The following is a 115,343-nucleotide window of genomic DNA, read 5'->3' as shown; positions in this document are numbered from 1 at the left end:
GCAGGACTTAGCCGGTTTATTCCTGCTCTAAAACCCCTGCGCGAGCTCGTGGGTAATCATCGCAGCGCTCGCATTTTTACATTCACTGGCATTTTGCCCGGCCCACAGGGGTGAAAAGTCGCCTGAACCCATGCTTTCTGCCTTGGCCCGCAGTGGCGCAATACCGGGTGTGGCCAATGGAAATTCGGGTGGGAATTCAGACAGGGCACCCAGTTCACGCATCACCCGGTTCACAATGCCGCGTGCGGGCCTGCCACTGAACAGGTTGGTCAGTGCCGTGTGGCGTGCAGCCTCACTTTGCAAGGCTTTTCTGTGAATGGCGCTGGTGCTGCATTCCGGTGCCAGCAGGTAGGCGGTACCGACTTGCACTGCACCTGCACCCAAAGCCATGGCTGCTGCTACGCCCTTTGAACTGGCAATTCCTCCAGCGGCTATCACGGGTACATTTACAGCTTTGACGATTTGCGGCAACAGCGCAAATGTGCCCATTTGCAGGTTCAAATCATGGTTCAGAAAGTGTCCGCGATGTCCGCCAGCTTCCAAACCTTGGGCGATGATGAAGTCGCAACCTTGGGCTTGAAGCCAAAGTGCCTCTTCAACCGTAGTGGCTGATGAAATAATTTGTGCGCCCATGGCTTTCACGCGTTTGAGCAATTCAGGTTTGGGCAAACCAAAATGAAAGCTGACGTAGGGCGGCTTGAATTCCTCGAGCAGTTCAGCTGATTCCGCATTGAACGGTGTTCGGCCCTGGCCACTTGGAAACTCTTCAATGTTCAAGCCCATTTCACTGTAATAAGGTGCCAGTGCGTTTTTCCATTTCAGGTTGCGCGCCGCGTCTATTTCCGGTGGAGTATGGGCAAAAAAATTAACGTTGTAAGGCCTCTTGGTGCCTTCCTGGATGGCCAGCAATTCGGTGCGAAGTTGGCTGGCAGTGAGCATGGCGCAGGGCAGGGAGCCCAAGCCGCCGGCATTGCTGACCGCAATGCACAGCGCACTGGTTTGCACACCCGCCATGGGCGCCTGCACAAGCGGGTATTGCGTGTTGAAAATCATATTACTTTCAGCTTTAGTCTTTCAGTTCAAGTGCACGGTTCAGGCTAAGCGCAGCAAGTGACCCCACAGCGCCTGAAAGCAGGTAAAGGCTGACGTATTCCAAACCGAAATGCGCAGCCAAACCCAAGGCCACCAGTGGCGCAAAACCCGCGCCCACTAGCCAGGCCAAATCGGAGGTAAGCGCAGCACCCATGTAGCGGTACTTGGCCTTGAAGTTGGCGGTTACTGCACCAGCTGCCTGGCCATACGACAAACCCAGCAGAACGAAACCGATCAGGATAAATGCGGTTTGCCCGTTGTCGCCACCGCCCATCATGTGGGGCACGAAGAAGCTAAACAAAGCAATCAAAATTGCCAGGAAGCCCAGGGTGTTTCTGCGACCCAGTTTGTCGGCGATCACGCCACTGAGTACCACCGCACCGGCTGCCAACACCGCCCCTGCAATTTGAATGACCAGGAATTCAGAAATAGAGCGCTCGGAGTGCAGGGCAATCCAGGACAGCGGAAACACGGTAACCACGTGGAACAGCGCGTAACTGGCCAATGCAGCCAAAGCACCCACCAAAATATTGTGGCCTTGCGATCCAACAATTTCAGTCACTTTCACAGGTTGTAGTTCGCGCTCTTCGAGCAAGCGTGCGTATTCACTGGTGGCCACCAAGCGCAGGCGTGCAAACAGGGCCACCACGTTGATGGCAAATGCCACGTAAAAGGGGTAACGCCAGCCCCAGTCCAGGAAGTCGGCTGTCGATAACGCAGACAACAGATAGGCAAACAAACCAGCCGCGATGATGAAGCCGATTGGGGCTCCCAGTTGGCCCAACATGGCGTACCAGCCACGTTTGTTTTCAGGGGCATTTAAGGCCAAGAGTGAAGGCAAACCATCCCATGAACCGCCAAAAGCCAGGCCTTGACCAATTCGAAGCACGGCCAGTAACACAATGGCAGCAGCGCCCAGCGACGCGTAGCTGGGTAAGAATGCAATCCCTGCCGTGGAAATGCCCAGCATGAACAGGGCCACGGTCAATTTGGTTTCTCGCCCGAATTTTTGTTGCACCATCATCAAAGCCACAGTGCCCAACGGGCGGGCGATGAAAGCAAATGAAAAAATCAGGAAAGAGTAGAGGGTGCCGGTGAGCGGATCTTCAAACGGGAAAAACACCGCCGGAAACACCAACACCGAAGCAATTGCGTACACAAAAAAATCAAAATATTCAGAAGCCCGACCGATCACCACTCCAATGGCAATTTCTCCAGGCGTAACGTTGCTGTTGCTGCCATGGTGGCCCGGTGTGACGCCCTGTTCTGCGTGAATTGTACTTGTGCCGGACATTTGAAGTTCTCCTCGAATCTTTGCTTGCGACAATATTATTTTTATTTTCAATGGGTTGAAAGTGAAATTTGCCAACTGGGACAATATGTCCAATGCCCAGCGCCACCCCATGTCAGTAAATTAGCATGAAATCATTTCCTAACTGTGCTGGGTATTATGTTCAAGCCACTGAAACGTAGTCTTTTGTTGCTGGTGCCGCTTTTCCTGCTTGCAGGTTGTAACACCATTGTGATGAATCCCAAGGGAGACATTGCATCGCAACAGGCCGATTTGATCGTACTGTCCACAGTGTTGATGTTGATCATCATTGTGCCGGTCATTTTTCTCACCTGTTTTTTTGCCTGGAAGTATCGCAAAGCCAACTCACAAGCCGAGTACGATCCTGAATGGGACCACTCTACCAAGCTGGAGCTGGTGATTTGGGGCGCGCCCTTGCTGATCATTATCATCCTGGGTTTGGTCACTTGGGTAAGTACCCACAAACTCGACCCCTATCGCCCATTGGATCGGATTGACGCGAGCACACCGCTGCCAGCCGACCACAAGCCACTGGTTGTGCAGGTTACATCGCTGGACTGGAAGTGGTTGTTCATTTACCCAGAGCAAGGAATTGCGACCGTGAATGAGCTGGTAACTCCCGTGAATGTACCCGTGCGCTTCAAGATTACTTCCAGCACCGTCATGAATTCGTTCTACATTCCTGCGCTGGCCGGTCAAATTTACTCCATGCCCGGCATGGAAACTACTCTGAATGCGGTGATCAACGAGCAAGGCGAGTGGGAAGGTTTTTCGGCCAATTACAGTGGTGCCGGTTTCTCACACATGCGTTTCAAATACCGCGGCGTGAGCCAAGACGAGTTTGACAATTGGGTAGCACGCAACAAATCGTATGGCAAAGAGTTGGACCGTGCGGCCTACCTTGAACTCGAAAAGCCCACCACCAAGCACCCCGTGGAGTACTACGGCAAGGTGGAGCAAAACCTGTTTCACGCCATTGTGAACCGTTGCGTAGTCGAAGGCACGGTGTGTATGGATACACAAATGATGGCGGATTCCATGCGCAATCGCACCAATTTGTCAGCCGACGAACTGGCAATCCTGATCAATGAAGCCATGTGCACCATTGCACCCAACGCGGACGCGCTTCCACTCATTACTTCATCCAAGAAGAACGGCTATGACTCAGTATCCAATTGAAACAAGCCCGATATTCGGGCGGCTAACACTCAACGCGATTCCGTACTACGACCCCATCATCATGGGTACGCTGGCTGTGGCCGCGACACTCGGGATTGTTCTTCTGGCCCTGATTCACAAAAATCGTTTGTGGGGCACATTGTGGAACGACTGGTTCACCAGTATTGACCACAAGAAAATTGGCATTATGTATATGATCCTAGGCCTAGTCATGATGATGCGCGGCTTTGCAGACGCCATCATGATGCGTGCCCAACAAGCCATCGCCTTCAACGGAAATGAAGGTTTCTTGCCGCCACACCACTATGATCAAATTTTCACGGCCCATGGCGTGATCATGATTTTTTTCGTGGCCATGCCTTTGATCACGGGCCTGATGAACTACCTGATCCCGTTGCAAATTGGTGCACGCGATGTGGCGTTCCCGTTCCTGAACAACTTCAGCTTCTGGATGACCGCCATGGGTGCGGCTTTGATCATGGCATCCCTGTTCGTGGGCGAGTTTGCCATGACCGGCTGGTTGGCCTACCCACCTTTGTCTGGAATTTTCCAGAGTCCGTATGTGGGGGTCGACTATTACATCTGGGCCTTACAAATCGCGGGGGTCGGTACCCTGCTGTCGGGTGTGAACCTGATTGTGACTATTGTGAAAATGCGTGCCCCCGGCATGAGCCTGATGAAAATGCCGATTTTCACCTGGACATCGCTGTGCGCCAACGTGTTGATTGTTGCTGCCTTCCCAGTATTGACTGCCGTATTGGGCATGTTGACCATGGACCGTTATTTGGGCACCAACTTCTTCACGAACGACCTGGGCGGCAACTCCATGATGTACGTGAACCTGATTTGGATTTGGGGTCACCCCGAGGTTTACATCCTGATTCTGCCGCTGTTTGGTGTGTTCTCTGAAGTGGTGTCCACGTTCAGCCGTAAGCGCCTGTTTGGTTACAGTTCCATGGTTTACGCCACAGTTGTAATTACCATTCTTTCTTACCTGGTTTGGTTGCACCATTTCTTCACCATGGGCAGTGGGGCGAGCGTGAACGCCTTCTTCGGCATCACGACCATGATTATTTCCATCCCCACGGGTGCGAAAATATTCAACTGGCTGTTCACTATGTACAAAGGCAAGATCAGTTTCGAGTTGCCCATGATGTGGACCATTGCCTTCATGATTACCTTCGTGATCGGTGGCATGACAGGAGTATTGCTGGCCGTACCACCTGCTGATTTTGTGCTGCACAACAGCCTGTTCCTGATTGCTCACTTCCACAACGTGATTATTGGTGGCGTGTTGTTTGGCCTGTTTGCAGCCATCAACTTCTGGGCACCCAAAGCGCTTGGTGTGAAGCTCAATGAATTTTGGGGCAAGGTGTCTTTCTGGTTCTGGGTGATCGGTTTCTACTTCGCCTTCATGCCGCTGTACGTGTTGGGCCTCATGGGTGTTACGCGACGCATGAGCCAGTTTGACGATCCATCCCTGCAAATCTGGTTCCAGATTGCAGCCCTGGGTGCAGCCATGATTGCAGTGGGTATTGCCGCCATGATCATGCAGTTCTATGCCACATACCGTGATCGCGCCAAGTTGCGCGACACCACCGGTGACCCCTGGGGTGGTCGTACGCTGGAGTGGGCCACTTCAAGCCCACCTGCAGAGTACAACTTTGCATTCACTCCCGTGGTGTACGACACCGATGCGTGGGCTGACATGAAGAAAAACGGTTACAAGCGACCAACCAGTGGCTTTGTCGATATTCACATGCCCAAGAACACCGCTGCGGGCTTCATTATTTCGGCAATCAGCGCTGTGATCGGTTTTGCCTTGGTGTGGCACATTTGGTGGCTGGCTGCGGGCGGTACCGTGGCACTGCTGGTGGCAGTGATCGCCCACACATTCAATTACAAACGCGACTTCTACATCAAGGCCGATGAAGTGGCCCGCACCGAAGACGCGCGTACGAAACTGGAGCAAGCCCATGTCTGATTTAGTGATGAATTCAGCGATGAATGCAGCCGGAATTGCATCGGCTGATCCAAGTTCACGTTATTACGTGAAAGACCACCACCCGAAAAACGGTTCCTCGCTGGGTTTCTGGATTTACCTGATGAGCGACTGTTTGATCTTCGCTTGTCTGTTTGCGACCTATGCAGTAATTGGTCGCAACTATGCCGGTGGCCCGACGGGCGCGGAAATTTTCGACCTGAACTTGGTGGCCCTGAACACAGCATTCCTGTTGCTCAGTTCAATCACCTATGGCGTGGCTATGGTGGGCATGCAAAACCGCAATGTGAAGAAAACCATTCAGTGGCTTGCCATCACCGGCGTGCTTGGTCTGGCGTTTCTGGCTGTTGAAATCTACGAATTTTGGCATTTCATCAGCATTGGTGCCACACCGCAAACCAGTGGTTTCCTGACCGCCTTCTTTGCACTGGTGGGTACCCATGGTTTGCACGTGTTCTTCGGCATCATCTGGCTGGTGGTGTTGTTGCTCCAATTGAACAAGCACGGTCTTATTGTTGAAAACCGCCGCCGCGTCATGTGCCTTTCCATGTTCTGGCACTTCTTGGACGTGATCTGGATCGGTGTATTTACCTTCGTTTATTTGATGGGAGTATTGCCATGAGCGCACATCCACACGACGTCAACGACCATCACGATCACCACGATGATGAAGATGAAGTGCATGTCAGCATGCGCGATTACACCATCGGCTTCGTGCTTGCTGTCATTTTGACGGTGATTCCGTTCGCCTTGGTCATGGGCGGGGTATTTGAAAGTTCAACCACCACGGCTTTGGTGATTCTGGCGCTGGGTGCTGTTCAAATGGTGGTGCACATGGTTTACTTCCTGCACATGAATAGTAAATCGGAAGGTGGCTGGACCATGCTGGCCTTGATGTTCACCCTGATTATCGTGGTGATCACGCTGGTGGGTTCAATTTGGGTGATGTACCACTTGAACACCAACATGATGCCGGGCATGAATCATGAGGCCATTGAGTCGATTCAACAGTTGAAGTGAAGGAGTGTGGTGCAGGATGAATGATGTGTCAAAGCCCCATTCAGTGCATGCATCCAGTTCAATGAAAAGGCTGCTGGGCTTTGCCCTGGCGGCCTTTTTTTTCACTGTATTCCTTTCGCTCGGTACTTGGCAGGTTTTCAGACTTGACTACAAGCTCGACCTCATTGAGCGGGTTGAAAACCGGGTGCATGCTCCACCTGTTGATGCACCGATGGCAGCCGAATGGCCAGCTGTCAGTCGTGATACTCATGAATATCTGAACGTGAAACTGCAAGGTGCCTTGCTGCCTCAGTACACCACGCGTGTGCAAGCCACCACGGTATTGGGGGCCGGGCATTGGTTGCTCACGCCCCTGCGCCAGGCCAACGGCAAAATTGTATGGATTAACCGGGGGTACATTCCGGTGAATGAAGCCGACCCTATGACAGTTGATAATACCCAGGGTCAGTTCGAAGCGCGCGGCTTGCTAAGACTCAGCGAAACGGGTGGCGCATTTTTGCGAGAGAACGACCCGGCCGGCAATCGCTGGTACTCACGTGACATTGACGCGCTTTCAAAGCATCACAATTTGAAGTCTGTTGCCCCATACTTCATTGATGCGGGCACGCCACGCAACCTTGGAGAAGAAATTACGGGATTTACCCCCAAAACTTATCCAGTGGATGGATTAACCGTCATCAAGTTTCACAACAGCCACTTGGTGTACGCGTTCACTTGGTATGCTTTGGCCTTGATGGTGGCGGGTATCACTGTTTGGCTGAATCGCAAATAAATCGCCAAAGTCAGTTCCCGCTTTTTCAGGTTTCCCAGCAGGATTCGCATTTCAATGGCCATAAATTCCGACATTGTTTCCATTCGGCAAGGTGCCAGTGCGTTTGATGAAACAAACGTGTTGAATGAAACCGGCCACAAAAACATGTTGCATTTGATTCACCTGCGCTGGCTGGCGGTGGGTGGCCAAATCGCCACAATACTCGTCGCTACCTGGGGATTCGGCATACAGTTGCCGATGTTCAATATGCTGGCGGTGATGGTGTGCCTGATCGCTTTTAATATTGGCAGTCACCTTCGCTGGCACGAAGAACGCGTGGTCAGCAATCGCGAATTGTTTCTAGCCATGCTGGTGGATATCGCCAGCCTGACCGCACAGCTTTATTTCACCGGCGGTATTAATAATCCCTTTGTATTTCTGTTTTTGTTGCAGGTTATTTTAAGTGCGGTGTTGTTGCGCGCAGAATCGACTTGGCTGGTGGTGGCCATTACCACGCTGTGTCTGGCTTTTTTGTCGATCGTTAACAAGCCACTGGTGTGGCCGCTGAACAGCACTTACAAACTTGCCGATTTGTATGCCACAGGCCTGGTGATTTGTTTTGTACTGAATGCAGCCTTGCTGGTTATTTTCATTACCAGAATTGGGCGTAACTTGCGCGCTGGTGACGCCGCTTTGGCCAGCCTGCGGCAACGCGCTGCAGAGGAAGAGCACATTGTGCGAATGGGTCTGTTGGCCAGTGGCGCCGCGCATGAACTGGGTACGCCCTTGGCCACCATGTCTGTCGTGTTGGGCGACTGGAAACGAATGCCCCAATTTTCGAAAGACCAGGCCATGCTGGAAGAAATCGAGGAAATTGAAGGGCAACTGCTTCGCTGTAAAAGCATTGTCAGTGGTATTTTGTTGTCAGCCGGCGAAACGCGTGGAGAGTCTTCCTCTAAAACCAGCTTGAATGAATTCTTTGAAAGTTTGGTGGAGGAATGGGAAAGCAGCCGCCCAGCCCAGTACTTTGAATACACCAACAGCATTGACGAAGAATTCACCGTTGCGTTTGATTCAACTGTGAAGCAAATGGTGTTCAATGTGCTGGACAACGCACTGGAAGTGTCGCCGAACTGGTTGCGATTTGAAGTGTCCAAAAACCAGGAACAATTGTTTTTAACCGTTGCTGATCAAGGTCCCGGTTTCAGGGCCGACATTCTTGAACAGGTGGGTACACCCTACAATTCAAGCAAGGGTCGCCCGGGTGGTGGTCTTGGTTTGTTTCTGGTCATGAATGTGGCGCGCACATTGGGCGGCACACTGACAGTGAACAATCGCAAAGAGGGCGGTGCAGAAGTGGTGATTGCCTTGCCGTTAAATGCCCTGATTTTGCAGGAGAACAAATCGCCATGAGCCAAGGTAGCAGTATGGAAAGGCTTTTGTTGCTGGTTGAAGACGACGAGGCATTTGCCCGCGTGTTAAAGCGTTCCTTTGAGCGGCGTGAATACAAAGTGCTTCACGCCAGCAGCCAGGAAGAAATGCAAGCGATACTTTTGAAGCAAACGCCAACCCACGCAGTGGTCGATTTAAAGCTCAGCGGCAATTCTTCAGGCCTGAATTGCGTTCAGGCTCTGCATGCGCACAACCCAGCCATGTTGATTGTGGTGCTTACCGGTTTTGCGAGTATTAACACCGCAGTTGAGGCAATTAAACTGGGGGCTTGTCAGTACTTGGCCAAACCCTCGAACACCGACGACATTGAAGCTGCTTTTGGTCATGTGGCGGGTAGCGAACCCGTTGAACTCACCAACCGGACCACTTCGATCAAAAACCTGGAATGGGAGCGAATCCACGAGGTATTGGTGGAAACCGATTTCAATATTTCGGAAACGGCACGCAGGCTGGGCATGCATCGCCGCACGCTGGCCCGCAAACTCGAAAAGCGCCGCGTGAAATAAGCGGCACTGATGGCCGCTGGGGTCAGTTCAACTCTTCTTCACTGGGCAGCACAGGCAGGGCGATTACTTCAATGCCCTCATCACGCAACTCTTCAAATTCCTCGGGGCTGGCCTGTCCACGAATGGCGCGAATGGGGGCTTCTTCATAATGAATTTTGCGGGCCTCTTCAGCGAAGCGGTCACCCACATCTTCGGAGTGATTAATCAAGGCCTGAATGGCCTGGCGGGCCATGACAAAGGCAGTGGCCACATCTACTGAGTTGGGCTTTTGCGCTGCTGGTGCGGCTGGTACATCGGCGCTTCTCGTTTCACCAAGCTTGGGCTCAACAGGTGCTTTGTTGCCAATGTTGATTTTGGAAGGCACTTTGCGAATGGCAGATGTGCCACACTCAGGGCAAGTCAGCAGTTTTTGTTCGCGTTGGTCATCGAAATCCTCATTGGATCGAAACCAGCCTTCGAAGCGGTGGGAGTATTCACACTCCAGGTCGTAAATAATAATTGCCACAATGTTTGAATCTGTCTCTGAATTTGGGTATTTTACAGTGGAATGGTTTGCCTACCGCTGAATTCGAATCTCTTCTAGAATTCGATCAACAACAATCAAGGCCCAAAGAGGTTTGTATGTCCCGAAAAAAGTCACTTGAACCGCATTTGCGAGGCATCGTTGACTTGGTATCCGCCACGCTCGACGAAGGAACGCGTCAGGTCGAGGGTGTGCATCGCCGAATTGCAGACATTCCGTTCTCCGTGCTGAAGAAGATTCGTCCAATCGCGCCGATTTCATCGGCTGTGCACATGGTGGAGAAGAAAATTACCCACTCAGCTTACGACACGGTGCGCCTCGTGGCCAAGGTGGGCGCACAGGCCGTACACAACGTCTTGCCCACAGACCCCACCAGCCAGGGCATCTCCAAACCCGACTACAAAATCGACCACGACAGCCTTAGAAAGCGGAAAACTGAGCAAAAGGCCGGGCAGAAGACTAAGAAGAAACCTTAGCGTCAAACTGCTTGCACAAGTGGAATTTAGGGCGTAAATTCTAGATATGATCATATGCGCATATACTGACGCAGCGCAACAAGAATAATCATATCCAGGAGACATTTGTGTCGTTTGACATTCCCTCAGACACTCCTTTGGGCTTAATTCGACGGGCCCCGGAAAATTTTGTCAGTCGCAGTGATATCGCCTTCATTAACCGTGCCAGCGACACTGACCGCCGTGGTTTTTTTAAAAAAGCATTTGCTGCCGCTGTGGCTACCAGCGCAGCAAGCGCTGTGGCGAGCACGCCCCGTTGGGCCCATGCCGCGCAGGGCGACCCTGTGATTCTGAATTTGCCTGAACACAGCAAAGGGCTGGGGCAACCTGTGGCTACCATGCCTTACGGCATGCCCTCGCAATACGAGAAGAACCTGCAACGCCGTGAATCCCCGGGCCTGACCCGTGTGGGTGGCTCCTCTGTTTCATTTTGCCCTTTGCAGGGCTTGTTCGGAATCATTACGCCATCAGGGCTTCATTTTGAGCGTCACCATCAGGGTTGGTGGGACATCGACCCCACCCAGCATCGCTTGATGATCAACGGTTTGGTGAAAAAGCAAATGGTCTTCACCGTGGATGAACTCATGCGCATGGAATCTGTTTCCCGGGTTCATTTCATCGAGTGTGGCGCCAATTCCGGCATGGAATGGGCCAATGTCGCCGTGCCCACAGTTCAGTACACGCACGGCATGTTGAGTTGTTCGGAGTTTACCGGCGTGCCATTGATCAAGGTGCTGGAATATTGTGGTGTTGACTTGAAGAAGGGGCGTTTCATTTTGGCTGAAGGCGCCGATGGCTCATCCATGACGCGCACCATTCCAATGGAGTTGGTCGAAAGTGGTGAAGTGTTGCTGGCCTATGGTCAAAACGGTGAAATGTTGCGCTCTGAAAATGGCTACCCGCTGCGTTTGGTGGTGCCCGGTGTGCAAGGCGTAAGCTGGGTAAAGTACCTGCGCCGCATTGAAGTGGGAGATAAACCCTACGGGACCAAAGACGAAGCCATTCACTATGTGGACTTGATGCCCGATGGCACTCATCGGCAGTACACATCGATTCAGGAATGCAAATCGGTGATCACCACGCCATCCGGTGGTCAACAGTTACTCAGCCCTGGCTTTTACAACATCACGGGGCTGGCCTGGAGTGGCAGAGGGAAAATTACAGCGGTTGATGTTTCAACCGACGGCGGAAAAAGCTGGAAAACCGCCAAATTGCAAGGCCCAGTTCATGACAAATCGTTGACCCGTTTCAACCTGCCTTGGGTTTGGGAAGGTAAAGGTGAGGCCTTATTGCAAAGCAGGGCCGTGGACAGTACCGGTTACGTGCAGCCCAGCTACCGAACACTTCGTGAAAAGCGCGATGACAAAAGTATTTACCACAACAATGCAATTCAAAGCTGGCGTGTGGATGCCGCTGGTGAAGTGCACAACGTGCACGTGGGGTGAGCATGAGCCAGATGAAAAACAGAATCAAATTGCTTGGCTTGCTCAGCCATGCTGTCGTGGCGGTGTCGCTGTGTTCGCTGCTTTGGTATACCGGCGCAGCAGTTGCCTTTGATGGCTTGGGGCGTGTGGCCACTCCCGATGAAGTCAAAGCCTGGGACATTGATGTGCGCCCTGATTTTGTCGGTTTGCCCAAAGGCAGCGGCAGTGTGGCCAAGGGCATGGAAGTGTGGGATGCTCAGTGCGCATCTTGTCACGGCGTGTTTGGCGAAAGCAATGAAATCTTCACACCAATCGTGGGTGGTACCACAGCGGAAGATATTAAAAAGGGTCGTGTGCAATCGTTGAAAGACGGTTCGGCCCCACAGCGAACCACCTTGATGAAAGTTCCTACTTTGTCCACCTTGTGGGACTACATCAATCGCGCCATGCCTTGGACGGCACCGAAAAGCCTGAGCACTGAAGAGGTATACGCGGTGACAGCCTATATTTTGAACATGGGTGGTGTGGTGGGCGACGATTTTGTTCTAAGCGACCAAAATATGGCGCAAACCCAAGCCAAACTGCCCAACCGCAATGGCATGCAAACCAAGCATGGCATGTGGTTGCCCTCGGGTAAACCCGATGTGAAAGAGCTGCGTTGCATGTCAAACTGCAAACCTGACGCGAGAGTCATTTCCTTTTTGCCCGATTACGCACGTAACGCACATGGCAATCTACAGGACCAGAACCGTTTGGTGGGGCCTGTTCGGGGTGTGCCGACTTTGTCGCCGGCCTACAACAAATCCGCATTGAACAATGAAGTGAATGGGCGAGTCCAAGAGAAGTGATTCACAAAATTTTTAGGAGGAATTAGTCAATGAACCAAAACAGACGCACCGTGCTGAAGGCCTCTTCAGGCCTGACAGTGCTGGGCTTGGCAGTTGCTGCCGGATTGATCAAACCAAACGAGGTATTTGCAGCTGCCGGTTATCCAGACAAAGCATTCGGTGCCAAGTCGTTGGACGAGCTGATGAAAGCTCTGGGTGCGGGCATGCCCACTGAGAGTAAAGACATCACAGTGATTGCACCCGATATCGCTGAAAACGGTGCGGTGGTGCCTGTGGGTGCGGACAGCCGGCTGAAAAACACCACAGAAGTGGCTTTACTGGTGGCCAACAATCCCTCCATGTTGTCTGCTCAATTCATGATCCCTGCCGGCACGGATGCCAAGGTGAATACACGCGTAAAAATGGGTAAGTCAAGCGATGTGTATGCGCTCGTGAAGGCCGATGGCAAGTATTACTTTGCCAAGAAAGAGGTCAAGGTGACCCTCGGTGGTTGTGGCGGTTAATTAAAAAATTCGGGAGAAAAATATGGGTGATCCAATGAAAATTCGCGCCAAAGCCAGTGGCGACGAAGTTGAAGTGAAAGTGTTGATGGCGCATGAAATGGAAACCGGCCAGCGCAAGGCCTCCGATGGCAGCCTGGTGCCCGCATGGTTTATTCAAAATGTCACGGCCAAGTGCAACGACAAAGTGGTTTTGATGGCCAATTGGGGCCCAGCGGTGTCCAAGAATCCCTTCCTGTCCTTTTCTTTCAAAGGCGGCAAAGTGGGTGACACAGTCGAAATCACATGGACTGACAACAAGGGCGACTCCCGAACTGACAAAACCAAAGTGGCGTAATCTCTAATTAATTCATAACCATAAGAAGGGGTGTGAGATGAGGCAAACAGCAAAAACAGCGGCCAAGCTAGCTGCTGTGGCTTTCGTGGGCGCCGGAGCAATGGCGTCCTTCACGATGAGTGCGTACGCTCAAAAAACCACCGAGCAAGGTATTCAGGAATACCGCGACATGCTGGCCGATGGCAATCCGGCCGAGTTGGTTGAACTGCGCGGCGAAGACCTTTGGAGCAAGCCGCAAGGCCCTAAAAATTCATCACTTGAGCAATGTGATATGGGTGCCGGGCCTGGCAAGTTAGAGGGTGTTGCCGCCACAATGCCACGTTTTTTCGGTGATGCGGGCAAAGTGATGGATGTTGAAACTCGCTTGGTGCATTGCATGGTGACATTGCAAGGTCGAGACATTGCCGAGGTTACCAAGAAGCCATACTCAGGCGCAGGTGAAAAACCAACCGAAATGGAATCACTGGTGGCGTATGTCTACGCACAGTCTCGTGGTGCTGCCATCAAGGTTCCTCAAGGCCATCCTGAGGAGAAGGCATCGCGCGCCCGTGGTGAGAAAATTTTCTTCTACCGTGCCGGCCCCTACGATTTTTCATGTGCAAGTTGCCACGCAAGCGATGATCAGCGCATTCGCCTGCAAGGCTTACCCAACTTGACCAAGCCCGAACCTGCACAAGCCGCATTCGCAGCCTGGCCGGCCTACCGGGTGTCGCAGGGGGCGGTTCGTTCCATGCAATGGCGCATGTACGATTGTTTCCGTCAGCAACGTTTCCCCGAGTTGAAGTATGGCTCGCAAGCGTCGATCGACCTGATTACTTTCCTTGGCGTGAAAGCCGAGGGCGGTACCATGCAGGCCACTTCGCTTAAGCGCTAACACCAGGGAGAACAAACATGCTTCGCACAATTAAATACTCAACTGGCCTGTTGCTGGCCGCTATGTTGGCTGCCTGCGCAAACACAGACAGCCAATCTGTGGTGGCAGAGCCGAGCAATGAAGAGATCCACCAGCTCATGTTGTCCTCGTTCAAGGAGAAGGGCATCGCCAAACTTGAACGCGTGAACCAAACCGAGCTGCAGAAGGCTTGTTCATTGGCTGAGACAGCACCTGGCGGTTTGCCCGATGTCAAACGCACCGAGTTGCAAAATGCAGCTTTGGCTGCGGTGAAGTATCCAGCCGATGGCAAGTACCTGGGCGACTGGAAGGCGGGAGAAAAAATTGCTCAAACCGGTGTGGGTTTCCAGTTTTCGGACAAGGAAGACACTGCTGCCGGCGGCAACTGTTACGCCTGTCATCAATTGGCACCGCAAGAATTGTCGTACGGCAACATTGGCCCCTCCTTGTACCAGTACGGCAAACTGCGTGGCAATTCTGAAGAAATCATGAAGTACACCTGGGCGAAAATCTGGAACTCGCATGCCTACAATGCATGTTCTAACATGCCACGTTTTGGGGCCGAGGGCATTTTGACTGAAGCCCAATTGAAAGATGTGATGGCCCTGTTGATGGCATCAGACTCGCCGGTCAACAAGTAACACAAACGTTCTGATCACCTGTGCCTGAACAGGCGCAGGTGTTTACTTTCTGAAAAGCGAACTATCCAATGCAGATGAATCGACGCGAATTCATGGGCATGTTGGCGGCTGCCTCCGCTGCTGGCATGACGATCAACTCACCCCATGTGCTGGCTGGTGGTCATGGTGAAAAACTGTACGACCTGAAACCTTTTGGCAATGCCAGCTTGCTTCACATGACCGATTGCCATGCTCAGTTGGTGCCAATTTATTTTCGAGAGCCCAATGTGAATTTGGGTGTGGCTGCCGCATTTGGAAAAGCACCGCATTTGGTGGGCGAGTCTTTGCTGAAAGCCTTTAACATCCAACCCGGTTCAGCACAGGCACATGCATTCACCTATTTGAATTTTGAGGAAGCGGCCAGGCATTACGGCAAAGTAGGCGGGTTCGCACACTTGTCTACCTTGGTCAAAATGATGAAGGCCAGCAGGCCAGGTGCATTGCTGCTCGATGGCGGCGACACCTGGCAAGGCTCGGCCACCAGCTTGTGGACCAATGCGCAAGACATGGTCGACGCTGCAAAAATGTTGGGCGTGGATGTGATGACTTTGCACTGGGAATGCACCTACGGTTCAGATCGAATACTTGAAGTGGCTGAAAAGGATTTCAAAGGCAAAATCGACATTATTGCGCAGAACATCAAAACCGCCGATTTTGGCGATCCCGTGTTTCCCAGCCATGTGATGAAAACAATTAACGGTTGCAATGTTGCAATCATTGGCCAGGCGTTTCCTTATAGCCCAATTGCCAATCCGCGTTACTTTGTGAAAGATTGGTCTTATGGCATCCAGGAAGAAAGCATGCAGGAGGTGGTTAACGAAGTACGTGCAAAAGGCGCACAGGCGGTGGTTCTGCTCTCGCACAACGGCATGGACGTTGACCTGAAAATGGCGAGCAGAGTGACCGGTATTGATTTCATTCTGGGCGGCCATACTCATGATGGTGTGCCCAATGCAATTCCGGTAAAAAATTCGTCGGGTACCACCTACGTGACCAACGCGGGCAGCAACAGCAAGTTTTTGGGTGTGCTCGACATGGATATTCAAGGTGGCAAGTTGCGGGATTTCAAATACCGTTTATTGCCCGTGTTTTCGAATATGTTGCCAGCCGATCCCGACATGGATGCCTTTGTGCGCAATGTGCGCAAACCCTACATTGAAAAGCTGAGCGAGCCCTTGGCCGTGAGTGAGGGTTTGCTTTACCGCCGTGGCAACTTCAATGGCAGTTGGGATCAATTGATTATTGATGCCTTGATGGAGGTGAAAGACGCTGAAATTGCGTTTTCTCCTGGTTTCCGTTGGGGTACTTCCTTGCTGCCGGGTCAAACAATCACGCGCGAACACCTGATGGATCAAACCGCAATCACCTACCCCAACACCACATTGGCCGACCTGAAAGGCGAGTTCATTAAAACCGTGCTGGAGGATGTGTGTGACAACCTGTTCAACCCCGACCCTTACTACCAGCAAGGGGGTGACATGGTGCGAGTTGGGGGCTTGACCTACACGTGTAATCCGAACGGCAATGCAGGCAATCGAATTTCAGACATGCGTTTGAACGGCAAACCCATTGAAGCTTCAAAAACCTACAAAGTGGCCGGTTGGGCCCCTGTGGCTGAGGAAGCCCGCAACAACGGCGAACCGCCAATTTGGGACGTAGTAGAAACGTACCTGAAAGACCAGAAAACAGTGGCCACCAAAGTGCCTTACACACCCAAACTGATCGGAATGAACGACAACCCAGGGTTTGTGGTCTAAATTGCATGAAAGCAATTTGGCTGTTTGTGTTGTTTGCCTGGTTTTCACCCGCGTTCAGCGCGGGTGGAGAGGCACTTTCTTTTCCATCGAATCTTCAGCACGGGCAAGCACCCGCCGTGGTTATTTTGTTTTCTTTGCCCAATTGTGCTTATTGCGAAAAAGTCAGACAACAATCGCTTCGCCACATTCACTCCGATTTTGGTTACAAGGGTAGGGTGGCAGTTTACGAAATTGATTTCTCCGACAACAAACGCAGTTTCACCTGGTTTGACGGCAACAGGTATACCGGCAAATCTCTGGCTGGCCCGTTAAATGTGAAGTTTTCACCCACAGTCATGGTGTTCAGTGCCAAAGGTACTGAGGCTGGAAAGCCCTTGTTGGGCGCCGGTTTGCCAGAGTTTTATGGCGCTTATCTGGATGAATTGATCAAGTCGGCCTGGGCCTTGTAGTTGGCCGTTTTTTTCAGTCGCTGGCGGTGCCTTGCTTGCTTTTGAAATCCGAAATCGCTGCACGAATTCTGTCCAGCATGGCCTTGGAGGGTTTGTGCTTGGTAATTTGGCTGGCCAACTCATATCCTCTGGTGTCCATGTTTACAGCAAAACAAAGCTCCAGAAGGCTGGTCAATGTTTCGGGTTCAAGCGTGGGCAGTACATCTGAATTACTCTCGAAAAAAGCTGCCAGTTTGTCAGTGGCCTTTACCCCTCGTCCATCGGCGATATCTTTTTGTATGGCCATCATGGCGCGTGCCAGCTCAAGCTCGGCGGAGTTCACGGTGCTGCGCATTTTTGCAGTCAATTTCTCAGCCTCTTCATGTCGACCTTCTTTGACATAAATTTTCGACAGTTGAAGGTAGTCGTGAATTTGCGAAAGTGAGGTGTTTCGAGATCGGTCGATTACTTTCGTCAGGTAGTTCTTTGATCGTGTATTGTCGCCAATCCGAACGGCCAGGTCAGCCAGCTTGCGCAAGCGTGTTGTCGATGACAGTGATTTCGCACCCATTTTCTCAAGAATGTCCAATGCATCGGCAGGGCGGTTTTGTTCCCAAAGTACATCGGCAAACAGGTCACTTGCGGCCAGGTATTCCGGGTTTGTTTTCACCACTTCACTGAGCAGTTCATTGGCCTCTTCAAACTGTTTTTTCTCAAGGTTTACCCTGGCCAGCAACAACTGCATCCAGGGCTTGGGGGCTTTCTCAAGCTTGGCGAGCAATTCCAGCTCGGTTTTTTCATACTGTGCAGACCTATAGAACGACTCAACACGCATACGCTCAAGTTCATTCATGTACTGGGGAAACCGGGATTCCAGATCTTCGCAAATGCCCGGTACTTCCTGAAAGCGTTCCTCGAACATTGAACGGTAGGCTTCAGCCAGGCGGATCTTCCGGTTGAATATTCGAACCACACGGTCCGACAGCGTCGATGCCGTGAAAGGTTTGATCAGGTAATCGTCAGGCTCAAACTCGGCCACTGCAACAACATTGCCGTAACTTCGCTCACCAGTCACCATCATGAACGCGGTGGACCAGGCCAGTTTTTTGTTCACCCGCAAGTCTTCCAGCAATTGTTGGCCGTTGCGGTCACCCTCAAGTTGATATTCGCAAACAATCAGCGCGAATTCTCGAGAACTCAAGAGTTGTTCAACTTCAGAAACCGAGCTGGCGAAAATAACTGACTTGGCACCCAATTGTGAAAGTTGATCCTGAAGCGCACGGCGAGTGGCCAGCGCTGAATCCACCACCAGCGCGGTTTTGCCCTTTAGCGGCGTCATGTCCTTCACGGCCTGCTTCATCTGCTCAGGTTTGCCTGCATTGTCCTTTGCAGCGGTGTCGGGGTTGTCTGCCGGTAGGTCAATCTGCATCATGAATTTCGAGATCGCAACATGGAGATACTTTATTCTCCGCGCTTTTTAACAATTTATTGCCTTCAATTGCGGGGTGTTTTGGCATCTTTCTTTGAATTTGCCGGGTTAAATAGAATGACGCTTCTATTAACAACTGTTTACTTTCCCTTGGATGGGTGAATATTTCATGGTTTAATAACGTGCGCAAATCTTGTTACTCAAAGGTCAAATCTAAATATTGACTAGACAAGGTATAAAAGAAAAATCAACGGAGACATCAATGATCAAAGCTGGCGTATGGCGTGTATTGGCCATTTCGGGAGTGGTTGCATTTGCGGCAGGTTGCGCAAGCATTGAGCGGGGTGCCACAAACCTCGCGATTAACCTGATTGAACGCCGAATTATTCCTCCTCAGCTTGAAATCGACGATGTTGACATGGCCTGTCGTTTTGCCACAGGTAACTTTCCGTTAATCTCCGGTGGTACCCGCGCGTTTGGTGGTGACCCCCAACTGCTTGAATCCCTGCTGCTGGTTTCCTCTGCCGCCTGTTCCGAACAGCGTGCCGTCGAGGCCGAACTGCGCTATTTGCGTGCTTCTAAACAGAACAACATCGAAGAAGCTCAAGACGCACGAATCGCCCAGAAACGTTTGCTCGAAATTACAGCTCGTCGCCAGCTGCGCGCTTTTGAGGCCATGCGCAACAAGCTTCAGGACAAATACAATTTCGAATACGGTGAGGGTTGCCCCGAGTTTGAGCGTGATTTCGATGAACTGGCCTACCTGCTAGGCACTGTGGCTGGCTTGCAAGCCGTGGTAAACGACATTGCTTCCCAGCAAATGGTCGGTGTACCCACAGACATTGCACCAAAATCCGAACGTGCGCTCACTTGCATTTCAAACGCCAAGTGGTGGGGTGCTCCCAACGCAGCACGCGCTGTTGTGTGGAGTATTTTGCCGGGTGCGTCTGAAGGAAAAGACGTATGGGGTACTTTCCGCCTGTCCATGCTGATTGGCGAGCGTCAGGGTGTTCGCCTTTCTCACGTCATGTACGGTTTGTCCTCGCTGGCGGTGGGCGACACCACCCGTTTCCGCGACTCGACCAAGCGTTTTGCCGATGTCAAAGATTTCAAACCAAGCGAACAATACGCATTGGTTGAAGGGATTTCCGTTGCTGTGATGACCAACCTTTCCGACCGTTACTGGACAGAAAATGTTGGTACTCGCACCCCAGTGGGCAGCATGGGAAAATATTGGGATGAAGAAGCTGCGATGCCTGAAGGCATGAACGTAGACGATTTGTTGAAATAAGTTTTTGCTCACAGCAAGCTTTGGCTATTCTCTAGCAAGTTGGTCCAAAGCGCAGAAACACAATTTTGGGAGACCAGACAATGACATTTAAAATGAAAGCAATCACAGCAGGCTTTGGCTTGGCTTTGATGGCGTCCGCATCACCGGCTTTGGCCAAACAAAAAGTGTGCGTGTTCGACATTCTTGGCGCGGGCGGCGATGTGTTCAACCTGAGCAAGGACTACGTTCTCGCCGCCAAGGGTTTTGGTGCTGACCTGGAGCTTGAGGCGTTCACCGATGAAAAAATCGCCTCGGAAAACTTCAAGACCGGCCAGTGTGACATGTTGGTGGCCACCTCTTTCCGTACCCGTGCCTATAATTCAGTCGCCGGTTCTATCGATGCTCTGGGTGCTGCTTCCGTGGTGAAAGACGGCAAAGTCGACATGCCTTTGAGCTATGAAGTGGTCAAGCGCACCATTCAGTTGTTCGCAGGCGAGAAAGCAGATGCCCTGATGACACAAGGTAACTACCAAGTGGCGGGTATTTTTCCGTTTGGCGCTGCTTACCTGTATGTGAAAAGCCGCGACATCAACTCAGTTGAAAAACTGGCTGGCAAGAAAATTGCCTCGTTTGATTACGACTCAGCCCAAAAGGAAATGATTTCAAAAGTGGGCGCCTCACCGGTGTCGGCTGACATTTCCAACTTTGGTGCCAAGTTCAATAACGGCTCTGTTGACATTATTGCCGCGCCTGCTGCTGCCTACAAACCTTTGGAACTCTACAAGGGCCTGGGTAACGCCGGGGCTATTGTCCGTTTCCCGGTTGCCGTTCTTACTTACCAGCTTATTGTTAACAAGAGCAAGTTCCCCGAAGGCTTCGCACAAAAATCCCGTGACTATTGGTCCAAGAAATTCCCGGCCGGCATGCAAATTATCACCAATGCTGAAAAGGGCATTCCCAATGGTGCATGGATGGATATTCCTGCCGCTGACTCTGTGAAATACACCATCTTGTTGCGCGAATCCCGTATCAGTCTCGCCAAGAGCGGATCTTACGACCCCAAGGCTTTGAATATCATGAAGCAGATTCGTTGTGGTGTGAACCGTGCCGACTCTGAGTGTTCTACAAAAACTGAGCTGTAACAGAATTTGGCGGGGCTTATTCCCGCCAGTTTGCCTTTGCAGTAAAGGGGCTTGCCGTTGCCCCTTTTTTATTATCTTAAATAGCTAATTAGATCAGTCAATCATTCGATTGACGCTGATAAGGATCCGTTATGCAGAGTTCCGCCGGCAAAAAATGGTTCGGTCGCACGCCATCCGAATGGCTGTCCAGCCTCCCGATTTTTTCACTGTTGTTACTTACCCTGATTATTGGTACCGGCGAAATGGTGCATGGCCAGCTCTTGCGGCTAGGTGAGCGCATGTTTGGCGATCCCGAAAACCAGGTTCAGTACTTCCTGTTGCGTGCCGATCCTTCAGCACCCACTTGTGAAGCCAACCCTGATATTGATGCACTGGTAGCCAAACAGCTTGCTGATTCACAAGGTGCGCCCAAATCTGATCTCGATTTGTTGTTTGGTGATGTTGCGATTGATCCAAACGAAATTCGGGCCTCGCTTGAAGCAGCCCGTGACCAATGTCGCGAGCGCTTTGCCGTGTACGAACGGGTCAGCAAGGCGATTACGCCTGAAGTGGAAGTGTTCCGCGAAATTGAAACCGGCTTTTTCGGTATCTTCAAATTTGGTACGGAAAACCGCCCATTGATTTTGTTGATCATGGTCGCAATTGCCGCCATTTCAACCACCAAGCATTTCCACCACATCAACCTGCGTCCACCCCGCACGAAGAAAGATTTCCAGGTTTATTCGCTGGCCATGCTGGGCGCAAACCTTTTGATGACAATTTCAACTGCCTATTACCTCAAGCTTCAATATGACTCGGGTGTACCAGTTGAGAATCCTGTCATCAGCATCATTTCGATCACTCTCTTCGCCGCTTTATCGTATATCAGCTTGAAGGATGTGTTGAAGATTCCGGCGCATGCTGAAGAAGGTGGCAGTTACGGCATGGGTATTCTGAGTATCCCGCTGTATGCCTTCATGGCCTTGAATGCGGGTATCAACTTTTTCATGGACGACTATGTCGCCGGTTTGGCAATTTACTTTGGTCAAATCACCGAGTTGTCGAGCATTTTCCTGAATTTGGCTTTGTACCTGTGGGCAGGTATGTTGCTCAAGCAAACCCGCGTGGTTTCACTGTTCATGGACATTTTGCGTCCGTGGAAACTACCGCCAGAAGTCTTCACCTACATTGTATTGCTGGCCGCTGCTGTGCCCACAGCCTACACTGGTGCTTCTGGTGTATTTGTGATTGCAGCAGGCGCGATTGTTTACAAAGAAGTGCTTGCGGTAGGCGCGCGTCGCCATTTTGCTTTGGCCGCCACAGCCATGTCAGGCTCGTTGGGTGTGGTGCTTCGCCCTTGTTTGCTCATCGTGGTTATTGCAGCATTGAACAAAGAGGTCACTACCAGCGAGTTGTACGGCTGGGGCTTGTTCGTGTTCATCCTGACCTCCACTGTGTTCATGATTATTGCGCTGCTGAAAGCGGAAGGACGTGTGACCGAACGCGCAAAAGCGAAAGAGGCCTTGCCACAATCGCTTCGCGCTTTGGTGCCAGTATCGCCTTACATCTTGATCATGTTGTTGGTGGTTTACGGCTATGAGTACCTGCTGGACACCAAGCTGGACGAATTTACCGCACCAGTGATGTTGCCTGTGATCATGTTGTTCGTGATTATTTTCGACAAGCTGCGTGGTGGTCCAACCAAAGTGGGTGGCGATACACAGGCAGACAAGAAAAAGAACGAAGGCCTTGAAATGGCGGTGCGTAGCGCCACCACAGAAACAATTGGTCACATTGGCGCGCTGATCATGTTGATGGCCTTGTCCATTAGCGTGGGCGGCATGATCGAACGCTCAGGCATCATGGAGGTTGTGCCTGCCGAAATGGGCAGTGTCTGGATGGCGCTGACTATCTTCATGCTCCTGATGATTTTCATCGGCATGGTCATGGATCCGTTTGGTGCGGTTATTCTCGTGTCGGCCACGGTGGCACCAATTGCATACAGCAACGGTATTCACCCGGTCCACTTCTGGATGATCGTGATCACCGCGTTCGAATTGGGTTACCTCTCGCCGCCTGTGGCACTGAACCAGTTGCTTGCAAGGCAGGTGGTGGGTGAAGCGGAAATGGACAAGGCTGCCGAGGACACCAAAGGCAAGGCTTTCTACTATCGCTACGAGCGTTGGTTATTGCCGGTCTACACCTTGATGGTCGGTTTGCTGATCGTAACTTACGGTGGTCAGGCATTGATCAACAATGCCGATAACTTGAAGCCAGTCAGCCACTTCTTGGGCCTTGATCAGTTGCGTCCAGCGGTGCTTGATCAGCAGCCAGCACCAGCCACTGAGGCTGCGCCCTCAGCTGAGCCAGCGGCTGCAGATCCAGCCGCAGATGCTGCGCTTGACCCCGCCGCACCTGCTGCCGATGATTTGCTGGGCGGGGAGTTACCAGCTGCGGCTGGCGATACCCCGGCATTGGCACCCGCAGCACCTGTCGCAGCGCCGGCAGGCCCAAGCCCTGCACAGCTTCAGGTTGAGGTAACCGAAGTGGTGAGCAACTGGGCAGCAGCCTGGAGTGCACGCGATGTGGAGGGCTACCTCAGCTTCTACTCGGCCAACTTCGAGTTGCCTGGTGCGCAAAGCCGGGCACAATGGGAAAGCCAGCGCCGCGCCCGAATCGCAAGCAAGTCAAGTATTGAGGTCGATATCAGCAACCTGAATGTTCAAATCAATGGCGAAGAAGCCACTGCCGAGTTTGACCAGGCCTACAAAGCCGACAAGTACTCGGACAATGTTCGCAAAACATTGCGTTTGAAGAAAGAAGACGGTCGCTGGAAAATTGTGACCGAGCAAGCCAGCTGAGCAAGCCAGTGTGTGAATGAAAAAGCCCCTGACAAGTTCAGGGGCTTTTTTTATGCCTGGTCTCGCGGACAGGAATCGAACCTGTATCTAAGCCTTAGGAGGGCCTCGTACTTTCCATTGTACTACCGCGAGATGAGCGCATTTTACACCGCAACTGGACTCAGCCTGTACGCAAGCCCGTGCTGATTTAGAGATTTTGCTTCGCCCAGCCCTGCAAATTTAGAAAAAATCCAACACCAGTTGGGAGTTAATCAATAAATACGCCATGAAATCAACCGTTTGAAATTTGCATGGTCCTGGCATGCACACTGCACAACGCTTGTTACCACACACAAGCAAACAGAGGCAGGTCATGGAACACACCGCAAACGTTCAGCAGTTCGAAATCACCGTTTCAGGTATTGACGAAAACACACCAACACCGCTGACAGCTGCACAACTTTGCACGCTTGAGGCCTTGTTGAAGTCGCAGCAATCGCGTTTAACCCACTTTGTGCGCAAACACCTGCGCCGTGAGGATTATGTGGATGACCTTATTCAGCAAACCCACCTGGCTGCATTTCGCAACTGGGCGAGTTTTCGTGGAGAGTCCAAACCAGAAACCTGGTTGTTTGGCATTGCACTGAATCTGGTGAAAAACTTTCGCTACCGCGATACCAGTTTTCGCTTTCAAGCCGATGATTTTGATGAGCAAGTCAGCCTGATTCCTGCCGATTCCATGTGCGAGCCTGAAGAATCCCTGATGCGCCAGGAGCGCATGGAAACCCTGAAGTCCGCAATTGATCACCTTCCTGGCAAAATGCAAACAGTGGTTCAGCTGGTGTTGCTTGAGGGGTTTACCTATCAGGATGCTGCACTTGAACTGGACTTGCCCATTGGTACAGTTCGCTCCCGTTTGTCACGCGCACGGGACATGTTGCGGGTGGAGGTGATGGGGCAGTCAGAATCACAACATTGACTAATCCCAAGGGGTGATCCAATGCTGGCACGCAGCCCTCACAATGAACTTTATTCATTTCATTGTGCCGTGACTGCAAATGACCGAGTTAACCCTTTGCATTGAATCCCCTGAACTCAAAAGCAGGTTGCGTGCCGCAGCCTTGTTGATGCAGGCCAGTGTTCACGAACTGTCACTGATCGACTTGCTGGGCAAACGCAGTTTGCCGGCGCACTGGTTGCTGGTTGATCAGGGCCTGGAGCAGCTTGGGGATTTAATTGAGCACTTTAAAGCCCAAGGTAGAAAGCCTGAAACACAGATCATTCGTTTTATCGAGAAACCCTGGCAAGAGTACGTTTACCATGACATTCCCATTTTTGCCTCAATTGTGCACCCAGCCAATCCTTTGGCTGCAGTTCATGTACTTGAAAAGCTGATACGAACCAAACCGTTTCGTTCTGGTAAAAAGCCATTGCCCAATAGCAACCTGGGGCCCTACAGTGATGAGTTTGTCCGTTCGCAACCTATGCGCCATGCGGTATCCCAACTGCAGCGCTTAAAACAGCTACCCATCGACACCGTGTTGCTTGGGCCTACGGGTGCTGGCAAAGATACCGCTGCGCGTTGGCTGCACGCGCACTCTGGCGTGAAAGGCGAGTTTGTGCATGTCAATTGCGCTGCCTTGCCAGAGCAGCTTTTTGAAGCCGAAGTATTTGGGGTGATGGCAGGTGCTTTCACCGGGGCGCAAAAAGACAGGCCAGGAAAATTGGAGCTTGCGCACAATGGCACCCTGTACCTGGATGAAATAGACAGCCTGCCTCTGTCGTGTCAAGCCAAGTTACTGAATGCCCTGCAATATCGCGGCGCAATTCGGCTGGGTGGGCATGTGTTCTACAACTCGGCTTTTCGGGTCATCGCTTCGACAAAAACCAAACTTGAAACCTTGGTGGAACAGAACAGATTTCGGGAAGACCTTCACTTCAGGCTCAGTGTGTCGCAGGTTCGAATTCCTGCCTTGGCAGAGCGGCTCGAAGACATCATTCCCCTGTACCGGCATTTCTTGAACGATGTGGCCACGCAGTTCAAGCTGGAAGTTCCCAAGCTGGAACTTGAAGACACGGACGAGTTGTTGAGCCGACCATGGCCTGGCAATGTGCGCGAGTTACACGCATTTGCACAACGGCATGTGATGGGGCTGGGCGAACCGTGCACGGTGCCTGGCAGCGAAGCACCTGCTGGTTTGAAGCAGCGTTTGCTGGCTTTCGAAAAAGCTGTTTTGATCCAAACACTGCATGCACACCGCGGGTGCGCGCGGCTGGCCAGTGAAAGCCTTGGTATTCCTTTACATTCCTTGTACTACCGCATGAAACGTTTCGATTTGCTTGAGCAAATCGGGAACCATTCCGATGACAAGGCCACTCAATTGTCATGAAACGACGTTTATTGGCCTTGTGCCTGTAATCATAACCAATGATCAATTCAAACACTCCGCCAATACAGTCTGGGTCCTCGCAAGCAAGCAGTGCAGCCAACCCCACTGGCTCTGCTGCGCGCACCACCTTCAAAGCGATTCTTTCTGAGCTCAAAGCTCGCCCTATAAAACCTCTTGCTTTGCAGCGCTTTTCAAGCCTGTCTACGCCCCGTACTCTCGCGCAACAAATTCACAGCGACACCGCTGGTGTTGTTTAGGCATTCTTGAATTCCATGTTGCAAAGCCCTCCCGAAAATTGGTTTTTGATTAACGAGCAACTCGCTGAGGGTTTGGGGCATGCTGAATTGTCGCAGTCGTGGTCTTGTCCCTCCGAGTTTCAGGCCACCCTGGTTTTAAACAGCTATGAAAGTAACTGTCTACGAGACTGGTTGTCGCAGCGCTGGCTTGCAAAGTCTCTAGAGCAAACCTGTATTTTCGAGCTCGAATATTCCAAGTTGCTTGTTTCTAAGTTGATGTCGGCCAACAATGTGTTGGATGCACAAGAGAAATTCGAGTTGTGGCTTCAAGCTGTTTTAAACGACCGGGCCAAGGCTGCACAAAGCCGAGACTGATTGCTTTATGTTGTGCCTTTGTGCTGAAAGTAGGTTTGTTTGTAGGCAAAAGCCACGTGAACAAAGCCCTGAAATTGAGACATGATGATGTCTTTGTTCTCACTCACAATTTCAACACACAAGCGCAAGCAGTTGTCGTGGTTTGAAATTGCGGTTGATACACCATTGGGCATGTCATTTTTCAATTCACTAAACAGGGCCAAGGCCAGTTTAATTTGGTTTTCCTGAACCTGTAACGACTTCCCCAAGCTGAAAATTCTTGCGCTTACCCTGCAATCTGCGCCGCCAAGGTGTTGCAATTCAACTGTGAAGTTCTTTTCAAAATCAATTCGATAACCACCTTCGCCCGCACATTGCTCGGTGTCACTGAGAGTCATTCCCAGTGATTCCAGAATTTTGTTGAGTGCCCCATATCGGGTTGCCAAGTTTGCGTTCATCAGTCCATATACAGGTCGTAGATTGATTTCAATTGGGCTCGTGACCTTGAAATACGAGAACGTACCGTGCCAATTGGAATACCCAGAATGTCAGCCGCTTCCTGGTAAGAATTGCCATGCTGAACCACCAAAACCAGGGTTTCACGCAGATCGTTGGGCAGGTTACCAATCGCCGATTCCAGTTTGATGCTGAACTCGTTTTTCATGCAATGCTGCATGGGGTCAGACCCTTCGGCCTGTTCCAGCTCCAGGTCTTCATCCGTGGTGAAATGAAATTTGTACTGTGGAGAGCGGCGCGCGGTGTTCCGAATAATGTTCAGTGCAATGCCAAACAGCCAGGTCGCTCTTTTTGCATCACCTCGAAAGCTGTCCCAGCAGCAGTAAGCCTCAATCAAGGTTTGCTGGAATACATCCTCGACCGCGTTTTCATCACGAAAATGTTTGATGATGAAGTTGCGCAACCGCTTTTCCTGCTTGGCAACCAACAATTCAAACTCCGAGCGAGTTGTTTCCAGATTCGCCCTTGAGCACCTTTGAATCGCGGTGATCTTTAATTTGGGGGCAATCGGTTTCATGTCGAGCCTCTCTACTTGAAACGGAAGTGGAATCATGGTCGGCCTTGGCGAGTTGTTTAAATAACGCCACAGCGTATCAAGGCTGCAAAAAGTCCGAACGAGGTGTCACCATGGATAGGGGGTGGGGTGACATGCTGCTTTATTAGCCTTGAAAAGTGTGCTAACCACGCGGTACAAATTTCCTATCTTGGTCATGAGTGCTGGCACAGCCGCAGATGGTTCCAGTCCTGCCCGAAATGAATCCAAATTATTGGTATCATCAAGCGGTCATTGAATTATCAGGTTGTCATGAGCCAGTACCAAGAATCGTCGATCCGTGTCCTTAAAGGGCTAGAGCCAGTCAAGCAGCGCCCCGGCATGTACACCCGCACCGATTGCCCCTTGCATATTATTCAAGAGGTGATCGACAACGCAGCCGACGAGGCCTTGGGGGGTTTTGGTGCGCGCATTACAGTAACCGTACACACCGATGGCAGTGTCTCGGTCCAGGACGAAGGGCGGGGCATTCCGATTGGTCTTCACCCCGAAGAAAAGGTGCCGGTTATCGAGTTGGTGTTCACCCGCCTGCATGCAGGTGGCAAATTCAACAAGGCCGATGGTGGCGCTTATCGCTTCTCAGGCGGCCTGCACGGTGTCGGTGTGTCAGTAACCAATGCCCTGTCAACCCGGCTTGAGGTGAGTGCGGTTCGCGACAAGCAGGTGGGCACATTGGTGTTCAGCGGTGGCGATGTAATCGAACCCCTGAAAGTACGCCCGCAAACAAGCAGTGATCCCAAAAAGGGCACTACCGTGCGTGTGTGGCCCGATCCCCAGTACTTTGATTCCGCTGTATTGCCCTTGAACGAAATGGACCGCCTGTTGCGCAGCAAGGCCGTGTTGTTGAAAGGTGTCGAGGTGGTGTTGGTTTCTGAGAAAACCGGTGAAGCCAAGCGCTGGAAATTCGATGATGGACTACGTGGTTTTTTAAAGGAAGAGTTGCTCGACCGTGAACTGGTGGCCCCCATATTCAGCGGCGACCTGAGCGTTGATGTACTTCGCGATGAAGGTTTTGCAGAAGGCGAGGGTGCAGCCTGGGCTTTGGCTTTTGTGGCCGAAGGTGCGCCGGTGCGTGAAAGCTATGTGAACCTGATTCCGACTTCTGCTGGTGGTACACATGAATCGGGTTTGCGCGAAGCAGTGTTTCAGGCCATCAAGGCATTTTGTGAAATGCACTCGCTGATGCCCAAAGGCATCAAGTTGATGCCTGATGATATATTTTCCAGAGCCAGTTTTGTGTTGTCGGCCAAGGTGCTCGACCCGCAGTTTCAGGGACAAATCAAGGAGCGCTTGAACAGCCGCGATGCTGTGCGTTTGGTATCTTCCTTGGTGAAGCCTGCATTTGAATTGTGGTTGAACCAGCACGTGGAAGACGGCAAAAAAATTGCTGAACTGGCCATTAAACAGGCGCAAGCCCGTTCACGTGCAGCGCAGAAAGTCGAGAAACGAAAAAGCTCTTCAGTGGCTATTTTGCCAGGCAAGCTGACCGATTGTGAAAGCACTGACATTACGCTGAATGAGGTGTTTCTGGTTGAGGGTGATTCTGCCGGTGGGTCGGCCAAGATGGGGCGTGACAAAGAGTTTCAGGCTGTATTGCCTTTGCGTGGCAAGGTGCTCAATGCTTGGGAAACCGACAAAGACCGCCTCTTTGCCAATCAGGAAATTCATGACATTGCGGTGGCCATTGGCGTGGACCCACACGGCGTGAATGACAATCCCGATTTAAGCGGTTTGCGTTACGGCAAAATTTGTATTCTTTCCGATGCTGATGTGGATGGTTCACATATTCAGGTGTTGTTGCTCACCTTGTTCTACAAGCATTTTCCTGCGCTCATTCGAAGCCAGAACTTGTATGTGGCTAGGCCACCGCTGTTTCGCGTGGATGTGCCCGCACAGGGAAAAAAGCCCGCGCGCAAACTGTACTGCCTTGACGAAGCCGAGCTTTACGCGGTGCAAGACAAACTGGGCAAAGAGGGTGTGAAAGAGGCGAACATCAAGATTTCCCGTTTTAAAGGCTTGGGTGAAATGAATGCCGAGCAGTTGTGGGAAACAACCTTGAACCCTGACACACGTCGCTTGTTGCCGGTTACCTTGGGCAGCATGGATGTGACCGAAACCAATGCCATGATGCACATGTTGATGGGCCGCACGGAAAGTGGCGCACGCCGCACCTGGCTGGAGGACAAGGGCAATTTGGTGGAAGTGGATATTTAATCATTGAAGTAAAAAAGCTTTGTGTGATTACTTGAAGTCTCGCGACGGCGTTTGCAGTTGCGCAAGCAGGTGGGTGTAATCCACCAGCCTGCGTGCCACCAAATTGCACACTTCACCTTCGCGCTGCCAAATACCAAACACCCCCATAATTTGCGCATTGCGCAGCACCTGTCGCTGTTCTTCGGCTAGGCTGTTCCACACAATTACATTCACATTGCCTGTTTCATCTTCAAGATTTAAAAACACGGTGCCGTGCGCAGTGGCTGGGCGTTGCCGGTGTGTCACAATGCCGCAGGCCCTTGCCAGCCTGCCGTTGGGGTAAGTGCGCAATTCTTCAACCTGCCTTATTTTGTACGGTGCCAGTTGCTTGCGCAAAAATGAAATAGGGTGGTGTTCCAGGCTTGAACCTGTGGCGCGGTAATCGGCCAGCATGTCTTCCAGTTCACCGGCTTTGGGCAATTCAAGCGGTGTTTCATTGCTGCGGGTGTTGGTCAGCAGGTCTGTGTTGTTTGCGCCGTGCCGAACGCCCCTTGTTTCAGTTGCTGCGGTTTGCCACACGGCCTGGCGGCGGTGCCCTGCCAGTTGCTCAAGCGCATTTGCATCGGCCAGTGCAAGCAGGTCGCCGCGGTCAAGCAGGGCGCGCTTGGTCAAGTCTTCCACACTCTCAAACAAGCCTTGTTCGCGGGCTTGAACTATGCGCAATGCAGCCTCGTGTTTCAGACCGTTCACCCGGTTTAAACCCAGACGAACAGGCAGAAGCGTGTTGTGGTGATGCTGCTGTGATTCATTCATCAGTGCATTTTCCAGTCTGGTTTGCACTGCACTGCACTGCACATCCACGGGCCGTACTGTCACGCCATGTCGTTGTGCATCTTGAATCAGCTGTGAAGGCGCATAGAAACCCATGGGCTGCGCGTTGAGCAAACCACACAAAAATGCATCGGGGTGGTGGCATTTCAGCCAGGACGATGCGTACACCAATAAGGCGAAACTGGCGGCATGGCTTTCCGGAAAACCATATTCGCCAAAGCCTTCCATTTGTTTGAAAATGCTTTCTGCAAACTCACGGGTGTAACCACGCTCCAACATGCCGTTCACCACACGTCCGTAAAAATGGTGCAGGCCGCCTTTGCGTTTCCAGGCGGCCATTCCGCGGCGCAACGCATCGGCCTCGCCCGGTGTAAAGCCAGCAGCCAGAATGGCGATTTGCATCACTTGTTCCTGAAAAATAGGAACACCCTGGGTGCGGCCTAGTGCCTCTTTCAAGGCCTCCGAAGGATAGTTCACTGCTTCCAGGCCCTGCCTGCGTTTTAAAAACGGGTGCACCATGCCGCCTTGAATGGGGCCGGGCCGCACAATGGCTACCTGAATCACCAGGTCGTAGTACTCACGGGGTTTCAGGCGGGGAAGCATACCCATTTGCGCACGGCTTTCAATTTGAAACACACCTACGGTGTCGGCCTTGCACATCATGTCGTAGGCCGTGCTGTCTTCGGGTGGTATAGCTTGTAGGGTTCTGGGGGCACCGGGTTTTTTGTGCAATTCGTCCAGCGTCATTCGAATGGCGCTCAACATGCCAAGCGCCAGTACGTCTACCTTCATCAGGCCCATGGCGTCCAAGTCGTCTTTGTCCCACTGAATGACACTGCGCTCTGGCATCGAAGCATTTTCCACTGGCACCAGTTCAGTCAGGCTGTCGCGCGCAATCACAAAGCCGCCTGTGTGTTGCGACAAGTGTCGTGGAAACCCCAGCAGTTCATCGGCCAAATGCACGCAATGCTGCACGGTGCTTTGGCGAACATCAATGCCTGCCTGTACCATGTGGTCCACGCTCATGCTGCGGCTGTAACCACCGTCTTGCGACTTGGCTAATTGTTCAACCAAATCAGTTTCCAGCCCCAAGGCTTTTCCCACATCCCGCAATGCTGAGCGGGGTCTGTACACCACCACGCTGGCGGCCAGTGCGGCCCGGTCGCGACCATACTTCTTGTAAATGTATTGAATCACTTCTTCGCGGCGTGTGTGTTCAAAGTCCACGTCAATGTCGGGTGGCTCGTTTCGTTCCCTGCTGATAAAACGCTCGAACAGCACGGCCATTTTGTCGGGGTTGACTTCGGTAATGTGCAGGCAATAACACACCACGGAATTGGCGGCAGACCCACGGCCCTGACACAAAATATTGCGGGAGCGCGCAAAACGGACAATGTCGTAAACCGTTAAAAAGTAGGCCTCAAATTTCAGTTCCTCAATCAGCTGTAATTCATGTTCAATTTGCTTCCTGACTTTGGCAGGTACTTTGCCGCTGTAGCGTTGGGCTGCGCCTTCTTCTACAAGTTGACGCAAGTATTGTGTGGGTTCCAGGCCTTCAGGGCTAATTTCACGCGGGTATTGGTAGCGCAATTCATCTAGTGAAAAAACACACTGTGCCGCCAGTGTTGTAGTTTGCTTAAGTAAGTTGTGCGGGTAGGTTTTGGCAAGCACTTGCAAGGGCTGCAAGCAACGTTGCGCATTTGTTTCGAGAAATGGTTTTGCGTCGTTCAGCTTGCAGTTCAGCCGAATGGCGGTGAGCACATCATGCAGGTTTTTGCGTTCGCCCGAATGCATTACAGGCAAGTTGCTGGCCATGAGTTCAACCTGGTGCAGGTGGGCCAAGGCCTGCAAGTACAGCAGCCATGCCTGGTCGAACCCACGGTGCTGCAAATTACACACCACCTGCATGCGGCCAGCAAAACGCTTGGCACACCAACTTAACAGGGCAGGAAAGTTTTCCTTGTTGCGTTCGTCGGGCACCAGCAGCAATTGAAGTCCGGGTGGAATATCGGCAAGGTCGTCACGGGTGAACAGGTAGTCGCCTTTGGCTGCACGGCCACGGGCCTGGGTAATCAGCCTGCACAAGTGGGTGTAGCCGGTTTTATTTTTCACTATCAAGGCAATACGCTGGCCGGTAAATGCACTGTTGTTTGCGAACACAAACTGGGCGCCTACCAACAGTTGGATACCACACTCCTTGGCGGCCTGATGTGCACGAACAATGCCCGCCAGCGAACATTCATCCGTGATGCCAATGGCGCTGTAACCCAACAGTTTGGCTTGTTGCACCAGTTCTTCCGGGTGTGAAGCACCTTTTAAAAAACTGAAGTTACTCAACGCCAGTGCTTCAGCAAAAGGTGGTGCGGTGTGCAATGGCGCATTCATGTTCAGAGTGCCTTATGCAAAGTAACCATGTAAAAACCAGCGTGCATCTTCTTCAAGCAGGTCTTGATACAGCCACACCAAACTGGAATTGCTATCGCGTGCGCAGTAGTAATCGCGCTTGCAAGGTTTGGCATCCCACCAGCCAAACTCAACACGTTCAGGGCCGCTAAGCAATTGCCATGGGCCACCCACTTGCCACTGTGGGGCTTTTCCTTGAAGTGGCTTGGGCGTTGGCAACAGCCACAATGGGCGCGGGCTGCTGGCCGCCAATGCCGCATTGTTCAATTCAGGGGCATGTTGGTTTTCAATTTTCTTAAAGGCAGTGTTCGCAGGTTTTTGCAGCGGGGTGTGTTGCAACACAATGCTGCATTCGGGCCTTGGGTCACTTTCTGTGGCTGCAAATAATACGGTTTGTTCGCCCAAGCGCGCGCGAAGAACATCGCAGGTGTTGTTCCAGTTACGAGTGCCTTCTGCCGGATCGGGTAAAAAACTGCGATTCACATTGGGCAGCAATTCACTGTGCATGCATTGCACTCGAAGGTTGCGTATGTCGTCGTCAAATTGCATCCGCCCCAGTTGGTGGTGCAGCAGGCGCTTCCATGTGTCGATGCAATCGGTGGCTTGCGCACTTCTCAGGCGTAAAACCTCTTCACCGTGCGCGTGAACAAAGGCCCAGTGCAATTCACGTGTTCCATGTTTTTGCTGCTTTAGCCAGTTGCACACTGCTTCAAGCAGTGCTTGTGCATGGTGCTCAATCAGATCAAGCCTGTCGCTGTGAAAAGGCAATTCCTTTTCTTGCTCGAATGTATCCGCAGGTTCGTGGGGTGCCGTTGCTATGGCGAGTTTGTTTTGAAGCCCAAAACCCGAATCAAGTTCAGCCAAGGCTTGTGCGCCAAACCGTTTTAAAAATCCATCGCGTGGCAAACGCCACAAATCACCAATGCGGCCAAAACCGCATTGTCGCCAGGTGGTTTGCAGCTTCACATCGCAATCAAGCACTGAAATTGGCAGGGCCAGCAAACTGTTTTCATTGAAATTCAGCATGGCCAGAAAATCATCCAGATTGCGTGCGGGGGCGCACTTGCCAAGCCACCATGCACCAGTTGCAGTGTGGTGGTTGGCCAGTTGCAATTCGCCAGAAAATTCCTCGGTACTTTCCCAGAATTGCGAAAGCAAAGCCTGTGCGCCACCAAACAACCTGAAGCTGCTCTGCACTTCAACCAGCCAACCCACATATTCATGATGCTGGTCTTGTCGCCAGCACACCACCGGGCTGTAATGTGCTGCCAATTCAAACAAGGAATTGGCATCAAATTGTGATTTGACTTCGCGTGGGTTGCGGGGTTGTCTGTAACTCAGGGCGATCCAGCGCACGAACAAGCTCCTGTGAGTGCGGGGTGTCGGGTAAAGCACCTTGCGGTTTTGGTAAATCGATCAGTATTGCCTGCTCAAGCACAGGCCCCCTGCGTTTGATCAAATGCACTCGCAAGCTATTGCTGCTTTGGGCCGTCAGGCACAAGCGCAGTGAAGCCGGGGAGGGTTGCATTTGTGCCCGAATGGGGCGAAATACAAAACTTAAACCCTGTGAACGAGTGGCCTGGTACTGCAAGCGACGCAACACAGTTGGGTTGCACAGTGTTTTTTCTTCCGGCAGCCACATGAAAAGTGCACCGAAGGAATCGCTTTGCAGCACTTGTTCGATCGCCCAAAGGCGATCTTGGGGTTTGTCGGTTTGAACCAAGTGCACCTGATCCAAGGCCACACCGAACTGCTCAAACGCCGGCGTGAGTGGTAGCAGCGGTGCGCCAATCAGCACCAGTTTTTTTTTCTCCAGCGACAGTTTGCGCAACACCGGCATTAGAAAGCGAAGCTCGCCAATGCCATGGTGTTTCAGCAGCAGTTCAATCAGGTTGCGGGTAGGCCAGCCACCCCCGGGCAATTGTTGATCCAGGGCAACAAAGCCGCTGGGTATACGCGCACTGGTGTCGTTGGCAAACTGGTGGGCACGCCACACGCCGGGGTGAATGCTGGCAAGATCAGACGACACAACAACCCCCGACATTGCTTTTTAGTGCAATAACTGCTTTTTAATGCAACTGGCCTTGGCGAATCAAACCAACAGCCAAACCTTCAATTGCGAATGTTTCGGTTCGCAAGTCGACTTCAATGGGAGCGAAATCGCTGTTCTCGGCTTGCAGTTCAACCACATGGCCTTTCTGGAAAAAACGTTTCACGGTGACATCGTCGTTCACGCGTGCAACCACCACCTGGCCCGCTCTGGCGGTACTGGCTTTTTTTACGGCCAGCAAATCGCCATCCATAATGCCGATGTCTTTCATCGACATACCACGTACTTTCAGCAAGTAATCGGGCTTGTCTGGAAACAGTGAGGGGTCAACAGGAATTTGTTTTTCCACATGTTCTTGGGCAAGAATCGGGCTGCCTGCGGCAACACGACCAATAAGTGGCAATTGCATGAATTGCTCCATTGCACGTTCGGCGGCCTTGCTGGCAGTTTCTTCCAAACCTTCGGCGTATTCACCCAGCAAGCGAATGCCCCGTGACGTACTGGCATCCAGTGCAATGACATTTTTTTTGGCCAGAGCCTGCAAGTGATCTTCTGCTGCATTGGCTGAGCGAAATCCCAGTTGCCGTGCAATTTCGGCGCGAGTGGGTGGCCTGCCAAATTGGGTAATTTGGTCCCGGATTAAATCAAGAATTTCTTGTTGACGAGCAGTTAAACCTTTCATGGCACCAATCTCGAATGAACATGCTGTGATTATATACAGTAAATCAAAACTTGCAAACACATTTGCCTGAATCCAATTGCTGCATGTGACAGGTAATACATTCATCTTCGGGAGAGACAGTCTGGGAGACACGGCCAGAAGCGGAGCGACAAAGTCGCATCCGCGGCCAACCTCAAAAACACCAGTCACTCGCATACCTTGCATTGGGTATTTTTTCCCGACTTCACACCACCCTGTCCCTGAATCACCTGCCAGATCCTGCGATAATAAACCCGTAGTAACAACCAGGTGATTCATGTCCATGCTTGTAGTTCTTTCTCCCGCAAAATCGCTCGATTACGAAACACCCTTGTCCGTTTCAGCCAGTACACAGCCGCAGTTTGTTGAGCAGGCCGCAGCGCTGGTGAATATTCTTCGCCCCATGAGCCCGGCCGATATTTCCGAACTCATGTCGGTCTCTGACAAATTGGGTGTGCTGAATGCAACGCGTTACAGCGAATGGTCAACCAAGTTCACCATAAAGAATTCGCGGCCTGCGTTACTGGCATTCAATGGCGATGTGTACGATGGTTTTGATGCCAAAACCCTGGACGAAGACGGTTTGGCTTTTGCACAAAAGCATGTGCGTATTCTGTCGGGCCTGTATGGCATTTTGCGTCCACTCGATTTGATGCAACCCTATCGCCTTGAAATGGGCACCAAGCTGCCCAACCCAGCCGGCAAAGATCTATACGCCTATTGGAAGCAGACCGTGGCGCCGGCCCTGAACAAGGAACTCGGAAAAAAAGACCCTGTGTTGGTGAATCTGGCTTCCGATGAGTATTTCAAGTCAGTTGACACCAAGGCCTTGAACGCACGTGTGGTTCAACCCGTGTTTCAGGATTACAAAAACGGCCAGTACAAAATCATCAGTTTCTTCGCCAAAAAAGCACGCGGTTTAATGGCCCGCTACATTGTTGACCAACGCATCACAGATGTAGAGCAACTGAAAAAGTTCAAGGTGGCAGGCTACGCATTTGCACCCAAAGAATCCACCGAGAACACTTGGGTGTTTCGTCGCAAGGAAGCTTGATCTTGACCATTCCCCACATTCTGATCAGCAACGACGATGGCTACAGTGCCCCCGGCATTTTGGCCTTGCATGGTGCTTTGCTTGAACGATTTGGCAACACGGTTCACCTGGAGGTGATGGCACCCGAGCAAGACCGCTCGGGCGTGTCCAATGCCCTCACACTTGACCGGCCGCTTACAGTACGAAAAGCCGCCAACGGATTTCGTTATGTGAATGGCACCCCCACCGATTGCGTGCATGTGGCGGTGACTGGTTTGCTGGAAAGGCGACCGGATCTAGTCGTGTCTGGCATCAACAACGGCGCCAACATGGGCGACGACACCATTTATTCAGGCACTGTGGCAGCCGCCATGGAAGGCTTTCAGTGTGGTTTGCCCGCGATCGCTTTTTCGCTGGCTGGCAAAGGTTACGCACACCTGGACAGCGCAGCCCGCGTGGCGGCTGAAATTGTTGAGCGCTTCCTGAACAACAAACTTGGTTTGGAACATTGCCTGCTGAATGTGAACATTCCCCCGATTCCTTACGATGACATGCAAGGTTACGAATGCACCCGTTTGGGCAAGCGCCACCATGCCGAACCCGTGATTCCCACCCAGAATCCCAAAGATGAAACCGTTTACTGGATTGGCCCACCCGGCGGTGCCAAAGATGCTGGCCCTGGCACCGATTTTTATGCGGTCAAGCAGGGTAAAATTTCGATCAGTCCTTTGAAAGCTGATTTAACGCACACCGAACAAATGAAGACCCTGGCCGATTGGCTGTAAAACAACAACATGGATCAAAAGCCCCGCTTCAAGCCAGCACCTGCGCTGATTACCCAGTCTGCGCGCAAACTGGACCGCATTCCGGAACGCATCGGTGGTTCAAGCCTGACCTCCGAGCGGGCGCGTGGGCATTTGGTTCAAAAACTGAAAACTCTGGGCATTGTGAATCAGCGTGTGCTCGATGTAATTGGTACTGTGCCGAGGCATTTGTTTGTGGACGAAGCATTTGCATCGCGAGCCTACGAAGACGCAGCCTTGCCAATTGGCCATCAACAAACCATTTCACGGCCTTTCACCGTGGCCCGTTTTGCTGAATATGCGCTGGATGGCCGTGCAGAGCTGGACAATGTGCTGGAAGTCGGCGCGGGTTGTGGTTACCAGGCTGCGGTGTTTGCCAACATCGCAAAGCGGGTGGTCAGCATAGAACGCATTGAGGCGTTATACGACAAGGCCCAGCGCAACTTAAAACTTGCCGGCTTTCAGAAAGTCAAAGTAATTCATGGCGATGGTTTGGTGGGGTTGCCCGCACAAGCACCGTTTGATGTCATCATTGTGGCCGCTGCGGGTTTGGAAATACCGCAAGCCTTGCTCAAGCAGTTAAAAATTGGCGGGCGCCTTATAGTGCCCGTGGCTGACCAGAATCAGCAAAATCTGGTCATTGTTGATCGTTTGGCGGTCGACAAATGGCACCGAGAGAAAAAAGACTTGGTAAAATTCGTACCCCTGTTACAAGGAACTCGCATCGTATGAAACGTGGCGCATTAACCAGAACCCCATTGCTGGGTTACACACGTGCATTGGCAGTTGGGTTTGCAACACTGACCTTCCTGGCCGCCTGTACAACAACGGGTAACCAGGCCCCGGTGGTCGATCGTTTGCCCTCCCGTTCTACTGACACCGCAGTGGCCACCGACGGTATTTACACCGTCAAAGCTGGCGATACCCTGTACAGCATTGCGCTTGATTTTGGTCTGGATTGGCGTGAGCTGGCGCGATCCAACAATTTGAGCGATCCCAGCAAGCTAAGCATTGGTCAAAAGCTGCGCGTGGCGGGCGCACCTGGTGCTGTCGCGGCCGGTGCGTCTGGGTCAAGCACTGTTGAAGACACTGGTGTTGAAGTAACCCCGATTACTCCCGCTGGCGGTGCAAAACCGGTCGAGGCCACACCAGCACCCGAAATCAAACCGCCGGCTCCCGTTGCTGTCACTTTGGGTTTTATTTGGCCGCATCCAGGTGAAATTATTCAAGGCTACAAAGCGGGCGTAAACAAGGGTATTGACCTTGCCGCCAAAGTGGGCGACCCCGTAATTGCCTCTCAGGCGGGGCGTGTCGTTTATTCAGGCAACGCGCTGCGCGGTTATGGCAACTTGATTATCCTGAAACACGACAACAACTTGTTGACCGCCTATGCCCACAACAAAACCTTGTTGGTGAAAGAAGGTGAGCCTGTCACCAAGGGCCAGAAAATTGCGGAAGCAGGGCAGTCCGATTCTGATCGCCCCAAACTGCACTTTGAAGTGCGCAAGCAAGGCAAACCTGTTGACCCGATGGATTACCTCCCGGCCCGTTAATTTTTATCGAATGTAGCCATGGGCCGCAAAAAGAAAAAAGATCGAACACCCGTGGTGTTTCCACAGGTGCAAGTTGCCATTGAATCAATCGACCTGGATGCCAATGGCATTGGCCATGTGGATGGCAAAGTGCACTTCATCGATGGTGCAATCACCGGCGAAACCGTTGTTGCCGAAATTACGCGAGTAAAGCCAAGCTATTCAAAAGGCACAACTCTGCAGGTGCTGAACACGGTTTCCACTCGCACCACGCCCAAGTGCCCGCATTATGGGGTGTGTGGCGGGTGCGCCATGCAGCACATTGAGCCCAATGCCCAGGTGGCCATTAAAAACCGCGCGCTTGAAGACCTTTTGCAGCGAATTGGTCGCCAAACCCCTGAACAAATGATGCCGCCCATTTATGGTTCATTTTGGGGTTATCGACACCGTGCGCGTTTAAGTACCCGCTTTGTGATCAAGAAAGAGCGGTTCTTTGTCGGGTTTCACGAGAAAGCATCTTCTTACGTGGCGGACATGCAGGAATGCCATGTGTTGCCCAAGCATGTGTCCAACATGATTGTGCCCCTGGGCAATATGCTGGTTACGCTGAGCATTTTCATGCGTATTCCCCAAATTGAACTGGCCGTGGGCGATGGTGTTACCGCAATGGTGTTACGCCACCTGGAGCCCTTGAGTGAGTCAGACCTCGATACGATTCGATCCTTTGGCCGAGAGTGGGGCGTTGACTGGTGGCTGCAACCAGGTGGCCCAGCCACTGCACATCGTCTTGAGGCTGACAAGCCTGTTGACCTCACCTACCGTATTCCAAGTTTCGGCATTCGCATGCGGTTCAGGCCGACCGATTTCACGCAGGTGAACCACATGATCAACGACGCCATGATTAGCCGTGCGGTGTCATTGCTCGACTTGAAGCCCGAAGACCGCGTGCTTGACCTGTTCTGCGGCTTGGGTAATTTTTCACTGCCTTTGGCCACGAAAAGCAGTTACGTGAAGGGTTTTGAAGGTTCGCAAGACCTGGTTGACCGAGCTGGCGAGAATGCTAAATTCAACGGCCTGGCCGATAAAACCGAATTTCATGTGCGCAATCTGTTCGAAGTGGAAACACCTGAATGGGAAAGTTGGGGGCAATACGACAAAGTCTTGGTCGATCCTCCGCGTGACGGAGCCTTGGAAATTTGTAAGGCAATTGTAGGTGCGCGCGCAGAGTTTCAGCCCAAGCGCATTGTTTATGTCAGCTGCAACCCGGGCACCTTGGCTCGGGATACGGCGGTACTTTGCAATGTCGGCTCGTACAAGTTGATGAAAGCAGGGGTGGTCAATATGTTTCCGCACACGTCGCATGTTGAGTCGATTGCGGTGTTTGAAAGAGTGGCATACAGCGACTATTCCTGACCATGGCGCACATAATTCAACTGCGCAAATAACAAACGGGGCCGTTGCGGCCCCGTTTTCGTTGGTGCGTTTGCCTCACCAACTCGGCGGTCAGTATAGATACCGACCCACTGAAATTTTATATTGCGCTTCTGAAATGCACTTTGCAACAACTTTCGATGTTGCAAAGTGTCAAAAAAGTGCTTTGAAATCAGTTACTTTCAGGTAACTTAATCCCGGCAGGCGCTTGTTTACTCGCGGCTGCCACCTGTAAATACCATGAGCAGTTGCAGCAAGTTCACGAACAAATTGTACAAACTCAGGTAAATGCTCAAGGCGGCGGAAATGTAGTTTGTTTCACCGCCGCGCATGACACGTTGCAGGTCGTACAAAATGAACAGCGAGAACAAGCCCACGCAAATGGTGGAAATGGTCAGCGACAGGGCTGGCATTTGCAAGAAGATGTTGGCCACAGAGGCCACAATCACCATAACCAAACCAATCAGCAGGCCCTTGCCCATGTTGGTGAAATCACGCTTGGTCACCGCGGCGTAGCTGGCCAAACCAAAGAAAATACCGGCTGTGCCCAGCGCAGCCATCATGATGATGGAGCCGCCATTGGACAGGCTAAGCGCGACCGACAAAATGCCGGAGAGCATCAAACCCATGAAGAAGGTAAAGCCCAACATGAGCACAACACCAAAGGAATTATTTCGGTTGCGTTGAATGCCCCAGATAAAGCCGAACATGGCGGCAAGCATCACCACGAAAGAAAGAATGGGGCTGCCAGCGAACAAACGGAAGAAGCCGAATTGAATGCCCGCAAACGCGCCCAAGGCTGTCGGGATCATCGACAGGGCCAGCAAGAAGTATGTGTTTCGCAGAACCCTGTTGGTTTCTACGGTCGATACACCACCGGCTGTGCGGCCAAATTGTGCAGTTCTGAATTCAGACATGGTTACTCGCTCCTTTGTAAAACGCGAATTTGTATGGATTTAGAGTAATGGTAATGGCGAAAAGTTTCAATTCAAGACGTGGGTCAGGCCCTTGATTGGGTTTTTTACATAAACCAGCTATAATCGCGGGTTAATTTTCACGCTTTTCTAATCTTTTCGGAGTGGTTACACCATGGCAATCGAGCGCACCCTGTCCATCATCAAGCCTGATGCTGTTGCAAAAAACGTAATTGGTCAAATTTACAGCCGCTTTGAAGCCGCTGGCCTGAAGGTAGTGGCCGCACGCATGGCTCACCTGTCACGCGCTGAAGCTGAAGGCTTTTACGCAGTGCACAAGGCACGTCCTTTCTTCAACGACCTGGTTGAGTTCATGATTTCTGGCCCAGTGATGATTCAAGCCCTGGAAGGCGAGAACGCAATTGCCAAGAACCGTGAATTGATGGGTGCCACAAACCCCAAGGAAGCCGCTGCCGGTACAATTCGTGCCGACTTCGCTGAAAGCATTGACGCCAACGCAGTTCATGGTTCTGATGCGGCTGAAACAGCTGCAAACGAAATCGCTTATTTCTTCCCAGCGTCACAAGTATTTTCACGCTAATCTAGTTAGATTGCGTTGAATTCCGGGGGCGCACATGCGTCCCCGTTTGTTTTGAAAGGACACACCATGAGTGCACAACTCGACAACTTGCTGGACTACTCGGTGCCCGAGCTGATTCAGTGGTGTGGCAATTTGGGTGAAAAACCATTCAGGGCCAAACAATTGGCCAAGTGGATTCACCAATCAGGCATGGACAATTTTGATTCCATGACCGACCTTGCGAAATCATTTCGCCAGAATTTGAACAGCCGTGCCTGCATCAAGGCCCCCAGTATCATTTCCGACAATGTATCCAAAGACGGCACGCGCAAGTGGCTCTTTGATGTTGGTAATGGCGATGCAGTTGAAACAGTGTTCATCCCCGAAGAGCGCCGCGGAACCCTGTGCGTCAGCTCGCAGGCAGGCTGCGCGGTCAATTGCCGTTTTTGCTCTACTGGCAAACAAGGTTTTTCCCGCAACTTAAGTACCGCTGAAATTGTGGCCCAGTTGTGGAAGGCCAATGTCTTGCTGCGCGAAGCTGGCGACCGTGTTTACGCCCAAGAGCGCCCGGTTACGAATGTGGTCATGATGGGCATGGGCGAGCCCCTGTTGAACTACGATGCCTTAGTCCCGGCTTTGCAATTAATGCTGGATGACACGGCTTACGGTCTTTCCCGCCGCAGGGTCACTGTGTCGACATCGGGCGTTGTGCCCTTCATGGACAGGCTTTCGCAAGATTGCCCCGTGGCCTTGGCTGTGTCGCTGCATGCGCCCAACGATGCGCTGCGCGATCACCTCGTGCCGCTGAACAAAAAGTACCCATTGCGTGAGTTGCTCGATGCCTGCCTGCGTTACCTGAAATTTGCGCCGCGTGATTTCATTACTTTTGAGTATGTCATGCTTGATGGAGTGAATGACAAGCCAGAGCATGCCCAGCAATTGCTTGAAATCGCCAAAATTGTGCCTTGTAAATTCAACCTGATCCCGTTTAACCCATTCCCAGAGTCGGGTTTGCTCAAGTCAACCAGCCCTGCAATCAAAACGTTTGTGGATATCCTGGGTGGCGCGGGTGTAGTAACCACAGTTCGTAAAACCCGGGGTGATGACATCGATGCGGCCTGCGGTCAACTGGCTGGCGAAGTTCGAGACCGAACCAAGGTCAAGGAGAGGCTTGTGAGTACGGTGTCCCTGGAAGAACTGAGGGGTTCCTCCAAACGCAGGGACTAGGCAAACAGCGTGCATGCTTTGTCATACAATGAATGCAAGATTGAGTGTGTTGTGGCAGTGATTGCGTATTAATTCAATTATAAAAACGATATTTTTGTCGCCAAACTTGTGGCGCATTCTCAAAAAACTCCTCAACACATTGAATTTCCATCGAAATCGCTTGAACCTACCTGCTTGCTTCGATTATGCTGCAAAGGTGGTGGCGGTAAAGAACTACAATGATTAATCGGGGCCCTTTGCGCCTGCCGACGCTTGGAAAGACCAAATGAATGAAAATCGTGCGATGAGCAAAACTGAATCATCAGATGCCAGTGCAGGTCAAGATGCAAAACCGGAGCCAAGCAATGGCTCCTTCGCTGAAAAGCACCCCAATTTGACTCTGCTTGAATCGGGCCAGAACCCGGGAGAAATTTTACGTGCTGCCCGTGAAAAGGCCGGCTATTCCTTGAGCGACATCAGTGCTCAAACCAAAATCAACGAACGTCAGCTTGAAGCCATTGAAAGTGGTGATGTTGGACGCCTACCGCCCGAGACCTTTGCCAAGGCTTTCATTAAAAGTTATTGCAAGGCCCTGAAGATGGATCCTGCACCGGTCATCATGTCCTTCGGGTTTTCTGAGGCCAGTGCCCAGGTCAAAGCCGCTCGTTCTGGCCAGACCGAAAGTGGGCGCTCCGAGCCGCTTGAGCCCAAGATGCCCAACAGCTCCAAGCGCTTGTCCACTTTGAATTTTGATCGTAAAACAGGCAAGAAATCGCTGAGCTACGGCATTGTGCTGGCAGCAGTGGTGGTCATGGCCGTGTTTTACATTCCCGTATTCATGTCGAGTCAAACCACTGAAGTGGGTGATGCAGAAGTGATCGAACCCAATGAGGCGCCTGTGGCCACTGCACCAGGTTCCGAGAGTGCTGTGTCAGCGGATGGTTCTTTGCCTTTGGGCCTGGAAGCCCCAGCTGCAGCTGGTGATACGGCCGTATTCCCGGCGCTTCAGCAACCTGCTGCGCCTGAAGGTCAATCTGCTCCCCCCGCAACCGCAGCACCAAATGCCACCGGCGCGGCCAGCACTACAGCCGCTGCACCTGTTGCTGATGCGGCAGTGCCCGCCGCTGCTCCCCTGGCCTCCAATGTTGAAAGCGTGTTGCGGTTTAACTTTCAAGAGCAGTCTTGGGTGACTGTTCGCGATGCAAATGACAAAGTGTTGATTTCCCAACTCAACGACGGTGGCAGCAATCTTGAAGTAAAGGGTCAAGCGCCCTTTAAGTTGATTGTTGGTAACGCCAAGGCGGTAAGTATCTCCAGCAACGGAAAATCAGTCGATCTGACTTCATCCATTCGTGGAGAAGTGGCTCGAATCACTGTTCAGTAAAATCTGCGAGGGGGCTGTTCCAGCCCCCGCCTTTCAGCAACCTGTCTATCTCGCCAGAAGTTCATCGTGATTCCAAATACCCCCTTGAAGCGACACAAGACCCATCAAGTGGATGTCCGCTGGAAAGACCATGTTGTGTCTATCGGTGGCGGTGCCCCTGTTTTGGTGCAGTCGATGACCAACACCGACACGGCCGATGCGCTGAATACGGCATTGCAAATCAAGGCTCTTTATCTTGCCGGCAGCGAGATGGTTCGAATCACGGTGAACAATGACGCCTCTGCCGAGGCGGTGCCCTACATTCGAGATCAGCTCGATAAAATGCGAATCCCCGTGCCATTGGTGGGTGATTTTCATTACAACGGGCACCTGTTGCTTCAAAAGTATCCGGATTGCGCAAAGGCCCTGTCGAAGTACCGCATCAACCCTGGCAATGTCGGTTCATCCCGTTCGCGCGATGATAACTTTGCGGCCATGATTTCAATTGCTGCTGAGCACGACAAGCCGGTTCGGATTGGCGTGAACTGGGGCAGCCTGGACCAAAACCTGCTGGCCCGCATGATGGATGAAAACGGCAAGAAAGCCGACCCATTGCCAGCGCAGCAACTGATGTACCAGGCATTGATTGAATCTGCGGTAAGTAGTGCACACAAGGCGGTCGAGCTCGGTTTGCCCGCCAATAAAATTGTGTTGTCCTGCAAGGTGAGTCAGGTTCAAGACCTGATTGCGGTGTACCGGGAATTGTCGGGTCGAAGCGAGTTTCCCTTGCATTTGGGTTTGACCGAAGCTGGCATGGGCACGAAAGGTATCGTGGCATCGACTGCTGCATTGTCGGTGCTGTTGCAAGAAGGCATTGGTGACACCATTCGTGTGTCGCTTACCCCCGAGCCCAATGGTGATCGGTGCAAGGAAGTGGTCGTTGGGCAAGAAATTTTGCAATCTTTGGGCTTGCGTGCCTTTACACCGCAGGTCATCGCCTGCCCGGGGTGCGGCCGAACCACCAGTACAGTGTTTCAGGAACTGGCCGATCAAATTCAAACCTATCTGCGCGATCAAATGCCGATCTGGAAAAACCAGTATGTGGGCGTTGAGGAAATGAAAGTGGCCGTGATGGGCTGCGTGGTGAACGGTCCAGGTGAAAGCAAGCACGCCGACATAGGTATTTCATTGCCGGGCACCGGTGAGGCTCCTTCTGCCCCTGTGTTTCTAGACGGCAAACGCACGGTGACCTTGAAGGGCGAGAACATCGCTCAGGAATTTCAGGCAATTGTGCAGCGTTATGTAGAGCAAAGGTACGCTGGCGGCAACAAGTAGCCCAAGAATAGGCGACAATACCGGGTTGAGAAATTAAGTTGAATGCGTCAATGAGTCATCCTGAGTCGCCGGAACAATCCAAAGCCAAAAAGCAACCCCGACTGCAATCCGTCAAGGGTATGAACGATGTATTGCCCGTGGAGGGCATTCATTGGGAAAATCTCGAGGTCATGCTTCGAGAGTGGTTGACCTCTTATGGCTACCGCTTGATCAAAACCCCTGTGCTGGAGCCCACGTCGCTGTTTCGCCGGGGCATTGGTGAAGTCACCGACATCGTTGAAAAAGAGATGTTCAGTTTCGTGGATCGCTTGAATGGCGATGAACTTACTTTGCGGCCAGAATTCACCGCGGGCATTGCGCGCGCCACCATTCAACACAATCTGACCTATGCAGCGCCTCAGCGGGTGTACTCCATGGGGCCTGTGTTTCGCCATGAGCGCCCCCAGCGAGGGCGTTACAGGCAGTTTCATCAGCTCGATGTTGAAGCACTGGGTTTTGCCGGACCCGATATTGATGCGGAGTTGATTGTGATGCTCTCGCGCCTGTGGCGTGAGATGGGACTTGAAGATGTGCGCCTTGAAATCAACTGCCTGGGTGAAGCACCAGAACGCTTGGCGCACAGGCAGGCGCTGATTTCGTATTTTGAAGCGCACGCCGACTTGTTGGATGAAGATGCCAAGCGCCGCCTGCACAGCAATCCGCTGCGTATTCTGGATACGAAAAACCCCACCATGCAAGACATGGTCAACGGCGCACCGCGTTTGTCGGAATTTTTGGGAACGGAATCCCTGGCACATTATCAGGGCGTAAAACGCCTGCTTGACGATGCGGGCGTGCGTTACATTGAAAACCCACGTTTGGTTCGTGGTCTGGATTACTACAACCTCACCGTGTTCGAGTGGATTACTGATGCCTTGGGCACGCAGGGCACTATTTGTGGCGGTGGTCGCTACGATGGCTTGATTGAAATTCTGGGTGGCAAGCCCACGCCGGCCATCGGATTTGCAATTGGACTGGAACGTGTGCTCGAGTTGTACCTCGAAGTAAATCAGCCCGATGACACGGCTGACCTCGATGTGTATGTGGTACATCAAGGCGAGGGCACGTCACGGCGTGCATTTACCCTGGCTGAAGAGCTGCGGGATGCAGGATTTGCCGTGGTGCTTCACGCCGGTGGTGGCGGTTTTAAAAGCCAAATGAAGCGCGCAGATGTCAGCGGTGCTGCCGTGGCAGTTATTCTGGGCGAAAACGAATTAAATGCCGGCACTGCAGCTGTCAAACTGCTGCGTGGTGAAAGCAAGCAGCAGGAATTCAAACAAGAGGGATTGGCCGAAGCCATTTTCGGTCTGCTTTACGGAGAAGGAGAGGAGTCTTGAGTCGATACAGCCTTGAAGAACAAGAACAACTGGCCAGTTTGAAGGCATTCTGGTCCAAATACGGCAGCTTTATCTTGACCGTGTTGATTCTTGTGTTCGGTGCCTTTGCCTTGAACAACGGTTGGAAATGGTGGCAGGCACGCCAGTCCAACGAAGCGGTTGTCGTCTATGAACGTTTGGAGGCAGCCACGCGTGAGGGCAATATCGAACTGGTGGGAGAAATCCAGAAGACCCTGTTCGAGGAACATGCCAGTTCCCCTTATGCACAGCGTGGGGCGTTGATTGCGGCCAAAGCCTTTTTCGATCAAGGCAAGCTGGAAGAAGCGAAAGCATCGTTGAAGTGGGCTTCTGAAAAAGCCAAGCTGGACGAGTATGTGGCAACTGCCCGTTTGATGTTGGCCGGTATTCTGATTGAGCAATCCGAGTTCGATGCAGCCAAATCGGCCTTGAGCGAGAACTACCCAGGCTTTGAAGGCCTTTTTCACGATCGTTTGGGTGATTTGGCCTTGGCACAAAAAGATGCGGCAACAGCGCGCAAAGAATATGAATTGGCGCTTGGCACCATTCAAGCCGACAGCCCCTGGAAGCAGGTGATTGAGCGAAAAATCAGTGCCTTGCCCAAAGTGGAGGCCAAACAATGAGCGGACCAATGAAGCACGTCATTAAAATTTCATCTCTTGTCGCTGTTTTGGCCTTGTTGGGCGGATGCGCAGCCATCGGCTCGACCATTAGCAGTCTGAACCCTTTCGGCAGCAGTGCTGTAAAGCCGGCCGAACTTCAGCCGTTTACTCCTCAGCTCAAAATCGCCAACGCTTGGTCTGTGGATGTTGGCGACTCCGAGCAAGGCAGCTTTACACCCGTTTTACTCGACTCTACTGTGTATGCGGCGTCCGAAGAGGGCCAGTTGGTGGCCATCGACAGGGCGACAGGCAAAACAAAATGGAAAGTGAAAGTCGGTGCCAAGCTGAAAGCAGGTGTGGCTGCGACGCTTGATACCATTGCGGTGATCGACGTGAACAACAACCTTGTCGCGTTTGATGCCAATGGCAAACAAAAATGGCAAACCGGCGTGGGCGCAGATGTCAGCAGCGTGCCCGTGGGTGCTTCGGGCACCATTCTGGTTCGCGGCATCGACTTCTCGGTGATCGCTTATTCAGCCTCAAACGGTGCACAACGCTGGAAGTACACCCGCCAGCTGCCGCCGCTAACTTTGAGGGTCAATACCCCAGTCGATGTCAACAACGCGCGCGTATATGCTGGTTTTCCCGGTGGCCGGCTGGTGGCGCTTGATCTGAGCGCAGGCACTGTTGTTTGGGAAGGTACTTTGGCAACACCCAGTGGAACCACCGAAATTGAGCGCATCACCGACGTAACCGGGACGCCAATTTATAACTTCCGTGAAGTGTGTGCAGCGGCATTTCAAGGCAAGGTGGGTTGCCTGGATTCGGTTAGTGCCCGCCCAATCTGGACCACCGATTTTTCTGCACCCAGTGGTGCCTCTGTAGACGACCGTTACATGATTGCCCCCAATGAACTGGGCGATTTGTTTGCGTTTTCCCGCAGTGGCGGCAAGCAGGTTTGGAAAATCGAAAGCTTCCAGCGTCGCCAGCCCACCACGCCGACCGTAATTGGTCGCGCTGTGGCTGTGGGCGACTACGAAGGTTATGTTCATTTCATTGATCGAGACACCGGCAAAACCATTGCGCGAACAAGAGTGGGTTCTACCTCTTTTGCCAGCCAGCCTGTGCCTGCTGACACCGATGCGCTGATCGTGCAATCGCGTGGCGGCAGTGTGGCCCTGATATCTGTCCAGTAAAGTAAAACATGAAACCTGTCATTGCCCTGGTTGGGCGCCCAAACGTGGGCAAGTCCACATTGTTCAATCGCTTGACCCGAACAAGAGACGCCTTGGTGGCCAACCAGCCTGGTCTAACCCGTGATCGCCATTATGGTGTAGGCCGTATTGGCCCCAGAGAATATTTGGTGGTGGACACTGGCGGGCTTGAGCCTGTGGCCAAAGACGGTATTTACGCCGAAATGGCCAAGCAAAGCCGACAGGCAATTGTTGAGTCTGACCTGGTTTTGTTTCTTGTGGATGGTCGCCAAGGCGTCACCCCGCACGACCACGTGATTGCCGCAGAGCTGCGCAAGGCCAAGCGAGAAGTAATTCTGGTGGTCAACAAAACCGAGGGCTACACCCATTCCATGGCCGCCGCCGACTTTTTCGAGTTGGGCTTGGGCGAGCCAGAGACCATTTCGGCAAGCCATGGCGACGGTGTACGCCAATTAATGGATATTGCTTGTGAAAAGCTGCCGGTGTTGCCCGAAGATGAAGAGGGCGGAAGGCGCATCAAGGTGGCCATTGCCGGACGTCCCAATGTGGGCAAGTCCACCATGGTAAATACCTTGTTGGGTGAAGAACGTGTGATTGCGTTCGATTTGCCGGGTACCACCCGGGATAGCATTTACATAGATTTCGAGCGCAACGACAAGCCTTATACCTTGATTGACACAGCCGGTTTGCGCAAGCGCGGCAAGGTGTTTGAGTCGGTCGAAAAATTCTCTGTTATTAAAACCCTGCAAGCCATTGAAGACGCCAATGTGGTGATCTTGATGCTGGATGCCCAGCAGGATATTTCCGATCAAGACGCCTCTATTGCGGGCTTCATAGTTGAAGCGGGGCGTTCGCTGGTGTTGGCTGTGAACAAATGGGACAGCCTGGATGATTACCGCAAGGAACGAATCAAGGCTGAAGTAGGGCGCAAGCTGACTTTCCTGAATTACGCCAAGTTTCATTATGTGTCTGCCACAAAGCCTTTTGGAATTGCAGCCATGATGAAATCAGTCGATGAGGCGCACGCGGCGGCTTTCGCCAAGTTGTCAACGCCCAAACTGACGCGCCTGATTCAGGAGTGTGTCGAGCACCAGCAACCCCCGCGCAAAGGTATCTTCAGACCCAAATTGCGCTACGCGCACCAGGGTGGGCAGAACCCGCCTATTGTGATTGTTCATGGCACCGCTCTAGATGCCATTCCCGACAACTACAAGCGCTACCTGGAAACCCGAATTCGTGAGCGTTTCAAACTGGATGGAACGCCGCTTCGGGTTGAATTCCGAAGCAACGTGAACCCGTTTGACAAGAAAGATTAACGCGAAAAATTAACGCGAAAATCAGAACGGAATTTTGCGGGTAAGGATGTCTTTGTACATCACCCAGTCACCCATGAAGCTGTAAAGCGGATATTTGAATGTGGCTGGGCGGTTTTTCTCGAAAAAGAAGTGCCCCACCCAAGCGAATGCATACCCCACCAACAGACCATAGAGCAGCCAGATTGGCTGTCCCGTTGTGAGCAATTTAAACAGGCAGACCAGTGCAATTGTGGAGCCCACAAAGTGCAGTCTTCTGCAGGTCAAATTGTTGTGTTCTGCCAGGTAAAAAGGATAAAAATCGGCAAAGGTTTGAAATCTGTTTCCGGTTTTTGGCATGCCCATGTCTCCATTTGTTTATTTTTAATCGTTGTAGTTTACATCCCTTGCCGCTTCAGGCCTGTATTTGCCCAGAAATTTGGACTTGAAAGCTGTGGCATTTCGGGTAGGATGAATAAAACGACCATAAGAATATTTTAGGAGGTTTGTGATGCAAGTTAAAGAAGTCCTGCGTGTAAAAGGCAACACGCTATTCACTGTCACCCCTGATACTCATTTGTCCGACTGCGTGGTTACCATGGCCGATCATGACGTGGGTTCATTGGTGGTGATGGACAAAGGGGCGCTGGCCGGCATCGTCACCTTTCGCGAAGTGATTCGTGTTCTGGCAAAGCGGCAAAAAGAGCACCGCACCGGTCCCACACCTCCCGTGGCTGAAATTGTGGTTCGCGAGGTCATGAACACAGAACCCACCGTGGCCACCCTGGATATGGAAGTGGATAGTCTTCGCAAACTGATGCTTGAGAATCACCAGCGCTATTTGCCCGTGATGGATGGAAACACCCTGTGCGGTGTGATTTCATTTCACGATGTGGCCAAAGCGGTGCTTGAGGAACAAGGGTTTGAGAACAAAATGCTGAAGGGCTACATTCGCGATTGGCCTATGGAAGAAAGCAGCAATTGAGTTGAAAACAAAAGCAGTACAGGTGGTATCAAAGTGAAAAAAAGAGTTGCGATTGTTGGTGCGGGCATGTCGGGTTTGGCCTGCGCACGCGAGTTGGTTCAGTTGGGCCATGAGGTCACTTTGTATGAAAAAAGTCGTGGCCCGGGGGGGCGCATGCCCACCCGTTGGCTGAATCGAGACATTGATCCCCCTTTGGGCTTTGATCATGGTACCCAGTATTTTCAGGCTTCGTCCCCGGCATTTGTTGAGTTGATTGGCCAGGCCCAAAAAGTGGGTGCGGTGGCGCCTTGGGCTGGTTCTGTGGTTAATTTGGGCTACGGGCTTTCCTCCCCACATGCAAGCAGCACCACGCGGTGGGTGGGTACGCCTGGAATGGCCAGTTTGGCGCGCTTCATGGCCCATGGGCTGGATATTCGCCTGCAATGCCGGGTGGCTGGTGTTGTTCGCACTGAGAGTGTTTATCAATTAACCCTGCACCTGGCTGATGGCACCGTCAGGGTAGAGTCTGGCTTTGATGCAGTGATCAGTGCTGTGCCGGCCGAGCAGGTGGTGCCGTTGTTCGATGAGGTTCACAAACCGTTGGCTCAATTGGCCGTTGCTGTTGAATCCAGCGTTACTTGGTCTGTCATGCTCACGCCTCGCGAGACTGTGAAAGTAGATTTCGATGGGGCCTTTGTAGTGGACAGCCCATTGGGCTGGATTTGTCGCGATTCCTCAAAGCCTGGCAGGGCTGCGGGTGATCGTTGGATCTTGCAGGCCACGGCCGATTGGTCTCGACTACACCAGGATTACGCGGCAGAGGAAGTTGGTAAAATGCTGCTGGATGTGTTTTGCAATGTGACTGGCCAGTTGATCGAAGAGCCTTTGACGGTCACCGCGCATCGCTGGTTGTATTCGTTACCCAGCAACCCGGTGGGTCTGCCTTGTTATTTCAGCGAGGAACACATGTTGGGTGCTTGCGGGGATTGGCTCAATGGTGCGCGGGTGGAAGACGCATTTTTGAGTGGCCACACACTGGGGCATCAGCTGTCGAACGCCTTCAGTAGCACTTTGATTCAGTAGCAACTCAGTGGCAACTGAGCGCAAATAAGTTGCAGTTGAGAAGTTGCAATTGAGTAAGCTCAACACCCGCGCCGTTCTGGTGCGGGATATTCCGATAAAATAATGTTTTGCCTATTGGAGTGAACACGCATGTCCGGAAGCAGCCTGGGTCGCCTTTTTGTGGTCAGTAATTTTGGGGAAAGCCATGGGCCCGCCATTGGTTGTGTGGTTGATGGTTGCCCACCTGGTTTGCCACTGACTGAGGCGGATTTGCAGGCCGACCTGGATCGACGCAAGCCAGGAACCTCCCGCCACGTGACACAGCGTCAGGAAGCAGACCAGGTTGAAATTCTTTCCGGCGTTTTTGAAGGTGTGACAACAGGGGCCCCAATCGGCTTGTTGATTCGCAATCAAGATCAGCGCAGCAAAGACTACGGCAATATCATGGACACGTTTCGCCCTGGTCATGCTGATTACACCTACTGGCACAAATACGGTATTCGTGATTATCGCGGGGGTGGACGTTCGTCGGCCCGCATGACCGCGCCCATGGTGGCTGCGGGTGCTATCGCGAAAAAATGGTTGTCGACCAGGCTGGGTATCCAGATCCGTGGTTGCATGACTCAGATCGGCGAAGTGGAAATCCCGTTTTCCACTTGGGACGATGTGCACACCAATCCTTTTTTCGCGCCGAACAATGAAAAGGTTGCCGAGCTTGAGGCCTACATGGATGCGCTGAGAAAGTCCGGCGATTCCTGTGGTGCCGGCTTGCGTGTGCAGGCCACTGGGGTGCCGGTGGGTTTGGGTTCGCCTTTGTATGACAAGCTGGATGCGGATATTGCCCACGCCATGATGAGCATTAATGCGGTGAAGGGTGTTGAGATTGGCGCAGGTTTTGCCTGCATCGCGCAAAAGGGTTCGGTTCACGGTGATGAGATGACCCCTGACGGCTTTGGGTCTAACCACGCAGGCGGTATTCTCGGCGGTATTTCAACGGGGCAGGATATTGAGGTTCGCATGGCGATCAAACCGACGTCCAGCATTCGTTTGCCCAGGAAGTCGATTGACAAAGCGGGCAATCCGATTGATGTGGAAACCTATGGCCGCCACGATCCTTGTGTTGGAATACGCGCAACGCCGATTGCAGAGGCCATGCTGGCTTTAGTCATTATGGATCACCTCCTGATGCACCGCGCGCAGTGTGCAGATGTTCAGGTGGACACCCCCCAAATTCCACCCGGCATTTCCAATTATTAAGTCGTCAACCAAAAAGCGGGCAGGCATTTGCAACTGGGCTGGTTAGCGCTTTTTTACGCAGCGTATTTCGCATTTGTTGGCTTGTATTCGCCGTTTTTAGGGCCTTACCTAAAATCGATTGGACATAGCCTGGATGTGATCGCCCTGGCATTGGGTATGATGCAGTTGATGCGAATTGTCGGCCCCTTTGCCTGGGGTTGGCTGGCTGACCACACTGGCAACCGGGTTCGCTGGATCAGATTGGGTACTTTTGCCGGTTTTTGTTTCGCAGCATTGGCATTTTGGTACCAGCAGACACCTTCTTACCTCATTGTTCTTGTGTTGTTGTTGAACCTGAGTATTTCGGGTTTGGTGCCCATGTCCGATTCATATGCCATGGAGCGTTGTGCTGGTTGCACGGGCCAGTACGGCCAGGTTCGTCTGTATGGCTCGCTGGGCTTTGTGTTGGCCGTGTTGGTTTTCGGAGCAGTGGCTGATCGCTTCGGTTTTGCCTCCTATCCGTTTTGGGCTTGTGCCATGTTGCTGCTGGGGTTTGTCGCAGCCTTGAAATTCACGCCTGATTCTCCTCGGGTGACCGGCACGGAAAGTTCAATCCTGTTCACTGGCAGTGGCTTCAAGCGCCTGTTGTTGCCAGGTCCCATGCCACTTTTCTGGTTGGCCGCTTTTTTCATGATTTTTGCGCATGGGGTTTTCTACGCGTTTTTCTCCCTTTACCTGCTCGAATTCAACTATTCGGAAATGAGTATTGGTGGCCTTTGGGCATTTGGTGTGATGTGTGAAGTGGTATTTTTTGCCCTTCAAACTCGCTTCTTCAAGCGCTTTTCCCTGAATACCTGGCTTTGCGTCAGCTTCGCTGCTTGTGCTTTCCGGTTTGCCCTCACTGCCGCATTTCCCGAGTACGGTTGGATGATGGTTTTCGCACAGGGTTTGCATGCTTTGACTTTCGCAGCGCATCACACTGCCACCATTTCCTGGTTGCGAGAGAACTTGCCGGTTAAGTTGGTGGTGCGTGGCCAGGCGATGTATGCCACGATCGCATACGGGCTTGGTGGATCGGCAGGTACATTTTTGGGCCGTTTCGCGTGGGAGTGGGGTGGGCCCGCCAGTGCATTTGCCATGGCGTCAATTAGCGGTTTGCTGGCCCTGATTCTTGGCTGGCGTTTTACGATTGCTAGCAGACGGGCACCTTCCGCACTTTTGTCAGGATAAACTGTCTTAGAAGCGCAGTTGATGTCAACTTTGCAGCAATGTTTGCCGTTTCTACGGAACGGTTTTACTGAAAATTACAGGTGAAGAACGATGGTATTTTCTGGACTGAAGCGACGCACCACTTTAACGCTGACGCTTGCGTTTTCAACGGGTGTGTTAGCCGCATGTTTAACCACTCAGACTACCTCTGGCGGAGCGGTTGGGGTTGACCGATCCCAGTTTGTGCTTGTCTCCTCTGCGGAAGTGGATGCTGCCGCTGCCAAGGGATATGCCGACGTCATTGCCAAGGCCCAAAAAGAAGGCAAGTTGAATCAGGATGCCAAGCAGGTGGCCCGGGTACGTGCCATCGCCAATCGCTTGATCCCCCAGACTGCTGCTTTTCGTCCTGATGCCCCCCAGTGGAAATGGGAGGTCAATGTGATTGAGTCTGATCAACTCAATGCCTGGTGTATGGCTGGCGGAAAAATCGCGTTTTATTCGGCTTTGATTGAAAAACTGGCGCTGACTGATGATGAAATCGCGGCCATCATGGGGCATGAAATTGCGCATGCTTTGCGGGAACACAGCCGTGAACGAATTTCGCAGCAACTCGCCACGAGTGTTGGGCTGGATCTGGCTTCGGCTGTTTTCGGCTTGTCGCGTGGTGCATCTGATCTTGCCGGCATGGCCGCCAATGTGGCAATTTCACTGCCTTATAGTCGCTCTCACGAAGTGGAGTCGGACCGAATTGGTGTGGAACTGGCCGCGCGCGCCGGGTACAACCCACGCGCCGCAATCAGCGTCTGGCAAAAGATGAGTCGGGCTGGCGGTGGTTCGCCTCCAGAGTTGTTGTCCACGCACCCGTCACCCGAGAACCGAATTCAGGATCTCGAGGTTTACTCCGCCAGAGTTCAGCCTTTGTATGAACAGGCAAAGAAGCGCTGAGTATTAAGGCGTGGCTTGATTTTGAGGCACAGCCCTGCCTGCGGGGCTGCAAGCCCTGTGCCGGCTGTGGCATAATAAGGGGTTATTCTCCACGCAATTTGCTGGTCAATCTGGCGGAATAAACCACTGGATGAGTCAGCCCGAAGCAGGTCTTTGAAAATGGCTAAAACTCTTTACGACAAACTCTGGGAAAGTCATGTGGTGCGCACCGAAGAAGATGGCACCTCACTGATTTACATCGACCGCCATTTGCTGCATGAAGTCACCAGCCCCCAGGCCTTTGAAGGTTTGGAGTTGGCAGGTCGTGATTTGTGGCGTAACAGTGCCAATCTGGCCGTGGTGGACCACAATGTACCCACCACCGACCGCTCCAAGGGGATTGCAGACCCCACCTCGCGCTTGCAGGTGGAAACTCTGGATAAAAATGCAAAAGCCCACGGTTTGACTTATTTCGACATCAAAGACTTGCGTCAAGGTATCGTACATGTGATCGGGCCCGAACAGGGCGCAACCTTGCCCGGCATGACGGTGGTCTGCGGTGATTCACACACCAGCACACACGGTGCAATCGGTGCGCTTGCATTTGGTATCGGTACCTCTGAAGTTGAACACGTCATGGCCACCCAGTGTTTGCTGATGAAGAAAGCCAAAAACATGCTGGTTCGCGTTGAGGGCACTTTGGGTAAGGGTGTGTCTGCGAAAGACGTGATTTTGGCCATTATCGGCAAAATCGGTACTGCTGGCGGCACGGGCTACGCCATAGAATTTGCTGGATCCGCCATTCGCGGATTGTCTGTTGAAGGTCGCATGACCATGTGCAACATGGCCATCGAGGGCGGTGCACGCTCTGGCATGGTGGCTGTGGACGATAAAACAATTGAGTATGTGAAAGGTCGCCCATTCAGCCCGAAAGGCGACATGTGGGATACAGCAGTTGCTTATTGGAAAACCCTGCATTCAGATGAAGGTGCACATTTCGACCATGTGGTTGAGCTGCGTGCGGAAGACATTGAACCGCAAGTGAGCTGGGGTACTTCACCAGAAATGGTGACTGATGTGCACGGTGTGGTGCCGGACCCCGCTTCGGTGGCCGACCCGGTGAAGCGCCAGGGCTACGAGCGTGCCTTGCAGTACATGGGCTTGAAGCCTTTGCAGAAAATTGAAGACATCAACGTGGATACCGTGTTCATTGGTTCTTGTACCAATTCGCGCATTGAAGATTTGCGCGACGCTGCGGCGGTGGTGAAGGGCAAGAAGAAAGCGGACACGGTCAAATTGGCCATGGTGGTCCCGGGGTCGGGTTTGGTCAAAGCGCAGGCTGAAAAGGAAGGTTTGGACAAAATTTTCCTGGAAGCCGGGTTTGAGTGGCGAGAGCCCGGTTGCTCCATGTGCCTGGCTATGAATGCGGATCGTTTGGGCAGTGGGGAGCGTTGTGCCTCCACCAGCAACCGGAATTTTGAAGGACGTCAAGGTGCGGGCGGCCGTACACACCTTGTCAGCCCGGCCATGGCGGCTGCGGCAGCGATTGCAGGCCATTTCACTGATTCCAGAACTTTTTAAAACAAAGGAGTGTTTGATATGAAGATCGTTTCCGTATTTCTGCTTGCTTTGTCAGCCCTGTCATTGTCGGCTTGCAACACCATTGAAGGCATGGGCAAAGACATCAAGGCGGGCGGCGCTGCCATTGAACGCACTGCAGACGAAAACAAGAAGTAATGTTTACTGGTATTTCTAAGCTGTGCAGGCAAGCGTTTGCTTGCCTGTATGGTTTGAACTCCGGATCAACCGGAATATTCACGGATTAATTATGGACAAATTTGTAACCCACACTGGCATTGCCGTTGCGTTGAACCGCGCCAATGTGGACACCGATGCCATCATCCCCAAACAGTTTCTGAAAAGCATCAAGCGCACCGGTTTTGGTGAGCACTTGTTCGACGGTTGGCGTTACCTGGACGAAGGCGAGCCTGGCATGGATTGCACCAAGCGCCCCCTGAATCCTGATTTCGAGCTGAACAAGCCAGAATTCAAAGGCGGTACCGTGTTGGTCGCAGGCCCTAATTTCGGGTGTGGTTCCTCCCGTGAGCATGCGCCCTGGGCGCTGCAACAGTATGGTTTCAAGGCGGTTATTTCCAGCAGTTTTGCTGATATTTTCTTTAACAATTGCTTTAAGAATGGTTTCTTACCCATTGTTTTAAAAGAAGAAGAGTTGAAAGAAGTTTTCACCGCAATTGATGCAAAACCTGGTATCGAGATCACAGTAAGTCTTGAGCACCAAACCGTGAGCATTGCTGGAAAAAGCTATGGCTTCAACGTGGACGCCTTCCGCAAGCATTGCCTGATGAATGGCTTTGACGACATCGGTTTGACTTTGCAGCATCGCGATGAGATTGTCGCCTTCGAGAAAAACCGCCTGGCCAATCAGCCCTGGCTTGCCAACACTATCTAAATAAATATAAAAAAGCAGAGAACACGAATGACTTTAAAAATTGCCGTAATGCCCGGTGACGGCATTGGCCCGGAGATCACCGCGCAGGCTGTGAAGGTGCTTGAAGCCTTGAAAACCGATGGTTTGAACATCGAGTTTGAGCATGCCTTGATCGGTGGCGTGGCCTACCGCGAAAAAGGTGTGCCCCTGCCCGAAGAAACCGTAGCTTTGGCCAAGGCTTCGGATGCAGTGTTGTTTGGTGCGGTGGGTGACTTTTCTCTCGATACGCTTCCGAGGCATTTGCGGCCTGAGCAAGCTATTTTGGGCATTCGCAAAGCCCTGAATCTGTTTGCCAATTTCCGCCCCGCGATGGTCTATGAGGAGTTGGCCGATGCCTCTACCCTGCGCCCTGAGGTGGTAGCAGGACTGGATATTCTGATTGTTCGTGAACTGACTGGCGACATTTACTTTGGAACGCCGCGTGGCAACCGCATTGCCGAAGATGGCCCATTTAAAGGCGAGCGCGAGGCATTTGATACCATGCGCTACGCTGAAACCGAAATTCGCCGCATTGCCCATGTGGCCTTTCAGGCAGCACAAAAGCGTGGTGGCAAGCTGTGTTCGGTTGACAAAGCCAACGTGCTGGAAACTACCCAGTTTTGGCGTGACATTGTGACTGAAGTGGGCAAGGAATACAGCGATGTCGAATTAAGTCACATGTACGTTGACAACTGTGCCATGCAGTTGTTGAAAAACCCAAAGCAGTTCGACGTCATCGTGACGGGTAACCTGTTCGGTGATATTTTGTCAGATGAAGCGTCCATGTTGACTGGCTCTATCGGTATGTTGCCTTCGGCCTCGCTGAATGAATCCAATTTCGGTTTGTACGAGCCCATTCATGGTTCCGCGCCCGACATTGCTGGCAAAGACCTGGCTAACCCCATGGCCACCGTGCTTTCTGCAGCCATGATGCTGCGTTACACCTTTGGCCTTGAAGATTATGCAAACCGCATTGAGAATGCAGTGAAAACGGTGTTGGCCACTGGTCCGCGTACAGGTGACATTTGGCGCGATGGCAAGGCGCGCACCGGCACAGCGGGTATGGGTGACGCAATTGTTGCGGCTCTGGCCAAGCAACAATAAAGCGAAATCGCAATTCAAGAATTTAAAAGTACTGGAGTTTTTTATGTTGAAAGTTGGTTTGGTTGGATGGCGAGGCATGGTGGGTTCCGTGCTGATGCAACGCATGCAGGAAGAGAATGATTTCGCGCATTTCGAGCCGATTTTCTTCTCCACTTCCAATGCGGGTGGCAAGGCGCCAGCTTTCGCTGGCAACGCGGGTCCCTTGCAAGACGCAAACAACATCGACGCTCTGAAGCAAATGGACGTGGTGTTGACTTGCCAGGGCGGTGACTACACCAATGAAGTATTCCCCAAGCTGCGCGAAGCTGGCTGGAATGGTTACTGGATTGATGCGGCCTCAAGCCTGCGTATGAAAGACGACGCCATTATTATTCTTGATCCGGTGAACATGAACGTGATTAAGGATGGCCTGACCAAGGGTATCAAGAATTACGTGGGTGGTAACTGCACCGTTTCGCTGATGCTGATGGCTTTGGGCGGTTTGTTCCAGAACAATCAGGTGGAGTGGATTACTTCCATGACTTACCAGGCTGCCTCTGGCGCTGGTGCGCAAAACATGCGCGAACTGATTTCGCAAATGGGCAGCATCCATGGTTCGGTCAAAGACCTGTTGGCCGATCCTGCATCTGCCATTCTGGAAATTGACCGCAAGGTAGCTCAGCATATTAATTCCGACGCATACCCGACCGATAACTTTGGCGTGCCACTGGGCGGAAGCCTCATTCCCTGGATCGACAAAGACCTGGGCAATGGCCAGTCCAAAGAAGAATGGAAGGGTGGCGCAGAAACCAACAAGATTCTGGGCAAGCCATCCATGGGCACACCCGGTTGTGTGCCTGTGGATGGATTGTGCGTACGTGTGGGGGCCATGCGTTGTCACTCGCAGGCTTTGACCATCAAGCTGAAGCAAGACATTCCATTGAATGAGATCAATGACATGCTTGCCAAGGCCAATGATTGGGTTAAAGTGATCCCCAACGAGCGTGATGCATCCATGCGCGATTTGACCCCTGCCGCTGTTACAGGCCGCATGCATGTGCCAGTTGGCCGTTTGCGGAAAATGGCCATGGGTGGCGATTATCTGAGCGCTTTCACCGTGGGCGATCAGCTGTTGTGGGGTGCGGCCGAGCCACTGCGCCGCATGCTGCGTATTTTGATTGAACGCTGAGCTGCATCAATATTGATCCCAAAAAAGCTGCCGAAGGTGGCTTGAACATTCATGGAGTAAACGGGTGAGGCATACCAAAAAGAAGATTTTGCCCTTTGTTTTTGCATCAGGTTTGTTGGCAAGTTCCTTCGCGCAAGCAGCACAGCTCGGTAAGCTTGAAGTGCTGTCTGGTGCTGGTGAGCCTTTTCTGGCGCAAATTCAGGTTGATCTGGTGTTGCCAGAGGAACGCGCTTCCTTGCAGGCCAAGCTAGCTTCTGCAGAGGCTTTCAAAGCTGCCCGCCTGAGCATGGACCCGAACCTGAAGAGTCTTCAGTTTGCAGTACAAGATGGCCCTCAGCCCGGCACGGCGCTTGTAAAAATTACCTCTGCGCAGCCTTTGCCAGCTGGTTTCATCGACACTTTGCTTGAATTGACCTGGGCAGGTGGCCGTGTTGCGCGGGAATATACCCTGACTGTGCCTGTTGGTGGGGCCCAGGCGGCTGAACCCGCAACGAGTCTTCCTGAAATTCGCCCGCCGATGACACCGCCCGCTGTGGCACCCAAGGCAACTGCGCCAAAAGCGCCAGCGGTTTCCGAACCACCGGCAGCCTCCAAAGCACCAGCGGCTTCAGCGCCCACTGCGCCTGAAGGTACTTTGAATGTTGAGCGTGGCGACACTCTGTCGGAGTTGGCTTTGCAACTGGTCGGCGGCGGCGTTACCCTGAACCAGGCCATGGCTGCAATTTACGAGGCCAACAAAGCCTCATTTATTAATGGTAGCGTGCACCTGATTCGCGAGGGCGCCCAAATTCAGGTTCCCAATCGTGCGGCGCTGCGAGCCCGCAATGCCAATGAGGCCTTGCTGATTCTTGCCCAAAACGACGATCGCAATGTGTACTCCGCTTACGCTCGTCAAATTGGTTTGCTGACTGTTGACAATCAGCTTGCAGCGGCAGACTCCACCAGTGCCCAGGGCAGCATTACTCCGCAAGATCAAGCGCCCAAGGCCAATGCGGGTGCACCGGCTGACCGATTACAAATTGCACCCGGCTCAGCCCAAGGTGCAAGCAATGCCGATACCAACGCAGAGGAGCTGGTGGCCAAAAACAAGGCGCTGGCCGAGGCGAATGAACGAATTGCTCTGCTCGAGAAGAACGTAAGTGACTTGCAGCGTTTGCTCGACATGCAAAAAGACTTGGGCAGCGAGCCTGCCGCACCAACAGCTGTTGGCCCGGCAGTTGAGGCTGATGCCATTACTGAGCCAGCCGCTGTTGAAGTACCCTCGGAAACATTGGCAGAGAATGGTGCCGACGAGCCAGCGGCTGAACCGCCGGTGGCTAGCGAGCCCGCTGGCAGCGATGGCAGCGTACAGGCACCCGTGGAGCAAGCCCCGGCAGAAGAGCAGCCTTTTGACTGGTTGCCTTGGATTTTGGCCGGTGCAGGTGGTTTGATTGTGTTGCTTGTATTGTTGCTGATTGCCCGTGCACGCAAGAACAAAACCAAAAATGAGGAAGATGAGCTCGAGGCCGAGGACGATTCTTCTTTCAGTGAAGTGAATGAATTTGATGAGGCCATTGCAGCAGCCAGTGCAGGAATTGCAGCTGAGCGTGCCAGCGGTTTGAATCGGGCTGAAAATTCTGACTTTGATCTGGATGAAGTGCTGAATGATCGGTTGAAGCAGGCTGACCCGGATGAGGCGACGCAACTTCGTGCAGCCCCCGTGGAAGCGGAAGACAAGCCAGCCGTGGCTGATGACATTCCCGAATTGAATGACGCTTCTGAGGAAGCACTGCAACAGAAAGAATCATTGCACAGCGAAGTCACGCTGGATTTCCCTGAGGAAGAGCCTAACGAATCCAAATCAGGTTCGATTCTTGATGACCTGGATGAAATCGAAAAAGGCACCTTGGCGGCCCAAGAGGAGTTGGATGAGTTGCGCAAACAACCCCTGGCTCAGCATGACGTGAATTCGAGTGAGATAGATGCTGCATTTGACGACTTAATTGGCGATGAGACCACCGGTGAAAAAGCGTTTGACTTGAAAGAGGGCGCAGAGAAAGCCAGCGATGAGGTGCTGGATGCAGTTCCTGAAGAGGCATTTGACAAAGCGCTTGTTGATCTGGATGTGGATGTACCGAACCCCAAAGTGGACGATGCCACCTGGCAGGAAGTGGCTACCAAGCTGGACTTGGCGGGCGCTTACGTTGAAATCGGCGATGCAGATGGTGCCAAAGAGTTGTTGAACGAAATCGTGAAAAAAGGCGACGTGGATCAGGTTCGCAAGGCCAAAGCGCTTTTGGCCACGTTGAGCTAAATGAACAGAGTGGCCTTGGGCCTGTGTTATGACGGTCATGAGTTTGAGGGTTGGCAAACTCAACCACATGGTCGAACTGTCCAGGATCATTTGACCAAGGCTATTGAGGCCATTGCCCAGGAACCGGTTGTCCTGACATGTGCGGGCCGAACGGACACTGGTGTACATGCTCGCCAACAGGTTGTGCATTTTGATACAGCAGCAGACAGGCCGCTGACGGCCTGGGTCAAAGGCGTTAACAACAGTTTGCCACCCACCATTTCAGTGCTCGGTGCCAAACAGGTTGATGCAAGTTTTCATGCACGTTTCAGTGCGATATCAAGAACTTATCGTTACTATTTTTACAGTGCTCCTGTTAGGGATCCATTTAAACGGTTTATGACATGGGTGCATTACCCGATTGATTTGGCCGCCATGCGCCGTGCAGCGGAATGTTTGTTGGGCACACATGATTTCAGTGCGTTTCGCGCCTCGCAATGCCAGGCTGCAAGCCCTGTGCGCACACTGTATGCGCTCAATCTGATTGAAGCCTGTGACCACTGTTACTTTGAAATTCATGGCAATGCATTTTTGCACCACATGGTAAGAAACCTGATGGGTAGCCTGATGGAAGTGGGCCAGCACAGACAAGCCGAAAGCTGGTTAAGGGATGTGCTTGAATCCAGAAACAGAGGCCTGGCGGCAAAAACCTACCCCGCGCAGGGTTTAAGCTTGTGGAATATTGAGTACCCCGAGCAATACGGAATACAGGAATTGTTTTCATGAGAACCCGAATCAAGTTGTGCGGCTTTAAAACCGAAGACACGGTGCGTGCGGCCACTTGGGCTGGGGCTGACGCAGTGGGTTTTGTGTTTTATCCGCCTTCACCGCGTCACATTGAAGTGGCGCAGGCAGGGCAGCTTGCGCGTTGTTTGGGTGCCTGGCAAACCCCCGTGGCCTTGTTTGTGAATCCGCAGGCCGATTTCGTCAATTCCGTCATTTCGGAAATTCCAAATGTACTGTTGCAGTTTCACGGCGATGAAAGTCCACAGTTTTGCGACAGCTTTCGGCGTCCCTACATCAAAGCCATTCGAATGAAGGCCGATGTGGACTTGCGACTGGAGAGCGTTCGGTTTCATTCTGCGCAGGCGCTTCTTGTCGATTCATGGAGCGAGGCGTATGGTGGAACAGGGCATACTTTTGACTGGTCTTTGCTGCCCGAAGCGGGTGAACTGAAGCAGGCTTTGGTATTATCCGGGGGGTTGGATGCAAGCAATGTGGAACAGGCCATCCATGGCTTGCGACCCTATGGTGTCGATGTGTCCAGCGGGATTGAGTCGACGCGAGGCGTAAAGAGCATCGAAAAAATTGAAATGTTCTGCAAAGCGGTCCAGAAGGCCGACGCAGGGCTGTTGTAAGTGAACCCAGATTGAGCAGCATCATGAACAAACCCTATGAATTTCCAGACGCCACCGGCCATTTCGGTCCCTATGGCGGTACTTTTGTGTCTGAAACCCTGGTTCACGCCCTGGAAGAACTGAAAAGTGTGTACGCCCATTACCAAAACGACCCCGAATTTTTGGCGGAGTTTGAAAGTGAACTGAAGCATTTTGTGGGTCGCCCTAGCCCCATTTACCATGCCAAGCGCTGGTCTGATTTGGTCGGCGGTGCACAAATTTACTTCAAGCGGGAAGACCTGAACCACACAGGTGCCCACAAAGTGAACAATTGCATTGGGCAGGCCATGCTCGCTAAGCGCATGGGCAAGCCCCGTGTAATTGCTGAAACAGGTGCGGGCCAGCACGGTGTGGCCACGGCCACTGTGGCCGCCCGTTACGGCATGAAGTGTGTGGTGTATATGGGTCAGGAAGATGTGGCCCGGCAGGCACAAAACGTGTTTCGCATGAAGCTGTTGGGTGCCGAGGTTATTCCGGTCACTTCTGGCTCCAAAACCCTGAAAGATGCGCTGAACGAAGCCATGCGCGACTGGGTTACGAACGTGGAAGACACGTTTTACATTATTGGCACCGTGGCGGGTCCACACCCATATCCCATGCTGGTTCGCGACTTCCAAAGCGTGATTGGTCGCGAATGCATTCAGCAAATGCCGACCATGGTGGGCAAGCAGCCAGATTATGTGCTGGCCTGTGTGGGTGGCGGATCGAACGCCATGGGTATTTTCCACCCCTACTTGAACGTGGATGGCGTGAAGTTGGTGGGCGTGGAAGCTGCGGGCGAGGGCATAGAAACTGGCAAGCATGCTGCATCGCTGAGCGCTGGTACGCCAGGCGTGTTGCATGGTAACCGTACCTACCTGTTGCAAAGCGATGATGGGCAAATTATTGAAACCCATTCGGTTTCCGCGGGTCTGGATTATCCCGGTGTTGGCCCTGAGCATGCATGGCTGAAGGATTCTGGCCGGGCTGAATACGTGGGCATTACCGATGCCGAGGCGCTTGAAGCCTTCCACCAGTGTTGCCGCATTGAGGGCATCATCCCGGCGCTGGAAAGCAGCCATGCCTTGGCGCATGCTGCTAAGCTGGCCAAAACCTTGCCCAAAGACAAGGTGATTTTGGTGAACTTGTCTGGCCGTGGCGACAAAGACATGCACACCGTGGCGCGCCTAAGTGGTGCCGAGTTTTATTGCCACCCCGATTGCAAAACAGGTGCAGAAATGGCCTGCAACAAGAAATAAATTTCAATTACAACCATGTCAAGAATCAAAGCAGTATTTGCTAAATTGAAAGAAGAAGGTCGCAAGGGGCTGATTCCGTTCGTCACCGGCGGTGATCCTGACCCGGGTCAAACTGTGGCCATGTTGCATGCCTTGGCCAATTCGGGTTCCGATGTTATTGAGCTGGGTGTGCCGTTTTCTGACCCCATGGCTGATGGCCCGGTCATTCAGCGTTCAAGCGAACGTGCGCTCGAGAAGGGAGTAACATCCCGCAAAATTCTGGATTACGTGGCTGAGTTTCGCCAGACCAACCAGCACACTCCGATTGTGCTGATGGGTTATGCCAACCCCATTGAACGCATGGGTGTGGAAAAGTACGTGGCTGAAGCCAAGAAGGCTGGGGTGGATGGTGTGCTCGTGGTGGATTACCCACCCGAAGAGTCACTTGAGTTTTCCAAATACCTGCGCGCCGCTGAACTGGATCCTATTTTTTTGCTGGCACCAACTTCTTCCGATGAGCGCATTGAAAAAGTGGCAAAAGCAGCCAGCGGTTATGTGTATTACGTGTCGCTGAAAGGCGTGACTGGTGCGCAAAACCTGAATGCCGCTGAAGTGAGTTCTAAATTGCCCACCATTCGCAAATTCACCGATGTACCCGTGGGTGTGGGCTTTGGTATTCGCGATGCCGAGTCGGCATGTCGTGTCGCACAATCCGCAGATGCCGTGGTGATTGGCTCTGCACTGATTCAGTTTCTAGAAGCAGGCAGCCCACAAGAGGCTGCCGCTTTGGCGGGCAAGTTCATTGCCCCGATTCGTGCTGCGCTGGATGCGCAATTTGGCATGAAACAATAACTTCCAAAAGAAATCCTCAGCAAGGGAAAGTGTATGAGTTGGTTTGACAAAATTATTCCGCCGCGCATTTCCTCAAAAACACCCGGCGACGCAGCCAAGAAAAGCGTTCCCGAAGGTATTTGGGCGAAATGCAAAAGCTGTGATGCAGTGCTTTACCAAAATGATTTGGTGAGCAATGCCATGGTATGTCCCTCGTGCACTTACCACATGCGCATAGGTTCGCGTGAGCGTTTGAATTTGTTGTTCGACAATGATGAGCGCGTTGAAATTGGGCGTGAAGTATTGCCCATGGATACCCTGAAATTCAAGGACAGCAAAAGCTACACCGCGCGTTTGAATGAAGCCAAAGAGGCCACAGGCGAAACCGATGCCCTGGTGGTTCAAAAAGGCACCATGAACGGCCTGGAAGTGGTGATAGCCTGCTTCGAGTTTGAGTTCATGGGCGGTTCGATGGGTTCTGTGGTGGGCGAGCGCTTTTGTCGCGGCGTGCAGGCGGCGCTTGACGCCAATATTCCGTTTATCAGCATTGCAGCTTCTGGCGGCGCACGTATGCAAGAAGGCTTGGGTTCGCTAATGCAAATGGCAAAAACCTCGGCCATGCTGGCCAAGCTGAGCCAGGCCAAACTTCCCTATATTTCTGTTTTGACCGACCCTACCATGGGTGGCGTTTCCGCCAGTTTCGCTTTTTTGGGCGACGTGGTGGTTGCAGAACCCAAAGCCTTGATTGGTTTTGCCGGCCCACGCGTGATTGAACAAACCGTTCGGCAAACTTTGCCTGAAGGTTTTCAGCGTGCCGAGTTTTTGATGGAAAAGGGTGCGGTGGATTGCATTGTGGATCGCCGTGAAATGAAGAAAACCCTGACTAGCCTTTTGGCGCTGTTGATGAAAAAACAGATTGACCAGCCGGCCTGAAACTGAGCGGCCTGAAACTGAGCAGCCTGAAAACTAGCAGCCTGAGTATTTATGAACCAAGCAGTACCCCAACCAGACCCTTCCAAACCGATGAGGCCAGCCGCCAACGCCACATTGAATATGTGGCTGGCTTATCTGGAATCGATTCACAGCAAGCCAATCGACATGGGGTTGGACCGCTTGAAAGTGGTTCAGAAACACATGAGTTTTGCCTTAAATGGCGTGGTGTTTACAGTAGCAGGTACCAATGGCAAGGGGTCTACCTGCGCCATGCTGGAAAGCATTCTGATTCAGGCGGGCTACAGGGTGGGCATGTACACCTCGCCGCATCTGATCCGCTTTACTGAACGCGCCCGCATCAATGGTGTCGAGGTGGCGGAGCCAGAGCTAATTTCAGCCTTCGAACAAGTGGAACAGGCCCGCATCGCAACGGGTATTTCCCTGACTTATTTTGAGTTCACCACGCTGGCGGTGGCTTTGGTGTTCTCTCGTCTGGATCTGGATGCCGTTATTCTGGAAGTGGGTTTGGGAGGCCGACTGGATGCGGTCAATATTTTTGACACCGACTGCGCGATTTGTACCAGCGTCGATCTTGATCATCAAGCCTTTCTCGGGCCCGACCGGGAAAGCATTGGCCGCGAGAAGGCGGGTATATTCCGAGCAGGCAAGCCCGCCATTGTGGGCGACCCCAAGCCGCCACAAAGCGTGATCGACCATGCCAATTCCATTGGTGCCGATTTGTGGCTGTTTGCGCGCGACTATAACTATAGCGGTGACAAACAGCAGTGGGCCTATGGTGGGCGTAGTATGCGCCGTGCTGCACTGGCTTACCCGGCTTTGCGGGGCACCAACCAGTTGTTGAATGCTTCAGCAGCGTTGGCTGCACTTGAGTCTGTGCGGGATCGTTTGCCGGTGCCGGCGCAATCGATTCGACAGGGTTTTCTCTTGGTGGAGTGGCCAGGGCGTTTTCAGGTGCTGCCGGGTCAACCCACGGTGGTTCTGGACGTTGGACACAATCCCCACGCTGCCGCGCATTTGCGTGAAAGCCTCGACAACATGGGTTTTTTTCCATACACCCATTGTATTTTCGGGATGCTGGCCGATAAAGATGCTGTTGAGGTGGTCAAGGCCTTGAAAGACAGGGTAGACCACTGGCACTTGGTGCCACTGGAAGGCGACCGAGGGCGCAGCACGGAACAGTTGAAGCAGCAACTTGAACTGGCTGGCGTGGATGCAGGGGCATTTGACTGGGTTGCTAATTCCCAGGCACTGGCCAAAGGTGGTATTGCGAAGCAGCCACCGGAAAAAAGCGTGCAGAGCTACGAGAGTGTGGGTCAAGCGTATGCGGTGGTCACTTCTGCGGTGCCACCCAATGATAGAATTCTGGTTTTTGGATCCTTCCTGGTTGTGGCGCAGGCCATGCAAGCCAAAGAAGCGCTTCGAAAACGTCCCGGTTAATTTTTTCAGGAGTGCAGGTGAGTTCAAATTCGCGTTCTACTGCCAGGAACAAAGTCAACAACGATCCGGTTGATGAGTTGAAACGCAGGTCCAGAAGGCGGTTGGTAGGCTCCATTGCGCTTTTTCTGGCAGCCATCATCATTGTGCCCGCTTTGGTTGAAAACGAACCATCCCAAACCAGCAGCGATGTCGAGTTGGTGGTGCCCGATCGTCCTTCTGCTGAAATTCCTGCGCAGGCGGCACAGGTTCCCGAACAGCCAAAGATTGAAGCGCCCCAGTCTACCCAGGAACAGGCCGTGGCGACTGCACCAGTTGCACCTGCCGTAGAACCGCCACCTGTAGTTTCTGAACCTGCATCTAAACCTGCACCTAAACCTGCACCTAAGCCCGAACCCAAGCCAGAACCCAAAGTAGAAACTAAGGTTGAGCCTAAAGTTGAGCCTAAGGTTGAAGATCCGATTGCTGCGTTTGCAAAAGCTGAGGTGTACTGGGTTCAGGTGGCTGCTGTCAGCGACAAGCTACGCGCAGATGCGCTGAGTAAGGAATTGAGTGGCAAGGGTTTTCCGGCCAAGGTTGAATCAACCAGCACTGGCAATGGCACCGTATACCGGGTCAGGGTTGGACCAATTGCAGGCCAGGCCAAAGCCGATGAAACCAAAGCCAAGTTGGCTGCTGCAGGTTACTCCGCAGGGAGAGTGGTGCAGTGACAATTTTTGATTACATCGTCATCGCCGTGGTGGTGCTGTCGGTTATTTTGGGTTTGTTTCGTGGCATGGTCAAAGAAGTGCTGTCCCTGGCCAACTGGGTGTTGGCCTTCTGGGTAGCAAACCGCTATGGCGCAGACCTCGCTGTTTACATGGACTGGGCTGAGTCGCTGAGCCCGCCCATGAAAGCGCTGATAGGGTGCGCTGCTGCTTTTTTTGCAACCATGTTGGTGGGGGCAATTCTGATTTCTTTGCTGGGCAAAATTGTTGCGGCAGCTGGTTTGGGTTTTGCGGACCGTGGCCTGGGTGCTACGTTCGGCTTCGCGCGTGGTTTATTTATTGTTTTGGTGCTGGTTACTGGGGCAGGTTTCACCTCGCTTCCGGAACAGCCATTTTGGCGAAATGCCATGTTGTCCCCTTTGGCAGTGGATGCGATGAGAGAAATCAAACCGCATTTGCCCGAAAGTGTGGCCAAGTGGGTGCGCTACTAGGAGCTTTCAATGTGCGGGATTGTCGGTATTGCCGGTTTTTCTACTGTTAATCAAATTCTTTACGACAGTTTGCTGTTGTTGCAACACCGTGGCCAAGATGCTGCGGGTATTGCCACGGCACACAGCAATTCTTTTTCAATGTCCAAAGGCAATGGCTTGGTGCGAGACGTGTTCCGCACCCGCAATATGCGTTCATTGCCCGGCAATATGGGCATTGGTCATGTGCGTTACCCCACAGCTGGCTCGGCTGCCAGCTCAGATGAAGCACAGCCTTTCTACGTGAACGCGCCTTACGGCCTGGTATTGGCTCACAACGGCAACCTGACCAACAGCGAGCGTTTGAAAGCTGAATTGTTCAAAAACGATCGTCGCCACATCAATACCAATTCTGATTCCGAGGTGTTGCTGAACGTACTGGCGCATGAATTGCAGTCCAATGCTTCGGGCTACTCCCTTGATCCAGTCACGATTTTCCGCGCAGTGGCCGGCGTGCATGCGCGTGCTCGTGGTGCTTATGCCTGCGTGGCTCAAATTGCAGGTTATGGCTTGCTGGCTTTCCGTGATCCGTTCGGTATTCGCCCCTTGGCTTTGGGCAAGGCTGAAACCGAACAGGGCACGGAGTACATGTTTGCGTCGGAATCGGTGGCTTTGGTGGGCATGGGCTTTGAGTTTGTGCGCGACATTGATCCAGGCGAGGCCGTGTTTGTCGATCTCGACGGTAAGCTTCACGCCCAGCAATGTGCGGAGAAATCGTCGCTGAACCCCTGTATTTTCGAGTATGTCTATTTGGCTCGTCCCGATTCCGTAATGGATGGCATCAGCGTGTATGAAGCCCGCGTGAAAATGGGTGAATACTTGGCTGACCAAATTCGCAAGGGCATGCCGGCTGGCGAAATTGATGTGGTGATGCCCATTCCCGACTCCAGCCGCCCGGCTGCGCTGGAACTGGCGAACCAGTTGGGTGTGCCTTACCGCGAGGGTTTTATCAAGAACCGTTACATTGGCCGCACTTTTATTATGCCCGGGCAAGCTGTGCGTAAAAAAAGCGTTCGCCAAAAGCTCAATGCCATTTCTGTTGAATTCAAAGGCAAAACAGTGCTGTTGGTGGACGACTCCATTGTGCGCGGCACCACAAGCCGGGAAATTGTACAAATGGCTCGTGAAGCGGGTGCCAAGAAGGTAATTTTCGCCTCGGCGGCGCCTCCCGTGCGTTTTCCGAACGTGTATGGTATTGACATGCCAACGCGCGATGAGTTGATTGCTTCAGGTCGCACTGACGACGAAATTTGCGCTGAAATTGGCGCAGATGCCCTGTTTTATCAAGACATCGCCGACATGAAGCGTGCTGTGCGTGACTTGAATCCAAAAATTCAAACTTTCGATGCCAGCTGTTTTGATGGTTCTTACATTACTGGTGACGTCACCACTGAATACCTGGATCGCCTGGAATACATGCGCAAGCACCCAGAGGTATTGGAATCGGGTGGTTTGCAAATGAATTTGGGGTATTCGGCGAACCAGTAAGCGAGGGTTCACAATCGCTGACTTTTGACCAAGCGGAATTCATGCTTTTGTCAGTTTTAAGTCAGCGCTTGGGGTAAAATGTTCAACTGATTGATTTAAAAGCGCGAAATGGTTCGCGCTTTTTATTTGTGCAGGGCGATCTGACTATGTCACTGATAGTACATAAATACGGTGGCACCTCCATGGGGTCCACAGAGCGTATCAAGAATGTAGCCAAGCGTGTCGCCAAATGGCATCGCGCGGGCTATCAAATGGTGGTGGTGCCATCGGCCATGTCGGGCGAAACCAACCGCCTAATCGGCTTGGCCAAGGAAATTCAGGCTGAGCCTGATCCCCGTGAACTCGATATGCTGTGTTGCACAGGTGAGCAGGCATCCGTGGCTTTGCTGGCCATGGCGTTGAAGGCTGAAGGCCTGGAAGCAATCAGTTTCTCTGGCTGGCAAGTACCCATAAAAACCGACAGCAGCCACACCAAAGCACGCATTGAGTCGATTGATGACACGCGCGTAAAAGCCGAGTTGAATGCAGGCAAGGTGGTGATCATCACCGGTTTCCAGGGCATTGATGAGGCGGGTAACCAAACTACGCTGGGTCGTGGTGGTTCCGATACCTCTGCCGTGGCGATCGCCGCCGCCATGGGTGCGGCTGAGTGCCTGATTTACACCGATGTGGATGGGGTGTACACCACTGACCCTCGCGTGGTGCCTGAGGCACGCCGCATGCGTGTTGTGAGTTTCGAAGAAATGCTGGAAATGGCCTCTTTGGGCTCAAAGGTTCTGCAAATTCGCTCTGTTGAATTTGCGGGCAAGTACCGTGTGCCCACTCGTGTGCTTTCTAGCTTGACCGACCCGATGATGTCGCTGGACGAAGAAAAAGTGTCTGGCACGCTGATTACTTTTGAGGAAGATGAACATATGGAACAGGCTGTTGTTTCCGGTATCGCTTTCAACCGTGATGAAGCAAAAGTGACCATCCGTGGCGTGCCTGACAAGCCCGGTGTGGCCTATCAAATTTTGGGTCAGGTTGCTGAGGCCAACATCGACGTGGACATGATCATTCAGAACCAGGGTTCGGATGGCACCACCGATTTCACTTTCACCGTACACCGCAATGAATTCAACAAAACCATGGATTTGTTGAAAAACAAGATTCAGGGTAGCGTGGGCGCACGTGAAGTGGCGGGCGACACCAATGTATGCAAAGTATCGATTGTGGGTATCGGCATGCGTTCACATGTGGGCGTAGCCAGCCTGATGTTCAAAACCTTGTCGGAAGAGGGTATCAATATTCAGATGATTTCCACCTCTGAAATCAAGGTGTCCGTGTTGATCGATGACAAGTACATGGAATTGGCAGTTCGTGCCCTGCACAAGGCGTTTGGTCTGGAAAAAGAAGCGGCTTGAGCGGGAGTTTAGTTGAGTTTTAAGTGATGGGAATGCGGTGCAATTTGCTTGAAAGCGATTTGCGCCAGCATTCAACATTTTGGCCGAAACCGTGTATAATTCGGCCTTCTGGAGACGTGGCCGAGTGGTCGAAGGCACTCCCCTGCTAAGGGAGCATACCCCAAAAGGGTATCGGAGGTTCAAATCCTCTCGTCTCCGCCAGAATGAAAAAGGGATCCCAAGTGGGATCCCTTTTTTTATTCCATCGCCACAAACTGCACTGCCGGAGCGCTGCTGATTTGAATTGATGACAGTGGCGCATGCACATCGCCATCCAGTTGCCAGGCTGTGGGCAAATCAAATTGAAATTCAATTTGGGCTACAGTACTTCGTTCCACGCCAATGCTATGCGGCATGGCGCCGAACCAAATTCTGATCAAATTAAGCACCAGTGGCAGTTTGTTCGGTACACCGGCAATCAGGCACATGTCTTGTTTGGCTTTGTTGCCACCACTGGTAGAAACACGAAACCGCAATGGTAAGCACTGAATACTGAGCGCCAGGCAGGCCTGCCATGCAAACCTGTGCGGAGCGGTGTTGTCGCGAGCTTGTTGCCCTTTGATCGTAGAGAACAGGTTTTCTACGAAGGTACTGCGTCGAATAATTCCCCACGCTATTTTGGCCAACAGTTTTGTAGCCGCAATTGGACCACTGCCCATGCTGTAGTAAGCATGCATGAAGTTCACGGTGACGCCAAAACCAAACACAAAGCCATATTGTGCACTGGAGGTTTTAATGGGGTAACGCGGCGAGCTGTGCAGGTGCGTGTTGGCCTGGTGCTCAACCAACCAATGTAGGGCTTTAAGTGGTGCAGTTTTTGGGTACACGTCCCAGGCAATCATGTTCATGGTGCCGGCATGTAAAGGGAAAATAGCTGGTATTGCGTGGTCTCCCCACACCTTGGCTGCAGCGCCCAACACTGCTGAAACGGTGCCATCGCCACCGAAAGGCACGATCACTGTGGGTGGTTTGCACTCATAAAGGCGCAAGGCATTTTCAAGTTCTTGCGTATTTTGAGTGAGCGCCACATGACCGGAGTTGCCAAGAATTGAATGAATCCCGGCCAAGCTGGCACTGGCGTTGTGCGTTTTCAGGTAACCCGATTTTGGATTGGCGATGACAAGAATCACAAATATTCCTTATTGCCGATTGATTACCTGATTAATTTAATATTTTGCACGCCGATAAACCAGTGAAAGCACTGCATACTAAATTTGTGTAGGACGTTGCCCACAGAACATTCGGTGGATGCTGACCTACTTTTCCGATGTGCGCTCGTACAGTGAAGGGGTGATGTTACACATTCACTTTTATCAATGACCGCTCAGGAGAAACCGCATGAACAAAGATATTTTCGAAGGCAATTGGAAGCAATTGAAGGGCAAAGTACAGCAACAGTGGGGCAAGTTGACTGATGACGATCTTGATGTGATTGACGGAAAACGAACCGAGTTGGCGGGAAAACTTCAAGAGCGCTACGGTTACGGCAAAGACGAAGCTGAAAAGCATCTGCAAAGCTGGGAAGAACAGAACCACTAAGTCGTCAACCAATTAACCGCCCAAGGAGTTGATCATGTTGCACTACGCAGTTGTATTTTTCGTGATTGCATTAATCGCAGCCCTGTTTGGTTTTGGCGGGATTGCAGCTGGTGCGGTGGAAATTGCAAAGGTGTTGTTTTTTGTTTTCATTGTGCTCGCAGCGGCCACCTTTATTTACAACCTGATTAAATCTAAACCCTAGCGCTGCGCGGGCCGGATTAAATCAACCATGGTGGGGCCACTTTGAATGTGGCCCTTCTTGCGTTTTCCTGAAGGCCCACTTGAGTAATTCAACACACTCCAGAATGTTCCCGTTGCGAATTCGGATGCGGCAAAGTCGCCCATACTGGCTCTTCGTATTTGGCTGCTTGATGGTGCTGGCCCTGCTAGGCATCACCTACACCCACGCCAGAATGAATGCAGAGGTAGTGGCCATGTCGGAGGTTAACCAGAAGCGTATAGATCGCTTGGACCAATTGTGGGTGTTGTTGGTGGACGCCGAGGCAAGTGCTTTGTCATTCTTGTTGATGCGCAGTGATGTATACCTTGAGCCTTACAGAAACACCGCAGCAAGGCTTGAACCTTTAATGGCATCCATGAACTTTGATATTCCACCCGGTTCAGATGACCATGCGGATTTTCAAGCCCTAAAGCGATTGGTGGATGCAAAATTTCATTATCTCGGTGAAATGTTAAGCCATGGGAAGGTACCAGTCGCTTTGTCTCAAGATCACGGTGAGCTTGGAAAACAGTTAATGGATGAAATCAGGGTTCGCTTGGCTGTGTTGAAGGCGCGGCGTGAGAAGGCTCATCAGGATCTGGAGAATATGTATTTGGCGAGGGCTGACAACATCCAGTACATGGGTTACGTGCTCGGCATTGCCTCCTTGTTGCTCATTATTAGTTTGTTTCTGGTTCAGCAACGGCAAGTGGCTTTGCGTGCCCGTATTCAGGAGTTATTGAAAACGGAGAATAGTCGTCTTGAGGCTAAGGTAGCAGCGCGTACACGCGAGTTAAGCAACTTGGCCAGCAACCTGACCAACGCGCAAGAGGAAGAGCGCCAGCACATCGCTCGGGAGCTACATGACGAAATGGGATCCGCGCTGACCGCCGCGAAAATGGATGCGAGCTGGTTGCGCCTTTCTTTGGGTACACGGGTGGATGACAGTATTCAAGAGCGTCTTCTCAGGTTGATTGAGAACATTGGAGGAACCATTTCGTTGACACGTCGTTTGGTCGACGATTTGCAACCGCCACTTCTCAAGGGTCTGGGCCTGACAGAGGCGCTTCGCTCCCTGGGTCAGCAATTTGAAATTGACATGCCGGTGGAAATGAGCTTTCCTGAACATGAATTGAACTTGTCCGCGGAACAATCGCTTGCCTTGTTTAGAGTAGCCCAAGAGTCACTGACAAATGTTCGGAAGTACGCCAAAGCCAGTCAGGTCAAGTTGAGCTTGCAGGAGGAGGGGGGTGTTGTATTGCTAAGTATTCGCGATAATGGTGTTGGCTTTGATACCCAAGACATAGAACTACACGGACATGGTATCGCAGGAATCAAGCATCGTACCCAAATGTTTCATGGGAGTCTTACCTTGAGTTCAAGCCCTGGTAAAGGCACGCACATTGAGGTGCGAATACCAACCATTCAGCAATCATGATTTAATCGAGCAGCAATCCGTGTTGGTGTGCATAGGTTGCTAGTTCCGCATTGCTATTTAGCTCCAGTTTCTCAAGCAATCTGGATCGATAAGTGCTGACAGTTTTGACACTGAGGTGCAGTACTTCAGCGATTGTTGATACAGTTTCTCCCCTGACTAGCCGCATGAATACCTGCATTTCTCGTTCAGACAGTTGTTCATGTGCTGGCTTGTCACTTTCACCTGTCATTTCACGCGCCAAAAGCTCAGCGGTGTTCGCAGAGATGTATCGCCGCCCTTGCGCCACAGTGTGGATTGCATTGATCAGATCAACACGGTCGCAATCTTTACACAGGTAGCCACTGGCACCGCTACGGATCATTGACAAGGCATATCGTTCCTCTGAAAAGCTGCTGATGATTAAAACCTGTGTTTCCTCATGGCGGTGTTTTACAGTCCGTAACAGATCGATTCCATTTTGATCGGGTAGAGACAAATCGAGCATCAACACATCGCAGTCGTGTTGTCGCAGCAATATTTTGGCTTCCTCAGCGGTGCCCGCTTCGAACTGAATGGTCATTCCGAGTTCTTCATTGAGCATCTCCCGAAAGCCAGCACGGACAATCGCATGGTCATCAACAATCGCCAGTCGAATCATTTAAATATTCCTCATGTTGTTGCCGATTACAGGGGACAGACTATTCCTACACATGAATCGTCTTTGTCGGACAGATCAAATGTTTGCCCCTCCTTAGTATTGAACGCATGAAGCTTGATCAACACATACCTTTGATCAGGATTTCTTTTAAGTAGTCAGTTCAATAATCCTCAAGGAGAAAAACCATGAAAAAAATGATCGCTCAAACTTTGATCGCATCCGGTATTGCCCTGGCTGCATTAAGCCCTGTTTATGCCGCAGAGCAGGGTAAGGAACCTATGAAGGCTGTAGGCCAGTATGTGGATGACGCAACCATTACTACCAAAGTGAAAGCAAAGCATGCCGAGGATAAAACCGTGAGTGCACTGCGTGTGAATGTGGAAACCAAGCAAGGTGTGGTGATATTGTCGGGCGAGGCTAGAACCGAGGCTGAGGTGGAACGTGCTGAAGTGTTGGCCAAGCAGGTAGAAGGTGTCAAAGCAGTTTCCAATCTGATTGAATTGAAGCCCAAGTCATAAGAGGACGGGAATCAAATCCTCGCTGATGTTAACGTCGGCGAGGATTTGAAGGTAATTGCCATGAAAAAAAGCTGTACAGATCAAACATTGTTGAAAGTACTGGTCGTAGAGGATTCTATCGATCTGCAATTGCTGTTGCGCGCTATGTTGAGCGAAATTTCCGGCGTGGAGGTTATCGCCAGTGTGGAGTCTGAAGAAGAAGCACTTGAGGCAATCAGGTCTAGTTGCACTGACCTGGCGATTGTTGATTTAGAACTGGATTCTGGCACTGGGCTTGGCGTGTTGAAAAACTTGTTTGAAAGCCCGGAGCTTAATAAGCATCCGGTCAGCGTCGTTGTTTTTTCGAATTATTCAAATTTGGTGATTCGACACCGTTGCCTGAGCCTAGGAGCCAAAGCGTTTTTCGACAAGTCATTTCAGGTGGAAGAATTGCTGGAATTTGTTCAAGTGCAGGCCTCTTGCAAAGCAAAAGACCTGTCAGCCTGAACACCCCATGTTTTATATGGCCTGCGCCGGGCCAAAAAACTCAAAATGTTGACGCTCGGCAGGTACGCCCAGCCTGCTCAACATGTTTTTCACCGCACTCATAAAACCAACTGGCCCTAAAAAATAAACTTGTGCATTGTCGGGCAGGTTTTTCTGAATCGTGTGTGGGTTGATCAAACCCTGCTGATTTTCATAAATGTACTCGGCAGTGATGTTGCTGTGCTGGGTACTTAATTGCTCAGTGAGGTTTTTGAACGAGTGCTGCGCTGCATTTTTGCAGGCATGGATGAATCGTACCTCGCGTTGGCCTGCAACTGCTTTCATCATTGCAATAGCAGGGGTCAACCCAACACCGGCGGTGATCAGCACCAAGGGGTCTTTGCTGTCATCAAGTACAAACTCACCGCAGGGTGGACTTAGTTGTACTGTGTCGCCCACAGCCAGTTGCTTGTGCAGGTGGTTGGATACCACGCCGCCTTCTTCAAGCTTGACCGAGATTCGATAGTGTTGCCCGTTGGGTGCGTCAGACAGTGAATAGTTGCGCATGACCGTTGTGTCATTCACGTTCAGGTGCAGGGTAATGTATTGCCCCGGCTTGAAAGTCATGATCTCTTTGCCATCGAAAGGTTTTAGATAGAAAGATGTAACCAGTTCGCTTTCTTGCTCTTTTTTGGCAATTGTGAAAGCACGTTGCCCCTCCCACCCCCCGGTGGACATGGCTTGTTTGGCATACAGATTGGCTTCGGCGTTGATCAGAATATCGGCGAGCTGACCATAAGCAGCCGCCCAGGCGTCGATAATTTCAGGTGTGGCCGCGGCGCCCAGCACCTCTTTCATGGCCTGCAGCAGGCATTCGCCCACAATCGGGTAGTGTTCGGCTTTGACACCCAGGGCAACATGCTTGTTGACGATCAGGGTGACCGCGCTCATCAACACGGCAGGGTTGTCGATGTGTTTGGCGTAAGCCAGCACAGCATTGGCCAATGCGCGGGGTTGCGTGCCCTTTTGCTGGTGTGCAGGGTTAAAAAAGGTGGCAGTAACAGGGTATTTGCTGAACATCAGTTTGTAGAAGTGGGTGGTTAATGCCTCGCCACCCTGTTCAAGTGCGGGAATAGTTGCTTTGATCCACTGTTTTTGTTCGGTACTGACTGACATGGTGTTTTCCTTTCTACTCGATTGTAAACTGACTCATGATTCTCAGTGACAAACACTATCAAGATGTATGCCAGCTTCATGTATTTCACTAAAGTGTTGAAATAGAAAGAAATAAGTGAAACGATACTTTGTTAAACAACTAAAATAGTTGTCTTATTGACAAACTAGGGTTACTGTCATTAAAACAACAATTGTCAAAACGACATTCAGGTAATCAAGCAATGGAAATGTCTAGTTTTGTGTTGGCAGTGATCGAAGACCTTGGCGCCGATCTGGATCCTTCAACTCGCTATATGCGATATGTCAATTCATTGGCTGCAGCCTTGCCTGGTAATGCTTGCGCTTTGCTGAAAAAGGAAGGCTCAGCCTTGAGGCCACTGGCTGTTCGTGGTTTGACTCCCGACAGCCTAGGGCGCCGTTTTGAACTCAATGAGCATCCTCGTTTGAATGCGATTGTGACCTACCGGGGGGTGACTCATTTCCCGAACAAATCCACTTTGCCGGATCCCTATGATGGATTGCTTGAAGGCGTGCATGCCGGAGATTTGAATGTGCACGACTGTATGGGTTGCGCGCTGCATGTGAATGGCAAATTGTGGGGGGCAATTACTCTGGATTCCCTCAAGGCTGGTGTTTTTGATGTCAAGGTTGAACGCGCCATGGCCATGTTTGCACGCTTGGGTGAGGCGGTTGTGCATGTGGCTGAGCTGACTGAAAAAAGCGACCGACACTCCAATTCTCTGGCACTGGGGCAGGGTGAGGGCAACGGTTTGAATGCACTGGAAGGTGTCCAGCTGTCTCGCCGTGAAATGATCGGGGACAGTATGCCCATTCGTGAACTGAAACATGAAATTTTGACTGTTGCCAACAGTCAACTGGCGGTTCTGATTCACGGAGAAACTGGTGTGGGCAAAGAATTGGTGGCCCAAGCTTTGCACGCCATGTCCAGCCGGGCCAGTTTACCCTTGGTGGTGATTAATTGTGCAGCACTGCCAGATCAATTGATTGAAAGCGAATTGTTTGGGCACGTTAAAGGCGCATTTTCTGGTGCCGAGCGCGATCGCGAAGGCAAATTCGAATTGGCTGACGGTGGCACTTTGTTTCTGGATGAAGTGGGAGAACTGAGCGCATCGGCACAGGCCAAGCTGTTGCGGGTTTTACAAAGCGGACAGGTACAACGCGTGGGCAGTGACAAGGAGCACCGGGTGGATGTGCGTATTGTGGCAGCCAGCAATCGCGATTTGTCGGCTGAAGTGAAAGCAGGGCGCTTCAGGGCCGACTTGTATCACCGCTTGTGTGCCTATCCATTGCACATTCCACCTTTGCGCGATCGAGGCGATGATGTGGTATTGCTGGCGGGTTATTTCTTGGAGCAGAACCGCAGCCGTTTGGGCTTGAGAAACCTTCGCTTGGGGCGGGGGTGCGAGGCTGCCCTGAAGCGCTACAGCTGGCCGGGCAATGTGCGGGAATTGGAACACACTTTGGGGCGCGCCGCATTGAAAGCGCGCCGGGATGAACCAAGCCCCATGGTGACTGTAGAACTAGAGCACTTGGACCTTGTGAGTGAGGCAGGGCACACACATGCCCTGACTGCCCAAGGCCTTGCAACAATTCCGAATGCGGGAATGGTCACCCCGACAGAAGGCTTGCCTTACCGCGATGCCGTGGATGCTTTTTCCAGAAATCTGGTACAGCAGGTGCTGGAGCAAACCAATGGAAATCGAGCCGCAGCTGCAAGGCAGCTTGGGCTCGATTCCGGCAACTTTCACCGCATGCTCAAGCGGCTTGGCCTTTAAGCAGATACCCGTGCGGGCTCGCCTGTGGTGTTTTCCTGCAGGTATTGCAATGCTTCATTGACCTGGTCGATCAAGACCAAGACCAAGTGGTCTGGGCCTGTTTCATCGAGGGCCATTTGAATGGCCTTGAATTCACCGCGTACTTCGACCACGGATGGTTTTTTGTCGCCGTCTGCGTTGGCAATTCCTCGCTGCAGCAAAGCAAGCGTTTCACCATCTGGGCGGCCACGCTGGCAAGCGTCTTCATACAAAATAATGTGATCAAAGAACCCACCCACCAAGCGACCTTGTTCGATGATGTCCTGATCACGACGGTCGCCCGCAGCGCTGATCACCACTGTACGTCTAACTGCCGGGATGTTTTTAAGCGTGTCGACCAGTGTCGACACTGCATCGGGGTTGTGGCCGTAGTCGGCAATCACCGAGCCCCCGTTGTGTTTGAAGAAGTTAAAGCGGCCGGGCACTGTGTCGGGGGTAGACTGAAAGCTGCCCAGTGCTGCACGAATGGTGTTGAAAGGCACGTTCAGGCCCAGGGCGGCGGCCACTGCACACATCACGTTTTGCACCTGAAAGGTAAACAAACCATTGTTGGTCAGCGGTACATCCATCAGGTCAATGGTTTTTTCGATGTCGTCGTAGCTGATGTTGATGATGCGACCATCGTGAATAATCACTGGGCGACCTTTGGCTTTGTGGGCGGCTACAATCGGGTTGTCTGGGTTGCTGGTGAAAAACAGCACGCGTCCTGGGGTTAGCTTGGCCATGTTTGCTGCGTGCCGGTCATCAGCATTTAGCACGGCCAAACCGTTGGGGGCTACGTTTTGAACCAGTACGCTTTTCAGCAGCGCCAGGTCTTCAACGCTGTCGATGAAATTCAGGCCCAGGTGGTCGCCCTCGCCAATATTGGTCACAATGCCTACATCGCACATGTCGAAGCCCAAACCCTCACGCAGCATGCCACCACGTGCGCATTCAAGCACTGCAGCGTCAGCTTCGGGGTGTACCAGCACCTTGTGTGCACTTTTCGGCCCACTGCAATCACCTGTGTCGATCAGGTGTCCATTCACCACCACGCCTTCAGTGCCGGTAAAACCAACGCGCAAATTGTGGTACCGGAGAATTTGTTCGATCAGACGAACTGTGGTGGTCTTTCCGTTGGTGCCAGTGACCGCTACCACTGGAATGCGTCCATTCTCATCTTTTTTGAACATCAGGTCGATTACGGCTGCGCCTACATCGCGCCCCTTGCCAATCGATGGCTCCAGGTGCATGCGCAGTCCAGGAGCCGCATTCAATTCAACAATTCCGCCACCTTGCGCTTCAAGCGACTCATCCACCCGCTCGCACACCACATCCACGCCGCACACTTCAATACCAATTTGCTGTGCGGCCTGAATGACCATTTCTGCCATGGCGGGGTGAACGTTGTCTGTGACATCGGTGGCGCTGCCGCCAGTGCTTAAGTTGGCATTGTTGCGCAGCACAACTCGTACACCTTGTTCAGGCACCGATTCAGTTGTAAAGCCCTGTTTCTTGATACGTGCAATGGCAATTTCATCCAGGCGAAGCTTGCTCAGTGCACTACCATGGCCCTCGCCACGCAAAGGGTTGCGGTTTTCAATTTCGACCAACTGGGCAATGGTGTGCACGCCGTCGCCAACCACGGAAGGTGGTTCACGGCGAGCCGCAGCCACCAGCTTGTCACCCACCACCAAAAAGCGATAATCGTGGCCGGGAATGAACTCCTCGACGATGGGCACGCCACTGCCGTATTTTTTTGCAGCGTCAAAGGCGACCCGAAGGTGATCTTCATCCACGATATTGACAGTGACCCCTTTGCCCTGGTTGCCATCGCTGGGTTTGATCACAACCCCCTTGCCTGTGGTTTTGGTGAGTTCGCGAAAAGCTTCAATGGCCTCTTCAAAGGTTTTCACCAGTTTGCCTTTCGGGGTAGGGATGCCAGCTGCGGACAAGATGGCTTTGGTCAGGTCCTTGTCTTGGGCTATTTCTTCAGAAATGGCGCAGGTTGTGTCGGTTTCTGCTGCCTGAATTCGGCGCGCTTTCGAACCCCAGCCCAGCTGCACAAGGCTGCCCTGGGTAAGGCGGCGAACGGGAATGCCGCGGCGCAGGGCAGCATTCACAATGGAGCCAGTGCTTGGCCCAAGTTTGCAATCCTCATAAATTTCTTTCAGGCGTTCAATCGCTGAATTGGCATCAAAATCGTCGCCCGCCAGCGCAGCCAAGATAAGTTGGTGTGCTTCTTCAAATGCCGCACGGGCCAAATCTTCTTCCTCATACTGCACCACAACTCGGAAGTAGCCAGTGGTGATGTTGTCGGCCACATGGGCGAAGGTAACTTGTGACCCTGCTTCAACCTGAAAACGCAAAGCTGCGCGGCTTAATATATGCGCCAAAGCGATGTTGCTTTGCTCGAAACCGGTTGCGCGTAGGGAGCCGATGCCGGGCAGTGCGCTGCGAACACGCATTTCTATGTTGGCAAAGCGGTCGTAAAGGCGTTCATTTTCTTCGCAAAACACCAAGGCTTCCATACTGGTGTTTTTGCTCCACAAATTGGGGCCGCGCAGGGCGCGAATGCGTTCAATTTTCATAGTTCATCAACCTGTTGTGTGCATCAGCATGGGGTTCAATAGCGCTGCCGAAGATCGGCGCGCAGCAGGTGGTGCGGTACATCCATGGCCCAACTGGCGGCCGCAAGTGCCAAGGTTTTGGTCAGGCTCATAGGGGGCTGTTTCAATGGAATTGGGCTGCGTTGCTCTGCCTCGGCCCGGTTACCCTTGAAGTGAATGCTTTCACCTTGGTACAACACAGCCATGCCTCCGTTTTTCACATGTTCAGTAACAATGGGGTTGTCTGCGGTGCTGCTGATCCAGATCACCTTTCCATCGCACAGGTCTTTCAATGGCAGCAGGCTGACTTCGTCTGCGTTTACAACCGCGTGGCCACTGCTCAGCACCAAGTCAACTACAGTACGCATTACATTGAAGTGCTGTTCTTTGGTCAAAATGTCCCATTCGCCCAGCCCATCCATGCTGCCCAGGCTGGTAATCACAGCCAGGCTTGAGCGATCGTAGGGCAGGCCTTCCGACAAAATAGTGTTGGCTTTGACCTGCATCACCAAGGTGTCCAGGTTTTTATTAATCAGGCAGTTGCGGCCCGATTGCCAGTTCGCTGACGGTGCTTTGTTGATAGTGCGACCATTCATGAGCAGGCCTTGGTCGCAGGCCAGGCCCACTTTGTGCCCTTGGTCTTCGAGAATTTCAGTGAGTTCGTGGCCAAAACCGTCTATTTCAGGGCCGCCCGAATATGAGATTGTAGGAATGCGGCCGTTGGCGTCGCCTGGAAAAAGCGATTCAATAATCGGTTTGCCCACATTGCGGGCTAGGCCTTTCGCTGGTTTAATGTGCATAAGTAGGCCGGGTCCAGCATTGACTTCAACCACCGCCAGCGATTGCCCCTTGGGCGATTGGTCAATGTGCTCGCACACCAGGTCGATGCCTGCCACATCCAGGCCCACCACACGGGCAGCCATACAGCACAGGCGAGCAATTTCGGGGTGAATCAGATCGGTGACGTCCTCGGAGGCATTGCTGTTGCGTTCAATGATGACTTGCGTGCCTGCCGGAATAATTGAAGCTGCGTGGTAGCCCTGACGTTGCACTTCCAGAGACACCACGGGATTGCTTGAAATACGAACCGTTTTCAGAGGAGAGATTTCGGAATCACCACGGCGGGGGTCTGTGTTGATTTGTTGATCAATCAGGGTTTGAAGCTCGGATTGCCCATCGCCTGTGACAAACACCAACTCACCGCGAGACACAGCGGCAACTTGGTAATTCACCACCAGAATGCGGTGCTCTGCACCGCGAATGAATTTCTCGACAATCACGCCGCTGTAGCTTTCTTCGTAAGCAAGGGCCCATGCTTTTTCAATGTCCGCTTGCTTGCTGAGTTCTAACGACACTCCTCGTCCCTGATTGCCGTCAACTGGTTTTACCACCACAGGAAATCCGATGTTTTGTGCAATTTCCCACGCACGTTCGGCGGTTTTTGCAAATTCGCCTTCAGGCACGGGCACCCCGCATTGAGACAGCAGGTCTTTACACAAGTCTTTGTCGGCGGCAATGCCTTCGGCAATGGCCGAGGTTTTGGATGTCTCTGCAGTCCAGATTCGCTGTTGTTTGTTGCCGTGTCCCAGTTGAACCAGATTGCCATCGTTCAAACGAACTATTGGAATGCGACGCTCGTAAGCCGCATCCAGAATATGTTGGGTGCTGGGGCCCAAGCCATGCATGTCGCAATGGTGCTTGATCACTCTCAGCTCCGCCTGTAAATCGTACTCTGTACCTTCGATGGCGGCGTGCAGCAGCCGCACACCTGCTTCCAGGCAAGCCAAGCCCACCACCGGGTCAGGGGTGCGAAACACCATTTTATAAATGCCTTCCTTGCTGGTCATTCGGGCTTTGCCAAAACCCACTTCCAGCCCAGCCTGTGTGTGTAATTCAATCACAATATGTTCCAACATATGGGCCGCATAAGTGCCTTCGCGCACCCTCAGGAGAAATCCGCCCGGTTCACCGATTCCACAGCGGTGGTCAACCAAACCGGGTAGCAAAGCCGTTAATCGCTCGTAAAATCCTGGCAACAGGTTGGAAGGAAATTGCTCCAGTTCTTGAATATCCACCAACGCTTCAATGCAACTTCGATAGGTCCAGATATTCGGGCCGTCAAGCCACATGGTTCGGAGTATTACAAGGCGTTTTTGCGTCATAAGCTGAGTGTCGGCAGGTTTGTTTTCGAGGATTGGATTTTCGATCAATGTTAACTCCGTGTCGCTGGAAATAGTGGTGTAACATCAGCGAATTCGCGAACTGAGGGGGTAATCTCATTGAAAATCGTTGGATTTTCACCGTCTGAAAACGAAGTGCAACGCCTTTCAGAGGTTTGGGCCGCAAATTCACCAACCCAAGCGGTGTTTGTGGCTGACATGAATACTAGGCGTGAGTTTTCTCGCAGCCTTGTAGCCTTTAACGCCCATGAATTAATTGTGGTAGACAAGGAATTACAGGTGCCTGTTTTCAAAGCACCTTTCTCAAGCATTGAGAAAATTTCCATGTCCGATCATTCCGGTCTTTCTACGGTCCTGATTCAGGTCGATTCCGGGCAGGTGTTTCGTTTCTATGCAAGCTTCAGTTTGCACCGTGCGCTCGAGGAATTTGTTGAGTTGCTTGAAACCGCCGTGCGCGAATTCGAGCAGGGCACGGCCCACACTGCACAAATTCAGCACCCGGTGCCGCGCTTGCTGGCCGACGAGGAATTGGATGAGGCCGGATTTGAAGAGCCGGTTTCTTCGCGTGCACTGTTGCGCCTGTGGCGCTTTGCCCACCCGTATCGCTGGCGTTTGTTTGCCGGCCTCATTCTGACATTGCTGTCGACTGCCGCAACGCTGGTGGCGCCTTATCTTTCCATGCCACTCATGGATGAAGTGCTGATTCCATTCCAGAACGGTCAACCCATGAATACTGAATTGGCAACGTTCTACCTCAGTGGTTTGTTAATCTCGGCTGTGGTTGCCGCAGGCTTGAGTTGGGCCCGAACCTATCTGCTGGCTTTGGTTTCCGAGCGAATTGGATCGGATTTGCGTACCACCACATTCAATCATTTGATGAGTTTGTCGCTGGACTATTTCAGCGCGAAACGCACCGGCGATTTGATTGCCCGTGTCAGTGCAGAAACTGATCGAATCAATTTATTCCTCTCATTACATGCACTCGATTTCATCACCGACGTGATCATGATCGTAATGACTGCCATCATCCTCATGAACATAGATTTCGAGCTGGCTTTGCTGACCTTGCTGCCTTTGCCTGTGATTGCCTGGATGATTCACCTGGTTCGCGAAAAGCTGCGCACAGGTTTTGAGAAAGTGGACCGCGTTTGGGGTGAGGTTACGAATATTTTGACCGACACCATTCCGGGTATTCGAGTTGTAAAAGCGTTTGCACAAGAACGCAGGGAGTCTGACCGTTTCTTGAAGGCCAACACCCGCAATCTGGAGGTGAATGACCGAATCAACAAAACCTGGTCGCTGTTTGCCCCGTCTGTTAGTTTGCTCACCGAATTGGGCATTCTGGTGATTTGGGCATCGGGCATCTGGATGATCATGAACAATGACATCACGGTGGGTGTGCTGACCGCCTTCCTGGCTTATATCGGTCGTTTCTACACGCGGCTTGATTCCATGAGTCGAATCGTATCCGTCACCCAAAAAGCGGCTGCGGGTTCCAAACGCATTTTCGATATTCTGGATTACAAGTCCTCCGTACCCGAGGCGGAAAATCCGGTAAAAATTGACCAACTGAAAGGCGAGCTCGAACTTCGAAATGTGTCGTTCCGTTACGGTAGCCGGCAGGTGCTCGATGGTGTGAACCTGAAGGTGAAGCAGGGCGAAATGGTTGGTTTGGTGGGCCACAGTGGTTCCGGCAAGTCAACCTTGGTGAATTTGTTGTGCCGTTTTTACGATGTAAGTGATGGCCAAGTGCTGGCTGATGGCATTGACATTCGGCAAATTGAAATGGCCAGTTACCGCAGAAACATCGGCCTAGTGTTGCAAGAACCATATCTGTTTTTTGGCACCATTGCTGAAAACATCGCCTACGGGCGCCCCGATGCCACCCGTGAGGAAATTATCGCGGCAGCGCGGCTAGCGCATGCCCACGAGTTCATTCTTCGTCTGCAGCATGGATACGACTCTCTGGTGGGCGAGCGTGGGCAAAGTTTGTCCGGGGGCGAGCGGCAGCGAATTTCTATCGCACGGGCCTTGTTGATCGACCCTAAAATTCTCATTCTTGACGAGGCCACCAGCTCGGTCGATTCGCAAACCGAGAAGGAAATTCAAAAGGCCTTGGACAACCTGGTGCAGGGTAGAACCACTATTGCGATTGCACATCGGCTTTCAACCTTGCGCAAAGCCGACCGCATTGTGGTGATGGACCGTGGCAAGGTGGTGGAAGAAGGCCCGCACGATGAATTGCTGGCGGCGAAGTCACACTTCTGGCATTTGCACCAGGCCCAAGAAAAACTGAAGCAGGAGCAAGCTCAATATGACTGACTGGCTATTGCGCGAATCAACACAGGGCAAGTTGGCCTTGTACAAAGGCAGTGAATTGGTGGCCGACCAGGTGATGCCAGTGCTGGCTTTCCCCTTTTCAGCCCCAGATGAAAGCATTTCAATTGTGGATGAATACAGCAAAGAATTAGCCTGGCTGGACCGGCTTGATCAATTGGATGCCGACTCGCAGGCCGTAGTGAAAAACTACCTGGCGGTGCGGGAATTCAGGCCCACAGTGAGTCGAATTACCTCGGTATCCACCTACTCCACACCCAGCATCTGGACCCTGGAAACTGACAAAGGACCTTGCAAGTTTGAGTTGCCCACGGATGAAAGTATTCGACGCCTTGGCGGTAGCCGCTTGGTGCTGACCCATGCCAATGGCATGCAGTTCATCATCGAAGACATGTTTGCGCTGGACGCCCGAAGCCGCCAAATTCTTGCCCGCTTCATGGCTTAAAAAAAACACCTGTGAGCAATCGCTGACAGGTGTTTGAAGTGTCCTTGTACTACGGACAGGGGAGAGAGACAAAAAACAAGCTACTGCTTGGTACAACGGCACTGCAATTCAATTCTTTAAACGGTTTCGAGCATGCTTTCTTCATTGAAGAAGCGGGTGGCTGCGTCTTGCTTGGTTTTTCCTGCCCTTGAAGGCATGTTGCACAAACCACACTCATAGTTATCTACTAGGTCATAGGTGTGTACTACAAAGTTCCCTTCGCAGGTTTTACAGGCCGTGGTGGTCAACATGCCAGCATCAAAAAACTTCACCAGGCGCCATGCGCGGGTTAGGGACAACACTTCGGGCAGGCCCAAGGCGGTGATCTGCTCACGATAAAGCTTATAGGCCTTGACCAAGCATTCACCGTCTTCAAGGTCGGTGTGTTTGATGCAAGTGGAGTAAAAATTCATGAACAGCGAACAGTGAATATTGGGTTGCCAGGTCATGAACCAATCGGTGGAGAAGGGCAGCATGCCCTTGGGTGGCGATTTCTGCTTGATTTCCTTGTACAGGCGAATCAGGCGTTCACGCGACAATTGGGTTTCGCTTTCAAGAACCTGCAAGCGTGCGTCCAGCTTGATCAAGTCAGAGGCAAGTTTGATTTGGACGGCCTCAGCCATCAAGGATTTAATCTTGGACATGTTTGTTCTCCAGCGCACCTGAAGGTGCATGAACCACGGTTATTTTCTAACTGCGCTTAAGCTGCAATTTGGGCGCTGCGGCCAGCCATCAAGATGGCGGCATGCATGCCTGAAATTGCGCGTTCTTTTCCGTGGTCGCAGAGGAGTTTCCACACGGCGGGGTCCTCGAACCGAATGCTGCACATGGGCACGTCGTTTGCTGCAATGCGCAAAACCTGTGCGGTGGTCAGTTGGTCCAGTAGGTCGGCTGTGTTTTCATCAATACCCAGGCGAATGATGGCCTCGGCTTTGTCTTCGTTGATGAGTTGTTTGGCCAGAAGCAGGTAAGATAAATTGGCTTCGCGAATTTGTTCCAGTAGTTCATTTGCTTTCATTTTGAACATCCTCCTATTCAAATCAAGCAATCTTTTTCAGAAGGTTTCGACGCTTCCCACAGACATCGATCCCAGTGAATGTATTGTTGATGAACCGCGAAAAAAACTAAGCCATCCAATTGCTGTAAGCGAGATCAGCGAGCAGCCATTGAGCATGTAAGAAGAAACCAGACAACGAGACAGGTGAAACAACAATGAGCAACGTGTTTATGAACTGGCTGTGCCGCAGATTGATCGATTCCAAATGCAAACAAATGGGTTTGGTCAAAAGCAGTGTGAATACCGCAGACGGGCGCACCGTGTATTTCAAGGGCGGACAAGGGCCCGACATGGTCTTGCTCCACGGCTTTGGCGCCAACAAGGAAAACTGGCTGGCACTGGCCCCGCGCCTGATGCGCCATTACACCGTGTGGATTCCCGACCTGATTGGTTTTGGCGAATCTGACCGCCCCAGCAACGCCCGCTTTGATATTGCGGGGCAGGCTGATCGGGTGGTGTGCTGGCTGGATGCAGTGGACGTTAAGAATTTTCATGTCATGGGCAACTCCATGGGCGGCTATTTGGCGGGTGCCTTGGCCGCAAACTTTGAAAACCGGGTTCTCAGCGCCTGTTTGTTAAACCCCGCTGGTGTGAAAGGTGCCGAGCACACCGCCATTGGGCGCGCGTTTGCGGACGAAGGAAAAATTATCCTTGCTCCCTCCAATTTTGAGGAATACGAGAAGGTGGTCAATCTTTGTTTCAATGGTAAGGCGCCGCCCATGCCTGGTTTCATGCGCAAATATTTTGGTCGCATGTCGATCAAGAACAAGGCCTTGCTCGATCGGGTATTCATGGAATTCGTGAACCCGGATGCCAATATCAGTTTGAACGAGTTGGTGGAGAAAACCAATGTGCCGTTGATGGTGGTGTGGGGCGATTCAGACCTGTTGGTTCACCCCAGCGGCTTGGCTGTGTTGAAACAAACCAAACCCGCGATTGTCGATCTAATGCTTGAAAACACGGGCCACTGCCCCATGGTGGACAGGGCCTCGCTGGTTTACAAAGCTCACCTGGAATTCATGCCAGCATCTTGAATGGTTGGGCTTGCTCAATTTCAAGTGCAAGCTCAATCAGCCTGAATTCATGCCCCATGGCAGCGGCAAAATGTACACCTACCGGGATACCCTCCACTGTGTGGTGCATGGGCAGGCTGATGGCTGGCGCCCCCACCACGTTTTGAGCCGCTGTGAATGATGCAAAGTTTACAAGCCTCTCCCGCGCCTGCTCAAAAGGCAGATCAAGTGCCAGGTAACCTAGCGGCGGTGCGGGCTGACCCAAGGTTGGGCTTAGCAGCACATCCAGGTCGGCAAATGCCGTGGCGTATTGCGATTCAAACTGGTAAAGCCTGCGCAAAGCGAATGGAAATTTCAACAGGTTGTGCGTGAAATGTTTGGCCAAACCGTGGGTTAGTGGTTCAAGTTTTCTGGTGTCCATATGCCGATCAACTGCCAGTTTGCCCAAGTATGAAATGGAAGCGGCCAGCATGCCCCAGTACAGCAAGAAATCATCAGCAAACTGGGCGCTGATGGGCACCTTGATTTCCTGCACTTCGTGGCCCAACTCCTCGCACAGGGCAGCAGCTTTGTGCACCGCTTCCACACAGGCGGTATCTGTTTCATCGCCAGAAATTTTCTGGGTGAACATGCCAATTTTCAGGCGCTTTCGGCCAGGGGTGGTGATGTGGCCCAATGGTGGCAGTGTTGGGTTTTTGTAATGCTCTTCAGCCAAGGCGAAAAATGCCGCAGTGTCCCGCACGCTGCGCGACACAATCCCGTCGCTCACAATATTGATGGGCAGGCTTTTCGCCATTTCGTTCATGGCCAAGCGCCCGCGGCTGGGTTTCAAACCCACCAGCCCGCAACATGCAGCGGGAATGCGAATGGAGCCACCGCCGTCGTTTGCATGGGCAATTGGAACCACACCCGCAGCCACCAGGGCTGCAGAACCACCCGATGAGCCACCTGTGCTGTACCCAGTATTCCATGGGTTGTGCGCTGGCTCGGCTTTGCTGTATTCCGTGGTGGCAGTTAGCCCGAACTCGGGCAGTTTGGTTTTACCCAGTAGCACCACACCCGTGTCGATGATTTGTTGCGCCACGGCGCTGGTGTGCTTTTTCGATGTGCCCGGCATGGCGGCGGAACCGTGCCGAGTGGGTAAGCCTTGCAAATCCAGGTTGTCTTTCAAAAAGCCCGGTATGCCCTGAAACGCCCTGAAGTTGCCTACATCGTCGTAAAAACGGGCTTGCGCCAATGCCGCTTCCTCTTGAAGGCACGCGGTGGCATGCAGTTCGGGGTTCACCAATTCAAGTCGTTGGTACGCGGCTTGAACCAATGCAGTTGCGCTGGTTTCGCCGCGTTGAAGTTGCCCCGCCAGGGCCACTGCATCGTGATGGCCCAAGGCATCGGCATGATTAAACGCATGCACTCGTGTAGGCTTAATTGTCATTGTTGGTGGTCATTGTTGTTGGTCTAAGGCTGGTTGTCTCCGGCTTCAGTCTAAAATGAAAAATCTTCTCGGTTCATCGCTTTTGCCCCACATGGTCCAAAAAAATAAAACACAGCCTTGTCCTTGCGGCAACGGCGTTTATCAAGCCTGCTGCCAACCGTTTCATCTTCACGCTATGTTGGCACCCACGGCCGAGGCGCTCATGCGCTCACGCTACAGCGCCTACGCCTTGGGTTTAAGTGACTATGTGTTGTCAACCTGGCACATCAGCACCCGCCCCAAACATCTCGATTTGCAGCAGGAACTTGCACAAGGCAAATGGCTGGGCGTGAATGTGAAAGGGCACTGGCCTCAGGGCAGCAAAGCCGAAGTAGAGTTTGTGGCTCGTTACAAACCCAACAATGGGCCTGCCAGCCGCCTGCATGAGCGCAGCCGTTTTGTGCAGGAAAACGGGCATTGGTATTACGTAGACGGCGATCTGTTTTGACCTGAAAAAATTGCACAGAAAGCACTTGAAATTTTCAGGGGTGGTTCATAAATCAGGAATGTGGGAAATGTCTCCAAGAGAGTTTCCGCACACTTTGAATAACTGATTTTTTGCTTCTCAGGAGAATGAATCATGGCAACAATCGACCTTACCCCTTTGTACCGCAGCACCATTGGTTTTGACCGAATGGCCAGCATTCTGGATGCCGCAATGCGTGCAGACACTTCAACCGGTTACCCTCCCTACAACATCGAGGCGCTGGAAGAAAACCGTTACCAAATCAGTGTGGCAGTCGCGGGTTTCGAGGAAAAAGAGCTTGAACTGGAAGTTGAGCGCGGCGTACTCACCGTTCGTGGCCGCAAAGCGGATGAAGAGGGCAAACAGTACCTGCATAAAGGCATTGCATTTCGCAGTTTTGAGCGCAAATTCAACTTGGCTGACTACGTGCAAGTGGAGGGTGCTAACCTGAAAAATGGCTTGTTGGTCGTCGAGTTGCGAAAGGTGATTCCTGAGCAAATGAAAGCACGTCGAATTCCGATTGGTGAATCGGGTCTTCGAACCATCGAGGCAGGCGAGGCAAATCAGGACAGACAAGCCGCCGCGTAAAAGCCGCCGCGTGAACAGTGTGAAGTGATTCGCGCATTGCAAAAAAAGCAGCCCTCGGCTGCTTTTTTTGTGTTTAAACTGAACCCCTCGCTTCTTGACTCGTCGTGCATCCATGCCCAGGGCTTACTTTGTTTCCGATCGTGCCATCCAGATAGACTGGGCCACAGATAGCTCTGCGACCGAGAATTACATGTCCGCCACGGAGTTGGCGGTGCTTCGTCAAGAGTTAATCCAGTCCATTCAAGCGCTGGCTTGGCCAGCTTGTCAGTGCGTGCAGGCGGATCAATCAATTACCGTGTTGTTTGCGAACTCAATATTTACCGCCGGGCAACATGAAATGTTGCTTGATCAAGTTCAGCAAATACTTGGCCAATTCGGGAAAGCCACATTGCTTGCAAACACCCCAGGCTGCCACCACCATATTGTTGTGAACTACGGTGGCGTTGCCGGGCAAGACCTTGCCTGGCTGGCAGAGCAAACCGGGCTAAGTCCGACTGAAGTGATTGACATGCATTGCAGTGCCATTTATACCGTTCAATTTTTGGGCTTTCTGCCCGGCTTTGCATACCTCACAGGTTTACCCAAACAGCTTCATTTCTCGCGTCGGGAAACGCCGCGCTCACGTGTGCCGGCGGGTACATTGGCCATTGCTGCCCATTACTGCGCCGTGTACCCCTGGGAAAGTCCAGGCGGTTGGCATTTGTTGGGGCATGTTGAGCAGGTGCTTTTTGATCCTGAACGCACCGATCAGCAGGGGCAGTCCCTTTTCAAGGCCGGTGACACGCTTCAATTCATTCGGGCTGATTATGCTTAAAGTGGTCAGGGCTCAAGGGCAGGGCATTGTCAGCGATCTGGGGCGTTGGGGCTACCAGCATGAGGGTGTACCGATCGGGGGCGTGCTGGATACTTTCTCGTTCAGCCTGGCCAACCTTGCCTTGGGCAACCCGGCCAATGCGGCTTGCCTGGAGCTGATGGGGCAATTCGATTTTGTATGCGCCAAACCATGCCTTGTTTTGTTTGCAAACCGGGGTGCGCATGCCTTGTTAAACAACAAACCAGTGTTGTGTGGTCAGGTTTTGGGTTTGCAGGAGGGTGATGTGTTGCGCACCCAGCCCCCAGGCTTGGGTTTCTGGAATGTGCTTTGCGTGCAAGGTGGTGTGGATATACCCGAAATGATGGGTTCACGCAGCACCTGCCTTGTCGCTGGTTTTGGGGGGCTGCAAGGCCGGGCCTTGCAAGTGGGTGATGAACTACATTTTGCCCATCAATTCACCACCAGCATTCGGCATGGTGTTCGTTTGGCCATGCCCTTGGCTCGCACTGAACATTCAGCCTGCTTGGTGCTTCATATTTTGCCTGGTCCGGAATTTTTTGAACTCAGTGAAAATTCGCAGCACCTGTTTACCCGTCAAAACTTCAGCTTGGGCACCCAAAGCAGTCGAATGGGGTATCGGCTGGAGGCCGTTGAATCGCCTTTGTCACTGAAGCGAGTGGTTTCTTTGCGTTCACATGCTGTGCACCCGGGTTTGGTGCAGTTGCCACCTAGCGGGCAGCCGGTCGTGCTGCTGTGTGAAGCCCAGGTTACCGGCGGTTACCCACGTCTTGGCAGTGTATTGTCTTGTGATCTTTGGAAATTGTCACAACTTGGGGGTGGGGAAAGCGTAAGCTGGGTATTGGTTAATGAACAGCAGGCGCAGCGTCTACAGGCCAGGCATGAACTCGACCGCAAACGCTACCAGCTGGCCATTGAATATAACAAGGCGACTACCCATGTGGATTAATGCAGATTTGGGCGAGGGTTGTGCCCACGACGAGACCCTGTTCAAGATTGTTGACTGGGCCAATATTGCCAGCGGCGGGCACGCTGGAGATGAACACAGCATTCGCCGGGCTTGCGTGTTGGCGCTTGAACATGGCGTGCAGGTGGGCGCCCACCCCAGCTATCCGGACCGAGCCGGGTTCGGGCGTCAAAAGCCCGACGGCTCAACTGCACAGTTGCTGGGCGAATTGAAACGGCAAATGGATTTTTTCGATAATATCGCCACGAAATTGGGGTGTTGCCCTGCCCATTTCAAACCCCACGGGCAGTTGTACAACGATGCGGCCTTTCAAGCGGTTGAGGCCGAGCTACTCATCAATCTGGCCCATGCTTTTCCGCACCTGAAGCTGCTGGCTTTGGCCAATAGCCCCTTGGTGGCTTGGGCGCGTTCTGCTGGCATCGAGGTGATCGAAGAGGCCTTCCCGGACAGGGCTTACCTAAGCACCGGCGCGCTGGCACCTCGAAGCCAGCCTGGCGCTGTGCTTCATGATCCGGTTCAGGTCAAGGCACAGGCTGAATTGATTGTTCGGGGCGGGCCATTGCAGTGCCTGGATGGCTTAAGCCGCGTGGTCACCGCGCAAACCCTGTGTGTACACGGCGACAATGCACAGGCTGTGGACAATGCAAAGGCTGTTCGTGCTGCGCTTACCGAACACGATCAAGACACATTCAGTGGCGCAAGCTGATTAGCTACCCGGATTTATTTCAGGTGTAAGCAAAGTAATGTGGTCAGGCACACCAGCAACCGGTACAAAACGCACATTCAATGGTGCCAGGCCGTGTTTGGCGCGAGCCTGGTTGCAACGCGGGTTCAATTCACCTTGGGCGTCAAATACATCGTATTCGCGGCAGGGTGAAGGGCGGTTTTCGTAAATGGTGCAGCTCACTGACTCGCCAATATTGCCCGCCAAGGCAATGCAACGAGGCTTGGTTTGCGAGCTGCCTTTCATGCAGCTGCGGTACAGGTTCATTTGCTCAGTTAGTTCAACCGGTACCACGCCGCCTTCGGCTGCAGTGGTTTCGCCCCAATAGAAGCTGATTCTAAACGTGGAACAACACACGCCGCAGCTTTGGCAAAGGGCTTCAACGCCTGCGCCGTCAACAACAATTGTGGTGGGGTTTGACTGCAATTTAACCTCGGAAAAAAACAGCCATGGGGGAGAGTTGCGCGAATATATTCCTGGCACAGGCGCAAAGCAAGCACTATTTTCAAGTGACGTGGCTTGGAAGAAACAAGCTTTTTGTAAGGCGCAAAGGCTACAATAGGGAAAACCATTATAAAAACCATTTAGCCCAGCAAATGGAGAGACTGTGAATCGACCGAATGCCGCTTCTGTGGCCGATTCGGGGGTTGCTGCCCCTGATTCAGCCCAAGCCAGTACCAGCCCCAGCGGGCAGATGCTGGACTACATCAAACAAAGGCTGGTCAAGCACGCGCCGTTTAGTGAAATTCCGCTTCGCGACCTGGACTGCCTGCTTGAAGGCTGCGCTGAAACTTATTTCGCACCTAACGAAGTGATTGTGCGGCCCGAGGACGGCCCACCCCAGTTTCTTTATTATGTTGAAAAGGGCTCTGCCGTGGGCCGCAAAGGCTTGGCTGACCTGTCTTCCACCGGGTTTCAATACGAAGCCGGGGAAATGTTTCCAGTCAACGCATTTCTTGCCAAACGCGCAGTTACAGCTACATATAGCGCCCGGGAAGACACCTTCTGCCTGATGTTTACCTTCGACAGCGTGCAAGCCCTGGCGCGTAAAAGCCCGGTGTTCTCCGACTATTTAACCCGGCGCACCATGCAGTTTCTGGATTTGTCCAGAAAAGCGATTCAGGTGGCTTACTCCTCTCAAACCCTGGCCGAGCAAACGCTTGAGAAGCCCTTGCGCGATGTATGCCGTCATGAGCCTTTTTCCTGTGCGCCAAATACGCCTTTGAAGCAGGTACTGGAAGTGATGCATGAGCACCGAATTGGTTCCATGATTGTGGTGAATGAGGCCATGGTGGTGGAGGGTATTTTGACTCGCCAGGACGTACTGTCTCGCGTAGCCATGGCCCAAAAGCCCCTGAGTTCGCTGATTTCAGAGGTCATGAACGCCCCGGTTCATACTCTGGATGAAAGTTGCACCGCGCAAGATGCAGCCCTGCTCATGTCGAGATTTGGCATTCGCCACGTGCCGGTAACCCGCAATGGAAAATTAAGCGGTATTGTTTCCGAGCGCGATATTTTTGCCATGCAGCGTTTGTCGTTGAAACAGATCAGCAGCAACATCCGCTCTGCGCAAGACGCCGAAATGCTGCGTGCCTGCGCCAACGACATTCGCAGTTTTGCCAAAAACCTGCTGGGCCAGGGCATTGCTGCCAAGCAACTTACTGAATTGATCAGCCACCTGAACGACGTGCTCACTGAACGTATTCTTGAGGTTGTGGGTAACCGGATGGGTATTGATGCCAACAGTTACTGTTGGTTAAGTTTCGGCTCGGAAGGCCGTTCGGAGCAAACCATTGCCACAGACCAAGACAACGGCTTGCTGTTTATTAGCGATCAGCCTGAAGTGGACAGGCCACGTTGGCTGGCTTTTGGCAAAGAGGTGAATCAAACGCTGGACCAGTGCGGCTACCCTTTGTGCAAAGGCAATATCATGGCCAGCAACCCCGAATGCTGCATGACTGCGGGCGAGTGGTTGAACAAGTTTGCGCGATGGATCGATGTGGCCACGCCTGAAAACCTGCTGCGTGTGAACATATTTTTTGATCTTCGCGCGCTGGCAGGTAACAAAGAGCTGGCGCAGCCACTTCGGGACTACATTGTGACCCGCGCCAAAGAGTCCACCATATTCCTGCGCTTGCTGGCCGAAAACATCATGCGTTTTCGCCCACCCCTGAACTGGCATGGCAGCATAGACACCACTGAAGTTGAGGACATTCGTACCCTCGATTTGAAAAGGCAGGGCACTGCCGTGTTTGTCGATGCCGCGCGCTTTTTCTCGCTGGTTTTCGGCATTGATGAAGTCAATACCCGCCGCCGGTTCGAGGCCGTGGCCAAGCGTTTAAGTGTAGAGGAACAGCGCCGCGATGCCTGGGTAAGCGCGTTTGAGTTTTTGCAAATGATGCGCCTTCGCATACAGCTGGATGAAGGCGTGGCCGTGCCCAACTTGCCCGATCAGCCCAATGTGGTGAACTACGACGTGCTCGACAACATTGACCGCCGAATATTGAAGGAATGTTTCAGGGTAGGGCGGCGCTTGCAGCAGCGAATCGAGATGGAGCACATGCGTTGAGCACAACTTTGCAAGGCCAGTTGCTGCCCACGCAAGGTTGGGCTAGCTACATCAGGGACCGCCTGGTTCAAACGCTTGATTTTTCCAGTCCAAACCCTGACCGTTGGGTGGTGCTAGATGTTGAATCATCGGGCCTGAACCCGAAAAGAGATCGGCTTATTTCGATTGCGGCCACCGCCATTGAGTTTGATGCACAAAGACGCCCGCGAATTTCGCTCACGGACACGTTTGAAGTGGTCATCAAACAGCCCCCCGAAATCGTCGACATGATCGAGTTTGAAGCCATCGACAAAAACAATATTTTGATTCACGGCATTGGCATTGGCGCACAGCAAAAAGGGGTGAAGGCTGAGGTGGCTTTGTCCGAATTCCTGCGTTATGTGGGCAACTCGCCGTTGATTGCTTTTCACAGTTGGTTCGATGAAATCCTGATCAACAAAGCCATGCGCAAGGTGCTGGGGCGGGCAACACATCGGCATTGGCTCGATCTTGAGCATTTGGCCGCGGTGCTCCACAAAGAAAATCACCAGCTTCCGCTGGATGTGTGGATGCAGCGTTACGGCATTGAATGTGAACAGCGCCACCAGGCCGCAGCCGATGTATTGGCCACCGCCCAATTGCTCATGAAACTGTGGCCCATGCTTCAAAAGCGAAAAGCCACCGAGTGGAAAGACTTGAAAACCATTGCCAACGGGCTGAAAACCCTGCCGGGGCGAAACTTGCCGACCTAGTTTTAAAACCGAAGCCCTGTTTTGCGTTATTCTGCCGGGCTGAACATTTGTTTTGAAGTTGGCCTTTTTCATGCATGATTTTTCCTCTTATGACCTGATAATTGATGCACGCTCGCCTCGCGAGTTCGAGGAGGATCACATTCCGGGTGCCGTCAACATGCCGGTGGTCAATAACGATGAGTATGCAGAAGTGGGTACACTTCACCGCACCGACAAAATGGGCGCCTACAGCATTGGTGTGCGCTATTCGCTGGCCAATATTGCACGTCACCTCAGCGAGGATTTGCCGAAATATCCCAAAGACGGCAAGGTGCTGGTGTACTGTTTTCGGGGTGGAAAGCGCAGCAAGCTGTGGTTTGATGCACTTGAAACCATTGGTTACAACGTTCAAAAATTGCCTGGCGGCTGGAAAGCTTACAGGCGTTGGGTGAATGAGCAGCTGGAAACTACACCCACCAAGTTTGAGTATCACGTTTTAAGCGGCCCCACGGGTTGCGGCAAAACCCGTCTGTTGTATGCCTTGCGTGAAGCAGGTTGCCAGGTTGTTGATCTGGAGGCCATCGCCCGTCACAGAGGCTCAATCATTGGGGCGGTGCCTGGTACTCCACAACCCTCGCAAAAGTATTTCGACACCTTGCTATTGGAAGAGCTCGCGAAATGCGATCCCACACGCCCAGTCTGGGTTGAAGCCGAAAGCAAAAAGATCGGCAATGTGCAAATCCCTGCATCCATGCTTGACGCCATGCGCAGGGGCAAAACCATTCGCGTGCATGCCGACATGAAGCAACGGGTTGAGCTATGGCGACAGGATTACAAACACTTTGAAGAAGATCCAGAAGGCCTGCTCGAGCGTCTGCGTTTTATTCGCAGCCTGGTGGGCGGCAAGGAATTTGAAGAATGGGAGCAATTGGCTGCCGAACGCAAAATGCCCGAGCTGTTTGAGCGGCTGATGCGCAATCATTACGACCCAGCCTACCGTCGCTCAATTTTGCGCGAGTACCCCAATATTGATGCATCACCTTTAATTGAACTGCATGATTTGTCTCCAGCAGGCTTGCTGGAAGTGGCGAAAAAAATTCGTGCGCAATACGACAGAAAAGCGTGAGCCGACCGCTCGCATCCAATCGTCAGACCACCAACAAAGCCAGTTTGCTGCGAATGCCATCGGGTATTGGGGTGGGGGTGTTACCGGTCTTGTTCACAAATACGTGGATGAAGTAGCCTTCCGCGCACAATTCGCCTTTGGCGTTGAACAAACCCAATTCATAGCGCACTGAGCTGTTGCCCAGTTTACCCACCCGCAGGCCGGCGGTAACCGGCTCAGGGTAGGCCAGGGGCTTTAGGTATTTACACTGACTTTCCACCACAAAACCCACCACTTCACCGTTGTGAATGTCCAGCCCGCCTTCTTCAATCAGGTAACGGTTCACCACACTGTCGAAGTAACTGTAATACACCACATTGTTCACGTGTCCGTAAATGTCGTTGTCGTGCCAACGGGTTTGAACTAGTTGATGCAGTGGGTATTGGGCCAAAGTGGTCATGGTCGACGTATGAATATTTTTAGTAGGCTGCTTGATAAATGGCCAAGGCTTGGGCCTCGTTTACATCGCGCGGGTTGTTGCTCAACAGGCGGGTTTGCAGCATGGCTGCACTGGCCATCACCGGCAAATCGTTCTCGCCAATACCCACTTCGCGCAAGCCAACCGGCAAACCTGTGGAAGGCGACAATGTGGCTGTGTAGTCAATAAAGGCCCGGGCCAGCTGCTCCGTATTGTCTCCATGGTGGCCCAGCTTCAACACTTGTGCCAGCTCGGCATACTGCTGTTCTGCAGCGGGCAAATTAAAGCGCAACACATGCGGCAGAACCAGCGAATTGCTCAAGCCGTGTGGCACGTGAAATATACCGCCGATTGGATAAGCCAGCGCATGCACCGCACCCACAGGCGCGTTGGCAAACGCCTGGCCAGCCATGCAAGAACCCAACATCATCGCCTGGCGTGCCTCGCGGTTGCCCGGTTCTTGGCACACGGTGTGCAAGTTGGCAGCCAGCAAGCGAAGTGCTTCACAGGCCAAAAAATCAGCATAGGGGTTTTTCAGGCGTTTGCTGGTATAGGCTTCAATGGCATGCACCATGGCATCAATGCCGGTGGCCGCCGTTACATGTTGGGGCAGGCTGAGTGTCCAGTCGGCGTCCAGAATGGCCAGGTCGCCATACAACACAGGCGAGACTACTCCCATTTTGGTGTCCACACCCGTGGTGACAATTGAAATTGGAGTGACTTCGCTGCCGGTGCCGGCGGTGGTGGGCACCAACACCAAAGGCAGCCTGTCGCTGGTCACATTACCCACACCGTACATGGTTTTCAGTTCTTGTTTGCCGCGCGCCAACACCGCAATCAGTTTGGCCACATCAAGCGTGGAACCGCCACCAATCGCTACCACCACATCAGCCTTGAATTCCTTGGCCAGTGAAGTGACCCGGTGCACCAAAGCCTCGGGCGGGTCGGGTTCTACATCGTTGCAACTGTGAATTGCGTGGCCTGCTGTGGCCAGGTTTTCACAAATGCTTTTAAAGGCCTCGGTGCCCGCAATGAAGGGGTCAACCAGCATGAACACCCTTGCGGTTTTCAGCCCGTGCTGGGTCAGCAAGGGGGTCAACATGTCAGCCATTCGCAGCGAACTGCCCGATTCGCACACAATGCGGTTCACTGTTCTGAATTCAAATGGGGCCATGCGGGTGTCTCCTTGCCGTGTAGTTATAGCAATAGTTTAGCCCTTGCGCTTTGGGGTCCACGCCCAAATGGCGCGAACGAAGATAGGTTCTTTGCTTTCACCATCAGTAATCGTTACCGCCACATCCACTTCACCACGTTCCTCGGTTTGCATCATGGTGATTTGTTCTTGTGTCAGCATGGCTTCAGCACGCATGTCGCCAGCGGCGCGTTTGCGGTAATCCACTTCCATGCGCTTGATCACTGGAATTGCGTTGGCTGGTACATTCAAACCCACCAAGGCGCCGGTGGCCGATTCTGCAATCATGATCATGGCAACCGCGTGCACAGTACCAATGTGGTTTTGCACGGTGGGGCGATTTTTGATCACCACAATTGAATGGTTGGGCTCAATCCACTCGAATTTCAAACCACTGGTTTTGAAATACTTCACCGCACGGCCAAACAACAGGGTAAAGGCACGGGTTTTTAAAGGTGTTGGCAATTTGTCCACTTGCGCATACACCTTTTGCAGCATTGATTTTTCTGTCATTTCTTGTTTTGCCTTTACAGGGTTACAGCCAGGCGAGTGGCTTGGTTAATTGCACGTTTGGCGTCCAGTTCGGCAGCCACCGATGAACCACCCACCAAATGCACGGGCACTCCCAGTGCTTCAATGGGTTCAACCAGTTCACGCAAGGGGTCTTGGCCCGCGCACACAACAATGTTGTCCACTTCCAGAATTTGCGGGCCGTGTGCACTCATCACATGCAAACCGCGGTCGTCGATTTTCAAATACTCCACACCTTGCATGAAGTGAACACGGCGGCTTTTCAAGCTGGCCTTGTGCACCCAGCCTGATGTTTTACCCAAGCGTTTGCCCAAGGGTTCGTCCTTGCGCTGGCACAGCCACACCTCACGTGCGGGCTTGGGAGGCTCGGCTTGCACACCATCAATACCGCCTGCATTCTTGGGGTCAAAGGTAATGCCCCATTCCTTTTTCCAGCTTTCCAGGTCGAGTGTGGGGGAAGGGTGGGCAAAGTCGTGAGTCAAGTATTCCGACACATCAAAGCCGATGCCGCCGGCACCAATCACGGCCACTTTCTGACCCACTTCTTTTTTGTGCAGAAGTACATCGATGTAGCTCATCACCCTGGGGTGGTCAATGCCTTCAATACCCGGCGTACGCGGCTTAATGCCCGTGGCCAGTATCACTTCATCGAAACGCTCTTTGGAAATCAGGGCAGCATCAACCAAGGTGTTCAGGCGAACATCCACTTTCTTCAATTCCAGCTGGCGTTTGAAGTAGCTGATGGTTTCATGGAATTCTTCTTTGCCCGGAATCTGTTTGGCCATGTTGAACTGACCACCAATTTCAGCGGCTTTGTCAAACAGGGTCACATTGTGCCCACGGCGTGCCAATTCAGTGGCAGCAGCCAAACCAGCGGGGCCAGCCCCCACCACAGCAATCTTCTTTTTGCGCTCAAGCGGTTTGTCCACAATTTCCAGTTCATGGCAAGCGCGTGGGTTCACCAGGCATGAGGCCCGCTTCAGGCTGAAGGTGTGGTCAAGGCAGGCCTGGTTACAGGCAATGCACACGTTGATTTCGTCGGCGCGGCCTTCCTTGGCTTTGATCGCGAAGTCGGGGTCAGCCAACAAAGGGCGGGCCATGGATACCATGTCGCAGGCACCATCGGCAAGCAACTGCTCTGCCACCTCAGGTTTATTGATCCGGTTGGACGCAATCACCGGAATCTTGAGCTCCTTGCGCAGGCGGGCAGTCAGTTCAGCGAAAGCCGCACGGGGCACGGAAGTGACAATCGTGGGCACACGGGCTTCGTGCCAGCCAATGCCGGTGTTGATCATGGTGGCCCCAGCTTTTTCAATTTCGCGGGCTATGTAGCTGACTTCATCCCAGGTGTTACCGCCCTCGACCAAATCCAACAACGAATGGCGGTAAATGATGATGAATTTTTCGCCCACGGTTTCGCGAATGCGGCGAACAATTTCAACCGACAAACGGGCACGGTTTTCTACTGAACCACCCCAACGGTCTGTGCGGTGATTGGTTCGCTTGCAAATGAACTGGTTGAGGAAGTAGCCTTCCGAGCCCATGACTTCAACACCGTCATAGCCTGCCTCTTGGGCAATTTTTGCCGAACGTGCGAAGGCCGCAATGGTTCGGCGAATGCCGAAGTCGCCAATTTCACGTGGCTTGAAAGGGTTGATCGATGACTTCACATTGGATGCCGAAACACTTAGCGGATGGTAGGCATAACGGCCCGCATGCAGCAACTGCATCACGATTTTGCCGTCGTGCTTGTGCACGGCTTCGGTTACCTTCTTGTGGTGCTTGATTGCACCGCTGCTGCTCAGCTTTGATGCAAACGGGTACAGCCAGCCTTCCAGGTTGGGTGAAAAACCACCGGTCACAATCAAGGCGGTACCACCCTTGGCGCGCGCCTCAAAGTAGGCGGCAAACTTGTCAAACTCCTTGTATTTGTCCTCAAGGCCAGTGTGCATCGAACCCATCATGATGCGGTTGCGCAGGGTGGTGAAGCCGAGATCAAGCGGAGAATTCAAATGGGGAAATGCGTCAGACACGTTACCGTCTCCTTAAAATTCGGTAGTTTTTTGTAATGTATTTACTTATGTTACTAAAAAGTAATTTTTATTGTTGGAGTCTGTGCTCAAATCAGCACCCAAAATAGCACGATCGGTCAATTTTTTGCGTGTTTTATTCGTGAAGAAATTACTGCGCTGCAATAAACAGGGGAACCTGTGCCCCCACGCTTTGTCCTAAACTGGTGTTTTACCCAGCAAGTGCCTCCTTCATGCAGTCTTTTCAGTATTGGGCGCGGCAGTCACGCCGTGCATCGTTTCGCATTTTGTTTGTTGCTTTGGTGCTGGCCGTGGCCGCCATTTCATCTGTGGGCGTGTTCTCAGCCCGGATCGAGGCAGCCTTGGTGCGCGATGCCAGCCAAATGCTGGGCGGTGATTTGGTTATCGAGTCCAAGCGGAATACTGCCAATGCACCATGGCTTTCCATTCTTGGCAAACCGGAATACGCAACACTCAAGCAAGCTGAAAGCGTTGTATTTCCAAGCGTTGTGCCCTCTGAGCGGGTCGACTTGCTGGTTTCGTTAAAGGCTGTGAACAACACGTATCCCCTTCGTGGGCAACTCACGGTTCGCAACGCACAGGGTCAAGATGAAAAAGTGGCCGGTGGCCCGCCTCAAGGCGAGTTGTGGGTAGACCAAGGCGTGCTGGGTTCGCTCGATATTCAGTTGGGTGATTCAATTCAAGTGGGCGAAATTACTCGCCCTGTGACCCGGGTTATTTTGGTAGAACCCGACCGTGGCGGTGGCTTTGTCAACTTCGCCCCCCGGGTCATGATGAATACTGCCGACCTCGAAGAATCCAAGTTGCTGGGATTGGGATCACGGGCCACCTGGCGGATTTACTTCACTGGCGCACAGCCGGTGATCAACCAGCTGATTTCCGAATTGACCCCAGTGCTGTCGCCAGTTGAAGAAATTGAAACACTCGAAAACGGGCGGCCTGAAGTCAGCGGTACGCTTGAGCGCGCCAATGATTTCCTGGCCATGGCCGCTTTGATAGGCACCATGGTGGCCTGTGTGGGCATTGCGCTGGTGGCGCACTTGTTTGCCAAAGAACAGGCCAGCGAATTGGCCGTTTTGAAAAGCCTGGGTTACACCCCCAAACGTTTGCTGCGCATGTGGGCTATTGGCATGGGCATGTTAACTCTGGGCGCTGGCGTGCTGGGTGTTGGCTTGGGTTGGGCCGCGCATTGGGGGCTCCTGGCGTTTTTGGCTGAACTGGTAGGAGTAGACCTGCCGCTGGCCGGTTTGCATTACCTGCCCATGGGTATTTTGCTCTCTGCGTTACTGCTGCTGGGTTTTGCGGCAGTGCCCACCTGGTACGCCTTGCGCGCGCCTGCAGTCGCTGTAATTCGGCACCAAACATTGAAAAGTAGCCGGGGGCAACTGGTGCTGTCAGTGCTGTTTGGCGTTTTTACCGCCATCGCAGTGTGCTTGTTGATCGTTAACAATGTGGTGTTGGCCCTGTTGTTGTTTGCTGGTTTTGTAGGCACCTCGCTGGTGTTTGCGCTGTTGTTCTGGGGGCTGCTCAAGGCTCTCGCCTATTTGGGCAAAGGCAAAAAAAGTGCAGGCACCAATATCGCGGTTTTTCAAAGCATGTCCAAACGTGCAAGCACCCTGGTGTTGCAGGGAGTAAGCCTTGCCCTGGGGCTGGCTGCACTGTTAATGCTGGCTGTGGTGCAGGGCGATTTGATTGACCGTTGGCAAGAAGCCGTACCGGAAGATGCCCCCAATCGCTTTGTATTCAACATTCAACCCGATCAGGTTGAAGGTGTTCAACAAACATTGAACACCGCTAGCCTTGGTCCGGTCAATTTGTACCCCATGGTGCGAGGGCGTTTAAGCGCCATCAATGGCGAAGTGATCACCGCGGATACGTTCACCGATGAGCGTGCCCGCAACACAGTGGAACGTGAACTGAATTTGAGTTTTGCGGACACCTTGCCCACGCACAACACCATCGCTGTGGGAAGCTGGTTTGATGAAACACCCGCCAAAGCCGAAGTGTCCGTGGAAGATGGTGTGGCTGAACGTTTGGGCATAGGCCTGGGCGACAAGCTCACCTTTGACATCGCAGGTACGCCCTTAACGGCTGAAATTACCAGCATCCGCGAATTGCGCTGGGATTCCATGGAGGTGAATTTCTTCATGGTGTTTCCAACCGAGGTGCTGCAAAGTTTTCCGCAAACCTGGATTACCTCGGTCAGCTTGCAAGATGACAAGGCCATTCCCGTGTCGCGTGAGCTGGTGCGCGATTACCCCAACCTCACTGTGCTGGACACTGAACTGGTGATCACCCAACTCCGTAAAATTTTAGGGCAGGTGGGCCAGGCTGTTCAGTTTGTATTTTTGTTCACTGTGGCTGCGGGTGGTTTGGTGGTGGTGGCCTGCGTGATGACAGGCGCCCGTGTACGTACCCGTGAGGCTGCAATTTACCGGGCCATGGGGGCATCCACTGCCCAGCTGCAACGCGCCGCTTGGCTTGAACTTTCCGTGCTGGGTGCGCTGGCCGGTTTGGTGGCAGCTATTGCTGCGCAAGGCCTGGGTTGGGGCGTGGCGCATTTTGTTTTCGAGTTTGAGTACTTCCTGTCGCCCATGCACATTGTGGCTGGTGTGGTTGCGGGTGCAGTGGTGTCGGTGCTGTTTGGTGCCTGGTCGGTCAACAAGGTTTGCCGCGCCCCAGTAATGCAAACCTTAAGGCAAGCTGCTGCTTAGCAAGCCAGCGACTAATCGAATTACAGTCGAATTTACATGGCAGTGCACGGTTACAATGTGGGATATATACCCATATTCATACCGGCACCTTCATGAGCAACAACGATTCAACCAGTAACACCACCAGCGCCGACGCGCAACCCAAGCCGCCGATTGTCTACTTCGGCAGTACGCCAGAGGAGCAACAAGCTGGCGTGCGCAAGCTGGTTGATCTGTTCTACGACGAAATGGATCAAAATCCGAGTTTCGAGCGCATTCGCAAACTGCACCCGGTTCACCTGGACCATTCACGCGAAAAGTTTTACCTGTTTTTGTCGGGCTGGCTGGGCGGGCCCGACCTGTACTCACCGCAGTTTGGTCACCCACGCTTGCGCATGCGTCACATGCCATTTCCAATTTCCAGTGAAGACCGCGACCAGTGGTTGCTGTGCATGGTGAACTCGCTGCGCGCCATGCAACTGCCCGAGAAAGTGATTGAAGGGCTAATGCTTTCATTCTTCCGCACAGCAGACTGGATGCGCAACAAACCCGATCCCGAAGGCAGTGCCAAGGGCTTGAACACTGTTTCGATCAAGGGCGAATAAGTTGATGGACGGACAACTGATTTGGGCCGTGGTGGGCTTGCTGTTGCTGGTGTTGTTCGGCTTGGTACTGGTGTACCGAAGAATGACGGTCGACAACTCGACTGAACTGGCTCAGTTTCAGCAGCAGGTTCTTGCCAATCTGGATGAACTGCTCGACGCGCAGGCACAGCAGCGTTTTGTATCTGAAGAATTGGGCAAGCAACTTCGCTTGCTTAACCAAGACATCGAAGCGCGGCAAAGCAAGCAGTCTGAATTGTTGACGCAAACTTTTGCACAGGCACGCACGGAAAGCCAGCAGGCCGCGCATGGTTTGCAGCAGGTTATCGTCGGGCAGTTCACGCAGGGCAATCAGATTCAGGCTGAAAAGCTGAACCAGTTTTCTGAAACACTGCACCGCACCAACACCCTGATTCAAGACCAGCTCACGCAAATTCGCTTGTCGGTTGAGCAGAAATTGAAAGATATTCAAGACGACAACGCCAGCAAGCTGGAATTGATGCGAAAAACAGTGGACGAGAAACTGCACGCCACACTTGAAACCCGCTTGGGCGAGTCCTTCAAGCAAGTGAGCGAACGCCTTGAGCAGGTGTACAAAGGCTTGGGCGAAATGCAAACACTGGCCACCGGTGTGGGCGATTTGAAGCGCGTGCTTACCAATGTAAAAAGCCGGGGTACCTGGGGCGAGGTGCAGCTGCAAGCCCTGCTTGAGCAAATGCTGACCCCCTCGCAATTTGGTCGCAACATCAAGCCAGTGCCCGGCAGCCACAACATTGTTGAATTTGCAGTGCGCCTGCCCGGTAAGGAAGACGATCAACCTGTGTGGTTGCCCATCGATTCAAAATTCCCTAAAGAACAATACGAGCGCCTTCAGGAGTGCTTTGACCGGGCAGATGCCGATGGCGTTGCAGTCGCTTCCAAAGCGCTTGAAATGGCCATACGCGCTGAAGCAAAAACCATTGCCGAGAAATACCTGGCCCCCCCATACACCACCGATTTCGGTATTCTGTTTTTGCCCACCGAGGGCCTCTATGCAGAGGTGGTGAAGCGCCCTGGTTTGGTCGACGACCTGCAACGCCTTCACAGGGTCACCGTTGCAGGGCCAATCACTTTAACCACATTGTTGAACGCCTTGCAGTTGGGCTTTAAAACACTGGCGCTTGAAAAACGTTCAAGCGAGGTGTGGACTGTGCTCAGCGCTGTTAAAACCGAATTCGGAAAATTTGGCGACATACTTGCCAAAACACGCGACACGCTAGAGCGCGCTGCCAAAAATATCGAGCAGGCTGAAACACGTTCACGTGTGATGCAGAAAAAACTGAAAGGGGTAGATGAACTGCCCGAAAAAGATGCGATTGAATTGCTCGGTTTAAACGATGGCAAGGTCGACCTGCTGGATGATGACGATGCGCCCGCAAACGCTTGATACCCTGCCGCGCGTGGCTTTGGTGGCCACGGGTGGCACCATCGCCGGTACGCTGATCGAGGGTTCTGAAACCTGGGCTTATGAATCGGCCCAGCGTAGCGGTGAAAGCCTTGTAATGGGAATACCCGGTTTGCTTCGCCGTGCGCAGTGGCATTTTGAGCAGCCGTACAGCATTGGTAGTCAAAATCTTGAATTGGCTCACATGTTGCAACTGCGTGCTGCGTTGATCCGTTTGCTTCAGTCCCCTGGCATCGACGCAATTGTGGTGACGCACGGCACCGACACCATGGAAGACATGTTGTACTTCCTTTATCTCACTTTGCCTGCTGCGCTTTTGGTCAAACCCTTGGTTTTTACAGGGGCCATGCTGCCTTCGGATGCCGAGGATGCCGACGGGCCTGCCAATTTAAGCGGCGCTCTCGACTTTGCAGTGCAGTGTTTACCGGGTAGCCCGCTTGGCTGCGCAGTACCATTTGGTTTGTATATGCAGGGTTTGTTTACGCCTGCGCAACATGTTGAGAAGCAAAGCACTGCAAGCTTGGATGCATTTGATGGCCCATATTCTGTGCTGCCGAATGCGAACTGGTTTAATAATTTTACCGCGTTAAACCCACCCGCCGATGAGGGAATACCTGGTCAGTTTTCCAATTTGTTTGATGCAGGCACACAAGCGCACCCTTTGTTTGAAGCCATGGAGGTGCCCGTGGTGTTTTGTGCGCCAGGCAATGGGCCTTTGCGTCAATTGAATGATTTGCTGAACCGCAAACCTGCTTCAGTAGTGGTGGCTGCACCCGGGCATGGCAATATTCCAGAGGCTTGTGTACCGGTGTTACGTCGCTTGCTGTTAAATGGTGTCAGTGTTGTACGTGCAAGCCGTGTGGCAGCAGGTGGTGTAGAGCAGGGTGGTGAGTTCAACGCGCTAGACGATTTTCAGCTTAGTGTGCTTCCCGCAGGAGCGGCTGGGGTTTATTCAGAATCAGGCAGCTTGAGCCTGAGCAAGTGCGTGGTGTACGAGCGACTGCGGGTGTTGGCCCGCAGCCTGATTGGGCAGTAATTGCAGAATTAATCGACCTTGGCTTCAGCAAGATTCAGGTTTTTTCTTCTTTGGGTTTGAGCCGTGGTCACAGGCATGTTTTGTTCCCGGATAATTTGCCAAATGCCTTTGTTTTCTTTCCAGGTCAGTACCTTTTTTGAGCGTTCTTGATAAAGTTTTGCACGGTAATCTTGAACAAAACTGATTTCGTACTCATCGGGTTTGTCAAAACTGGGTATCACCTGCAAGTCAGAAATTTCGATGTCGATTCCCTGTGCTTTTGAAATTCGATCACGTCGGTTGCTGACCCATGCTTCGTAGCTGCCTTCTTCTGGCTTGAAGTTTGGCGCGTAAAAGGCAATGTAACTGTTCAAGTCTTTGCTTTCCCAAGCCTTGGCCCATGCCTTGGTTTTGTCGATCAGGCTTTTGGAGACTTCCGCAGGGTCACCAAACGCAGCCACTTGTTGGTTGGCCACGCCACCATTGTCCAGCTGAGCCAACTGAATTGGAGGCAAGCTGTTTATGGCATCCACTGACTTTAAGGCTTCATCGAATCCGATGTTGGGCAAATCGAAGTCTTCCAGATTAATCAAGCTGGCTGGACAACCTTCAGCTTCAGCACCGCTTTGGGTTTGCTCTTTGTAGAACAGCACATTGCGCTTGGTGGGCTCGTCGGCATTGACCAGTGCATCCACCGCAAACAGTGTGGTGAGCTGGCCGGTGGCAGCCAGCAATTTTAGTTTTGAAATGCTCAAATCAGCTTCAATATTGATCAGGGCACGCTGGGCCTGATAGTACTCATTTTCAGCACTCAGCAAATCGAGCAGGCTGCGTCGGCCCACCGCGAATTGTTGTTCATAGGCTGCACGTGCTTTGGTAATTGCAGCGGCTTGTTCGCGAAAGTAATTCAGTTTTTTTTGTGAACTGACCACATCGAAAAGCGAGGTTTGGGTGGATTGTCGAATGGCTCTGCAAATAACAAGTTTGTCGTCCAGGCTGCGAAGTCGACGTTTGATCGCAGCATTTCGGGAGGCATTGTCGGCGCCACCGCGGTACAGGTTAATCGTGGCCAGCAAGTCAATTGATGAAATTTGACGTTCGTCGAATGTGGAAAGGTAGTTGCTGTACACATCGGTTTTTGCACGCAAATCAAGGCGGGGATGAAAGCCCTCGCTGGCCGCAGTCACTTCCTGTTTGGCCGTGGTGATGGATGCGTTGGATGCCTTGAGCAGTGGGTGGTTGTTCAGGGCGAACACCAAGCGTTCTCTATTTTCAACTTCAAAGTTTGCGTTTACAACATATTCCCCGGCTTGGTTGACAGGCCAAACCGTGTCGGTAATTCGTTGATAGTTGGCCATCGCAGAGAAAGTGTTGGCCTTCTCGGTGGCCAGGTTACCCAAGGCCAGGGTGTATCGGCTGCGTGCCTGTTCCAGATCAGATTGACGGGTCACGCCACTTTTGACCTTTTCTTCAATGCGGTTCATCAGGTCTTGGTGATATTTCAAGTTGTCTTCCGACAGGCGAGTCAGTGCCTGAAAGCGGGACACATCAACATGTGCGCTAGAGGCCTCAAACGCAACCTGATTGGCTTTGTTCAGGTATCGGTAATAGCTTTGCATGGCTCCGGAGTAAGCCGCGAGGTAACGAGCCTGGGAGGCAAAACCGTTGTACAGGTTTTGGCGTGCTTCAATGCCGTAGGAGTTTGCGTTGTAGGTGCGTGTGTCTGCGTCTTCGATCCGGGTACGTTCGCGACCAGCAGAGCCCCGTGCATCGACAGTGGGTAGCAAAGTGCCAAATACTACGTTGGCTTCTTCCATTTGCGCCTCGAGTGCATGCACATCGGCATCCAGTGTCGGACTGTTTTGCAGGCCTTTAATTACACTTTGTTGCAAGGGATTTGGCGCATTGTTTTCAGTTGCTTGCGTCGCTGATTGGGCTGGCACTTCGGTTACAGCCTGGCTTTCCTGTGCCCAGGCGGCAGGGGCACTCAGGGAGAGCAAGGCGAGGAGCATGGCCGCAGGCAAGGTTTTCAGCGTGGGGTTTGGTGTGTTGCTTGTGTTCATGTTGACTCGGTCGTTAAATTGCATCAGCAAACTGCGGCAGCTTCTTCAGCAGGTGCGCTGGCTGAAGAATCGAAACCACTTGCACTGAGCCCAGAAGCCCAGTCAGTTTTGCTTTGAATGTATTCGTTGGCTTGTTCCCGGGCTTGATCCAGATAGGTTTGTACCTGTTCCTGAACCGCTTCAACTACCGCATCGACTGTGTATTGTTCAGACGAGTATTCATGGTCGTTCATCTTGGGATTGCCCGCGTAGTCGTTGCCATCGATGTATTCCGTGCAATCGGAGTAGCCTGTTGGGCAGTCGTTGTCGTTCACCGGCGTGTCGCCAGGCTCAACGTTCATGTACACATGGGCGGTGTCGGTCAGGCAGCTTTCATCGCCTAGGGTGTAGCTGATGACATCTTCTCCGCAAAAACCCTCGTTGGGTGTGTAGTGCAATTTGCCATCCCTAATTTCAACCATGCCATTTTCGGCGCTGGCCTCGGTGATTTTCAAATCACCGCAGCCGAGGTCATTTTTCAGAACATCGACAATCACTGGGCAATCCACCTTCGTGCTGGCGCAGTCATTAACCGCGTCAACCTCCGGGCAATCAGGATCTGTTTTGCACTCAGGCTCGGGTGTACATTCAGGTTCTGGTTCTGGCTCACAGTCCTCCTGTTCGTCCACTGGGGGGCAGGTGGGTGGCGTAGGGCATTCGCAGTCCTCTTCCTCATCCACAGGTGGGTCTACGGGTGGGGGCTCCTCATTTTCATCGACGGGTGTGGGTGGCGGCATGTCTTTGCATTCCACGCTGGCTGGGCCTTCTTTTTCAACCACGCGAACTGTGTTGGTGCCATTTTCGCCAACTTCACCATCCATGCTGGGCAGTGGGTCCTGGTTAATCCGCTCCACTACATAGCCTTCGCTCAGTTTTGGAAGGTCTTCGGGAACATCGTTGTCTTGGGCACCCACGGTGATGTATTTGCGTATGACATCTTTCTCGGGGGGTGTGCCTGCGTCAAAGGGAACAATCTCGCCGGTTTTTGGCTTGATCAGCCATTCCGTGGGCCCCTCAAGGGGACGAACCATTTCAGGTGCAGTAATTTGCCCGTCGGTAAAGGGTCCCAGTTGAACGACCACCTCGGTTTGCGGTTTGCGCTTTAAGGCTGGGCGCGGTTTCCTGGCTAGGCCAAGGGTACTTGGGTCGCATTCTTGGGCATTCACAACGGGCTTCTCGCTCATGGGGGTCCTCGGGTTCGATGTCATTGATAAGTGATCGAGTCGCGAGTTTGGTTCCAAATCAACTGCGTGCCAAACAGGTGATTGGGTCAGGATGAGTGAGAGTTAACTCTATGGAGTTATTGGGATGACTGGTGTTGATTTACTGTTCAGTAAATGCCTGAATTGAGCCGCGTATGACAGGTTTGGTGAGATAGGACAATACCGTTCGATCTTCAGTTTCAATGCTGACATTGGCGACCATGCCAGGCATCAGACGAATTTTTTCATGCACTTTCAGGCGCGGCACTGTCACTTTCACACTGAAGTAAGGTCGGCCGAATTCATCGAGCAAACTGTCCGCAGAAATACTTTCTACAGTACCTTCAAGTGCGCCGTAAATGGAATAGTCATAGGCTGTGACTCGAATGTTGGCGCTTTGTTCAGGTCGAATGAATGCGATGTCTTTTGGGTTGATTCGTGTCTCGAAAACCAGCTGTTCATCAATTGGCACAATTTCGATCACCTCTTTTCCCGCAGGCACAACGGCACCCCGGGTGTTGTACAAAATACGTTGTACAAGGCCGTCCACCGGCGTTTTTAAGGTGGCCTGGTTCACCCTGTCGTTCAGTTCGATCTGGTTTTGCTCAAGGCTGGCCAAGCGTGCCTTGACTTCCGAGAGCTCGGTGCGTGCTTCGTTGATTTGTTTTAATCGAATTTCTTCAATCTTCTGGCGGGCCTCGCGAATGGCAGAATACAGTCGGTTGGTTTGTGCATTGGCACCTTCATAGTCGCCTTTGGCTTTGGCTACATCGCGTTCAAGTCGCAGTACTTCAACCGGGGATACAGCGCCGCTTTTTAGCAGTGGCCGCATGCTGCTCAATTCTTGTTCCGATATTTCCAGATTCCGTTTGGCTGCGGTGGCGTTGCTTTGTGCTTCGTCGAGTTCGCGTTGCCGTTGGTCAAGCTGCTGTTCATAAATTTGCGTTTGTGCGGCCCATTCTTGCAGTTTGGTTTGTAGCAACTTGGATTCTTGCAGGTACAAATCGGGGTACTGCTGAATGAGTGGGGCAGGCAGGTTTAGCGTTGTGTTGTTAAGTTGTGCCATTAACCGGGCTTCTCGAAATTGAAACGAGGCGTTGATCGCTTCCTTTTCTTTGAGGCTTGATGAAAAACGCGTGATGTCAATTTGAACCAGTTTGTCACCAGCCTTCACCAGCTGACCTTCGCGGACAAACACCTGGTTGATCACGCCGCCGTCTACGGCTTGAATGACTTGCAATCGCTGCGAGGGAACCACACGTGCCTCGCCATGTGCAGCCTGGGGCACTGTTGCAATTGCAGACCACGCCAGCAGGGCCAGCAAGGTAAGGGCGCAGCCATGTACCAGGCGTTTGGTGAGCACTTGTTGTTCATGCCACAGCCTTGACTGGTCCAGCCCTGCAGTTGCCGGCATGTGATGTTCTTCATTCCGCCCGGCAAGCCAGTCGACAATTCGCTGTGCGTGATGTTGAATTTTCATGGTTCAACCTGCATTTTTTTGTTTGTGTTGTGTGGCAAGTGCATTGGCTGCGTGTAGTACTTCAGGCTTGTTGCCCTGCGCGTGAATTTGCCCCTTGTGCATCAGTGCAAGGCTGCTGGCACAAGCCAATAGCCCAAGCTTGTGTGTAGTGAACACCAAAATGCTGTGTTCTGGCAGCTGCTGCAAATGTTGCATCAGCTGGCTCTCCATGTGTTGATCAAGACACACGGTGGGTTCGTCCAGAAGCACCAATTGGGGTTGGCCCGCCAGCGCTCTGCACAGCGACACAGCCTGCTTTTGCCCTGAAGACAAGTTGTTGCCCTGGCTGTCAATGGCCATGTGAATGC

Annotated in this window: 106 protein-coding genes, 2 tRNA genes and 1 pseudogene (1 of these 109 running past the window's edge); 79 read left to right on the top strand and 30 right to left on the bottom strand. The window is 52.4% G+C overall.

The features are described 5' to 3' along the window. Positions 1-27: 27 nt before the first annotated feature. The gene (locus PY990_RS11200; RefSeq protein WP_275271666.1) at positions 28-1,053 is read right to left on the bottom strand and encodes an NAD(P)H-dependent flavin oxidoreductase; all 1,026 of its coding nucleotides are present in this window, start codon (positions 1,051-1,053) and stop codon (positions 28-30) included. Positions 1,054-1,066: 13 nt separating this feature from the next. Next, positions 1,067-2,386 (bottom strand): MFS transporter, encoded by a 1,320-nt coding sequence (locus PY990_RS11195; protein ID WP_275271665.1) that lies wholly within the window; start codon positions 2,384-2,386, stop codon positions 1,067-1,069. A gap of 156 nt (positions 2,387-2,542) precedes the next feature. Between PY990_RS11195 and cyoA the strand changes: the two genes are divergently transcribed. Genes cyoA through PY990_RS11160 form a run of 7 tightly spaced genes read left to right on the top strand, consistent with a single transcriptional unit; the run spans position 2,543 to position 9,314 of the window. Further along, the gene (cyoA, locus tag PY990_RS11190; RefSeq protein ID WP_105028905.1) at positions 2,543-3,583 is read left to right on the top strand and encodes a ubiquinol oxidase subunit II; all 1,041 of its coding nucleotides are present in this window, start codon (positions 2,543-2,545) and stop codon (positions 3,581-3,583) included. Beyond that, positions 3,564-5,567, top strand: a complete 2,004-nt coding sequence (gene cyoB, locus PY990_RS11185) for a cytochrome o ubiquinol oxidase subunit I (protein ID WP_275271664.1) — start codon at positions 3,564-3,566, stop codon at positions 5,565-5,567. Before cyoA ends, cyoB begins: the two co-directional genes overlap by 20 nt. Further along, complete coding sequence (gene cyoC, locus PY990_RS11180) at positions 5,560-6,207, top strand: cytochrome o ubiquinol oxidase subunit III (protein WP_275271663.1); 648 nt, start codon at positions 5,560-5,562, stop codon at positions 6,205-6,207. The genes cyoB and cyoC overlap by 8 nt, the downstream gene beginning before the upstream one ends. After that, complete coding sequence (gene cyoD, locus PY990_RS11175) at positions 6,204-6,605, top strand: cytochrome o ubiquinol oxidase subunit IV (RefSeq protein ID WP_275271662.1); 402 nt, start codon at positions 6,204-6,206, stop codon at positions 6,603-6,605. Before cyoC ends, cyoD begins: the two co-directional genes overlap by 4 nt. A 16-nt stretch (positions 6,606-6,621) precedes the next feature. Next, complete coding sequence (locus PY990_RS11170; protein ID WP_275271661.1) at positions 6,622-7,377, top strand: SURF1 family protein; 756 nt, start codon at positions 6,622-6,624, stop codon at positions 7,375-7,377. A 54-nt stretch (positions 7,378-7,431) separates the two neighbouring features. After that, on the top strand, positions 7,432-8,769 hold the full coding sequence (locus PY990_RS11165; RefSeq protein ID WP_275271660.1) for an ATP-binding protein: 1,338 nt from the start codon (positions 7,432-7,434) through the stop codon (positions 8,767-8,769). Further along, on the top strand, positions 8,766-9,314 hold the full coding sequence (locus PY990_RS11160; RefSeq protein ID WP_275271659.1) for a response regulator transcription factor: 549 nt from the start codon (positions 8,766-8,768) through the stop codon (positions 9,312-9,314). The genes PY990_RS11165 and PY990_RS11160 overlap by 4 nt, the downstream gene beginning before the upstream one ends. A 22-nt stretch (positions 9,315-9,336) precedes the next feature. On the opposite strand, the gene PY990_RS11155 is transcribed toward PY990_RS11160, so the two are convergent. Further along, positions 9,337-9,819: a DUF1178 family protein gene (locus PY990_RS11155; RefSeq protein ID WP_275271658.1), complete on the bottom strand. Its 483-nt coding sequence runs from the start codon at positions 9,817-9,819 to the stop codon at positions 9,337-9,339. 116 nt (positions 9,820-9,935) lie between these two features. Here PY990_RS11155 and PY990_RS11150 point away from each other — a divergent pair, with 116 nt between their 5' ends. From PY990_RS11150 to PY990_RS11110, 9 genes and pseudogenes are all read left to right on the top strand, one after another. Next, positions 9,936-10,313: a hypothetical protein gene (locus PY990_RS11150; RefSeq protein WP_171098783.1), complete on the top strand. Its 378-nt coding sequence runs from the start codon at positions 9,936-9,938 to the stop codon at positions 10,311-10,313. Between the two features lie 107 nt (positions 10,314-10,420). Further along, positions 10,421-11,797, top strand: coding sequence for a sulfite dehydrogenase (soxC, locus tag PY990_RS11145; RefSeq protein WP_275271657.1), 1,377 nt, complete (start codon positions 10,421-10,423; stop codon positions 11,795-11,797). 2 nt (positions 11,798-11,799) lie between these two features. Next, positions 11,800-12,567: pseudogene (locus PY990_RS11140) on the top strand (c-type cytochrome); the annotation flags it as partial. 86 nt (positions 12,568-12,653) lie between these two features. After that, on the top strand, positions 12,654-13,127 hold the full coding sequence (soxY, locus tag PY990_RS11135; RefSeq protein ID WP_275271656.1) for a thiosulfate oxidation carrier protein SoxY: 474 nt from the start codon (positions 12,654-12,656) through the stop codon (positions 13,125-13,127). A gap of 22 nt (positions 13,128-13,149) precedes the next feature. Further along, entirely contained in the window at positions 13,150-13,461 is a 312-nt protein-coding gene (gene soxZ / locus PY990_RS11130; protein WP_171098787.1) for a thiosulfate oxidation carrier complex protein SoxZ, read from the top strand. A 37-nt stretch (positions 13,462-13,498) separates the two neighbouring features. Further along, complete coding sequence (gene soxA, locus PY990_RS11125) at positions 13,499-14,335, top strand: sulfur oxidation c-type cytochrome SoxA (protein WP_275271655.1); 837 nt, start codon at positions 13,499-13,501, stop codon at positions 14,333-14,335. A 17-nt stretch (positions 14,336-14,352) separates the two neighbouring features. Beyond that, positions 14,353-14,994, top strand: a complete 642-nt coding sequence (gene soxX, locus PY990_RS11120; RefSeq protein ID WP_275271654.1) for a sulfur oxidation c-type cytochrome SoxX — start codon at positions 14,353-14,355, stop codon at positions 14,992-14,994. A gap of 68 nt (positions 14,995-15,062) precedes the next feature. Continuing rightward, entirely contained in the window at positions 15,063-16,790 is a 1,728-nt protein-coding gene (soxB, locus tag PY990_RS11115; protein WP_275271653.1) for a thiosulfohydrolase SoxB, read from the top strand. Between the two features lie 5 nt (positions 16,791-16,795). After that, entirely contained in the window at positions 16,796-17,239 is a 444-nt protein-coding gene (locus tag PY990_RS11110) for a thioredoxin family protein (RefSeq protein WP_275271652.1), read from the top strand. Positions 17,240-17,252: 13 nt separating this feature from the next. Here the strand turns inward: PY990_RS11110 and PY990_RS11105 are convergent, their stop codons facing one another. Then, complete coding sequence (locus PY990_RS11105) at positions 17,253-18,650, bottom strand: response regulator (RefSeq protein ID WP_275271651.1); 1,398 nt, start codon at positions 18,648-18,650, stop codon at positions 17,253-17,255. Positions 18,651-18,909: 259 nt separating this feature from the next. On the opposite strand from PY990_RS11105, the gene PY990_RS11100 reads away from it, so the two are divergent. From PY990_RS11100 to PY990_RS11090, 3 genes are all read left to right on the top strand, one after another. Further along, positions 18,910-19,938: a hypothetical protein gene (locus tag PY990_RS11100; protein ID WP_275271650.1), complete on the top strand. Its 1,029-nt coding sequence runs from the start codon at positions 18,910-18,912 to the stop codon at positions 19,936-19,938. 80 nt (positions 19,939-20,018) lie between these two features. Continuing rightward, positions 20,019-21,059: a putative solute-binding protein gene (locus tag PY990_RS11095; protein ID WP_275271649.1), complete on the top strand. Its 1,041-nt coding sequence runs from the start codon at positions 20,019-20,021 to the stop codon at positions 21,057-21,059. Between the two features lie 131 nt (positions 21,060-21,190). After that, positions 21,191-23,899: a TRAP transporter large permease subunit gene (locus tag PY990_RS11090; RefSeq protein ID WP_275271648.1), complete on the top strand. Its 2,709-nt coding sequence runs from the start codon at positions 21,191-21,193 to the stop codon at positions 23,897-23,899. 57 nt (positions 23,900-23,956) lie between these two features. Here the strand turns inward: PY990_RS11090 and PY990_RS11085 are convergent. Continuing rightward, positions 23,957-24,031 (bottom strand) — tRNA-Arg (locus PY990_RS11085). Between the two features lie 220 nt (positions 24,032-24,251). Between PY990_RS11085 and PY990_RS11080 the strand changes: the two genes are divergently transcribed. The 3 genes from PY990_RS11080 to PY990_RS11070 all read left to right on the top strand — a co-directional run bounded on the left by PY990_RS11080 (position 24,252) and on the right by PY990_RS11070 (position 26,879). Further along, positions 24,252-24,857, top strand: coding sequence for an RNA polymerase sigma factor (locus PY990_RS11080; protein ID WP_275271647.1), 606 nt, complete (start codon positions 24,252-24,254; stop codon positions 24,855-24,857). Between the two features lie 79 nt (positions 24,858-24,936). Beyond that, entirely contained in the window at positions 24,937-26,268 is a 1,332-nt protein-coding gene (locus PY990_RS11075; protein ID WP_275271646.1) for a sigma 54-interacting transcriptional regulator, read from the top strand. Between the two features lie 302 nt (positions 26,269-26,570). Continuing rightward, positions 26,571-26,879 carry a hypothetical protein gene (locus tag PY990_RS11070; protein WP_275271645.1) on the top strand — a complete coding sequence of 103 codons (309 nt, stop codon included), beginning with the start codon at positions 26,571-26,573 and terminating at the stop codon, positions 26,877-26,879. 5 nt (positions 26,880-26,884) lie between these two features. Here the strand turns inward: PY990_RS11070 and PY990_RS11065 are convergent, their stop codons facing one another. Further along, positions 26,885-27,316, bottom strand: a complete 432-nt coding sequence (locus tag PY990_RS11065) for a hypothetical protein (protein ID WP_275271644.1) — start codon at positions 27,314-27,316, stop codon at positions 26,885-26,887. Further along, positions 27,316-27,891, bottom strand: a complete 576-nt coding sequence (locus tag PY990_RS11060) for an RNA polymerase sigma factor (protein ID WP_275271643.1) — start codon at positions 27,889-27,891, stop codon at positions 27,316-27,318. Before PY990_RS11060 ends, PY990_RS11065 begins: the two co-directional genes overlap by 1 nt. A gap of 288 nt (positions 27,892-28,179) precedes the next feature. Between PY990_RS11060 and PY990_RS11055 the strand changes: the two genes are divergently transcribed. Then, a complete protein-coding gene (locus PY990_RS11055; RefSeq protein ID WP_275271642.1) occupies positions 28,180-30,141 on the top strand; it encodes a DNA topoisomerase IV subunit B in 1,962 nt (653 codons plus the stop codon). A 27-nt stretch (positions 30,142-30,168) separates the two neighbouring features. Here the strand turns inward: PY990_RS11055 and PY990_RS11050 are convergent, their stop codons facing one another. From PY990_RS11050 to lexA, 4 genes are read right to left on the bottom strand one after another with little or no spacing between them, the layout of a single operon-like run. Next, positions 30,169-33,336 (bottom strand): error-prone DNA polymerase, encoded by a 3,168-nt coding sequence (locus tag PY990_RS11050; protein WP_275271641.1) that lies wholly within the window; start codon positions 33,334-33,336, stop codon positions 30,169-30,171. A 12-nt stretch (positions 33,337-33,348) separates the two neighbouring features. After that, a complete protein-coding gene (locus tag PY990_RS11045) occupies positions 33,349-34,710 on the bottom strand; it encodes a DNA polymerase Y subunit UmuC family protein (protein WP_275271640.1) in 1,362 nt (453 codons plus the stop codon). After that, entirely contained in the window at positions 34,646-35,398 is a 753-nt protein-coding gene (imuA, locus tag PY990_RS11040; RefSeq protein WP_275271639.1) for a translesion DNA synthesis-associated protein ImuA, read from the bottom strand. Before imuA ends, PY990_RS11045 begins: the two co-directional genes overlap by 65 nt. A 25-nt stretch (positions 35,399-35,423) precedes the next feature. Then, positions 35,424-36,086, bottom strand: a complete 663-nt coding sequence (gene lexA / locus PY990_RS11035; protein ID WP_105029858.1) for a transcriptional repressor LexA — start codon at positions 36,084-36,086, stop codon at positions 35,424-35,426. 301 nt (positions 36,087-36,387) lie between these two features. On the opposite strand from lexA, the gene yaaA reads away from it, so the two are divergent. The 5 genes from yaaA to rlmD are packed head-to-tail and all read left to right on the top strand — an operon-like array spanning position 36,388 to position 40,885. After that, positions 36,388-37,158 carry a peroxide stress protein YaaA gene (gene yaaA, locus PY990_RS11030; protein ID WP_275271690.1) on the top strand — a complete coding sequence of 257 codons (771 nt, stop codon included), beginning with the start codon at positions 36,388-36,390 and terminating at the stop codon, positions 37,156-37,158. A gap of 2 nt (positions 37,159-37,160) precedes the next feature. Continuing rightward, positions 37,161-37,922: a 5'/3'-nucleotidase SurE gene (gene surE, locus PY990_RS11025; protein WP_105029859.1), complete on the top strand. Its 762-nt coding sequence runs from the start codon at positions 37,161-37,163 to the stop codon at positions 37,920-37,922. Between the two features lie 9 nt (positions 37,923-37,931). Then, positions 37,932-38,672: a protein-L-isoaspartate(D-aspartate) O-methyltransferase gene (locus PY990_RS11020; protein WP_275271638.1), complete on the top strand. Its 741-nt coding sequence runs from the start codon at positions 37,932-37,934 to the stop codon at positions 38,670-38,672. Further along, on the top strand, positions 38,669-39,493 hold the full coding sequence (locus PY990_RS11015; RefSeq protein WP_275271637.1) for a peptidoglycan DD-metalloendopeptidase family protein: 825 nt from the start codon (positions 38,669-38,671) through the stop codon (positions 39,491-39,493). Before PY990_RS11020 ends, PY990_RS11015 begins: the two co-directional genes overlap by 4 nt. 18 nt (positions 39,494-39,511) lie before the next feature. Continuing rightward, on the top strand, positions 39,512-40,885 hold the full coding sequence (gene rlmD, locus PY990_RS11010) for a 23S rRNA (uracil(1939)-C(5))-methyltransferase RlmD (RefSeq protein WP_275271636.1): 1,374 nt from the start codon (positions 39,512-39,514) through the stop codon (positions 40,883-40,885). 230 nt (positions 40,886-41,115) lie between these two features. On the opposite strand, the gene PY990_RS11005 is transcribed toward rlmD, so the two are convergent. Next, a complete protein-coding gene (locus PY990_RS11005) occupies positions 41,116-41,820 on the bottom strand; it encodes a Bax inhibitor-1/YccA family protein (protein ID WP_275271635.1) in 705 nt (234 codons plus the stop codon). Positions 41,821-41,992: 172 nt separating this feature from the next. On the opposite strand from PY990_RS11005, the gene ndk reads away from it, so the two are divergent. The 8 genes from ndk to der all read left to right on the top strand — a co-directional run bounded on the left by ndk (position 41,993) and on the right by der (position 50,827). Further along, positions 41,993-42,418: a nucleoside-diphosphate kinase gene (gene ndk, locus PY990_RS11000; RefSeq protein ID WP_275271634.1), complete on the top strand. Its 426-nt coding sequence runs from the start codon at positions 41,993-41,995 to the stop codon at positions 42,416-42,418. A gap of 66 nt (positions 42,419-42,484) precedes the next feature. Then, on the top strand, positions 42,485-43,624 hold the full coding sequence (rlmN, locus tag PY990_RS10995; RefSeq protein ID WP_008248937.1) for a dual-specificity RNA methyltransferase RlmN: 1,140 nt from the start codon (positions 42,485-42,487) through the stop codon (positions 43,622-43,624). A gap of 265 nt (positions 43,625-43,889) precedes the next feature. After that, the gene (locus tag PY990_RS10990) at positions 43,890-44,987 is read left to right on the top strand and encodes a helix-turn-helix domain-containing protein (protein WP_275271633.1); all 1,098 of its coding nucleotides are present in this window, start codon (positions 43,890-43,892) and stop codon (positions 44,985-44,987) included. 3 nt (positions 44,988-44,990) lie between these two features. Further along, on the top strand, positions 44,991-46,301 hold the full coding sequence (gene ispG / locus PY990_RS10985) for a flavodoxin-dependent (E)-4-hydroxy-3-methylbut-2-enyl-diphosphate synthase (RefSeq protein WP_413789525.1): 1,311 nt from the start codon (positions 44,991-44,993) through the stop codon (positions 46,299-46,301). A gap of 50 nt (positions 46,302-46,351) precedes the next feature. Further along, positions 46,352-47,677, top strand: coding sequence for a histidine--tRNA ligase (gene hisS / locus PY990_RS10980; protein WP_275271631.1), 1,326 nt, complete (start codon positions 46,352-46,354; stop codon positions 47,675-47,677). After that, positions 47,674-48,318: a YfgM family protein gene (locus PY990_RS10975; protein WP_275271630.1), complete on the top strand. Its 645-nt coding sequence runs from the start codon at positions 47,674-47,676 to the stop codon at positions 48,316-48,318. The genes hisS and PY990_RS10975 overlap by 4 nt, the downstream gene beginning before the upstream one ends. Continuing rightward, complete coding sequence (gene bamB / locus PY990_RS10970; RefSeq protein ID WP_275271629.1) at positions 48,315-49,493, top strand: outer membrane protein assembly factor BamB; 1,179 nt, start codon at positions 48,315-48,317, stop codon at positions 49,491-49,493. Before PY990_RS10975 ends, bamB begins: the two co-directional genes overlap by 4 nt. Positions 49,494-49,501: 8 nt before the next feature. Continuing rightward, the gene (der, locus tag PY990_RS10965; RefSeq protein ID WP_171098837.1) at positions 49,502-50,827 is read left to right on the top strand and encodes a ribosome biogenesis GTPase Der; all 1,326 of its coding nucleotides are present in this window, start codon (positions 49,502-49,504) and stop codon (positions 50,825-50,827) included. 21 nt (positions 50,828-50,848) lie between these two features. Here the strand turns inward: der and PY990_RS10960 are convergent, their stop codons facing one another. Then, positions 50,849-51,169 carry an Mpo1-like protein gene (locus PY990_RS10960; RefSeq protein WP_275271628.1) on the bottom strand — a complete coding sequence of 107 codons (321 nt, stop codon included), beginning with the start codon at positions 51,167-51,169 and terminating at the stop codon, positions 50,849-50,851. Between the two features lie 145 nt (positions 51,170-51,314). On the opposite strand from PY990_RS10960, the gene PY990_RS10955 reads away from it, so the two are divergent. From PY990_RS10955 to PY990_RS10850, 22 genes are all read left to right on the top strand, one after another. Next, a complete protein-coding gene (locus tag PY990_RS10955; protein WP_105028947.1) occupies positions 51,315-51,788 on the top strand; it encodes a CBS domain-containing protein in 474 nt (157 codons plus the stop codon). Between the two features lie 33 nt (positions 51,789-51,821). Further along, the gene (locus tag PY990_RS10950; RefSeq protein WP_275271627.1) at positions 51,822-52,850 is read left to right on the top strand and encodes an NAD(P)/FAD-dependent oxidoreductase; all 1,029 of its coding nucleotides are present in this window, start codon (positions 51,822-51,824) and stop codon (positions 52,848-52,850) included. A gap of 129 nt (positions 52,851-52,979) precedes the next feature. Further along, positions 52,980-54,086, top strand: a complete 1,107-nt coding sequence (gene aroC, locus PY990_RS10945; protein WP_275271626.1) for a chorismate synthase — start codon at positions 52,980-52,982, stop codon at positions 54,084-54,086. A gap of 27 nt (positions 54,087-54,113) precedes the next feature. After that, positions 54,114-55,295 (top strand): MFS transporter, encoded by a 1,182-nt coding sequence (locus PY990_RS10940; RefSeq protein WP_275271625.1) that lies wholly within the window; start codon positions 54,114-54,116, stop codon positions 55,293-55,295. A gap of 90 nt (positions 55,296-55,385) precedes the next feature. Then, positions 55,386-56,219 (top strand): M48 family metallopeptidase, encoded by an 834-nt coding sequence (locus PY990_RS10935; protein ID WP_275271624.1) that lies wholly within the window; start codon positions 55,386-55,388, stop codon positions 56,217-56,219. Positions 56,220-56,378: 159 nt separating this feature from the next. Continuing rightward, positions 56,379-57,779, top strand: coding sequence for a 3-isopropylmalate dehydratase large subunit (gene leuC, locus PY990_RS10930; RefSeq protein ID WP_275271623.1), 1,401 nt, complete (start codon positions 56,379-56,381; stop codon positions 57,777-57,779). A gap of 18 nt (positions 57,780-57,797) precedes the next feature. Next, entirely contained in the window at positions 57,798-57,935 is a 138-nt protein-coding gene (locus PY990_RS10925) for an entericidin A/B family lipoprotein (protein WP_105028953.1), read from the top strand. Positions 57,936-58,026: 91 nt separating this feature from the next. Then, positions 58,027-58,668 (top strand): 3-isopropylmalate dehydratase small subunit, encoded by a 642-nt coding sequence (gene leuD / locus PY990_RS10920; RefSeq protein WP_275271622.1) that lies wholly within the window; start codon positions 58,027-58,029, stop codon positions 58,666-58,668. A gap of 27 nt (positions 58,669-58,695) precedes the next feature. Beyond that, entirely contained in the window at positions 58,696-59,790 is a 1,095-nt protein-coding gene (leuB, locus tag PY990_RS10915) for a 3-isopropylmalate dehydrogenase (protein WP_275271621.1), read from the top strand. A 46-nt stretch (positions 59,791-59,836) separates the two neighbouring features. Then, positions 59,837-60,958, top strand: coding sequence for an aspartate-semialdehyde dehydrogenase (gene asd / locus PY990_RS10910; RefSeq protein ID WP_275271689.1), 1,122 nt, complete (start codon positions 59,837-59,839; stop codon positions 60,956-60,958). Between the two features lie 64 nt (positions 60,959-61,022). After that, entirely contained in the window at positions 61,023-63,251 is a 2,229-nt protein-coding gene (locus PY990_RS10905) for a FimV/HubP family polar landmark protein (RefSeq protein ID WP_275271620.1), read from the top strand. After that, the gene (gene truA, locus PY990_RS10900) at positions 63,252-64,016 is read left to right on the top strand and encodes a tRNA pseudouridine(38-40) synthase TruA (RefSeq protein ID WP_275271619.1); all 765 of its coding nucleotides are present in this window, start codon (positions 63,252-63,254) and stop codon (positions 64,014-64,016) included. Continuing rightward, positions 64,013-64,648, top strand: coding sequence for a phosphoribosylanthranilate isomerase (locus tag PY990_RS10895; RefSeq protein ID WP_275271618.1), 636 nt, complete (start codon positions 64,013-64,015; stop codon positions 64,646-64,648). Before truA ends, PY990_RS10895 begins: the two co-directional genes overlap by 4 nt. Positions 64,649-64,671: 23 nt before the next feature. Then, the gene (gene trpB / locus PY990_RS10890; protein ID WP_171098860.1) at positions 64,672-65,925 is read left to right on the top strand and encodes a tryptophan synthase subunit beta; all 1,254 of its coding nucleotides are present in this window, start codon (positions 64,672-64,674) and stop codon (positions 65,923-65,925) included. A gap of 15 nt (positions 65,926-65,940) precedes the next feature. Then, positions 65,941-66,756 carry a tryptophan synthase subunit alpha gene (gene trpA / locus PY990_RS10885; RefSeq protein ID WP_275271617.1) on the top strand — a complete coding sequence of 272 codons (816 nt, stop codon included), beginning with the start codon at positions 65,941-65,943 and terminating at the stop codon, positions 66,754-66,756. A 33-nt stretch (positions 66,757-66,789) separates the two neighbouring features. After that, a complete protein-coding gene (gene accD / locus PY990_RS10880; RefSeq protein ID WP_275271616.1) occupies positions 66,790-67,668 on the top strand; it encodes an acetyl-CoA carboxylase, carboxyltransferase subunit beta in 879 nt (292 codons plus the stop codon). 51 nt (positions 67,669-67,719) lie between these two features. Continuing rightward, a complete protein-coding gene (gene folC, locus PY990_RS10875) occupies positions 67,720-69,126 on the top strand; it encodes a bifunctional tetrahydrofolate synthase/dihydrofolate synthase (RefSeq protein ID WP_275271615.1) in 1,407 nt (468 codons plus the stop codon). 17 nt (positions 69,127-69,143) lie between these two features. Beyond that, positions 69,144-69,833 (top strand): SPOR domain-containing protein, encoded by a 690-nt coding sequence (locus PY990_RS10870; RefSeq protein ID WP_275271614.1) that lies wholly within the window; start codon positions 69,144-69,146, stop codon positions 69,831-69,833. After that, positions 69,830-70,321, top strand: coding sequence for a CvpA family protein (locus PY990_RS10865; protein ID WP_008248980.1), 492 nt, complete (start codon positions 69,830-69,832; stop codon positions 70,319-70,321). The genes PY990_RS10870 and PY990_RS10865 overlap by 4 nt, the downstream gene beginning before the upstream one ends. A 9-nt stretch (positions 70,322-70,330) precedes the next feature. Continuing rightward, positions 70,331-71,845 carry an amidophosphoribosyltransferase gene (gene purF, locus PY990_RS10860; protein ID WP_275271613.1) on the top strand — a complete coding sequence of 505 codons (1,515 nt, stop codon included), beginning with the start codon at positions 70,331-70,333 and terminating at the stop codon, positions 71,843-71,845. Between the two features lie 146 nt (positions 71,846-71,991). Continuing rightward, positions 71,992-73,248: an aspartate kinase gene (locus PY990_RS10855; protein WP_275271612.1), complete on the top strand. Its 1,257-nt coding sequence runs from the start codon at positions 71,992-71,994 to the stop codon at positions 73,246-73,248. Positions 73,249-73,358: 110 nt separating this feature from the next. Continuing rightward, positions 73,359-73,449, top strand: a tRNA-Ser gene (locus PY990_RS10850). 35 nt (positions 73,450-73,484) lie between these two features. On the opposite strand, the gene PY990_RS10845 is transcribed toward PY990_RS10850, so the two are convergent. Further along, positions 73,485-74,417 (bottom strand): diacylglycerol/lipid kinase family protein, encoded by a 933-nt coding sequence (locus tag PY990_RS10845; protein ID WP_275271611.1) that lies wholly within the window; start codon positions 74,415-74,417, stop codon positions 73,485-73,487. A 208-nt stretch (positions 74,418-74,625) separates the two neighbouring features. Between PY990_RS10845 and PY990_RS10840 the strand changes: the two genes are divergently transcribed. The 3 genes from PY990_RS10840 (at position 74,626) to PY990_RS10830 (ending at position 76,484) form a co-directional block, all read left to right on the top strand. Further along, on the top strand, positions 74,626-74,826 hold the full coding sequence (locus PY990_RS10840; protein WP_275271610.1) for a CsbD family protein: 201 nt from the start codon (positions 74,626-74,628) through the stop codon (positions 74,824-74,826). Between the two features lie 34 nt (positions 74,827-74,860). Then, positions 74,861-75,028 carry a DUF1328 domain-containing protein gene (locus PY990_RS10835; protein ID WP_275271609.1) on the top strand — a complete coding sequence of 56 codons (168 nt, stop codon included), beginning with the start codon at positions 74,861-74,863 and terminating at the stop codon, positions 75,026-75,028. A 79-nt stretch (positions 75,029-75,107) separates the two neighbouring features. Further along, the gene (locus PY990_RS10830; protein WP_275271608.1) at positions 75,108-76,484 is read left to right on the top strand and encodes a sensor histidine kinase; all 1,377 of its coding nucleotides are present in this window, start codon (positions 75,108-75,110) and stop codon (positions 76,482-76,484) included. A 1-nt stretch (position 76,485) separates the two neighbouring features. Here the strand turns inward: PY990_RS10830 and PY990_RS10825 are convergent, their stop codons facing one another. Beyond that, positions 76,486-77,121, bottom strand: a complete 636-nt coding sequence (locus PY990_RS10825; protein ID WP_275271607.1) for a response regulator — start codon at positions 77,119-77,121, stop codon at positions 76,486-76,488. Positions 77,122-77,306: 185 nt separating this feature from the next. On the opposite strand from PY990_RS10825, the gene PY990_RS10820 reads away from it, so the two are divergent. Continuing rightward, positions 77,307-77,639, top strand: a complete 333-nt coding sequence (locus PY990_RS10820) for a BON domain-containing protein (protein WP_275271606.1) — start codon at positions 77,307-77,309, stop codon at positions 77,637-77,639. A 60-nt stretch (positions 77,640-77,699) separates the two neighbouring features. Beyond that, positions 77,700-78,125, top strand: a complete 426-nt coding sequence (locus PY990_RS10815; RefSeq protein ID WP_275271605.1) for a response regulator — start codon at positions 77,700-77,702, stop codon at positions 78,123-78,125. 12 nt (positions 78,126-78,137) lie between these two features. Here the strand turns inward: PY990_RS10815 and hmpA are convergent, their stop codons facing one another. Beyond that, positions 78,138-79,280 (bottom strand): NO-inducible flavohemoprotein, encoded by a 1,143-nt coding sequence (gene hmpA, locus PY990_RS10810; protein ID WP_275271604.1) that lies wholly within the window; start codon positions 79,278-79,280, stop codon positions 78,138-78,140. A gap of 227 nt (positions 79,281-79,507) precedes the next feature. On the opposite strand from hmpA, the gene norR reads away from it, so the two are divergent. After that, a complete protein-coding gene (gene norR, locus PY990_RS10805) occupies positions 79,508-81,076 on the top strand; it encodes a nitric oxide reductase transcriptional regulator NorR (RefSeq protein WP_275271688.1) in 1,569 nt (522 codons plus the stop codon). On the opposite strand, the gene cphA is transcribed toward norR, so the two are convergent. Together cphA and PY990_RS10795 are read right to left on the bottom strand one after the other, a co-directional pair. After that, positions 81,073-83,685, bottom strand: a complete 2,613-nt coding sequence (cphA, locus tag PY990_RS10800; RefSeq protein ID WP_275271603.1) for a cyanophycin synthetase — start codon at positions 83,683-83,685, stop codon at positions 81,073-81,075. The genes norR and cphA overlap by 4 nt on opposite strands. 35 nt (positions 83,686-83,720) lie before the next feature. After that, positions 83,721-85,913, bottom strand: a complete 2,193-nt coding sequence (locus tag PY990_RS10795; protein WP_275271602.1) for a cyanophycin synthetase family protein — start codon at positions 85,911-85,913, stop codon at positions 83,721-83,723. 168 nt (positions 85,914-86,081) lie between these two features. On the opposite strand from PY990_RS10795, the gene PY990_RS10790 reads away from it, so the two are divergent. After that, the gene (locus tag PY990_RS10790) at positions 86,082-88,205 is read left to right on the top strand and encodes a cyanophycin metabolism-associated ABC transporter (RefSeq protein WP_275271601.1); all 2,124 of its coding nucleotides are present in this window, start codon (positions 86,082-86,084) and stop codon (positions 88,203-88,205) included. Further along, positions 88,198-88,665 carry a cyanophycin metabolism-associated DUF1854 family protein gene (locus PY990_RS10785; RefSeq protein WP_275271600.1) on the top strand — a complete coding sequence of 156 codons (468 nt, stop codon included), beginning with the start codon at positions 88,198-88,200 and terminating at the stop codon, positions 88,663-88,665. The genes PY990_RS10790 and PY990_RS10785 overlap by 8 nt, the downstream gene beginning before the upstream one ends. Positions 88,666-88,781: 116 nt before the next feature. Here PY990_RS10785 and flhC read toward each other — a convergent pair whose 3' ends face one another. Further along, positions 88,782-89,348, bottom strand: a complete 567-nt coding sequence (flhC, locus tag PY990_RS10780; RefSeq protein WP_275271599.1) for a flagellar transcriptional regulator FlhC — start codon at positions 89,346-89,348, stop codon at positions 88,782-88,784. Between the two features lie 56 nt (positions 89,349-89,404). Beyond that, the gene (gene flhD / locus PY990_RS10775; RefSeq protein WP_240605703.1) at positions 89,405-89,722 is read right to left on the bottom strand and encodes a flagellar transcriptional regulator FlhD; all 318 of its coding nucleotides are present in this window, start codon (positions 89,720-89,722) and stop codon (positions 89,405-89,407) included. A 194-nt stretch (positions 89,723-89,916) separates the two neighbouring features. On the opposite strand from flhD, the gene PY990_RS10770 reads away from it, so the two are divergent. Next, positions 89,917-90,795, top strand: a complete 879-nt coding sequence (locus PY990_RS10770) for an alpha/beta fold hydrolase (RefSeq protein ID WP_275271598.1) — start codon at positions 89,917-89,919, stop codon at positions 90,793-90,795. Here PY990_RS10770 and PY990_RS10765 read toward each other — a convergent pair. Then, the gene (locus PY990_RS10765) at positions 90,779-92,206 is read right to left on the bottom strand and encodes an amidase (protein WP_275271597.1); all 1,428 of its coding nucleotides are present in this window, start codon (positions 92,204-92,206) and stop codon (positions 90,779-90,781) included. The two genes, PY990_RS10770 and PY990_RS10765, sit on opposite strands and share 17 nt — an antisense overlap. Before the next feature lie 55 nt (positions 92,207-92,261). Between PY990_RS10765 and PY990_RS10760 the strand changes: the two genes are divergently transcribed. The 5 genes from PY990_RS10760 (at position 92,262) to PY990_RS10740 (ending at position 95,804) form a co-directional block, all read left to right on the top strand. Continuing rightward, positions 92,262-92,693, top strand: coding sequence for a YchJ family protein (locus PY990_RS10760; protein ID WP_275271596.1), 432 nt, complete (start codon positions 92,262-92,264; stop codon positions 92,691-92,693). Positions 92,694-92,825: 132 nt separating this feature from the next. Beyond that, a complete protein-coding gene (locus PY990_RS10755; protein ID WP_105028981.1) occupies positions 92,826-93,299 on the top strand; it encodes an Hsp20 family protein in 474 nt (157 codons plus the stop codon). 94 nt (positions 93,300-93,393) lie between these two features. After that, complete coding sequence (locus PY990_RS10750) at positions 93,394-94,113, top strand: 5-oxoprolinase subunit B family protein (RefSeq protein WP_275271595.1); 720 nt, start codon at positions 93,394-93,396, stop codon at positions 94,111-94,113. Then, the gene (locus tag PY990_RS10745; protein WP_275271594.1) at positions 94,106-95,080 is read left to right on the top strand and encodes a 5-oxoprolinase subunit C family protein; all 975 of its coding nucleotides are present in this window, start codon (positions 94,106-94,108) and stop codon (positions 95,078-95,080) included. Before PY990_RS10750 ends, PY990_RS10745 begins: the two co-directional genes overlap by 8 nt. Beyond that, positions 95,070-95,804 carry a LamB/YcsF family protein gene (locus PY990_RS10740; protein ID WP_275271593.1) on the top strand — a complete coding sequence of 245 codons (735 nt, stop codon included), beginning with the start codon at positions 95,070-95,072 and terminating at the stop codon, positions 95,802-95,804. Before PY990_RS10745 ends, PY990_RS10740 begins: the two co-directional genes overlap by 11 nt. On the opposite strand, the gene PY990_RS10735 is transcribed toward PY990_RS10740, so the two are convergent. Next, positions 95,805-96,248: a YkgJ family cysteine cluster protein gene (locus PY990_RS10735; protein ID WP_275271592.1), complete on the bottom strand. Its 444-nt coding sequence runs from the start codon at positions 96,246-96,248 to the stop codon at positions 95,805-95,807. A gap of 181 nt (positions 96,249-96,429) precedes the next feature. On the opposite strand from PY990_RS10735, the gene PY990_RS10730 reads away from it, so the two are divergent. From PY990_RS10730 to mnmH, 3 genes are all read left to right on the top strand, one after another. Next, positions 96,430-98,391 (top strand): DUF294 nucleotidyltransferase-like domain-containing protein, encoded by a 1,962-nt coding sequence (locus tag PY990_RS10730; RefSeq protein ID WP_275271591.1) that lies wholly within the window; start codon positions 96,430-96,432, stop codon positions 98,389-98,391. After that, entirely contained in the window at positions 98,388-99,122 is a 735-nt protein-coding gene (locus PY990_RS10725) for a 3'-5' exonuclease (protein WP_275271590.1), read from the top strand. Before PY990_RS10730 ends, PY990_RS10725 begins: the two co-directional genes overlap by 4 nt. 70 nt (positions 99,123-99,192) lie before the next feature. Continuing rightward, positions 99,193-100,227: a tRNA 2-selenouridine(34) synthase MnmH gene (mnmH, locus tag PY990_RS10720; RefSeq protein WP_275271589.1), complete on the top strand. Its 1,035-nt coding sequence runs from the start codon at positions 99,193-99,195 to the stop codon at positions 100,225-100,227. A 22-nt stretch (positions 100,228-100,249) separates the two neighbouring features. On the opposite strand, the gene PY990_RS10715 is transcribed toward mnmH, so the two are convergent. From PY990_RS10715 to PY990_RS10700, 4 genes are read right to left on the bottom strand one after another with little or no spacing between them, the layout of a single operon-like run. Continuing rightward, a complete protein-coding gene (locus PY990_RS10715) occupies positions 100,250-100,666 on the bottom strand; it encodes an acyl-CoA thioesterase (protein ID WP_275271588.1) in 417 nt (138 codons plus the stop codon). 19 nt (positions 100,667-100,685) lie between these two features. Further along, positions 100,686-101,858, bottom strand: coding sequence for an iron-containing alcohol dehydrogenase (locus PY990_RS10710; protein WP_275271587.1), 1,173 nt, complete (start codon positions 101,856-101,858; stop codon positions 100,686-100,688). A 36-nt stretch (positions 101,859-101,894) separates the two neighbouring features. Beyond that, positions 101,895-102,389 carry a DUF4442 domain-containing protein gene (locus tag PY990_RS10705; protein WP_275271586.1) on the bottom strand — a complete coding sequence of 165 codons (495 nt, stop codon included), beginning with the start codon at positions 102,387-102,389 and terminating at the stop codon, positions 101,895-101,897. 14 nt (positions 102,390-102,403) lie between these two features. After that, positions 102,404-104,440: an NADPH-dependent 2,4-dienoyl-CoA reductase gene (locus PY990_RS10700; RefSeq protein ID WP_275271585.1), complete on the bottom strand. Its 2,037-nt coding sequence runs from the start codon at positions 104,438-104,440 to the stop codon at positions 102,404-102,406. Positions 104,441-104,670: 230 nt separating this feature from the next. Between PY990_RS10700 and PY990_RS10695 the strand changes: the two genes are divergently transcribed. The 4 genes from PY990_RS10695 to PY990_RS10680 all read left to right on the top strand — a co-directional run bounded on the left by PY990_RS10695 (position 104,671) and on the right by PY990_RS10680 (position 110,233). Next, complete coding sequence (locus PY990_RS10695) at positions 104,671-107,172, top strand: ABC transporter permease (protein WP_275271584.1); 2,502 nt, start codon at positions 104,671-104,673, stop codon at positions 107,170-107,172. A 92-nt stretch (positions 107,173-107,264) separates the two neighbouring features. Continuing rightward, complete coding sequence (locus tag PY990_RS10690; RefSeq protein ID WP_275271583.1) at positions 107,265-107,756, top strand: group II truncated hemoglobin; 492 nt, start codon at positions 107,265-107,267, stop codon at positions 107,754-107,756. 4 nt (positions 107,757-107,760) lie between these two features. Next, positions 107,761-109,179, top strand: coding sequence for a DNA recombination protein RmuC (locus PY990_RS10685; RefSeq protein ID WP_275271582.1), 1,419 nt, complete (start codon positions 107,761-107,763; stop codon positions 109,177-109,179). Beyond that, positions 109,160-110,233: an asparaginase domain-containing protein gene (locus PY990_RS10680; protein ID WP_275271581.1), complete on the top strand. Its 1,074-nt coding sequence runs from the start codon at positions 109,160-109,162 to the stop codon at positions 110,231-110,233. The genes PY990_RS10685 and PY990_RS10680 overlap by 20 nt, the downstream gene beginning before the upstream one ends. 8 nt (positions 110,234-110,241) lie before the next feature. On the opposite strand, the gene PY990_RS10675 is transcribed toward PY990_RS10680, so the two are convergent. The 4 genes from PY990_RS10675 to PY990_RS10660 all read right to left on the bottom strand — a co-directional run. After that, on the bottom strand, positions 110,242-112,275 hold the full coding sequence (locus PY990_RS10675) for a TolC family protein (RefSeq protein WP_275271580.1): 2,034 nt from the start codon (positions 112,273-112,275) through the stop codon (positions 110,242-110,244). Between the two features lie 23 nt (positions 112,276-112,298). Then, entirely contained in the window at positions 112,299-113,498 is a 1,200-nt protein-coding gene (locus PY990_RS10670; RefSeq protein WP_275271579.1) for an Ig-like domain-containing protein, read from the bottom strand. 139 nt (positions 113,499-113,637) lie between these two features. Then, a complete protein-coding gene (locus tag PY990_RS10665; protein WP_275271578.1) occupies positions 113,638-114,996 on the bottom strand; it encodes an HlyD family type I secretion periplasmic adaptor subunit in 1,359 nt (452 codons plus the stop codon). Between the two features lie 3 nt (positions 114,997-114,999). After that, positions 115,000-115,343 carry the 3' end of an ATP-binding cassette domain-containing protein gene (locus PY990_RS10660; RefSeq protein WP_275271577.1) on the bottom strand. The gene runs 1,780 nt beyond the window's last position, so the window shows 344 of its 2,124 coding nt (coding positions 1,781-2,124); its start codon lies off the right edge, out of view; its stop codon occupies positions 115,000-115,002.

Origin of the sequence: Limnobacter olei, assembly GCF_029087225.1 — a bacterium.
Classification (GTDB): domain Bacteria; phylum Pseudomonadota; class Gammaproteobacteria; order Burkholderiales; family Burkholderiaceae_B; genus Limnobacter; species Limnobacter olei.
This window is presented reverse-complemented; position numbering and strand designations above follow the sequence as displayed.

Coding starts and splice junctions, on each gene's coding strand:
- PY990_RS11200 (WP_275271666.1), bottom strand. CDS start 1,053: ATGATTTTCAACACGCAATACCCGCTTGTGCAGGCGCCCATGGCGGGT.
- PY990_RS11195 (WP_275271665.1), bottom strand. CDS start 2,386: ATGTCCGGCACAAGTACAATTCACGCAGAACAGGGCGTCACACCGGGC.
- cyoA (WP_105028905.1), top strand. CDS start 2,543: ATGTTCAAGCCACTGAAACGTAGTCTTTTGTTGCTGGTGCCGCTTTTC.
- cyoB (WP_275271664.1), top strand. CDS start 3,564: ATGACTCAGTATCCAATTGAAACAAGCCCGATATTCGGGCGGCTAACA.
- cyoC (WP_275271663.1), top strand. CDS start 5,560: ATGTCTGATTTAGTGATGAATTCAGCGATGAATGCAGCCGGAATTGCA.
- cyoD (WP_275271662.1), top strand. CDS start 6,204: ATGAGCGCACATCCACACGACGTCAACGACCATCACGATCACCACGAT.
- PY990_RS11170 (WP_275271661.1), top strand. CDS start 6,622: ATGAATGATGTGTCAAAGCCCCATTCAGTGCATGCATCCAGTTCAATG.
- PY990_RS11165 (WP_275271660.1), top strand. CDS start 7,432: ATGGCCATAAATTCCGACATTGTTTCCATTCGGCAAGGTGCCAGTGCG.
- PY990_RS11160 (WP_275271659.1), top strand. CDS start 8,766: ATGAGCCAAGGTAGCAGTATGGAAAGGCTTTTGTTGCTGGTTGAAGAC.
- PY990_RS11150 (WP_171098783.1), top strand. CDS start 9,936: ATGTCCCGAAAAAAGTCACTTGAACCGCATTTGCGAGGCATCGTTGAC.
- soxY (WP_275271656.1), top strand. CDS start 12,654: ATGAACCAAAACAGACGCACCGTGCTGAAGGCCTCTTCAGGCCTGACA.
- soxZ (WP_171098787.1), top strand. CDS start 13,150: ATGGGTGATCCAATGAAAATTCGCGCCAAAGCCAGTGGCGACGAAGTT.
- soxA (WP_275271655.1), top strand. CDS start 13,499: ATGAGGCAAACAGCAAAAACAGCGGCCAAGCTAGCTGCTGTGGCTTTC.
- soxX (WP_275271654.1), top strand. CDS start 14,353: ATGCTTCGCACAATTAAATACTCAACTGGCCTGTTGCTGGCCGCTATG.
- soxB (WP_275271653.1), top strand. CDS start 15,063: ATGCAGATGAATCGACGCGAATTCATGGGCATGTTGGCGGCTGCCTCC.
- PY990_RS11110 (WP_275271652.1), top strand. CDS start 16,796: ATGAAAGCAATTTGGCTGTTTGTGTTGTTTGCCTGGTTTTCACCCGCG.
- PY990_RS11105 (WP_275271651.1), bottom strand. CDS start 18,650: ATGATGCAGATTGACCTACCGGCAGACAACCCCGACACCGCTGCAAAG.
- PY990_RS11100 (WP_275271650.1), top strand. CDS start 18,910: ATGATCAAAGCTGGCGTATGGCGTGTATTGGCCATTTCGGGAGTGGTT.
- PY990_RS11095 (WP_275271649.1), top strand. CDS start 20,019: ATGACATTTAAAATGAAAGCAATCACAGCAGGCTTTGGCTTGGCTTTG.
- PY990_RS11090 (WP_275271648.1), top strand. CDS start 21,191: ATGCAGAGTTCCGCCGGCAAAAAATGGTTCGGTCGCACGCCATCCGAA.
- PY990_RS11080 (WP_275271647.1), top strand. CDS start 24,252: ATGGAACACACCGCAAACGTTCAGCAGTTCGAAATCACCGTTTCAGGT.
- PY990_RS11075 (WP_275271646.1), top strand. CDS start 24,937: ATGACCGAGTTAACCCTTTGCATTGAATCCCCTGAACTCAAAAGCAGG.
- PY990_RS11065 (WP_275271644.1), bottom strand. CDS start 27,316: ATGAACGCAAACTTGGCAACCCGATATGGGGCACTCAACAAAATTCTG.
- PY990_RS11060 (WP_275271643.1), bottom strand. CDS start 27,891: ATGAAACCGATTGCCCCCAAATTAAAGATCACCGCGATTCAAAGGTGC.
- PY990_RS11055 (WP_275271642.1), top strand. CDS start 28,180: ATGAGCCAGTACCAAGAATCGTCGATCCGTGTCCTTAAAGGGCTAGAG.
- PY990_RS11050 (WP_275271641.1), bottom strand. CDS start 33,336: ATGAATGCGCCATTGCACACCGCACCACCTTTTGCTGAAGCACTGGCG.
- imuA (WP_275271639.1), bottom strand. CDS start 35,398: ATGTCGGGGGTTGTTGTGTCGTCTGATCTTGCCAGCATTCACCCCGGC.
- lexA (WP_105029858.1), bottom strand. CDS start 36,086: ATGAAAGGTTTAACTGCTCGTCAACAAGAAATTCTTGATTTAATCCGG.
- yaaA (WP_275271690.1), top strand. CDS start 36,388: ATGCTTGTAGTTCTTTCTCCCGCAAAATCGCTCGATTACGAAACACCC.
- PY990_RS11020 (WP_275271638.1), top strand. CDS start 37,932: ATGGATCAAAAGCCCCGCTTCAAGCCAGCACCTGCGCTGATTACCCAG.
- PY990_RS11015 (WP_275271637.1), top strand. CDS start 38,669: ATGAAACGTGGCGCATTAACCAGAACCCCATTGCTGGGTTACACACGT.
- rlmD (WP_275271636.1), top strand. CDS start 39,512: ATGGGCCGCAAAAAGAAAAAAGATCGAACACCCGTGGTGTTTCCACAG.
- PY990_RS11005 (WP_275271635.1), bottom strand. CDS start 41,820: ATGTCTGAATTCAGAACTGCACAATTTGGCCGCACAGCCGGTGGTGTA.
- ndk (WP_275271634.1), top strand. CDS start 41,993: ATGGCAATCGAGCGCACCCTGTCCATCATCAAGCCTGATGCTGTTGCA.
- rlmN (WP_008248937.1), top strand. CDS start 42,485: ATGAGTGCACAACTCGACAACTTGCTGGACTACTCGGTGCCCGAGCTG.
- PY990_RS10990 (WP_275271633.1), top strand. CDS start 43,890: ATGAATGAAAATCGTGCGATGAGCAAAACTGAATCATCAGATGCCAGT.
- hisS (WP_275271631.1), top strand. CDS start 46,352: ATGAGTCATCCTGAGTCGCCGGAACAATCCAAAGCCAAAAAGCAACCC.
- bamB (WP_275271629.1), top strand. CDS start 48,315: ATGAGCGGACCAATGAAGCACGTCATTAAAATTTCATCTCTTGTCGCT.
- der (WP_171098837.1), top strand. CDS start 49,502: ATGAAACCTGTCATTGCCCTGGTTGGGCGCCCAAACGTGGGCAAGTCC.
- PY990_RS10960 (WP_275271628.1), bottom strand. CDS start 51,169: ATGGGCATGCCAAAAACCGGAAACAGATTTCAAACCTTTGCCGATTTT.
- PY990_RS10955 (WP_105028947.1), top strand. CDS start 51,315: ATGCAAGTTAAAGAAGTCCTGCGTGTAAAAGGCAACACGCTATTCACT.
- aroC (WP_275271626.1), top strand. CDS start 52,980: ATGTCCGGAAGCAGCCTGGGTCGCCTTTTTGTGGTCAGTAATTTTGGG.
- PY990_RS10935 (WP_275271624.1), top strand. CDS start 55,386: ATGGTATTTTCTGGACTGAAGCGACGCACCACTTTAACGCTGACGCTT.
- leuC (WP_275271623.1), top strand. CDS start 56,379: ATGGCTAAAACTCTTTACGACAAACTCTGGGAAAGTCATGTGGTGCGC.
- PY990_RS10925 (WP_105028953.1), top strand. CDS start 57,798: ATGAAGATCGTTTCCGTATTTCTGCTTGCTTTGTCAGCCCTGTCATTG.
- leuD (WP_275271622.1), top strand. CDS start 58,027: ATGGACAAATTTGTAACCCACACTGGCATTGCCGTTGCGTTGAACCGC.
- leuB (WP_275271621.1), top strand. CDS start 58,696: ATGACTTTAAAAATTGCCGTAATGCCCGGTGACGGCATTGGCCCGGAG.
- truA (WP_275271619.1), top strand. CDS start 63,252: ATGAACAGAGTGGCCTTGGGCCTGTGTTATGACGGTCATGAGTTTGAG.
- PY990_RS10895 (WP_275271618.1), top strand. CDS start 64,013: ATGAGAACCCGAATCAAGTTGTGCGGCTTTAAAACCGAAGACACGGTG.
- trpB (WP_171098860.1), top strand. CDS start 64,672: ATGAACAAACCCTATGAATTTCCAGACGCCACCGGCCATTTCGGTCCC.
- trpA (WP_275271617.1), top strand. CDS start 65,941: ATGTCAAGAATCAAAGCAGTATTTGCTAAATTGAAAGAAGAAGGTCGC.
- accD (WP_275271616.1), top strand. CDS start 66,790: ATGAGTTGGTTTGACAAAATTATTCCGCCGCGCATTTCCTCAAAAACA.
- folC (WP_275271615.1), top strand. CDS start 67,720: ATGAACCAAGCAGTACCCCAACCAGACCCTTCCAAACCGATGAGGCCA.
- purF (WP_275271613.1), top strand. CDS start 70,331: ATGTGCGGGATTGTCGGTATTGCCGGTTTTTCTACTGTTAATCAAATT.
- PY990_RS10855 (WP_275271612.1), top strand. CDS start 71,992: ATGTCACTGATAGTACATAAATACGGTGGCACCTCCATGGGGTCCACA.
- PY990_RS10840 (WP_275271610.1), top strand. CDS start 74,626: ATGAACAAAGATATTTTCGAAGGCAATTGGAAGCAATTGAAGGGCAAA.
- PY990_RS10835 (WP_275271609.1), top strand. CDS start 74,861: ATGTTGCACTACGCAGTTGTATTTTTCGTGATTGCATTAATCGCAGCC.
- PY990_RS10825 (WP_275271607.1), bottom strand. CDS start 77,121: ATGATTCGACTGGCGATTGTTGATGACCATGCGATTGTCCGTGCTGGC.
- PY990_RS10820 (WP_275271606.1), top strand. CDS start 77,307: ATGAAAAAAATGATCGCTCAAACTTTGATCGCATCCGGTATTGCCCTG.
- PY990_RS10815 (WP_275271605.1), top strand. CDS start 77,700: ATGAAAAAAAGCTGTACAGATCAAACATTGTTGAAAGTACTGGTCGTA.
- hmpA (WP_275271604.1), bottom strand. CDS start 79,280: ATGTCAGTCAGTACCGAACAAAAACAGTGGATCAAAGCAACTATTCCC.
- norR (WP_275271688.1), top strand. CDS start 79,508: ATGTCTAGTTTTGTGTTGGCAGTGATCGAAGACCTTGGCGCCGATCTG.
- cphA (WP_275271603.1), bottom strand. CDS start 83,685: ATGAAAATTGAACGCATTCGCGCCCTGCGCGGCCCCAATTTGTGGAGC.
- PY990_RS10790 (WP_275271601.1), top strand. CDS start 86,082: ATGAATACTAGGCGTGAGTTTTCTCGCAGCCTTGTAGCCTTTAACGCC.
- PY990_RS10785 (WP_275271600.1), top strand. CDS start 88,198: ATGACTGACTGGCTATTGCGCGAATCAACACAGGGCAAGTTGGCCTTG.
- flhC (WP_275271599.1), bottom strand. CDS start 89,348: ATGTCCAAGATTAAATCCTTGATGGCTGAGGCCGTCCAAATCAAACTT.
- flhD (WP_240605703.1), bottom strand. CDS start 89,722: ATGAAAGCAAATGAACTACTGGAACAAATTCGCGAAGCCAATTTATCT.
- PY990_RS10770 (WP_275271598.1), top strand. CDS start 89,917: ATGAGCAACGTGTTTATGAACTGGCTGTGCCGCAGATTGATCGATTCC.
- PY990_RS10765 (WP_275271597.1), bottom strand. CDS start 92,206: ATGACAATTAAGCCTACACGAGTGCATGCGTTTAATCATGCCGATGCC.
- PY990_RS10760 (WP_275271596.1), top strand. CDS start 92,262: ATGAAAAATCTTCTCGGTTCATCGCTTTTGCCCCACATGGTCCAAAAA.
- PY990_RS10755 (WP_105028981.1), top strand. CDS start 92,826: ATGGCAACAATCGACCTTACCCCTTTGTACCGCAGCACCATTGGTTTT.
- PY990_RS10745 (WP_275271594.1), top strand. CDS start 94,106: ATGCTTAAAGTGGTCAGGGCTCAAGGGCAGGGCATTGTCAGCGATCTG.
- PY990_RS10740 (WP_275271593.1), top strand. CDS start 95,070: ATGTGGATTAATGCAGATTTGGGCGAGGGTTGTGCCCACGACGAGACC.
- mnmH (WP_275271589.1), top strand. CDS start 99,193: ATGCATGATTTTTCCTCTTATGACCTGATAATTGATGCACGCTCGCCT.
- PY990_RS10715 (WP_275271588.1), bottom strand. CDS start 100,666: ATGACCACTTTGGCCCAATACCCACTGCATCAACTAGTTCAAACCCGT.
- PY990_RS10710 (WP_275271587.1), bottom strand. CDS start 101,858: ATGGCCCCATTTGAATTCAGAACAGTGAACCGCATTGTGTGCGAATCG.
- PY990_RS10705 (WP_275271586.1), bottom strand. CDS start 102,389: ATGACAGAAAAATCAATGCTGCAAAAGGTGTATGCGCAAGTGGACAAA.
- PY990_RS10695 (WP_275271584.1), top strand. CDS start 104,671: ATGCAGTCTTTTCAGTATTGGGCGCGGCAGTCACGCCGTGCATCGTTT.
- PY990_RS10690 (WP_275271583.1), top strand. CDS start 107,265: ATGAGCAACAACGATTCAACCAGTAACACCACCAGCGCCGACGCGCAA.
- PY990_RS10685 (WP_275271582.1), top strand. CDS start 107,761: ATGGACGGACAACTGATTTGGGCCGTGGTGGGCTTGCTGTTGCTGGTG.
- PY990_RS10680 (WP_275271581.1), top strand. CDS start 109,160: ATGCGCCCGCAAACGCTTGATACCCTGCCGCGCGTGGCTTTGGTGGCC.
- PY990_RS10675 (WP_275271580.1), bottom strand. CDS start 112,275: ATGAACACAAGCAACACACCAAACCCCACGCTGAAAACCTTGCCTGCG.
- PY990_RS10670 (WP_275271579.1), bottom strand. CDS start 113,498: ATGAGCGAGAAGCCCGTTGTGAATGCCCAAGAATGCGACCCAAGTACC.
- PY990_RS10665 (WP_275271578.1), bottom strand. CDS start 114,996: ATGAAAATTCAACATCACGCACAGCGAATTGTCGACTGGCTTGCCGGG.